At 59.5% G+C, this 115343-nt stretch carries 102 protein-coding genes and 1 tRNA gene (2 of these 103 running past the window's edge); 47 read left to right on the top strand and 56 right to left on the bottom strand.

Annotated features, from left to right (window positions below):
• From IAI51_RS01150 to IAI51_RS01140, 3 genes are all read right to left on the bottom strand, one after another.
• On the bottom strand, positions 1-297 hold the 5' portion of the coding sequence (locus tag IAI51_RS01150) for an NADH:flavin oxidoreductase (protein ID WP_187676803.1). It extends 807 nt beyond the left edge of the window; the window shows 297 of its 1104 coding nt (coding positions 1-297); the start codon lies at positions 295-297; the stop codon falls past the left edge of the window.
• Positions 298-453: 156 nt separating this feature from the next.
• Positions 454-936 carry a glutathione peroxidase gene (locus tag IAI51_RS01145; RefSeq protein ID WP_187676802.1) on the bottom strand — a complete coding sequence of 161 codons (483 nt, stop codon included), beginning with the start codon at positions 934-936 and terminating at the stop codon, positions 454-456.
• 124 nt (positions 937-1060) lie between these two features.
• Positions 1061-1546 carry a peptidylprolyl isomerase gene (locus tag IAI51_RS01140; RefSeq protein ID WP_187676801.1) on the bottom strand — a complete coding sequence of 162 codons (486 nt, stop codon included), beginning with the start codon at positions 1544-1546 and terminating at the stop codon, positions 1061-1063.
• Here IAI51_RS01140 and IAI51_RS01135 point away from each other — a divergent pair.
• The 3 genes from IAI51_RS01135 to IAI51_RS01125 are packed head-to-tail and all read left to right on the top strand — an operon-like array spanning position 1515 to position 4907.
• Entirely contained in the window at positions 1515-1841 is a 327-nt protein-coding gene (locus IAI51_RS01135) for a DUF3565 domain-containing protein (protein ID WP_187676800.1), read from the top strand. The genes IAI51_RS01140 and IAI51_RS01135 overlap by 32 nt on opposite strands.
• 60 nt (positions 1842-1901) lie before the next feature.
• The gene (gene pta / locus IAI51_RS01130; protein ID WP_187676799.1) at positions 1902-4001 is read left to right on the top strand and encodes a phosphate acetyltransferase; all 2100 of its coding nucleotides are present in this window, start codon (positions 1902-1904) and stop codon (positions 3999-4001) included.
• Complete coding sequence (locus IAI51_RS01125) at positions 4002-4907, top strand: acyltransferase (RefSeq protein ID WP_187676798.1); 906 nt, start codon at positions 4002-4004, stop codon at positions 4905-4907.
• A gap of 134 nt (positions 4908-5041) precedes the next feature.
• Here IAI51_RS01125 and cysN read toward each other — a convergent pair whose 3' ends face one another.
• The 3 genes from cysN to IAI51_RS01110 all read right to left on the bottom strand — a co-directional run bounded on the left by cysN (position 5042) and on the right by IAI51_RS01110 (position 8816).
• Positions 5042-6940, bottom strand: coding sequence for a sulfate adenylyltransferase subunit CysN (gene cysN / locus IAI51_RS01120; RefSeq protein ID WP_187676797.1), 1899 nt, complete (start codon positions 6938-6940; stop codon positions 5042-5044).
• A gap of 9 nt (positions 6941-6949) precedes the next feature.
• A complete protein-coding gene (gene cysD / locus IAI51_RS01115) occupies positions 6950-7867 on the bottom strand; it encodes a sulfate adenylyltransferase subunit CysD (protein ID WP_007912374.1) in 918 nt (305 codons plus the stop codon).
• Positions 7868-8057: 190 nt separating this feature from the next.
• A complete protein-coding gene (locus tag IAI51_RS01110) occupies positions 8058-8816 on the bottom strand; it encodes a Nif3-like dinuclear metal center hexameric protein (protein WP_187676796.1) in 759 nt (252 codons plus the stop codon).
• A 103-nt stretch (positions 8817-8919) separates the two neighbouring features.
• On the opposite strand from IAI51_RS01110, the gene algW reads away from it, so the two are divergent.
• The 3 genes from algW (at position 8920) to IAI51_RS01095 (ending at position 13014) form a co-directional block, all read left to right on the top strand.
• Positions 8920-10077, top strand: coding sequence for a Do family serine endopeptidase AlgW (algW, locus tag IAI51_RS01105; protein WP_187676795.1), 1158 nt, complete (start codon positions 8920-8922; stop codon positions 10075-10077).
• Positions 10078-10164: 87 nt separating this feature from the next.
• Positions 10165-12282 carry a TonB-dependent siderophore receptor gene (locus IAI51_RS01100; RefSeq protein ID WP_187676794.1) on the top strand — a complete coding sequence of 706 codons (2118 nt, stop codon included), beginning with the start codon at positions 10165-10167 and terminating at the stop codon, positions 12280-12282.
• Positions 12283-12294: 12 nt separating this feature from the next.
• Positions 12295-13014, top strand: a complete 720-nt coding sequence (locus tag IAI51_RS01095; protein WP_187676793.1) for a DUF4198 domain-containing protein — start codon at positions 12295-12297, stop codon at positions 13012-13014.
• Between the two features lie 57 nt (positions 13015-13071).
• Here IAI51_RS01095 and hisC read toward each other — a convergent pair whose 3' ends face one another.
• From hisC to IAI51_RS01045, 10 genes are all read right to left on the bottom strand, one after another.
• The gene (hisC, locus tag IAI51_RS01090) at positions 13072-14124 is read right to left on the bottom strand and encodes a histidinol-phosphate transaminase (protein WP_187676792.1); all 1053 of its coding nucleotides are present in this window, start codon (positions 14122-14124) and stop codon (positions 13072-13074) included.
• Positions 14125-14126: 2 nt separating this feature from the next.
• Positions 14127-15452 carry a histidinol dehydrogenase gene (hisD, locus tag IAI51_RS01085; protein WP_187676791.1) on the bottom strand — a complete coding sequence of 442 codons (1326 nt, stop codon included), beginning with the start codon at positions 15450-15452 and terminating at the stop codon, positions 14127-14129.
• Positions 15453-15577: 125 nt separating this feature from the next.
• Positions 15578-16213 carry an ATP phosphoribosyltransferase gene (gene hisG, locus IAI51_RS01080; protein WP_016771668.1) on the bottom strand — a complete coding sequence of 212 codons (636 nt, stop codon included), beginning with the start codon at positions 16211-16213 and terminating at the stop codon, positions 15578-15580.
• 127 nt (positions 16214-16340) lie between these two features.
• On the bottom strand, positions 16341-17606 hold the full coding sequence (gene murA / locus IAI51_RS01075) for a UDP-N-acetylglucosamine 1-carboxyvinyltransferase (protein ID WP_187676790.1): 1266 nt from the start codon (positions 17604-17606) through the stop codon (positions 16341-16343).
• A 22-nt stretch (positions 17607-17628) separates the two neighbouring features.
• Positions 17629-17868 carry a BolA family protein gene (locus IAI51_RS01070; protein WP_007912386.1) on the bottom strand — a complete coding sequence of 80 codons (240 nt, stop codon included), beginning with the start codon at positions 17866-17868 and terminating at the stop codon, positions 17629-17631.
• A gap of 115 nt (positions 17869-17983) precedes the next feature.
• On the bottom strand, positions 17984-18289 hold the full coding sequence (locus IAI51_RS01065; protein WP_187676789.1) for a lipid asymmetry maintenance protein MlaB: 306 nt from the start codon (positions 18287-18289) through the stop codon (positions 17984-17986).
• On the bottom strand, positions 18286-18927 hold the full coding sequence (locus tag IAI51_RS01060; RefSeq protein ID WP_187676788.1) for a phospholipid-binding protein MlaC: 642 nt from the start codon (positions 18925-18927) through the stop codon (positions 18286-18288). The genes IAI51_RS01065 and IAI51_RS01060 overlap by 4 nt, the downstream gene beginning before the upstream one ends.
• An 11-nt stretch (positions 18928-18938) precedes the next feature.
• Positions 18939-19406: an outer membrane lipid asymmetry maintenance protein MlaD gene (gene mlaD, locus IAI51_RS01055; protein WP_187676787.1), complete on the bottom strand. Its 468-nt coding sequence runs from the start codon at positions 19404-19406 to the stop codon at positions 18939-18941.
• Positions 19406-20203 (bottom strand): lipid asymmetry maintenance ABC transporter permease subunit MlaE, encoded by a 798-nt coding sequence (gene mlaE, locus IAI51_RS01050; protein ID WP_187676786.1) that lies wholly within the window; start codon positions 20201-20203, stop codon positions 19406-19408. Before mlaE ends, mlaD begins: the two co-directional genes overlap by 1 nt.
• Positions 20203-21012 (bottom strand): ATP-binding cassette domain-containing protein, encoded by an 810-nt coding sequence (locus IAI51_RS01045; protein ID WP_187676785.1) that lies wholly within the window; start codon positions 21010-21012, stop codon positions 20203-20205. The genes mlaE and IAI51_RS01045 overlap by 1 nt, the downstream gene beginning before the upstream one ends.
• 275 nt (positions 21013-21287) lie before the next feature.
• Here IAI51_RS01045 and IAI51_RS01040 point away from each other — a divergent pair, with 275 nt between their 5' ends.
• From IAI51_RS01040 to IAI51_RS00995, 10 genes are all read left to right on the top strand, one after another.
• The gene (locus IAI51_RS01040; protein ID WP_047299779.1) at positions 21288-22262 is read left to right on the top strand and encodes a KpsF/GutQ family sugar-phosphate isomerase; all 975 of its coding nucleotides are present in this window, start codon (positions 21288-21290) and stop codon (positions 22260-22262) included.
• Positions 22263-22787: a KdsC family phosphatase gene (locus IAI51_RS01035; RefSeq protein WP_187676784.1), complete on the top strand. Its 525-nt coding sequence runs from the start codon at positions 22263-22265 to the stop codon at positions 22785-22787.
• A gap of 8 nt (positions 22788-22795) precedes the next feature.
• Complete coding sequence (gene lptC / locus IAI51_RS01030; RefSeq protein ID WP_187676783.1) at positions 22796-23368, top strand: LPS export ABC transporter periplasmic protein LptC; 573 nt, start codon at positions 22796-22798, stop codon at positions 23366-23368.
• Positions 23355-23900, top strand: a complete 546-nt coding sequence (gene lptA, locus IAI51_RS01025) for a lipopolysaccharide transport periplasmic protein LptA (protein ID WP_187676782.1) — start codon at positions 23355-23357, stop codon at positions 23898-23900. The genes lptC and lptA overlap by 14 nt, the downstream gene beginning before the upstream one ends.
• Positions 23900-24625, top strand: coding sequence for an LPS export ABC transporter ATP-binding protein (gene lptB, locus IAI51_RS01020; RefSeq protein ID WP_008085069.1), 726 nt, complete (start codon positions 23900-23902; stop codon positions 24623-24625). Before lptA ends, lptB begins: the two co-directional genes overlap by 1 nt.
• A gap of 187 nt (positions 24626-24812) precedes the next feature.
• On the top strand, positions 24813-26306 hold the full coding sequence (locus IAI51_RS01015) for an RNA polymerase factor sigma-54 (protein WP_187676781.1): 1494 nt from the start codon (positions 24813-24815) through the stop codon (positions 26304-26306).
• A gap of 73 nt (positions 26307-26379) precedes the next feature.
• On the top strand, positions 26380-26688 hold the full coding sequence (hpf, locus tag IAI51_RS01010) for a ribosome hibernation-promoting factor, HPF/YfiA family (RefSeq protein ID WP_187676780.1): 309 nt from the start codon (positions 26380-26382) through the stop codon (positions 26686-26688).
• Between the two features lie 11 nt (positions 26689-26699).
• Positions 26700-27164: a PTS IIA-like nitrogen regulatory protein PtsN gene (gene ptsN, locus IAI51_RS01005; RefSeq protein WP_187676779.1), complete on the top strand. Its 465-nt coding sequence runs from the start codon at positions 26700-26702 to the stop codon at positions 27162-27164.
• A gap of 2 nt (positions 27165-27166) precedes the next feature.
• A complete protein-coding gene (rapZ, locus tag IAI51_RS01000) occupies positions 27167-28024 on the top strand; it encodes an RNase adapter RapZ (RefSeq protein ID WP_187676778.1) in 858 nt (285 codons plus the stop codon).
• 15 nt (positions 28025-28039) lie between these two features.
• Positions 28040-28315 (top strand): HPr family phosphocarrier protein, encoded by a 276-nt coding sequence (locus IAI51_RS00995; protein ID WP_187676777.1) that lies wholly within the window; start codon positions 28040-28042, stop codon positions 28313-28315.
• Positions 28316-28409: 94 nt separating this feature from the next.
• On the opposite strand, the gene IAI51_RS00990 is transcribed toward IAI51_RS00995, so the two are convergent.
• The 6 genes from IAI51_RS00990 to pmbA all read right to left on the bottom strand — a co-directional run bounded on the left by IAI51_RS00990 (position 28410) and on the right by pmbA (position 33684).
• Entirely contained in the window at positions 28410-29303 is an 894-nt protein-coding gene (locus IAI51_RS00990; RefSeq protein ID WP_187676776.1) for a ZIP family metal transporter, read from the bottom strand.
• Between the two features lie 30 nt (positions 29304-29333).
• Positions 29334-29945 carry a superoxide dismutase gene (locus IAI51_RS00985; RefSeq protein ID WP_187676882.1) on the bottom strand — a complete coding sequence of 204 codons (612 nt, stop codon included), beginning with the start codon at positions 29943-29945 and terminating at the stop codon, positions 29334-29336.
• 1 nt (position 29946) lies between these two features.
• Positions 29947-30387: a hypothetical protein gene (locus tag IAI51_RS00980; protein ID WP_187676775.1), complete on the bottom strand. Its 441-nt coding sequence runs from the start codon at positions 30385-30387 to the stop codon at positions 29947-29949.
• 27 nt (positions 30388-30414) lie between these two features.
• Complete coding sequence (locus tag IAI51_RS00975) at positions 30415-31791, bottom strand: class II fumarate hydratase (RefSeq protein WP_187676774.1); 1377 nt, start codon at positions 31789-31791, stop codon at positions 30415-30417.
• Entirely contained in the window at positions 31772-32179 is a 408-nt protein-coding gene (locus tag IAI51_RS00970; RefSeq protein ID WP_187676773.1) for a FagA protein, read from the bottom strand. Before IAI51_RS00970 ends, IAI51_RS00975 begins: the two co-directional genes overlap by 20 nt.
• A 152-nt stretch (positions 32180-32331) precedes the next feature.
• Positions 32332-33684 carry a metalloprotease PmbA gene (pmbA, locus tag IAI51_RS00965; RefSeq protein WP_187676772.1) on the bottom strand — a complete coding sequence of 451 codons (1353 nt, stop codon included), beginning with the start codon at positions 33682-33684 and terminating at the stop codon, positions 32332-32334.
• 102 nt (positions 33685-33786) lie between these two features.
• Here pmbA and yjgA point away from each other — a divergent pair, with 102 nt between their 5' ends.
• Positions 33787-34311: a ribosome biogenesis factor YjgA gene (gene yjgA / locus IAI51_RS00960; protein WP_007915377.1), complete on the top strand. Its 525-nt coding sequence runs from the start codon at positions 33787-33789 to the stop codon at positions 34309-34311.
• Positions 34312-34362: 51 nt separating this feature from the next.
• Here yjgA and tldD read toward each other — a convergent pair whose 3' ends face one another.
• From tldD to mreB, 8 genes are all read right to left on the bottom strand, one after another.
• Positions 34363-35805 carry a metalloprotease TldD gene (gene tldD / locus IAI51_RS00955; protein WP_064387936.1) on the bottom strand — a complete coding sequence of 481 codons (1443 nt, stop codon included), beginning with the start codon at positions 35803-35805 and terminating at the stop codon, positions 34363-34365.
• A 3-nt stretch (positions 35806-35808) separates the two neighbouring features.
• Entirely contained in the window at positions 35809-36669 is an 861-nt protein-coding gene (locus IAI51_RS00950; protein WP_187676771.1) for a carbon-nitrogen hydrolase family protein, read from the bottom strand.
• Between the two features lie 58 nt (positions 36670-36727).
• Positions 36728-40531 (bottom strand): YhdP family protein, encoded by a 3804-nt coding sequence (locus IAI51_RS00945; protein ID WP_187676770.1) that lies wholly within the window; start codon positions 40529-40531, stop codon positions 36728-36730.
• A gap of 75 nt (positions 40532-40606) precedes the next feature.
• Positions 40607-42064 (bottom strand): ribonuclease G, encoded by a 1458-nt coding sequence (gene rng, locus IAI51_RS00940; protein WP_187676769.1) that lies wholly within the window; start codon positions 42062-42064, stop codon positions 40607-40609.
• A gap of 57 nt (positions 42065-42121) precedes the next feature.
• The gene (locus IAI51_RS00935) at positions 42122-42718 is read right to left on the bottom strand and encodes a Maf family protein (protein ID WP_187676768.1); all 597 of its coding nucleotides are present in this window, start codon (positions 42716-42718) and stop codon (positions 42122-42124) included.
• 37 nt (positions 42719-42755) lie between these two features.
• On the bottom strand, positions 42756-43247 hold the full coding sequence (gene mreD, locus IAI51_RS00930) for a rod shape-determining protein MreD (protein ID WP_187676767.1): 492 nt from the start codon (positions 43245-43247) through the stop codon (positions 42756-42758).
• Entirely contained in the window at positions 43247-44374 is a 1128-nt protein-coding gene (gene mreC, locus IAI51_RS00925) for a rod shape-determining protein MreC (protein ID WP_187676881.1), read from the bottom strand. The genes mreD and mreC overlap by 1 nt, the downstream gene beginning before the upstream one ends.
• A gap of 141 nt (positions 44375-44515) precedes the next feature.
• Positions 44516-45553 (bottom strand): rod shape-determining protein MreB, encoded by a 1038-nt coding sequence (gene mreB, locus IAI51_RS00920; protein WP_002555108.1) that lies wholly within the window; start codon positions 45551-45553, stop codon positions 44516-44518.
• Positions 45554-45764: 211 nt separating this feature from the next.
• Here mreB and gatC point away from each other — a divergent pair, with 211 nt between their 5' ends.
• From gatC to IAI51_RS00890, 6 genes are all read left to right on the top strand, one after another.
• The gene (gatC, locus tag IAI51_RS00915; RefSeq protein ID WP_007901429.1) at positions 45765-46052 is read left to right on the top strand and encodes an Asp-tRNA(Asn)/Glu-tRNA(Gln) amidotransferase subunit GatC; all 288 of its coding nucleotides are present in this window, start codon (positions 45765-45767) and stop codon (positions 46050-46052) included.
• A 16-nt stretch (positions 46053-46068) separates the two neighbouring features.
• Positions 46069-47520: an Asp-tRNA(Asn)/Glu-tRNA(Gln) amidotransferase subunit GatA gene (gene gatA / locus IAI51_RS00910; RefSeq protein ID WP_187676766.1), complete on the top strand. Its 1452-nt coding sequence runs from the start codon at positions 46069-46071 to the stop codon at positions 47518-47520.
• Positions 47521-47530: 10 nt separating this feature from the next.
• Positions 47531-48976: an Asp-tRNA(Asn)/Glu-tRNA(Gln) amidotransferase subunit GatB gene (gene gatB / locus IAI51_RS00905; protein ID WP_187676765.1), complete on the top strand. Its 1446-nt coding sequence runs from the start codon at positions 47531-47533 to the stop codon at positions 48974-48976.
• Positions 48977-49124: 148 nt separating this feature from the next.
• Positions 49125-49496: a septal ring lytic transglycosylase RlpA family protein gene (locus IAI51_RS00900; RefSeq protein WP_187676764.1), complete on the top strand. Its 372-nt coding sequence runs from the start codon at positions 49125-49127 to the stop codon at positions 49494-49496.
• Between the two features lie 46 nt (positions 49497-49542).
• A complete protein-coding gene (locus tag IAI51_RS00895; RefSeq protein WP_187676763.1) occupies positions 49543-50592 on the top strand; it encodes a calcium/sodium antiporter in 1050 nt (349 codons plus the stop codon).
• 8 nt (positions 50593-50600) lie between these two features.
• Positions 50601-50978, top strand: coding sequence for a carboxymuconolactone decarboxylase family protein (locus IAI51_RS00890; RefSeq protein WP_187676762.1), 378 nt, complete (start codon positions 50601-50603; stop codon positions 50976-50978).
• Positions 50979-51063: 85 nt separating this feature from the next.
• Here IAI51_RS00890 and IAI51_RS00885 read toward each other — a convergent pair whose 3' ends face one another.
• The 5 genes from IAI51_RS00885 to kdgD all read right to left on the bottom strand — a co-directional run bounded on the left by IAI51_RS00885 (position 51064) and on the right by kdgD (position 57788).
• Positions 51064-52005, bottom strand: a complete 942-nt coding sequence (locus IAI51_RS00885) for an AEC family transporter (RefSeq protein WP_187676761.1) — start codon at positions 52003-52005, stop codon at positions 51064-51066.
• 262 nt (positions 52006-52267) lie between these two features.
• Positions 52268-53821 carry a galactarate dehydratase gene (gene garD / locus IAI51_RS00880; protein WP_187676760.1) on the bottom strand — a complete coding sequence of 518 codons (1554 nt, stop codon included), beginning with the start codon at positions 53819-53821 and terminating at the stop codon, positions 52268-52270.
• Positions 53822-53832: 11 nt separating this feature from the next.
• Positions 53833-55275 (bottom strand): MFS transporter, encoded by a 1443-nt coding sequence (locus IAI51_RS00875; RefSeq protein ID WP_410457991.1) that lies wholly within the window; start codon positions 55273-55275, stop codon positions 53833-53835.
• 82 nt (positions 55276-55357) lie between these two features.
• Positions 55358-56803: an aldehyde dehydrogenase family protein gene (locus IAI51_RS00870; RefSeq protein ID WP_187676758.1), complete on the bottom strand. Its 1446-nt coding sequence runs from the start codon at positions 56801-56803 to the stop codon at positions 55358-55360.
• A gap of 73 nt (positions 56804-56876) precedes the next feature.
• Positions 56877-57788 carry a 5-dehydro-4-deoxyglucarate dehydratase gene (kdgD, locus tag IAI51_RS00865; protein WP_042557640.1) on the bottom strand — a complete coding sequence of 304 codons (912 nt, stop codon included), beginning with the start codon at positions 57786-57788 and terminating at the stop codon, positions 56877-56879.
• Between the two features lie 235 nt (positions 57789-58023).
• Here kdgD and IAI51_RS00860 point away from each other — a divergent pair, with 235 nt between their 5' ends.
• The 3 genes from IAI51_RS00860 to IAI51_RS00850 all read left to right on the top strand — a co-directional run bounded on the left by IAI51_RS00860 (position 58024) and on the right by IAI51_RS00850 (position 60129).
• A complete protein-coding gene (locus tag IAI51_RS00860; RefSeq protein ID WP_187676757.1) occupies positions 58024-59328 on the top strand; it encodes a phospholipase in 1305 nt (434 codons plus the stop codon).
• 15 nt (positions 59329-59343) lie between these two features.
• Positions 59344-59535 (top strand): hypothetical protein, encoded by a 192-nt coding sequence (locus IAI51_RS00855; RefSeq protein WP_187676756.1) that lies wholly within the window; start codon positions 59344-59346, stop codon positions 59533-59535.
• A 120-nt stretch (positions 59536-59655) separates the two neighbouring features.
• Positions 59656-60129, top strand: coding sequence for a hypothetical protein (locus IAI51_RS00850; RefSeq protein WP_316249746.1), 474 nt, complete (start codon positions 59656-59658; stop codon positions 60127-60129).
• Positions 60130-60133: 4 nt separating this feature from the next.
• Here IAI51_RS00850 and IAI51_RS00845 read toward each other — a convergent pair whose 3' ends face one another.
• The 4 genes from IAI51_RS00845 to IAI51_RS00830 form a co-directional block, all read right to left on the bottom strand.
• Positions 60134-60883 carry a FadR/GntR family transcriptional regulator gene (locus tag IAI51_RS00845; protein WP_187676755.1) on the bottom strand — a complete coding sequence of 250 codons (750 nt, stop codon included), beginning with the start codon at positions 60881-60883 and terminating at the stop codon, positions 60134-60136.
• Between the two features lie 182 nt (positions 60884-61065).
• A complete protein-coding gene (locus IAI51_RS00840; RefSeq protein ID WP_187676754.1) occupies positions 61066-62793 on the bottom strand; it encodes an ABC transporter ATP-binding protein/permease in 1728 nt (575 codons plus the stop codon).
• A gap of 96 nt (positions 62794-62889) precedes the next feature.
• Positions 62890-63450, bottom strand: a complete 561-nt coding sequence (locus IAI51_RS00835; protein WP_007942792.1) for a response regulator transcription factor — start codon at positions 63448-63450, stop codon at positions 62890-62892.
• Positions 63443-64705, bottom strand: coding sequence for an ATP-binding protein (locus tag IAI51_RS00830; RefSeq protein WP_187676753.1), 1263 nt, complete (start codon positions 64703-64705; stop codon positions 63443-63445). The genes IAI51_RS00835 and IAI51_RS00830 overlap by 8 nt, the downstream gene beginning before the upstream one ends.
• Positions 64706-64936: 231 nt before the next feature.
• On the opposite strand from IAI51_RS00830, the gene IAI51_RS00825 reads away from it, so the two are divergent.
• Positions 64937-65653 carry an SIMPL domain-containing protein gene (locus IAI51_RS00825; RefSeq protein ID WP_187676752.1) on the top strand — a complete coding sequence of 239 codons (717 nt, stop codon included), beginning with the start codon at positions 64937-64939 and terminating at the stop codon, positions 65651-65653.
• 187 nt (positions 65654-65840) lie between these two features.
• Here the strand turns inward: IAI51_RS00825 and IAI51_RS00820 are convergent, their stop codons facing one another.
• Positions 65841-66203, bottom strand: a complete 363-nt coding sequence (locus IAI51_RS00820) for a DUF6124 family protein (protein WP_187676751.1) — start codon at positions 66201-66203, stop codon at positions 65841-65843.
• A gap of 980 nt (positions 66204-67183) precedes the next feature.
• Between IAI51_RS00820 and IAI51_RS00815 the strand changes: the two genes are divergently transcribed.
• The 9 genes from IAI51_RS00815 (at position 67184) to IAI51_RS00775 (ending at position 79808) form a co-directional block, all read left to right on the top strand.
• A complete protein-coding gene (locus IAI51_RS00815; RefSeq protein ID WP_187676750.1) occupies positions 67184-68785 on the top strand; it encodes an ABC transporter substrate-binding protein in 1602 nt (533 codons plus the stop codon).
• A gap of 259 nt (positions 68786-69044) precedes the next feature.
• Positions 69045-70670 (top strand): ABC transporter substrate-binding protein, encoded by a 1626-nt coding sequence (locus IAI51_RS00810; protein WP_187676749.1) that lies wholly within the window; start codon positions 69045-69047, stop codon positions 70668-70670.
• 302 nt (positions 70671-70972) lie between these two features.
• Positions 70973-72571, top strand: a complete 1599-nt coding sequence (locus IAI51_RS00805; protein ID WP_187676748.1) for an ABC transporter substrate-binding protein — start codon at positions 70973-70975, stop codon at positions 72569-72571.
• A gap of 176 nt (positions 72572-72747) precedes the next feature.
• Positions 72748-74169, top strand: coding sequence for an OprD family porin (locus tag IAI51_RS00800; RefSeq protein ID WP_187676747.1), 1422 nt, complete (start codon positions 72748-72750; stop codon positions 74167-74169).
• 78 nt (positions 74170-74247) lie between these two features.
• Positions 74248-75843, top strand: a complete 1596-nt coding sequence (locus tag IAI51_RS00795; protein ID WP_187676746.1) for an ABC transporter substrate-binding protein — start codon at positions 74248-74250, stop codon at positions 75841-75843.
• Positions 75844-75916: 73 nt separating this feature from the next.
• Positions 75917-76927: an ABC transporter permease subunit gene (locus tag IAI51_RS00790; RefSeq protein WP_008085273.1), complete on the top strand. Its 1011-nt coding sequence runs from the start codon at positions 75917-75919 to the stop codon at positions 76925-76927.
• 10 nt (positions 76928-76937) lie between these two features.
• Positions 76938-77849, top strand: coding sequence for an ABC transporter permease subunit (locus IAI51_RS00785; RefSeq protein WP_187676745.1), 912 nt, complete (start codon positions 76938-76940; stop codon positions 77847-77849).
• A 10-nt stretch (positions 77850-77859) separates the two neighbouring features.
• Positions 77860-78828 carry an ABC transporter ATP-binding protein gene (locus tag IAI51_RS00780; RefSeq protein ID WP_187676744.1) on the top strand — a complete coding sequence of 323 codons (969 nt, stop codon included), beginning with the start codon at positions 77860-77862 and terminating at the stop codon, positions 78826-78828.
• Entirely contained in the window at positions 78828-79808 is a 981-nt protein-coding gene (locus IAI51_RS00775; protein WP_053117064.1) for a peptide ABC transporter ATP-binding protein, read from the top strand. The genes IAI51_RS00780 and IAI51_RS00775 overlap by 1 nt, the downstream gene beginning before the upstream one ends.
• A 206-nt stretch (positions 79809-80014) precedes the next feature.
• Here IAI51_RS00775 and IAI51_RS00770 read toward each other — a convergent pair whose 3' ends face one another.
• The 3 genes from IAI51_RS00770 to IAI51_RS00760 form a co-directional block, all read right to left on the bottom strand.
• Entirely contained in the window at positions 80015-80272 is a 258-nt protein-coding gene (locus tag IAI51_RS00770; protein ID WP_187676743.1) for a hypothetical protein, read from the bottom strand.
• 180 nt (positions 80273-80452) lie between these two features.
• On the bottom strand, positions 80453-81646 hold the full coding sequence (locus IAI51_RS00765; RefSeq protein WP_187676742.1) for an MFS transporter: 1194 nt from the start codon (positions 81644-81646) through the stop codon (positions 80453-80455).
• A gap of 699 nt (positions 81647-82345) precedes the next feature.
• Positions 82346-83929, bottom strand: a complete 1584-nt coding sequence (locus IAI51_RS00760; RefSeq protein WP_187676741.1) for a peptide chain release factor 3 — start codon at positions 83927-83929, stop codon at positions 82346-82348.
• A 357-nt stretch (positions 83930-84286) separates the two neighbouring features.
• Here IAI51_RS00760 and IAI51_RS00755 point away from each other — a divergent pair, with 357 nt between their 5' ends.
• From IAI51_RS00755 to IAI51_RS00735, 5 genes are all read left to right on the top strand, one after another.
• The gene (locus tag IAI51_RS00755; RefSeq protein ID WP_178120922.1) at positions 84287-84976 is read left to right on the top strand and encodes an ABC transporter permease; all 690 of its coding nucleotides are present in this window, start codon (positions 84287-84289) and stop codon (positions 84974-84976) included.
• 21 nt (positions 84977-84997) lie between these two features.
• A complete protein-coding gene (locus tag IAI51_RS00750; protein ID WP_187676740.1) occupies positions 84998-85903 on the top strand; it encodes a glycine betaine ABC transporter substrate-binding protein in 906 nt (301 codons plus the stop codon).
• A 13-nt stretch (positions 85904-85916) separates the two neighbouring features.
• Positions 85917-86570 carry an ABC transporter permease gene (locus IAI51_RS00745; RefSeq protein ID WP_007915307.1) on the top strand — a complete coding sequence of 218 codons (654 nt, stop codon included), beginning with the start codon at positions 85917-85919 and terminating at the stop codon, positions 86568-86570.
• Complete coding sequence (locus tag IAI51_RS00740; protein ID WP_187676739.1) at positions 86567-87724, top strand: betaine/proline/choline family ABC transporter ATP-binding protein; 1158 nt, start codon at positions 86567-86569, stop codon at positions 87722-87724. Before IAI51_RS00745 ends, IAI51_RS00740 begins: the two co-directional genes overlap by 4 nt.
• A gap of 644 nt (positions 87725-88368) precedes the next feature.
• Positions 88369-89532, top strand: a complete 1164-nt coding sequence (locus IAI51_RS00735) for a type III PLP-dependent enzyme (RefSeq protein ID WP_010213203.1) — start codon at positions 88369-88371, stop codon at positions 89530-89532.
• A 65-nt stretch (positions 89533-89597) separates the two neighbouring features.
• Here IAI51_RS00735 and IAI51_RS00730 read toward each other — a convergent pair whose 3' ends face one another.
• The gene (locus IAI51_RS00730; RefSeq protein WP_187676738.1) at positions 89598-90347 is read right to left on the bottom strand and encodes a tetratricopeptide repeat protein; all 750 of its coding nucleotides are present in this window, start codon (positions 90345-90347) and stop codon (positions 89598-89600) included.
• Positions 90344-91024 (bottom strand): Fe2+-dependent dioxygenase, encoded by a 681-nt coding sequence (locus tag IAI51_RS00725; RefSeq protein ID WP_187676737.1) that lies wholly within the window; start codon positions 91022-91024, stop codon positions 90344-90346. Before IAI51_RS00725 ends, IAI51_RS00730 begins: the two co-directional genes overlap by 4 nt.
• Before the next feature lie 207 nt (positions 91025-91231).
• Between IAI51_RS00725 and IAI51_RS00720 the strand changes: the two genes are divergently transcribed.
• From IAI51_RS00720 to IAI51_RS00710, 3 genes are all read left to right on the top strand, one after another.
• Positions 91232-93535 (top strand): TonB-dependent receptor, encoded by a 2304-nt coding sequence (locus tag IAI51_RS00720; RefSeq protein WP_187676736.1) that lies wholly within the window; start codon positions 91232-91234, stop codon positions 93533-93535.
• 218 nt (positions 93536-93753) lie between these two features.
• Positions 93754-96282, top strand: a complete 2529-nt coding sequence (locus tag IAI51_RS00715) for a PepSY domain-containing protein (RefSeq protein ID WP_187676879.1) — start codon at positions 93754-93756, stop codon at positions 96280-96282.
• Positions 96283-96581: 299 nt separating this feature from the next.
• Complete coding sequence (locus IAI51_RS00710) at positions 96582-96950, top strand: endonuclease domain-containing protein (protein ID WP_187676735.1); 369 nt, start codon at positions 96582-96584, stop codon at positions 96948-96950.
• A 201-nt stretch (positions 96951-97151) separates the two neighbouring features.
• Here the strand turns inward: IAI51_RS00710 and IAI51_RS00705 are convergent, their stop codons facing one another.
• From IAI51_RS00705 to ptsP, 4 genes are all read right to left on the bottom strand, one after another.
• Complete coding sequence (locus tag IAI51_RS00705; RefSeq protein ID WP_187676734.1) at positions 97152-98693, bottom strand: alkaline phosphatase D family protein; 1542 nt, start codon at positions 98691-98693, stop codon at positions 97152-97154.
• Positions 98694-98862: 169 nt separating this feature from the next.
• Positions 98863-100596, bottom strand: coding sequence for a PTS fructose-like transporter subunit IIB (locus IAI51_RS00700; RefSeq protein ID WP_187676733.1), 1734 nt, complete (start codon positions 100594-100596; stop codon positions 98863-98865).
• 11 nt (positions 100597-100607) lie between these two features.
• Positions 100608-101549, bottom strand: a complete 942-nt coding sequence (gene pfkB, locus IAI51_RS00695; protein WP_187676732.1) for a 1-phosphofructokinase — start codon at positions 101547-101549, stop codon at positions 100608-100610.
• Complete coding sequence (ptsP, locus tag IAI51_RS00690) at positions 101549-104410, bottom strand: phosphoenolpyruvate--protein phosphotransferase (protein ID WP_187676731.1); 2862 nt, start codon at positions 104408-104410, stop codon at positions 101549-101551. The genes pfkB and ptsP overlap by 1 nt, the downstream gene beginning before the upstream one ends.
• A gap of 305 nt (positions 104411-104715) precedes the next feature.
• Between ptsP and cra the strand changes: the two genes are divergently transcribed.
• Together cra and IAI51_RS00680 are read left to right on the top strand one after the other, a co-directional pair.
• Positions 104716-105711 carry a catabolite repressor/activator gene (cra, locus tag IAI51_RS00685; RefSeq protein ID WP_187676730.1) on the top strand — a complete coding sequence of 332 codons (996 nt, stop codon included), beginning with the start codon at positions 104716-104718 and terminating at the stop codon, positions 105709-105711.
• A 3-nt stretch (positions 105712-105714) separates the two neighbouring features.
• The gene (locus IAI51_RS00680) at positions 105715-106491 is read left to right on the top strand and encodes a TatD family hydrolase (RefSeq protein WP_187676729.1); all 777 of its coding nucleotides are present in this window, start codon (positions 105715-105717) and stop codon (positions 106489-106491) included.
• 16 nt (positions 106492-106507) lie between these two features.
• On the opposite strand, the gene IAI51_RS28105 is transcribed toward IAI51_RS00680, so the two are convergent.
• From IAI51_RS28105 to IAI51_RS00660, 4 genes are all read right to left on the bottom strand, one after another.
• The gene (locus IAI51_RS28105; protein WP_410457990.1) at positions 106508-107212 is read right to left on the bottom strand and encodes a methyl-accepting chemotaxis protein; all 705 of its coding nucleotides are present in this window, start codon (positions 107210-107212) and stop codon (positions 106508-106510) included.
• Between the two features lie 1491 nt (positions 107213-108703).
• Complete coding sequence (gene ampE, locus IAI51_RS00670; RefSeq protein WP_187676727.1) at positions 108704-109543, bottom strand: regulatory signaling modulator protein AmpE; 840 nt, start codon at positions 109541-109543, stop codon at positions 108704-108706.
• Positions 109540-110100, bottom strand: a complete 561-nt coding sequence (gene ampD / locus IAI51_RS00665) for a 1,6-anhydro-N-acetylmuramyl-L-alanine amidase AmpD (RefSeq protein ID WP_187676726.1) — start codon at positions 110098-110100, stop codon at positions 109540-109542. The genes ampE and ampD overlap by 4 nt, the downstream gene beginning before the upstream one ends.
• A gap of 64 nt (positions 110101-110164) precedes the next feature.
• Complete coding sequence (locus tag IAI51_RS00660) at positions 110165-112348, bottom strand: DUF1631 domain-containing protein (protein ID WP_187676725.1); 2184 nt, start codon at positions 112346-112348, stop codon at positions 110165-110167.
• Positions 112349-112627: 279 nt separating this feature from the next.
• Between IAI51_RS00660 and nadC the strand changes: the two genes are divergently transcribed.
• Entirely contained in the window at positions 112628-113476 is an 849-nt protein-coding gene (gene nadC, locus IAI51_RS00655; RefSeq protein ID WP_187676724.1) for a carboxylating nicotinate-nucleotide diphosphorylase, read from the top strand.
• Between the two features lie 52 nt (positions 113477-113528).
• On the opposite strand, the gene IAI51_RS00650 is transcribed toward nadC, so the two are convergent.
• The 3 genes from IAI51_RS00650 to pnp form a co-directional block, all read right to left on the bottom strand.
• Complete coding sequence (locus IAI51_RS00650) at positions 113529-113828, bottom strand: DUF6388 family protein (protein WP_187676723.1); 300 nt, start codon at positions 113826-113828, stop codon at positions 113529-113531.
• A 229-nt stretch (positions 113829-114057) separates the two neighbouring features.
• Positions 114058-114133: transfer RNA gene (locus IAI51_RS00645), tRNA-Thr, on the bottom strand.
• Positions 114134-114264: 131 nt separating this feature from the next.
• Positions 114265-115343, bottom strand: the 3' portion of a protein-coding gene (gene pnp / locus IAI51_RS00640; RefSeq protein ID WP_187676722.1) for a polyribonucleotide nucleotidyltransferase. The gene runs 1027 nt beyond the window's last position; 1079 of the gene's 2106 nt are visible here — the last part of the coding sequence; its start codon lies off the right edge, out of view — the gene reads right to left on this strand; the stop codon is at positions 114265-114267.

The following is a 115343-nucleotide window of genomic DNA, read 5'->3' as shown; positions in this document are numbered from 1 at the left end:
GATCTTGCCGCCCTCAGCGTGTACGGCATCGACCACTTTTTTCCAGCCGGCCAACGGCGCTTCACCAAAGAACTGCGGGACGTTCGGATAGCCGTTGGATGCCTGGTGGCCGACAGTGGTGCCTTCGGTGATGATCAGGCCCACACCCGCGGCTGCGCGGCGGCGGTAGTACTCGATGACCTTGGAGTTGGGTACGCCACCCGGGGAAAACGAACGGGTCATAGGCGCCATGACCACACGGGTCGGCAGTTCGAGGGCACCGAGGTGGAACGGTTTGAACAAGGCTTGAACGGGCATCGAAAGGCTCCACAAAAACGTTATCGAGGGCATAAAACTATATGACGGCGATAATATGTGTGAAGACATCAACGCGATAGCACTATTGATCTGAATGATTAAGGGACAAAAGGCAGGCAAAAAAAATCGCAGCTCAAGGGCTGCGATTTTCGTGTTTCAGCTCAACGCTTTTTCAATCGCGTGCACGATGGTCGGATCATCCGGCGCCGTGCGCGGCGAGAACCGGGCCAGCACCCGGCCGTCCTTGCCGAGCAGAAACTTTTCGAAATTCCAGGTGATATCACCGGGAAATTCCGCGCCCTCGCCCGCCAGCAGACGGTAGAGCTGATGACGGTCGTGACCGTTGACTTCGAGCTTGCTCGACAACGGGAACGTCACGCCATAGTTGAGGCTGCAGAACTCTTGAATTTCCTGTTCGGTGCCTGGTTCCTGACCGGCAAACTGGTTGCACGGCAGGCCCAACACACTGAAGCCTTTACCTTTGAATTGCTGATGGAGGTTTTCCAGCGCCGCATACTGTGGGGTCAAGCCGCATTTGGAGGCGACGTTGACCACCAGCACGACTTGGCCCTTGAAGGGCGCCAGCGGTAGCTCCTGACCATCCAGGGCTGTCAACTTAAGGTCGTGAAAAGCACTCATGACGAACTCCAGGATTCCCGTGTTCTACTCGAAACAGCCACTTGGCGAGGCCACCAAGGACAGCCGCGGACTAAAAAGGCGCCCGCAGGCGCCTCTCCAGTTCTCAAAAGCTTAGCGCAGAAAATCAGTGGTGATGGCCACCTTCGCCATGGACGTGGCCATGAGCGACTTCTTCCTGGCTGGCGTCACGGATAGCAACGATCTTCACTTTGAAGTTCAGGCGCTGACCGGCCAGAGGGTGGTTGCCGTCGACAGTCACGTCGTCGCCGTCCAGGTCACGGATAGTGACGATTTGCATTTGGCCGTCCGGCGCCGAAGCGTGGAACTGCATGCCGACTTCCAGCTCGTCAACGCCTTCGAACATGCTGCGGCTCAGGGTGCTGACCAGCTCAGCAGCGTATTCGCCGTAAGCGTCTTCTGGCTCAACGGAAACGTCCAGCTCGTCACCAACAGCTTTGCCTTCCAGAGCTTTTTCCAGGCCCGGGATGATGTTGCCTGCGCCTTGCAGGTAGACCAGCGGAGCGCCGCCGGCGGAGCTGTCGATGACCTCACCAGCGTCGTTGGTCAGGGTATAGTCGATGGAGACAGCCTTATTGGCGGCGATCAGCATGGGGCGAGACCTTTTGCATAAGAATATAGAAAGGCCAAGTTTAGCGAAGCAATCGCGCGAAAGCGAACACAACCCGGACAAACGGGATTCGACGATTAGCGGCTTCCATCAGGACGAAGACGGTCACTGGGTGGTCGAGCTTTCCTGTGGCCATACCCAACACCTGCGCCATCAGCCGCCATGGCAATCGCGAGCGTGGGTGCTGGACCCGGCGCAACGTATTGAAAAAATAGGCCAACCCTTTGCCTGCGGTTGGTGCGCACAAGGCTCGGTTAGCGATAACCTTGGCGACTGAATTTCGGCAGATCGTCAGCTATAGACGGCAGCCATTGCCATGCACCCTTAGAGAATTCGCATGCAAACTTTTTTTATCGCACCCACCGATTTTGGTGTGGGTCTGACCTCCATCAGCCTCGGGCTGGTGCGTACGCTTGAACGGGCCGGGCTGAAAGTCGGCTTCTTCAAACCGATTGCCCAGCCGCATCCCGGCGACACCGGCCCTGAGCGCTCCACCGAGCTGATGGCGCGCACCCACGGCCTGAAACCGCCGCAGCCGCTGGGTCTTGCCCATGTCGAGCGGATGCTCGGCGACGGTCAGCTCGATGAGTTGCTCGAAGAAATCATCGCCCTGTATCAGCAGGCCGCCGTCGGCAAAGACGTGCTGGTGGTTGAAGGCATGGTGCCGACCCGCAGCGCCAGTTACGCCGCGCGGGTCAATCTGCATCTGGCCAAAAGTCTCGATGCCGAGGTGATCCTGGTTTCGGCACCGGAAAACGAAGTGCTCGCCGAACTCTCCGGCCGCGTCGAACTGCAGGCGCAGTTGTTCGGTGGCCCGAAAGACCCGAAAGTCCTCGGCGTGATCCTCAACAAGGTCAAGACCTACGAGAGCATGGACGCCTTCGCCGCGCGTCTGAAGGAACATTCGCCACTTCTGCGCAGCGGTGATTTCCGCCTGCTCGGCTGCATCCCGTTCCAGCCGGAACTCAACGCGCCCCGTACTCGCGACGTCGCCGACCTGATGGGCGCGCAAGTGCTCAACGCTGGCGACTACGAAACCCGGCGCATGACCAAAATCATCATCTGCGCACGGACCATGCGCAACACTGTCGAGTTGCTCAAGCCCGGCGTGCTGGTGGTAACGCCGGGGGATCGCGACGACATCATCCTCGCCGTCAGCCTCGCCGCAATTAATGGCGTGCCGCTGGCAGGCCTGTTGCTGACCAGCGACACCCTGCCCGATCCGCGCATCATGGACTTGTGCCGAGGTGCCTTGCAGGCCGGTTTACCAGTGTTGTCGGTGAGCACAGGCTCTTACGACACCGCCAATCTGCTCAACGGCCTGAACAAGGAAATCCCGATCGACGACCGTGAGCGCGCGGAGATCATCACCGATTTCGTCGCCAGCCATCTCGATGCCAACTGGCTGCATCAGCGTTGCGGCACGCCAAGGGAAATGCGTCTGTCACCGGCCGTGTTCCGCTATCAATTGATCCAGCGCGCCCAGGCCGCGAACAAGCGCATCGTCCTGCCCGAAGGCAGCGAGCCATTCACCGTACAAGCGGCGGCGATCTGCCAGGAACGCGGGATTGCCCGCTGTGTGTTGCTGGCCAAACCCGAAGACGTCGAAGCCGTAGCCCGCGCCCAAGGCATTGTGTTGCCGCCGGGGCTGGAAATCCTCGACCCGGATCTGATCCGTGAGCGCTACGTCGAACCGATGGTCGCCCTGCGCAAAAGCAAAAGCCTCAACGCGCCGATGGCCGAGCAGCAACTGGAAGACACCGTAGTGATCGGCACGATGATGCTGGCGCTGGACGAAGTCGACGGGCTGGTCTCAGGTGTGATCAACACCACCGCCAACACCATCCGTCCGGCCCTTCAGCTGATTAAAACGGCGCCGGGCTGCACGCTGGTGTCCTCGGTGTTCTTCATGCTGTTTCCCGAAGAAGTGCTGGTCTACGGCGACTGCGTGATGAACCCGCACCCAAGCGCCGCCGAACTGGCAGAGATCGCCCTGCAAAGCGCCGACTCGGCGGCTGCGTTCGGCATTACCCCGCGCGTGGCGATGATCAGCTACTCCAGCGGTGAATCAGCCACGGGCGAAGAAGTCGAAAAGGTGCGTGAAGCCACCCTGCTCGCCCACGAGCAACAGCATTCGCTGCTGATCGACGGCCCGCTGCAATACGACGCCGCCGCCAACGAAACCGTGGCCCGGCAATTGGCGCCAAACAGCCAGGTAGCCGGTCGCGCGACAGTGTTCGTGTTCCCCGACCTCAACACCGGCAACACCACCCACAAAGCCGTGCAGCGCAGCGCCGACTGCGTCAGCCTAGGCCCGATGCTGCAAGGCCTGCGCAAACCGGTGAACGATCTGCCGCGCGGCGCGCAGGTCGACGACATCGTCTACACCATCGCACTCACCGCGATTCAAGCCGCCAACCGACCTATGGATGTGTAAATGTTGGACTTTCTACCTGCACCGCTGCGCGGTGTAATCGCCTCACTGCTGTTGGCGCTCAACACGATTCTGCTCTGCTCGTTTCTGTTTTGTGTGGCGTTGATCAAGGCCCTGCCGTTCGCGATCACCCAGCGCGTTGCCGGATGGCTGATGAGCCACACCCACGAAGCCTGGATCAGCAATAACAAAGGCTGGATGAACCTGGTGCGCCGCACCCGCTGGCACCTCAGCGGTCTGCAAGGCCTGGACTACAAGCACTCGTACCTGATCACCAGCAACCATCAGAGCTGGGTCGATATCCTGGTGCTGCAATACGTGCTCAACCGCCGCATCCAGCCGCTGAAATTCTTCCTCAAGCAGGAGCTGATCTGGGTCCCGGTGATCGGTCTGGCCTGGTGGGCGCTGGGCTTCCCGTTTATGAAGCGCTACTCCAAGGCCTACCTTGCAAAGCACCCGGAGAAAAAAGGTAAAGACCTGGAAACCACCCGCAAGACCTGCGCGAAGTTTCGCAACAACCCCGTGGGGATTTTCAACTTCGTCGAAGGCACGCGCTTCACTGAAAGCAAGCATGCTCAACAGCAATCACCCTTCAAATACCTGCTCAAGCCCAAAGCCGGCGGCATTGCCTTTGTGCTCGATGCCATGGGTGAACAGCTGGAATCGATCGTCAACGTGACCATCCACTATCCGGCCGGGCGTCCGGGATTCTGGGACCTGCTATGCGGCAACGTGCGGGACGTAGTGGTGCACTTTGAAGAGCTGAAGATCCCGCAGCAATTCATCGGCAAGAACTACGACCAGGACGGCGAATATCGCCTGCAGTTCCAGGGCTGGATCAACCAGCTGTGGCTGGACAAGGATGCGCTGCTGGAGCAAATGCACCGCGAATATCCAGCCAAACACTAACCCCCTGTGGGAGCGAGCATGCTCGCTCCCACAGTTTTGATCGCCGTATGCCCGAATAAAAAAGCCCGCCGATGATCACTCATCGGCGGGCTTTTTTTGCGGCTTGAAACTGGAAGCTTGTCGCTGCTTCAGTGCTAGATCGCGCCACGCTTACGCAGCAGATCCAGCACTTGCTTGACGCTTTCTTCCAGCGTCAGCGACTGGGTATCAATCACCAGATCAGCATTCAGCGGCACGTCATACGGGAAGGATTCGCCCGGAATGTTGTCGCCACCCGCCGCATACAACCCTTGCGGATCACGCTCGGCACAGACGGTCGGCGAAGCCTGCACATAAACCGTCAGCAAACGCTCCTTGCCAATCAGCTCCTTGGCCTGCTCGCGACCTTCAGCACTTGGTGCAACGAATGCAGCCAGCGTCAGCAGGCCCGCCTCGTTGAACTGACGCGCCACATGAGCTGCACGACGCCAGTTCTCGGTACGGCCGGCGCGATCCTGTGGCAGACCTTTATTCAGGTCGTGACGCAGGTTCTGACCATCCAGCACAAACACTGCGCGGCCCATGTCGAACAGCTTGCGCTCGACCGCATAGGCCAGCGTGCTCTTGCCCGCGCCCGACAAACCGCTGAACAGCACGGTGGCCGGTTGCTGGCCGAAACGCTGAGCGCGCTCTTCAGTAGCAACATGCGCCAGTTTGCCGTGGTGCGAAGCCGTGCCGTGAGCCAGTGGCTGAGCGACGATCATGCCAGCGCCGACGGTGCCGTTGGTCAAACGGTCGATGATGATGAATGCGCCGGTGGTGCGGTTGCTCTCGTAACCGTCTAGGGCGATCGGCGCGTCGAGCGCGATCTTCACCTTGCCGATTTCGTTGAGCTGCAACGCGCTCGCCGGGCCCTCTTCGAGGGTATTCACGTCGACCTTGTTGACGATGCTGGCGATGGAGCCCGGCACGTAACTGGTCGCACGTTTGATGTCGTATTTCTTGCCCGGCAGCATCGGCTCTTCAGCCATCCACACCAGCATCGCTTCGAAGCTGTCGGTAACCGGCGGCACGTTGTCGGCATGCACCAGCAGGTCGCCACGGGAGATGTCGATTTCGTCTTCCATGGTCAGCGTCACCGCTTGACCTGGACCCGCATGTTCCAGCTCACCTTCGAAAGTGACGATGGATTTGACGCGGCTGCTCTTGCCCGACGGCAACACCACGACTTCGTCGCCCTTCTTGACGATGCCGCTGGCCAGAGTGCCGGCGAAACCGCGGAAGTTCAGGTTCGGACGGTTGACGTACTGCACCGGGAAACGCAGATCGGTGAAGTTGCGGTCGCCCGCCACTTCCACGGTCTCGAGGATTTCCATCAGCGACTGGCCGGTGTACCACGGCGAGCGCTCGGACTTGTTCACCACGTTGTCGCCCTTCAGAGCTGACATCGGCACAAAGTGCATGCTGGTCGGCTTCAACTTCAAGCCTTCGGCGAACTTCAGGTAGTCGGCCTTGATCGACTCGAACACGCCTTCATCGAAGTCTTTCAAGTCCATCTTGTTGATGGCGACGACGATATGTTTGATGCCCAGCAACGAGGCGATGAAGCTGTGGCGACGGGTCTGGGTCTGCACGCCGTAACGGGCGTCGACCAGAATGATCGCCAGGTCACAGGTGGACGCACCAGTGGCCATGTTGCGGGTGTACTGCTCATGGCCAGGGGTGTCGGCGATGATGAATTTGCGCTTGGCGGTGGAGAAGTAGCGGTAGGCGACATCGATGGTGATGCCCTGCTCACGCTCGGCCTGCAGGCCGTCGACCAGCAACGCGAGGTCAATGTCTTCGCCGGTGGTGCCGACTTTCTTCGAATCGCGGGTGATGGCTTCCAGATGATCTTCGTAGATCATCTTGGAGTCGTGCAGCAGGCGCCCGATCAGAGTGCTCTTGCCGTCATCGACGTTACCGCAGGTCAAAAAGCGCAGCAGCTCTTTACGTTCGTGCTGGCCCAGGTAGGCGAGGATGTCCTCGCTGATCAAATCAGATTGATGCGACATGACAACCCCTTAGAAATAGCCTTGACGTTTTTTATCTTCCATCGAGCCTGCGCCATCGTGGTCGATGACACGGCCCTGGCGCTCGGAAGTTCGCGTCAGGAGCATTTCCTGAATGATGTCCGTCAGGCTTTCGGCCTCGGACTCCACCGCGCCCGTCAACGGGTAGCAGCCAAGGGTACGGAAACGCACTTTCTTTTTGACGATGCGCGCTTTGTCTTCATCGGACAGGTGCTCGAGGATGCGCTCGTCGTCGATCATGATCAGCGTGCCGTTCTTCTCGATCACTTCACGTTCGGCGGCGAAGTACAGCGGCACAATCGGGATGCCTTCGAGGTAGATGTACTGCCAGATGTCCAGTTCGGTCCAGTTCGACAGCGGGAACACACGAATGGATTCGCCCTTGTTGACCTTGCCGTTGTAGACGTTCCACAGCTCGGGACGCTGGTTTTTCGGGTCCCAGCGGTGCTTGCTGTCGCGGAACGAGTACACGCGCTCTTTGGCGCGGGATTTCTCTTCATCGCGACGGGCACCGCCGAACGCTGCGTCGAAACCATGCTTGTCGAGTGCCTGCTTGAGGCCCTCGGTTTTCATGATGTCGGTGTGCTTGGCGCTGCCGTGGGTAAACGGGTTGATGTTCTGCGCCACGCCGTCCGGATTGATGTGGGTGATCAGGTCCAGGCCCAGCTCTTCGACCATCTTGTCGCGGAACTTGTACATCTCCTGGAATTTCCACCGGGTGTCGACGTGCATCACCGGAAACGGCAGTTTGCCCGGGAAGAACGCCTTGCGTGCCAGGTGCAGCATCACGGCGGAGTCTTTACCGATGGAGTACAGCATCACCGGGTTGTCGAACTCGGCGGCCACCTCGCGGATGATGTGGATGCTTTCCGCCTCCAGCTGTTTCAGATGCGTCAGTTTGTCGACCATGGCTACTCACGAAAGCTTTCTTATGAACGGCCAGCGGGCCGTGTTCGAGCGGGGAATCCTAGCACAGCGACCTCTTCTAATCAGGACGCCAACTAGATCGAAAGGGTATATGAATATGCCCACTCGTTTGGGCGATGACTGTCCTGTAGGAGCTGCCGAAGGCTGCTCCTACAAAGGGAAGTAGTGCTCGTCAGATCGGATTCGGGCAGTCGATGAAGATGTGTTCGACAGCAAAACGCTTCGCCAGATAATCGCCCAGCGCCTGCACACCATAGCGCTCGGTGGCATGGTGGCCGGCGGCGATGAAGCTGATGTCGTTTTCCCGGGCACTGTGGAAGGTCTGTTCGGACGCTTCACCGCTGATGAACAGATCGACCCCCGCCGCCACACCGTGATCGATATAACCCTGACCGCCGCCGGTGCACCAGCCGACCCGGCGGATCATTGCGCTGCCTTCAATCAGCAGCGGTTCGCGGCCCATGACTTCCTGCACCTTGCGGGCGAAATCACGCGGGGTCATGGGTTCGCTCAGCGAACCGACCAGACCGACGATTTTCAGATTGTCCGGATCCAGCGGGCCTTCGACCGTGATGTCGAGTTGACGCGCCAGTTGCACGTTATTGCCAACGTCCGGGTGCAGATCCAGTGGCAGGTGATAAGCGAGCAGGCTGATGTCGTGCTTGAGCAGAGTCTTCAAGCGACGCTGCTTCATACCGGTAATGCACGGGTTCTCGCCCTTCCAGAAGTAGCCGTGGTGCACCAGCACCAGATCGGCCTCTGCTTCAACGGCAGCATCGAGCAGAGCCTGGCTGGCGGTGACGCCGCTGACGATGCGCATCACTTGCGGACGGCCTTCGACCTGCAAGCCGTTGGGGCAGTAATCGGCAATTTTCGCACTGCCAAGGTAACGGTCAGCTTCTTCGACGAGGGTGCTGAGGGCAACGGCCATGAAAGACTCCTAAATATCCCGTTCAGAGGCACGCGCGGCCTCGTATAATGCGCGACATTATGGGCGGTCTGACCCCGCCTGCAACTTTTCCAGGACGTGCTTAATGCTCAAGGCGCTGCGTTTTTTTGGCTGGCCGCTGTTGGCCGGTGTGCTTATCGCACTGTTGATTATTCAGCGTTACCCGCAGTGGGTCGGGCTTCCGAGCCTCGACGTCAACCTGCAGCAGGCCCCGCAAACCACCAGCGTGCAGCAGGGGCCGGTGTCCTATGCCGATGCGGTAACCATCGCCGCGCCGTCCGTGGTCAACCTCTATACGACCAAGGTCATCAACAAACCGGCGCATCCGCTGTTTGAAGACCCGCAGTTCCGCCGCTTCTTCGGTGACAACTCGCCCAAGCAGAAACGCATGGAATCGAGCCTCGGCTCGGGCGTGATCATGAGCCCGGAAGGCTACATCCTGACCAACAACCACGTGACCAGCGGCGCCGATCAAATCGTTGTGGCGCTCAAGGATGGCCGTGAAACCCTGGCCAGGGTGATTGGCAGCGACCCGGAAACCGACCTCGCTGTCCTGAAGATCGACTTGAAAAATCTGCCGGCGATCACTGTAGGCCGCTCGGACAACATCCGTATCGGCGACGTCGCACTGGCCATTGGCAACCCGTTCGGCGTCGGCCAGACCGTGACCATGGGCATCATCAGCGCCACCGGGCGCAATCAGTTGGGCCTGAACAACTACGAAGACTTCATCCAGACCGACGCGGCGATCAACCCGGGTAACTCCGGCGGTGCGCTGGTCGATGCCAATGGCAACCTCACCGGCATCAACACCGCGATCTTCTCCAAATCCGGTGGTTCGCAAGGCATCGGCTTTGCCATCCCGGTGAAACTGGCGATGGAAGTGATGAAATCGATCATCGAGCACGGCCAGGTGATTCGTGGCTGGCTGGGGATTGAAGTACAGCCGCTGACCCAGGAACTGGCCGAGTCGTTTGGTTTGTCCGGGCGCCCGGGAATCGTGGTGGCGGGGATTTTCCGCGATGGCCCGGCGCAGAAGGCCGGCCTGCAACTGGGTGACGTGATTCTCAGCATCGATGGCGAACCGGCGGGTGATGGCCGTCGCTCGATGAACCAGGTGGCGCGGATCAAACCGACCGACAAAGTGACGATTCAGGTCATGCGCAATGGCAAAGAAATCAAGCTGACCGCTGAAATCGGCCTGCGACCACCACCGGCACCGGTAAAGGAAAAAGAAGAGTAAGACTTTGTTCGCGCCGACGGCGCGAATAACAGACATTCTCAACAGGCATGTTATATTGTTTCAATTAAACAATTGGAACAACATAACATGTCGTCTCGAACAAAGGCCTCGCTGCTGGGCCTGACCCTCGGTTTACCTCTGGGTTTGCTGTGCGATCCAGTCTTCGCCGAAGAATCGCAGCCACTCGAACTCGACGCCATCAGCGTCACCTCCGACTACCAATCCCCTACCGGGCCAGTCACAGGCTACCGCGCCACGCGCTCGTCCAGCGCGACCAAAACCGACACCGCGATCCGCGACATCCCGCAGGCAATCAGCGTGGTGCCCGCCAGCGTGCTCAAGGATCTGGGCAGCAGCAGCGTCGAACGCGCGCTGGATTTTGCCGGCGGCGTGTCCAAGCAAAACAACTTCGGCGGCCTGACCCTCTACGAATACAGCGTGCGCGGTTTCACCACATCGGAGTTCTACAAGGACGGTTTCAGCGCCAATCGCGGCTACCCGGCCACACCCGACGCCGCCAACATCGAGCGCATCGAAGTGCTCAAAGGCCCTGCCGCCAGCCTCTATGGCCGAGGGGATCCGGGCGGCACAGTGAACATCGTCACCAAAAAACCGCAACCCGAAGCCTTTACCACCCTGCAAACCAGCGCCGGCAGTTGGGATCGCTACCGCACCGCGCTGGACGTCAACACGCCACTCGATGAACAGGGTGATGTGCTCTCGCGGATCAACCTGGCCGTCGAGGACAACCACAGCTTTCGCGATCACGTCGACAGCCAGCGTGTATTCGTCGCGCCCTCGATCAGTTGGCAACTCAATCCCGACACATCGCTGTTGGTGGAAAGCGAAATCGTCCGCCACAGCTCCACGTTCGACCGCGGCATCGTCGCGCCAAACAACAAATGGAGCGGCGTTTCGCGCTCGACCTTCCTCGGCGAACCGAACGACGGCAACATCGACAACCACAACAACCTGCTTCAGGCCACGCTCGAACATCACCTCAACGACAACTGGAAACTGCGCCTGGCCAGCCATTACAAGGAAGGCAAACTCTGGGGCAACGCTTCTGAAAGTCGTGCTCTGAACGCTGACGGTCATACGGTGAACCGACGCTATCGCGAGCGTGACACCCACTGGCACGACAGCATCACCCAACTGGAATTGCGCGGACTCTTCGACCTCGGCCCCTGGCAGCACGAACTGCTGATCGGCAGCGAGTACGAGAACTACCGCAAGAACGAGCGCGTCACCACCATCGCTGGCGGTCCTTACGCCATCGACATTTACAAACCGGTCTACGGCCAGCCGAAACCCAACGGCGCACGCTCGGGTACCGATTTCTTCGAACACGTCGAAAGCCATGCGCTGAACCTGCAGGATCAAATCGTCTTCACCGACAAACTGCGTGGAATGGTCGGCGCGCGCTTCGAGCACTTTGATCAACGCATCGACGATCACAGCCGCAACGCCAAAAGCCGCCAGACCCACGACGCCCTCACCCAACGCGCCGGCCTGCTCTATCAACTGACGCCGAATACCGGCCTGTTCGCCAACGCTTCGACCTCGTTCAAACCCAACAACGGCCTCGATGCCTCCGGCAAATCCTTCGATCCCGAAGAAGGCGTCGGTTACGAAATCGGCATCAAGAACGAATTGTTCGACGAACGCCTGAGCAGCACCCTCGCCTTCTTCCACATCGACAAGGAAAACGTCCTCGCCCTCGACCCGGGCACCGACACCAGCCGCGCGATGGGCAAGGCGCGCAGTCGCGGTTTCGACTGGCAAGTGACCGGGCAAGTGACCGATGCCGTGCGGGTGATTGGTGCCTTCGCTTACATCGACGCCGAAGTGACCAAAGGCGATGCAGCGATTCCCACCGGCAGCCGCATTCTTGGCGTGGCCAAACGCAGCGGCAGCCTGCTGGGGGTTTATGAATTTCAGGACGGCCATTTGCGCGGCTCGGACGTCGGCGCGGCGTTTACTTATGTCGGCGATCGCTCCGGTGAAGCCGGCGGCGACTTTGAAATGCCGGCCTATCACACCGTCGATCTGCTGGCCCATTACAAGGCCAGCGACAACGTCACGGTCGGCCTGAACCTGAACAACGTCTTCGACGAAAAATACTACGAGCGCTCCTACAGCAACTACTGGGTCAACCCCGGCGAGCCGCGCAACTTCACCGTCAGCCTGACACTCAACCTGTAAAAGGACGTCATCATGCAATGCCGCAAAACCCTCCTGATCATCGCCGCACTGTTCGCCACCCAGGCTTCGGCCCATGGCCTGTGGACAGAACAACGTCGCGGCAATATCGAAGTGATCTACGGCCACGGCGCCGAAGACAATGCCTTCAAGGCGCAGAAAATCAGCGGCGCCTGGGCCTATGACGCGGGCGGCAAAATGATCCCGGTCAGCGTCGAACGCCTGCCCGATCATGCACGTCTGAAGCCGCTGAAAACACCGGCGGTCATGGCCGTGGCACTAAACAACGGGATGTGGTCGCAAACCGCTGACAAGAAGTGGATCAACGAGGGTCGCAGCAAAGTCCCGGGTGCTGTCGAGGCGACGGAGACGTTCAAGTACAGCCTGGCGATTTATCAGCCGGGGGCAAAGTTGCCCAAGCTTGATCAGATCAAGTTGCTGATTTTGCCGGAAGTCGATCCGCTGACGGTAGGACCGGGGAAATCATTGCCGGTGCGGGTATTGCTCGATGGCAAACCGGCGGCGGGCGTGAAGTTGATTGGCGACTATCGCAGTGCGCCGAATACGCTGAGCACCGAGACTGACAAGGATGGGCGTGCGCAGGTGTTGGTGCGTAATGAAGGGTTGAATGTGATTGCGGCGCAAGTAGAGGTGCCGGTGAAGGACAGTGTTGATGTGAACAGTCGTGGACTGTTCAGTTCGCTAACGTTTTTGGGTGAGCCACATCACGAATAACCAACACAAGTCCCCTGTAGGAGCGAGCCTGCTCGCTCCTGCAGGGGTAATGGTGTTTTAGAGTTCGCCGAGCCCATCAATCAACGCCTGATTCTGCTCCGGCGTGCCAATCGAAATCCGCAGGAACTGCGCAATCCGCTCCTGCTTGAAGTGCCGGACGATCACGCCCTGCTCCCGCAGTTTCGCCGCCAGACCTGCCGCATCATGCTGCGGATGCCGGGCAAAGATGAAGTTCGCCGCCGACGGCAGCACTTCAAAGCCCTTGGCCTGCAACTGCGCGATCACCCACTCACGGCTCTCGATCACTAGACGACAGGTCTTGTCGAAATACTCGCGGTCTTCGAATGCCGCCGCCGCTCCGACATTCGCCAGACGATCCAAAGGATAAGAGTTGAAGCTGTTCTTGATCCGCTCCAGCGCCTCGATCAGGTCCGGATGCCCCACTGCCAGGCCAACGCGCAGGCCGGCCAACGAGCGCGACTTGGACAGAGTCTGGGTCACCAGCAGGTTCGGGTAACGGTCCACCAGACTGATTGCTGTCTCGCCGCCAAAGTCGATATAAGCCTCATCCACTACCACCACCGAATCAGGGCTGGCCTTGAGAATCTGCTCGACCGCTTCCAGTGCCAGCAGGCAACCGGTCGGTGCGTTCGGGTTGGGGAAAATGATCCCGCCGTTCGGCTTGGCGTAGTCCGCCGGGTTGATCTGGAACTGTGCGTCCAGCGGCACTGCGTCGAACTTGATGCCATACAACCCGCAATACACCGGATAGAAGCTGTAACTGATGTCCGGGAAGAGAATCGGCTGATCGTGTTGCAGCAGGCCGTGGAAAATGTGGGCGAGCACTTCGTCCGAACCGTTGCCGAGGAACACCTGATTGCTCTGCACGCCGTAGTACTGAGCGACGGCGTTTTTCAGCAGATCGCTGTTCGGATCAGGGTACAGGCGCAGATTATCGTTGAGTTCGGTCTGCATCGCCGCCAGGGCTTTTGGCGACGGGCCGTAGGGGTTTTCATTGGTGTTGAGCTTGACCAGTTTGGTCAGCTTCGGCTGTTCGCCCGGCACATAAGGCACCAGATCCTTGACGAACGGGCTCCAGAATTTACTCATGTTCAGTTCCCCTGCTTGTCGTCAATGATGCGGTATTCGGCGCTGCGCGCGTGGGCGCTCAGGGATTCGCCACGGGCGAGTACCGAAGCGGTCTTGCCCAGTTCGGAAGCACCGGCCTCGGAACAGAAGATGATCGACGAGCGTTTCTGGAAGTCATAAACACCCAGTGGCGAGGAGAAACGCGCCGTGCCGGAGGTCGGCAATACGTGGTTCGGGCCTGCGCAGTAGTCGCCCAAGGCTTCGGAGGTGTGACGGCCCATGAAGATCGCGCCGGCGTGGCGGATCTGCGGCAGCCAGGCTTGCGGGTCAGCGACCGAGAGCTCCAGGTGTTCCGGGGCGATGCGGTTGGCGACTTCGATGGCCTGTGCCATGTCACGCACTTGAATCAGCGCGCCGCGGCCATTGATCGAGGTTTCGATGATGGTTGCGCGATCCATGGTCGGCAGCAGTTTGTCGATGCTCGCGGCGACCTTGTCGAGGAACTCGGCGTCGGGGCTGACCAGAATCGCTTGAGCGTCTTCATCGTGCTCGGCTTGGGAGAACAGGTCCATGGCGATCCAGTCCGGATCGGTCTGGCCGTCGCACACCACAAGGATTTCCGAAGGGCCGGCGATCATGTCGATGCCGACCTGACCAAACACGTGGCGCTTGGCGGTGGCCACATAGATGTTGCCCGGGCCGACCACTTTATCCACTTTCGGCACGCTTTCGGTGCCATAGGCCAGCGCGGCAACGGCTTGTGCGCCACCGATGGTGAACACACGATCGACGCCTGCGATGCACGCAGCGGCCAGCACCAGTTCGTTGATTTCACCGCGCGGAGTCGGCACGACCATGACCACTTCGGTCACACCGGCAACCTTGGCCGGAATGGCGTTCATCAACACCGACGACGGATACGACGCCTTGCCGCCCGGCACGTACAGGCCTGCGCGATCCAGCGGCGTAACCTTCTGGCCCAGCACCGTGCCGTCGGCTTCGGTGTAGCTCCAGGAATCCTGCTTCTGTTTTTCGTGGTAGCTGCGCACACGGGCCGCGGCTTTTTCCAGTGCTTCGCGCTGAGGCACGGTGATGCGGGTCAGGGCCAGTTCCAGACGCTCGCGCGGCAGGATCAGGTCGGCCATCGAGGCAACTTCGAGGCCGTCGAACTTCTGGGTGAACTCGACCAGCGCCGCGTCACCGCGCTCGCGCACAGCCTTGATGATGTCCAGCACGCGCTGATTGACCGAGTCGTCAGACACACTTTCCCAGCTCAGCAGATGATCCAGATGATGCGCGAAATCCGGGTCAGCAGCGTTGAGTCGGCGAATTGCAGTCGGTGCGGTCATAGCGAGAGCCTCATAGGAATGGCAAAAACTCAGGCGCCCTAACTTAGCAGTCGTTTCCGCTTGGGCACCTGAGATTCTGGCTATGAGGCGGATAGACGGGCGCGACTCAAGGTCGCGCAGGTAGATCAGCCGCGGTGTCGCGATTCCACAGCGTTGCGCAGGGTATCGATCAACGCCTGGATACGGGCGTGTTGCATTTTCATCGAAGCCTTGTTGACCACCAGACGCGAGCTGATCGTGGCGATCAACTCCTGGGGTTCCAGACCGTTGGCGCGCAGGGTGTTGCCGGTGTCGACCACGTCGATGATCTTGTCGGCCAGACCGATCAGCGGTGCCAGCTCCATCGAGCCGTAGAGCTTGATGATGTCGACCTGACGGCCCTGTTCGGCGTAATAACGCTTGGCGACGTTGACGAACTTGGTCGCCACACGCAGACGGCCCTTGGGCTCGGCCGCGCCGATCTTGCCGGCGGTCATCAGTTTGCATTGGGCGATCTGCAGGTCCAGTGGCTCGTACAAGCCCTGACCGCTGTATTCCATCAGCACGTCTTTGCCGGCAACGCCGAGGTCGGCCGCGCCATGCTCGACATACGTCGGCACGTCGGTGGCACGCACGATCAGCAGACGCACGTCGTCCTGGGTCGTGGGGATGATCAGCTTGCGGCTCTTGTCCGGATTCTCGGTCGGCACGATGCCCGCTTCAGCGAGAAGCGGCAGGGTGTCGTCAAGGATGCGGCCCTTGGACAGTGCGATGGTCAACATGGGAAACGTCAGTCCTTATCAAGGTACTCATGTCCGGTCGCAATCGACGCCGGACACACATCGAGCCGGATAACGGCTCGATTCGAAACGAATTCAGTGGACACGTCCCTGTGTCCTCATGCAGCTGTTAGCCCGGAACGCGACGGATCTTGGCGCCCAGCATCTGCAGTTTTTCTTCGATGCACTCGTAACCACGGTCGATGTGGTAGATGCGGTCGATCAGGGTATCGCCTTCGGCGACCAGAGCGGAGATCACCAAGCTGGCCGAAGCACGCAGGTCGGTTGCCATCACTGGCGCGCCTTTGAGGACTTCAGTACCGGTGACGATGGCAGTGTTGCCTTCGACCTGGATCTTGGCGCCCATGCGATGCAGTTCGTAAACGTGCATGAAGCGGTTTTCGAAGATCGTCTCGATCACGGCACCAGTGCCTTCGGCAATGGCATTGAGCGAGATGAACTGCGCCTGCATGTCGGTCGGGAACGCCGGGTACGGCGCAGTGCGCACGTTGACCGCTTTCGGGCGCTTGCCGTGCATGTTCAGCTCGATCCAGTCTTCACCACAGGTGATTTCTGCGCCGGACTCGCGAAGTTTTTCCAGAACCGCTTCGAGGATGGTCGGATCGGTGTCCTTGACCTTGACGCGACCACCGGTGACCGCAGCGGCCACCAGGTAGGTGCCGGTTTCGATACGGTCAGGCATCACTTTGTAGAAACACGAACCCAGACGCTCGACGCCATCGATGGTGATGGTGTCGGTGCCAGCACCGGAAACCTTCGCGCCCATGGCGTTGAGGAAGTTCGCCAGGTCAACCACTTCAGGCTCGCGCGCTGCGTTCTGAAGCACGCTGCGGCCCTTGGCCAGAGCAGCAGCCATCATGATGTTTTCAGTACCGGTCACGCTGACGGTATCGAAGAAGAAGTGCGCGCCGCGCAGGCCGCCTTCAGGCGCCTTGGCCTTGATGTAGCCGCCTTCGACATCGATCACCGCGCCCATGGCTTCGAGACCACGGATATGCAGGTCGACCGGACGCGAACCGATGGCGCAACCGCCAGGCAGCGCGACTTCGGCTGAACCGAAACGGGCAACCATAGGGCCCAGTACCAGGATCGAGGCACGCATGGTTTTCACCAGTTCGTACGGAGCGATCAGGGTCTTGATGGTGCGCGGGTCGATTTCGACGCTGAGTTTCTCGTCGATCACAGGCTCAATGCCCATGCGACCGAACAGCTCGATCATGGTGGTGATGTCGTGCAAGTGCGGCAGGTTGCCAACCGTCACCGGGCCATCGCACAGCAGAGTGGCAGCCAGAATCGGCAGGGCAGAGTTCTTTGCCCCGGAAATGCGGATCTCGCCATCAAGACGAGCGCCACCAGTAATAATCAATTTATCCATAAGAATCTCGACGCCCTTAGGCTCAGGTGCGCTCGGCCCAGGCCGCGCTGCTGAAAAATTTCATAGTGACCGCATGGATGCTGCCATCGGTGATCCATGGGTTCAAATGGGCATAGATCTGCTGCTGACGCTTCACCGGGCTCAACGCCGCCAGTTCATCGCTAATCACGTTCAGCTGGAAATTGCAGCCTTCGCCCTCAACTTCTACCAACGTTCCGGGCAGCTTTCCTTCAAGGAAGCTCTTCACTTCTACGGCCTGCATGCTCAACCTCAATCGGCGCCCTGTGCGCACGGGTCGGACATCATACAAAAAAGCCCCGCGCCTGCGAACCCCGCAAGGCAGGACTCTGACGGGGGGCTTCTTTATTGATGCGGGTTCAGGATTGCGCCAACAGTTCGGTCAGCTCACTGACCTGAGCAATTTCGCGCATGTCTTCGGGCATCGCGCGGATGCTGACAGCCTTACCGGCCGCCTGAGCATCGCGCATGAAGCACAGCAGCAACGACAAGCCGACGCTGCTGGACTTCTTCACGGCCGAACAATCGATGACCAACGCAGAAGCCTTGCTCGACTTGATCAGCGCCTGACCTTCCTTGCGCAAGTCCGGGCCAGTGCGGTAGTCCAGCACTCCGCTGAGCAATAGCTCGTCGACATCACTCATACGAACTGCCGCCTCATTCATTGCGCAGGCTTCTCGGTGGTTTGCTTGGCCTTGGCCACTTCACCTGCCCAATTGTTGATGGTCTTGTCCAGATCATTGCCGTTACGCTGCATCGCGTCGGCGAACTGGTCCCGGAACAACTTGCCGATGTTGATGCCGTTGATGATCACGTTGCGCAGTTTCCACTCGCCGTTGATCTTCTCCAGGGTGTACTGCACAGGGTATACCGCGCCATTGGTGCCCTTTACGGTCATGCCGACGCTGGTGCGATCACCCGATTCGTCCTTGGCAGGATCAACGGTGATGCCCTGGTTGTTGTATTCAAGCAAGGCGTTGCCGTAGAACTGGAACAGGCCTTTCTTGAAGTTTTCCTGGAAGGTCTGCATCTGCGCAGGCGTTGCCTTGCGCGAATATTTGACCGTCATGATGCTTTTGGAGATGCCTTCGGCATCTACCACCGGACCAACGATAGTGTTCAGTGCAGCATAAAAGTCGTTCGGATCCTGCTTGTATTTCTCTTTATTGGCCGACAGATCAGCGAGCATCCGGGTGGTGGTGTCCTGAATCAGATCGTGCGCTGACTGTGCCGCCACAGCGGTACCCATCAGAGGCAATGTCGCGAGCAACACCAACAGGCCACGTCGCAAGGTAGAGATCATTCAAAAGCTCCTCATTTGGCGTCTTTGCTAACGGTATTGAGCAGGAATTTACCGATCAGGTCTTCCAGTACCAGTGACGACTGCGTGTCGTGAATGGTTCCACCATCCTTCAGAGGGGTATCTTCCCCGCCTACGCTGATACCGATGTATTTCTCGCCCAGCAGACCAGCGGTCAGGATAGACGCTGTGGAGTCGGTCGGCAGGTTGTCGACCTTTTTATCCACTTGCAGGGTCACCCGACCGGTGAAGCTGTCGCGATCCAGATCGATTGCGGTGACCTTGCCGATGGTTACACCGGCCATGGTCACTTTGGCTCTGACCGTCAGACCAGCGATATTGTCGAAGTAGGCATAAAGTTTATAAGTTTCGGTGGTCGAAGTCGGAGACAGGCCACTGACCCGCAAAGCAAGCAGCAGCAAAGCCAGGATCCCTGCCAGCAGGAACAGGCCGACACCGATTTCCAGGGTGCGGTTTTGCATCAGAAATCTCCAAACATCAAAGCGGTCAGAATAAAGTCCAGGCCCAATACTGCCAGCGAGGCAAATACTACGGTCTTGGTGGTGGCACGACTGATCCCTTCGGAAGTGGGCTCACAGTCATAGCCTTGGAATACGGCGATCCAGGTCACGACGAAGGCGAAAACGACACTTTTGATGACGCCGTTGAGCACGTCATTGGTGAAGTTCACGCTGTTCTGCATGTTTGCCCAATAAGACCCTTCATACACGCCAAGCCAGTCGACAGCCACCCACGAACCGCCCCAGATACCCACCACGCTGAAAATCATCGCCAGCACCGGCAGGGAAATGAATCCGGCCCACAGACGCGGGGCAATAATATATTTGAGCGGGTCGACACCGATCATTTCCAGACTGGAAAGCTGCTCGGTGGACTTCATGTTGCCGATTTCCGCGGTCAGCGCCGAACCGGCACGTCCGGCGAACAGCAGCGCAGTCACCACAGGGCCGAGCTCTCGCAGTAGCGTCAGCGCAACCATCTGCCCCACCGCCTGCTCCGAACCGTAGCTCGACAGAATGCTGAAACCCTGAAGTGCCAGCACCATGCCGATGAAAATCCCGGAGACCACAATGATCACCAGCGACATGACGCCGACCGAATGCAACTGCTTGACCAGCAAGCCGAAACCGCCGCTGATACCGCCACGCCCTATCAAGGCGTGAAACAGGAACAGCGTTGCACGACCAAACACCGCAATGGCATCGATCGCCGCTTCGCCGAAACGACGCACGCGTTCTATTAATGAAATTCTGCGCATCAGCGCTTCCCCAGAAGATCTGCGCGGTAATCCGTCGCTGGAAAATGGTACGGCACCGGGCCATCGGGATTGCCGGTCATGAACTGGCGGATACGCGGTTCGTCCGAGTTCATCAGCTCATCGGGCGTGCCCTGCCCCAGTACCTGACCATCACCCACTACATAGATGTAGTCGGCGATGCTCGCGGTTTCGGCCAGATCGTGCGAAACCACGATACTGGTGATTCCCAACGCATCGTTGAGCAGACGAATCAGGCGTACCAGCACGCCCATGGCGATCGGGTCCTGTCCAACGAACGGTTCGTCGTACATGAGAATCTGCGGATCAAGCGCAATGGCCCGCGCCAGCGCTACGCGCCGCTTCATGCCACCGGACAGCTCATCGGGCATCAAGTCGATTGCACCGCGCAGCCCCACCGCCTGCAATTTGAGCAGGACGATGTCGCGGATCATTTCTTCCGGCAACTCGGTATGAACGCGCAGGGGGAAAGCTACGTTCTCGAAGACATCGAGATCGGTGAACAGAGCGCCGCTCTGAAACAGCACACCCATGTGCTTGCGTGCATCGAACAGATCACTGCGCGACAGCGCCGGCAGGTTCTGACCGTTGACCCAGACTTCGCCGCTGGCAGGACGCAACTGTGCGCCCATCAAACGCAGCAGCGTGGTCTTGCCACACCCGGAAGGTCCCATGATGCCGGTGACCTTGCCGCGCGGTATGCGAATATCGACGTTATTGAAAATGCTGCGCGCACCGCGCTTGAAGGAGACTCCCTTCAGCTCGACCGCGTAGGCGTTATCGGCACTCATCTAAACTCCTTGCGATGCAGCCTCTCACTCGGACGCCTGGCTTTATTTAAAAAGCACGTACATCCCGGGCAGGCCGAACTGGCGGCGAACTATATCACTGCAAAGGCCATGCGCCCAAGGCTTGTGCCAGCCTGTGTTCGGCGTTATGGCAGGGCTGGCGGCTCTTTTCCCGGGTTTTGGTAACGAGGAATGACAAAGCACGACGAACTTGCGTGAGGCTTTGCAACATAACCGCTATAATCGCCGCCTTTTCATCGGGCTATACGATTTCTGACATGAGCCAATCCAGCGACCTGATTCAATCGGCACAACGCACCATCCGCCTCGAAGTGGAAGCCGTTCAAGGCTTGTTGCCCCATATCGACGCCGATTTCGTACGCGCTTGCGAGATGATTCTGGCCAGCAAAGGCCGTGTGGTGGTGGTCGGCATGGGCAAATCCGGGCACGTCGGCAACAAGATTGCCGCAACTCTGGCGAGCACCGGCACCCCGGCATTCTTTGTACACCCGGCTGAAGCCAGCCATGGCGACATGGGCATGATTACCCGTGATGACGTGATCCTGGCCCTGTCGAACTCCGGCTCGACCAACGAAATCGTCACCCTGCTGCCCTTGATCAAACGCCTGGGCATCCAGTTGATCAGCGTGACCGGCAACCCGGCCTCGCCGCTGGCGAAAGCCGCCGAAGTGAACCTCAATGTTCACGTCGAGCACGAAGCCTGCCCGCTGAACCTGGCCCCCACCTCTTCGACCACCGCCGCGCTGGTCATGGGCGATGCCCTGGCCGTAGCGTTGCTGGAAGCTCGCGGTTTTACCGCTGAAGACTTCGCCTTTTCCCACCCGGGTGGCGCCCTGGGCCGTCGCTTGTTGCTGAAAGTGGAAAACGTCATGCACGCCGGGCAGGAATTGCCGCAGGTGCAGCGCGGCACACTGCTCAAGGATGCGCTGATGGAAATGACCCGCAAGGGTCTGGGCATGACTGTCATCCTTGAAGCCGACGGCAAGCTCGCCGGGATTTTTACCGACGGCGATTTGCGCCGCACACTGGATCGCAGCATCGACATCCGCAGCGCCACCATCGATCAGGTGATGACGGCCCACGGCAAAACCGCACGGCCCGAAATGCTCGCCGCCGAAGCCCTGAAAATCATGGAAGACCACCGAATCAACGCACTGGTCGTTGTCGATGAGGAAGATCGCCCGGTCGGCGCTTTCAACCTCTCCGATCTGTTGCGCGCAGGAGTGATGTAAATGAGCACCGATCTGTTACAACGCGGCAAAGCGATCAAACTGGCGGTTTTCGACGTCGACGGCGTCCTCACTGACGGTCGCCTGTACTTCCTTGAAGACGGCAGCGAATTCAAGACTTTCAACACCCTCGACGGCCAGGGCATCAAAATGCTCATGAACGCGGGTGTGCAGACCGCCATCATCAGTGGCCGCAAGACCCCCGTAGTCGAGCGCCGAGCGAAAAACCTCGGCATCCCGCACCTGTTTCAGGGGCGAGAAGACAAATTGGTGGTTCTGGACGGTCTACTTGAACAACTGGGCCTAAGCTATGAACAGGTCGCCTACCTCGGTGACGACCTGCCTGACCTGCCGGTGATGCGTCGCGTGGGACTCGGCATGGCCGTAGCCAACGCTGCCGACTTCGTCCGCGAACATGCCCACGGCGTGACCCGGACACGTGGCGGCGAAGGTGCAGCCCGCGAATTCTGCGAATTGATCCTGCGCGCCCAAGGCCGCCTCGATGCGGCCAATGCCGCGTACTTGTGAGCCAAACCATGTTCAGCAAAAAATTTCGTAACTTCCTGCTGTTCGGTTGCATCGCCGCGATATTCGCTGCGGTCGGCTACTGGAACATCAGCCCGGAACGCTTCCTCGACAAGCCTGCGGTTTCCTCCGTAGAAACGCCTATCGACTGGTATGCGACCAACACGCACACCGTGCAATACCTTCCGGACGGCAAAGTGCAGTATGAAATGACCTCCGAGAAGGCCGAGCACGTCAAGGCGACCGACATCACGCTGGTCACCAAGCCTGACCTGAACATGTACCGCGGCACAGATTTCCCGTGGCACGTGACCAGCGAACGCGGCGAAGTGAACTCGGGCGGCACCGAAGTCGAGCTGATCGACTCAGTACGCATCAAGCGCACCGATGAAAAGAACCGCGCCACCCTGATCACGTCCACTCGCATGACGGTGTTCCCGCAGCAGGAATATGCGCAGACCGCGCAACCCGTTAGAATCGACGGCGCTGGCGGTGTATCGACTGGCGTAGGAATGAAAGCGTATCTGAAGGAAAGCAGGATACACCTGCAATCGAACGTAAGAGGACAGTATGAGGCTCGTTAAAACCCTCCCTATTTTGCTCAGTCTGGGCGCAGCACTGGGAAGCGTGAGCGCCTGGGCTCTGCCGAACGATCAAGAGCAGCCAATCCGCATTCAGGCCGACGATGCCCAGCTGGACGACAAGAATGGCGTTGCCACTTATAAAGGCGACGTGATCATCACCCAGGGTTCGATGAAGGTTACCGGCAACACCATAACCATCACCCGTACCCCGACCGGTGACATCGACGTGGTGACCTCGGTGGGCAACCTGGCCTACTTCGAGCAACTGCAAACCGCTGGCGATACCAAACCTGTTCAGGGCTGGGGCGTGACGATCCAGTACCACGCCGCGCAAAACCGCGTCGTACTGATCGACAAAGCCAAGGTTGTCGACAAGGACAACAACACCACCCAGGGCGAGAAAATCGTCTACGACACCGTGAAGAAACTGGCCAGCGCCGGCCGCGCTACCGGCAGCAAAGTCACCGAAGCGCGTCCGCGCATCGACATGGTGATCCAGCCGAAGAAGAAAACCGAAGAGAAAACCCAGTAATGGCAACTCTGAAAGCTCAGCACCTGGCCAAGGCCTATAAAAGCCGCCAGGTCGTGCGTGACGTCAGCCTGTCGATCGACAGCGGCCAGATTGTCGGCCTGCTCGGCCCCAACGGTGCCGGCAAGACCACTTGCTTCTACATGATCGTCGGCTTGGTACAGGCCGACCAGGGCCGTGTGCTGATCGATGATCTGGACGTCAGCCACCAGCCGATGCACGGTCGCGCCAAGGCGGGTATCGGCTATCTGCCGCAAGAAGCGTCGATCTTCCGCAAACTGTCGGTGGCCGACAACATCATGGCCATCCTCGAGACCCGTCAGGAACTCGACAAGGCCGGCCGTCGCAAGGAGCTGGAAAGCCTGCTGCAGGAATTCCACATCAGCCACATTCGCGACAACCTCGGCATGAGCCTGTCCGGTGGTGAACGCCGACGGGTGGAAATCGCCCGCGCCCTGGCGACAGCACCGAAATTCATCCTGCTCGACGAACCGTTCGCCGGTGTCGACCCGATCTCGGTCGGCGACATCAAGCAGATCATCCATCATCTCAAGGCCAAGGGCATCGGTGTTCTGATCACCGACCACAACGTCCGTGAGACGCTGGACATCTGCGAAACCGCCTATATCGTCAACGACGGTCAGTTGATTGCCGAAGGCGATGCAGAAACCATCCTGGCCAACGATCTGGTCAAGGAAGTGTATCTGGGCCATGAATTCCGCCTGTAAGCCTGTTAGTGCCGAGTGAGCCGCCCGGGCGCTGTATCGATTCAAGCAGAATTTAATACGCTTTAATTGTTACAGCGCTCTAGGCAAACACTTCAGTTTCAGGCATATAATTTGCTTAAGTTTGGCGCTCCGGCGCCCTGTAGTGGATGGCGCATAGCGCCGGCGAATAAGGTGTTAAGCCCCTGCCATGAAACCATCGCTAGTCTTGAGAATGGGCCAGCAGCTGACGATGACACCGCAGCTGCAACAGGCTATCCGCCTGCTCCAATTGTCGACCCTGGATCTGCAACAGGAAATCCAGGAGGCCCTGGAATCCAATCCGATGCTCGAACGCCAGGAAGAAGGCGAAGACTTCGACAACTCCGATCCTCTGGCCGACAACGTTGAACAGAAGCCCAACACCGAGATCCAGGAACCCTCCTATCAGGAAACCGCCCCGACGGTGGATAACCTAGAAGAAGGCGACTGGAGCGAACGCATTCCCAACGAGCTGCCGGTCGATACGGCCTGGGAAGACGTCTACCAGACTAGCGCCAGCAGCCTGCCCAGCAGCGACGATGACGAGTGGGACTTCACCACCCGTACCTCCGCCGGCGAAAGCCTGCAAAGCCACCTTCTGTGGCAACTTAACCTCGCGCCGATGTCCGACACCGATCGACTGATCGCCGTCACCCTGATCGATTGCATCAACAATCAGGGTTATCTGGACGAAACCCTCGAAGAGATCCTCGAAGCGTTCGATCCGGAACTGGACATCGAGCTGGACGAAATCGAAGCCGTTTTACACCGCATCCAGCAATTCGAGCCGGCCGGCATCGGCGCGCGCAATCTTGGCGAATGCCTGCTGCTGCAACTGCGTCAGTTGCCGGCCAAGACGCCTTGGCTGGCCGAAGCGAAACGTCTGGTCACCGATTATATCGACCTGCTGGGCAGCCGCGATTACAGCCAGTTGATGCGGCGCATGAAGCTCAAGGAAGACGAGTTGCGTCAGGTCATCGAGCTGGTGCAGAGCCTCAACCCGCGCCCGGGCTCGCAGATCGAATCGACTGAAGCTGAATATGTGGTCCCTGACGTCATCGTGCGCAAAGACAACGAGCGCTGGCTGGTCGAGCTGAATCAGGAGTCGGTGCCTCGCCTACGGGTCAACGCCCAGTACGCCGGCTTCGTGCGACGCGCCGATACCAGTGCCGACAACACCTTCATGCGCAATCAGTTGCAGGAAGCGCGCTGGTTCATCAAGAGCCTGCAAAGCCGCAACGAAACCCTGATGAAAGTTGCCACCCAGATCGTCGAGCATCAGCGCGGGTTTCTGGAATACGGCGATGAAGCCATGAAGCCGCTGGTCCTGCATGACATCGCTGAAGCGGTCGGCATGCACGAGTCGACGATTTCCCGGGTGACCACGCAAAAATTCATGCATACACCGCGCGGTATCTATGAATTGAAATACTTTTTTTCCAGCCACGTCAGCACCTCCGAAGGCGGTGAATGCTCGTCCACGGCGATCCGCGCGATCATCAAAAAACTGGTTGCCGCGGAAAATCAGAAAAAGCCGTTGAGTGACAGCAAGATCGCTGGTTTACTGGAGGCACAAGGCATTCAGGTGGCTCGCCGCACCGTCGCCAAGTACCGCGAGTCCCTAGGAATCGCGCCTTCGAGCGAACGCAAGCGGTTGATGTAAGCCACGTTACAGCGTTCCAGTGGCAGGCTTTTCGGCCTGCCGCTTTATGCACTGGCAACGAAGGAGAAGCTGTATGCAAGTCAACATCAGTGGACACCAACTGGAAGTGACCGAACCTCTGCGCACCTATATCAACGAGAAACTCGAACGATTGGAGCGCCATTTCGACAAGATTACCAACGTGCAAGTCACGATGTGTGTCGAAAAGCTGAAGCAGAAAATCGAAGCCACCTTGCATATTCCCGGCAGTGAAGTGGTCGCCAACGCGGAACATACCGATATGTACGCCGCGATCGACGCCCTGACCGACAAGCTGGATAAACAACTCAAAAAGCATAAGGAAAAGACCCAGAGCCTGCTCCAGGGCGCGACCGGTCGATAACCCCCCACTCCATGATCCGACTTGAAAGTATCCTGACCCCCGGCCGTTCCCTCGTGAACGTGCCGGGCGGCAGTAAAAAGAAAGCCCTCGAACAGATTGCCAATCTGATCGCCCGCGAAGTGCCGGCTCTGGAGATGCAAGATGTCTTCGAGGCCCTGATCGCTCGTGAGAAACTCGGTTCCACCGGTTTCGGCAACGGCATCGCCATTCCTCACTGCCGCCTCAAGGGTTGCCAATCGCCTATCAGCGCCTTGATGCACCTTGAAGCCCCAATCGATTTCGACGCCATCGACGGTGCTCCGGTTGACCTGCTGTTCGTATTGCTGGTGCCGGAAGCTGCGACCGATGCGCATCTGGAATTGCTGCGTCAGATCGCCAGCATGCTTGATCGCAAGGACGTTCGCGAAAAATTGCGTAGTGCTTCGAGCAACGAAGCCTTGTATCAGGTCGTCGTGGACGAACAAAGCGGGCACTAATCATGCGCTTGATCATCGTCAGTGGCCGTTCCGGCTCGGGCAAAAGTACGGCGTTGAATGTCCTTGAGGACAACGGCTACTACTGCATCGACAATTTGCCGGCGGGCCTGCTGCCGGAACTGGCAGAGCGCGCACTCATTCATACTGAACTGGCACAACCGCTGGTGGCGGTGTCGATCGATGCGCGTAATCTGCCGAGTCATCTGTCACGCTTCCCCGAGTTGCTGGAAGAAGTCCGCAGCCGCCACATCCAGTGCGATGTGTTGTATCTGGACGCTGACGAAGAAACTCTGCTCAAACGTTTCTCGGAAACCCGTCGTCGGCACCCGCTGAGCACCGCCAATCGGTCGCTGGCTGAAGCCATCAACGATGAGACTGCCCTGCTCGGCCCGATCGCCGATCTGGCCGACCTCAAGGTCAACACCACCAATCTGAACCTTTACCAGCTTCGCGATACCATCAAGCTGCGCTTGCTGAACCAACCGGAGCCGGGTACGGCGTATCTGGTGGAGTCTTTCGGTTTCAAGCGCGGCATGCCGGTCGACGCCGATCTGGTGTTTGACGTGCGATGCCTGCCCAATCCGTACTGGAAGCCAGAGTTACGCGCGCAATCCGGTCTTGATGAGCCAGTGGCCGAGTACCTGGCGGCACAGCCGGAAGTCGAGGAAATGTTTCAGGACATTTTCGGCTACCTGCACAAATGGCTGCCGCGCTTCGCCGCGAGCAACCGCGCCTACGTCACCATTGCCATTGGCTGCACCGGCGGACATCACCGCTCCGTCTACCTGACCGAACGCCTGGGTCAGGCCCTGCAGAAAACCCTGAAGAACGTCCAGGTTCGCCACCGCGACCTCACTTAAAGGATTCACACCGCGATGCCTGCTCTGGAAATCGAAATCATCAATAAACTGGGTTTGCATGCCCGGGCGTCGGCCAAGTTTGTCGGGGTCGCCGGTCAGTATCCGGATTGCACGATCAGAGTGGGCCGGACACCAGAGTCCACCGTGGATGGCAAAAGCATCATGGCGATGATGATGCTGGCTGCGGGCAAAGGCACCAAAATCTATTTGAGTACCGAAGGACATCAGGAACGGGAAGCTCTGGATGCGCTGGTAGCGTTGATCAACAACTACTTCGATGAAGGCGGTTAATAGCCAAAGTCAAAAGATCGCAGCCTTCGGCAGCTCCTACATTGGAATGCTTTTCCTGTAGGAGCTGCCGAAGGCTGCGATCTTTTGATCTGCTTCAACCCAACGCCGTATCCATCACCATCATCAGACAAAAACCCACCAACAGCCCAAGGCTGGCCAGCTTGTCATGACCATTGCGTCGCGACTCGGGGATCACTTCGTGGGTCACCACCAGCAACATTGCTCCCGCCGCCAGCGCCAGGCCCAAGGGCAACAACACCTGCGCCAGGCTGACCAGCCACGCACAGAGCAGCGCAAACACCGGTTCGACCAGCCCTGACGCCGCACCGATCAAAAACGCTTTGACCCGCGACATCCCTGCACCGGCCAGCACCAGCGCGATCACCAGACCTTCCGGCACGTCCTGCAACGCGATGCCCATGGCCAGACTGTCAGCATCGGGCATACCACCACCGGCCGACACGCCGACCGCCATGCCCTCCGGAATGTTATGGGCAATGATGGCGAACACAAACAGCCAGATCCGCGGTGGAATCACCGGGTGCTCGACTGTGCCGATGAGCATTTCGGGTGAGGCGCCAGAGACCCTGCGATCAACCAGGTAAAGGCCGAATGCGCCGAGCATGATGCCGAAGCAGATCAGGCCGCTGGCTGCCCAAGGTGTCAGACCAAGGCTTTCGGCAGCGGCAATGCCCGGGACAATCAACGAAAAAGCCGTCGCGGCCAGCATCACCCCGGCACCGAAACCGAGCAACGTATCGCCTAGTGCCTGCGGCATGTTGCGAATCACCAGCACTGGCACAGCACCAAGTGCCGTTCCCAGGGCGCAGATCGCACCGCCCTGCAACGCCCGTGACAGCCGCGGCTCTAGGTTCAGCCATTCCAGCCCGTGGGCGACCAGCAAGGTCATACCCGCTAACAGCAACAGCGATCCCACTGCGTAACGAAACATACGCCCACTTCCGATCGCCAGTGTTTCAGTGCCCATAGTCAGCCTTGGATTGTTTTTATAGAAAACTTAAACCAGTGCGGCGTGATAACGCGCAGCAACTTCAGGCCAATTAATCACGTTGTAGAACGCATTGATGTATTCCGGGCGGCGGTTCTGGTAGCGCAGGTAGTAGGCGTGTTCCCACACATCCAGACCGAGAATCGGCGTGTTGCCACTCATCAGCGGGCTGTCCTGATTGCCGCTGCTTTCCACAACCAGCGTCTTCTCCGGGGTCACGCTGAGCCACGCCCAACCGCTGCCGAAACGGGTCAGTGCAGCTTTGGTGAATGCCTCTTTGAAACTGTCGAGACCACCCAATTGTTCATCGATGGCCTTGGCCAGCGCACCGTCCGGCTTGCCGCCGCCACTTGGCACCATGACTTCCCAGAACAGCGAATGGTTGGCGTGACCGCCGCCCTGATTGATCACCGCCGCACGGAGTTTTTCCGGCAATTGCTGGACGCTGGCCACCAGTTTTTCTATCGGCCACTCGGCATATTCGGTGCCTTCGACTGCCGCGTTAAGGTTGTTGATGTACGTCTGGTGATGCTTGGTGTAGTGGATTTCCATGGTCTGCGCATCAATGTGCGGTTCCAGGGCGTTGTAGGCGTAGGGCAAGGCAGGCAAGGTAAAAGCCATTTCAGTGGACTCCATGATGATGTGGGGCAGGCGCGCGGCGCGCATTGCCGGTATCCGGGTGCAGCAGGCGCTGAGTGCGCGGGTATTCGCCGTGCTCGCTGATGAAATTCAATAACTCGACGTAGGTCTTGCTGCTTTGGCGCAACGCTGCTTCGCGCAGGGCCAAGCGTAAACGCTCGTCCTGCATGGTCTGCAACAACCGCTGGTGAATGGCGCAGAGATACTCGGCGCTTTCCTCCGGCTGATTCAGGCACAGGTGCAGATCCGCCAGGTTGTGATGGGAGATGACACAGGCCGCCACCGCTTCGTCGGCATCTGCCCAGCGTTCGAACAAGACTTGCGCCAGGGCCAGGGCTTGCAGGTAAGCCTCACGGGCGTCAATCAGCTCTCCCAGCATGAAGCAGCGATTGGCCCGTTCGATCGTGCGTTTCCAGTGCTCCATGGTGAACCTCCAAAGCGGTTGCGGTGATTACACGCCGCCGGCGGTGAGTTTCTCGGGGTTGAGCAACTCTTCCAGTTGGCTGCGCGACAGGTCGGTGTGTTCCAAGGCGACGTCGATCACCGGGCGACCCTGCTTGTAGGCCTGCTTGGCAATTTCGGCGGCTTTTTGATACCCGATGATCGGATTGAGCGCGGTGACCAGAATCGGGTTACGCGACAGCGCTTCCTTGAGCCGCGACTCATTGACCTTAAAGCTGGCGATGGCCTTGTCGCCCAACAGGCGGCTGGAGTTGGCCAGCAGTTCGATGCTGCTCAGCAGGTTCTGAGCGATGATTGGCAGCATCACGTTGAGTTCGAAGTTGCCCGACTGGCCGGCGATGGTGATCACCGAATCGTTGCCGATCACTTGGGCTGCAACCATGGCGGTGGCTTCCGGGATCACCGGATTCACCTTGCCCGGCATGATCGAGGAGCCCGGTTGCAGAGCTTCAAGTTCGATTTCACCGAGGCCGGCGAGCGGGCCGGAGTTCATCCAGCGCAGATCGTTGGCAATTTTCATCAGCGACACAGCGGTCGCCTTGAGTTGCCCGGAGACGGCGACGGCGGTGTCCTGCGAGCCGATCAGCGCGAACAGGTCTTTGCCTTGGGTGAACTGCACGTTGGTGAGTTGGCTCAACTGGCGGCTGAAACGCGCGGCGAATTCAGGATGCGCATTGATGCCAGTACCCACCGCCGTGCCGCCCTGCGCCAGGGATTGCAGGCTTGGCAACAGGTCTTGCAGATGACCGATGTTGGCCTTGAGTTGTTGCGCCCAACCATTGAGTACCTGGCTCATGCGCACAGGCATCGCGTCCATCAAATGCGTGCGCCCGGTTTTGACGTGGTGATGCACTTGCTCAGCTTTGTGCTCGATGACTTGCACCAAGTGCAGCAGCGCCGGCAGCAGTTGTTCGTGCAACGCCAGCGCGGCGCTGACGTGGATGGTGGTCGGGATGATGTCGTTGCTGCTCTGCCCGCAGTTGACGTGATCGTTCGGATTGACTGGCTCATCGAGAAGACGGCTGGCCAACGTGGCGATCACTTCATTGGCGTTCATGTTGGAGCTGGTGCCGGACCCGGTCTGGAAGATATCCACAGGGAAATGCTTCATGAAGTCGCCTTCGAGCAGGCCTTGGGCGGCGTCGCTGATGGCTTTGCCCTGGGCGGCACTGATCTGGTTGAGTTCGACGTTGGCCCGGGCGGCGGCGGCTTTGGCCAAAATCAGCGCGCGGATGAATTGCGCCGGCATCGGCTTGCCGCTGATCGGGAAGTTATCCACTGCGCGCTGGGTCTGCGCGCCGTAGAGAGCGTCCACCGGCACCTGCAGTTCGCCCATGCTGTCGCGCTCAATACGAGTCTTGGTCATCAGTAAATCCTTGCACCAGTTCAATGAGAGGAATCGAGGGTTGCAACTCGCAGGTCGCCAGTTGCCAGGTGTAACGCTGCCAGCGTTTGAGCCGGCAATTGCACAGCGACAGGCGCTCCATTTCACGCAACGGGCGCCAGGCTTGATCGAGGCAGAGGTTGCGCCAGTGCCACGGCAAGGCGATGTCGGTGGCCGTGTCGAGCAGCAGACGGAACGAGGTTTCAGCGATAGTCCACGGGGAAGTTGCGGTACAGCAGGCCAGATACCGGCCTTCGGCCAGATAGTGTTCGATCAGACGCGGTTCGTCGGGATCCATCGCGCAACGGATCTGGCGACTCATCCAGCGCCAGTTTTCGAGGTACGGCTGCTCATGCAAGGCAGAACTCATGATCCGGGACTCGTTCGGAGATGAGATTTATTATTAGATGATAATGAGAACCAAAACAAGAGTGCCTTTTTTAGGAGCCATCGTTGTGGCAGGCATAAAAAAGGCGCGCCACCCGATCGGATGGCGCGCCTTTTGGTGTTACGGGACTGGGTTTAGCTGCCCGCAACCGTCATCCGTTCGATCAACACCGAACCGGTGCGGATATTGCTGCGCAACTCCAGATCATTGCCCACGGCGACAATCTGCTTGAACATGTCGCGCATATTGCCGGCGATGGTCACTTCCTGCACCGCGAACTGGATCTCGCCGTTCTCGACCCAGAAACCCGCCGCCCCGCGAGAATAGTCACCAGTGACCATGTTCAAACCATGGCCCATCAACTCAGTGACCAACAGCCCACGACCCATGCGACGCAGCAATGCAGCCTGGTCTTCATCGCCATGGGTGACAAACAGGTTGTGCACGCCGCCGGCGTTGGCGGTGCTCGGCATGCCGAGTTTGCGCCCCGAGTAAGTGCCGAGGATGTACGACACCAGCTCACCTTTTTCGACGAACGGTTTGGCGTAAGTTGCCAGGCCATCACCGTCATAAGAAGCACTGCCCATAGCTCGCATCAGGTGCGGACGCTCGTCGATGGTCAGCCATTCCGGGAACAGTTTCTGCCCCAGCGTACCTTCCAGGAAAGACGATTTGCGATAAAGACTTCCGCCGGAAACCGCCGACAGGAAGCTGCCGAACAACCCACCCGCCAGTTCTGCAGAAAACAGCACCGGGACTTCGCAAGTCGGCACCGGACGTGCGCCCAGACGGCTCGCCGCCCGTTGCGCAGCACGTTGGCCAATGCTCACCGGGTCAGCGAGCAAAGTGCCCTGACGGTTCACGTCGTACCAGTAATCACGCTGCATCTGGCCATTAGCCTCGGCGATCATCACGCAGCTCAGGCTGTGCCGGGTCGACGCATAGCCACCAATAAAACCGTGGCTGTTGCCGTAAACGCGGCAACCCTGATGGGTGCTGAGCGTAGTGCCGTCAGCGTTCTTGATTCGTGCATCGGCATCAAACGCCGCTGCTTCGCAGAGCAATGCCTTCTCGATGGCCTGCTCCGGGGTGATATCCCATTCGTGGAACAGATCGAAATCCTGCTGATCCTTGGCCATCAGGGCTGCATCGGCCAAGCCCGAGGCTTCGTCTTCGGACGTGTGCTTGGCGATGGCCAGTGCAGCGGCGACCGTTTCGCGAATCGCATCAGGCCCGGTGGCGGACGTGCTGGCCGAGCCTTTGCGCTGGCCGACATATAGCGTGATGCCAAAGCCCTGATCGCGGTTGAACTCGACGGTTTCGACCTCGCGCTGACGTACCGATGTGGACAGCCCCTGCTCCAGCGACACCGCGACTTCGCAGGCACTGGCGCCCTGACGCTTGGCTTCGGCGATGATCTGCTCGACTTGTTCCTGCAGTGCCGGCAATGCCTGCGGGCCGACGCTTTGAACTGCACTCATGCTCATCTCCACTCAAATTCTGCTTTCGGCTGGGGTCATCGAGCGACCGGGCCGGACAAGCGGCCCCCGACTGGTTATCATGGCGGCGTTTCTTTGCGGACTGCCACCATGGTTGATTCTTACGACGACTCCCTCGATACGGGAGAAAAAAGCAAATCTCAGGTCAAACGCGAGCTGCATGCTCTGGTTGACCTCGGCGAGCGCCTTACAACACTCAAGCCTGACTTGATCGCAAAACTGCCGCTGACCGACGCGATGCGCCGTGCCTTGGCCGATGCGCCCAAGCACACCGCGAACATCGCGCGTAAACGGCACTTGCAGTTCATCGGCAAGCTGATGCGCGATCAGGACACTGACGCGATTCTGACGCTGCTCGATCAACTGGATGCCTCGACTCGCCAGTACAACGAGCGTTTCCACAATCTCGAACGCTGGCGTGATCGCCTGATCGCGGGCGACGATGCCGTGCTGGAGAAATTCGTCGTCGAGTACCCGGACGCCGATCGCCAGCAATTGCGTTCCCTGATCCGTCAGGCCCAGCATGAGGTTGCGCAAAACAAACCTCCTGCATCGAGCCGCAAGATCTTCAAGTACATCCGTGAGCTGGACGAGACTCAACGCGGTCTGCGTTGATAATCGTCATCGGGTGGTCGCCCTGTGCGCCACCCGCAGCTCCACCTCATCTTATGCGCCAGTGCCACCCACGGTGATCGCATCGATTTTCAGCGTCGGCTGGCCAACACCCACCGGCACCGACTGCCCATCCTTGCCACACGTCCCCACACCGCTGTCCAGCGCCAGATCGTTACCGACCATCGACACCCGGCTCATCGCCTCGGGACCGTTGCCGATCAACGTCGCGCCTTTGACCGGCGCGGTGATCTTGCCGTCCTCGATCAAATAAGCCTCACTGGTGGAGAACACGAACTTACCGCTGGTGATGTCGACCTGACCGCCGCCAAGGTTGGCGCAGTAGATGCCTTTCTTCACCGAAGCGATGATTTCCGCCGGATCGCTTTCGCCGCCGAGCATGTAGGTGTTGGTCATCCGTGGCATCGGCAGATGCGCATAGGATTCACGACGACCGTTGCCGGTACGGGCGACGCCCATCAGGCGCGCGTTGAGCTTGTCCTGCATGTAGCCCTTGAGTACGCCGTTTTCGATCAGCGTGGTGCATTCGGTCGGGGTGCCTTCGTCGTCGACACTCAGCGATCCACGACGCCCGCTCAGGGTGCCGTCATCGACAATGGTGCAGAGTTTCGAGGCGACCATCTCGCCCATGCGCCCGCTGTAGGCCGAACTGCCCTTGCGGTTGAAGTCGCCTTCCAGACCGTGGCCGACTGCTTCGTGCAGCAGTACGCCAGACCAGCCCGAACCCAACACCACCGGCAAAGTACCGGCCGGTGCCGGAATGGCTTCCAGATTCACCAGCGCCTGACGCAGCGCTTCACGGGCATAGCCCATGGCACGGTCTTCAGCGAGGAAATAACGGTAGTCGGTACGCCCGCCGCCGCCATGGCCGCCGCGCTCGCGACGACCATTCTGCTCAACGATGACGCTGACGTTGAAGCGCACCAGTGGCCTGACATCCGCCGCCAGTCCGCCGTCGGTGGACGCCACCAGAATCCGCTCCCAGACCCCGGCCATGCTCACGCTGACTTGCTGGATGCGCGGATCGAGGGCGCGAGTGGCGACGTCGATGCGCTTGAGCAGTTCGACTTTCTCGGCACGCGTCAGGACTTCCAGTGGATTGTCCGGCGCATACAGCTGGGCGACGTCTTGTGTGGAGAACGCCTGCACCGTGCCATTTTGCCCGGCACGGGAAATCGAGCGTGCTGCACGCGCCGCAGCGCCGAGGGCTTCGAGAGTGATTGCGTTGCTGTAGGCGAAACCGGTTTTCTCACCGGACTGCGCACGCACGCCGACACCCTGATCGAGGTTAAAGCTGCCTTCCTTGACGATGCCGTCTTCCAGCGCCCAGGACTCGGAAATCTGACCCTGGAAATACAGATCGGCGGCATCGATGCCCGGGCCGGCCAGATCGCCGAGCACGCCTTGCAGGCTCTCGATCGTCACGCCGCCGGGCGCCAAAAGGTGATCACTGACTGAGGACAACAACTCGCTCATGGTTTAGGCCTTAAATTCATGTTCTGAAGCAGGTCGCAGTGCGCCCTGCGAAAAAAACCGCCGATGACGCGTCACCGGCATTCGCGCCCTGATGGACGCCTGTTCATCGCTATCGCGTTCGGCCAACAGCACCGCTTCGCCTTGATCCTGATGCGCCAGCACACGCCCCCACGGGTCGACGATCGCCGCATGCCCGAAGGTTTCCCGCGGTCCCGGATGGATCCCGCCCTGTGCTGCCGCCAACACGTAACACTGAGTCTCGATGGCCCGCGCGCGAATCAGCACATCCCAATGCGCCGCGCCGGTCACCGCGGTAAAGGCTGAAGGTGCCGTAATCAACTCGGCACCGGCGGCACGCAATTCGCTGTACAGCTCCGGAAAGCGCAGGTCATAACACACGGTCAGACCGACTTTGCCGACCGGTGTATCCGCAACCACCACACCACCGCCATAAGCATAGTCATCGGATTCGCGGTAACGCCCGCGATTGTCCGCCACATCCACATCAAACAGGTGCAGCTTGTCATACCGAGCAACGGTTTCGCCCTGATCGTTGATCAGCAGCGAGCATGCATGCGACTTGGCCGTCGGTTGATCGATGGGTGGTAGCGGCAACGTGCCGGCGACTATCCATAACCTGAGGTCGCGGGCCGTCTGTTTCAACCATGGCAGAATCGGACCTTCGCCCAATGCTTCAGCGCGACCGATGTCAGGGATGTCGCGACGGCCCATGGCAGCGAAGTTTTCCGGCAACACGGCCAGCTTCGCGCCACCGGCCGCAGCCTGTTCGAGCAAGCGCCGGGCCTGAGCCAGATTGGCCAGCACGTCACTCTGGCTGACCATTTGAATGACCGCTAAAGACATGGCGAACTCCGCAAGACATATGCGGCCATGCTACTCCATCGTCTCAAGGCCTGGCTGTTCAAAAAGGCTTGTCGAACGTGATTTTCGGTTCTTTCCACGGGCCTTTGACGGTGTATTTCACACTGGCAAAACGTGCCACACGGTCACCGATCAGCTTGTCGATGAGGAACAGCGCACCGCCGACCGCCGGGGCACCGACGATCAGCGCGGCAATCGGCAGGTTATTGGTCACCGGCAAGGTCACCAGCAATTTGGCATCGACCTGATCACCGACCAGATCCAGCGTACCGTTCAGTTCGAGGTTGCTCGACGGCCCGGTCAGGCGAATCGGTTCCCGTGTGACATACACACCGTTGCTGGCAACCAGCAGTCCCTTGACCCGGTCGTAGCTCAAGCCTTTGCCGAAGAGGTCGGAGAAATCCAGACGCAAACGGCGGCCGATGGAGTTGAAGTTCAGCAGCCCAAACACCCGCAGTGCCTGCGCACCGCCCTCGACTTCGACAAACTGGCCCTTGTTCAGCGACGCATCGAGTGTGCCGGAGAAGCGTTTGGTCGCCAGCCATGCCGGCGAACCCGGCCAGCGGCCATCGACGTCCATATGGAACTCTTCACTGGTCACGCTCGGCGCAAAGCCCCAGCCCTTGAGCACGTCGGCCAGATTCTTGCCGCCAATCCGGCCCTTGAACCAGCTGCTGGTCGACCCCGGCGCGCCTTCCCAGCCGCCGTTGCCCTGCAACAGAATGCCTTTGAGGCCCATGTCGAGGTTGTTCAGGGCGATGCCTTTGGCGGTCGGGCGCACTTTGAGCGACCAGCCACCGACCAGATCCTGGCCGAGGAACAGTTGATTGATGGTGATATCCAGCGCCGGAATTTTCGATGGATCCACTGACGCCAAAGGGTCTGGTGAATTTTCGTCGGCCTGTACCGTCGGGTCCGGCGCCGGCAGTCGCACGTATTGCAGATTCACCGCAAGCGGTGTGCTTTTCGCGTCCGGAAGGCTGGCAGTGCCTTTGGCCTGTTGACTGTCGAGCGCCAGATTCCACGCCCCCGGCTTGCGATTGACCTGAACCGAGGCCTGATCCAGCGTGGTGCCGAACGCCGTGAGCTTGCCGATCTTGAAGTCAGCACTGCTCAACAGTTGCTTGGCACTGCCGCCCGGGTCCTGTCCGGCATATTTGTTGACCAGTTCCTGCCACGGCGCAACGTCCAGCTCCGACAGCACGCCGCGAATACGCAAGCCCTTGGCGCCCGGCAGCACAGCTTCGCCTGCACCGAGAAACAACTCGCCGCGCCCGTCAGCGAAATTCGTCGGTGGTGCGGCAAAGGTGAAATTGGCCAGTTGATCGTAATTGACCCAGTAACGCCGCTCCTGCCCTTGCAGAGTCATGCGGAAGACCGTGTCGCGACCGACATCGGCCGCCATACCGAACGGTGCGGGCAGGTCGACGGTCACCCCTTTGAGGTTGGAGCTGACCATCAACTGGCTGTCGGCGCCGTCGAGGTTCAGTTGCAGCTGATAGGGAATCGTCCCGGTCACCGGTAACGGCTGAGTCACGCCGAGCCAGTCAGTGAGTTTCTTGACCTCTACCTGTCCCGAAGCGGCCACTCGGGTTCTGAGCTTACCGGGGCTGCCATCGGCAAAGATTTGCGCGGTGACCGGTTTGTCGAACGCCCGAGCTGCGATGTTCTGCCCGCTGAGCCCCTTGGCGCTGTCGAAACGGAAGTCGCCCTTGAGTTGCGTCAGCTCCAGTTTCGGTTCGGCCAGTTTCAGCCGCGCATTGGCGGTTTTAAAGTCGACGAGAATTTTCGGCTGGTCTCCCTTGGCCAGCGGAATATCCAGTTTCAGCTTGCCTTGCAGATCGCCCGAGCCTTCCCAGCCGGCGAAGGTGTCGGCGGTGCCGATCGGTGCTTCCTGCAGGATCTTCAGCCCGTCACCCAGACCACCGGCAAATGCGCCGTCGAGAAACATATGGGGGTTCTGACCCGACGGAACATGGGGAATATTGACGAAAACATCACTGACCTGCGTATCGAGCAACTGGCCCTTGCTGGCCCAGATCCGCACGCCGCTGTCTTCGATGAACACGTCACCACTGACCTTGCTCACATGCGGCCAGCCCGGCTGGAAGGCCAGTTCGGCGTCATGCACCTTGAAGAACAGGCTGATGCTGCGGTCGGCCTCGCCGGCATTTTTGCTCAGCGAACCTTGGTACTGGAAGAAGCCCTGATCCACCGCGCCTTTGAGAATCGCGGTGCGCAGCCATTCGTCGAGCGCCGGGCTCAGCACTTCGGGCAAATATTTGGCGGTGTAGCGGCCGTCGCCATCGACAAGACCGACCCGCAAGTCCATGTAGTCTTCCTGGCTGTGATCGAAATGCAGGCGAATGAGGAAGTCGCCGGCAATCTTGCCCTCCTCGCCCAGTACCTTCAGGTAAGGCGCGATCAGGGTGAAGCCGTCTTTATCCAGTTTCCAGGTGAGCCGTGCGTTGGCCTGAATGTATTGCCAGGGCTTGGCGAAGATCGGATCGAGGTGCAGGACAAAATCCTTGCTGTCCATGCGCAACTCGCCACCATCGAGATTACCGCTGAGGCTGCCGCTGACATTTCGCGCCGCAGGGGCGCCGTGATAGGCATCAAAACCGACACGATCAAGGTTGGCGGCAAAGCCGAATTTTGTACCGTCAGTGGCGTTCGGGCGGAAATCCAGCAACACGTTGCGCAGCCCACCGGTCACTTTCAGGCGCTCGACCACGGTGGCGAAGCCTTGCGGCAACGGCCCCAACGCATTGAGTAACGGGGTGATCGGGGTGAGATCAAGACGATCTGCCTGCAAATGCCAGAGTTCGTCGACCTTGTCAGTGGCGCGCGTCTGCTGCACTTGCACGCGTGTCTCCCAACGGGTTTCGCCGAAGTTCATCGCCAGCGAATCGAGGGTGACGGTCGCGCCGTTGGCACTGTTTTTGTAGTAGGCGTTGAGCGCCAGATTGTTGATCTGGATCGGCTTGCGCTCGGCGTAGGCGCCAGTCACTTGCGGTGCGTTCAAACGCAGCGCCGCACTTTGCAGCGCGCCCTCGGCCCAGTTCACCCAGAGCTCGCCGCCGGCCTTGATCTCGGAGAAATTCCATTGTTGAGTGAGGCGCTCTGGCAGCCACTTCGACCAATCACTTTGCGGCAGGCTGGCGTAGCCTTCTATCGCGCTGTCTTGCCATTGGCCGGGGCGGATTCGAGTTCGCAGGTTCAGTGCAACGGGTTGGCCATCAGGCAGGGTCAAACGTGCATCGAGAAGCTGACGAGTGGCACCGGTTTTCAGGTTGAGGCCGACGTAGGTGAGGGTCATCGGCGCGTGATCCAGTGGCTGCAAGGTCACCTGACTGTCGAGCACCGACAGTTGCTGAATCATTTGCGAGCGCTTGAACAGTTGCTCGGGATCGAACGGTTGATCCTTCTGCACCGGCAAGCCTTCCAGCGCCCAGGTGCCGTCCTCGGATTCCTTGAGGCTGATTTTCAGGCCATTGAGTTCCAGATGAGCGATGCGCACTTCGCGGGCCAACAGACTGGCCCACAGATCGGGTACTGCACGCACTCGATCAAGACGCAGGGCGTTGGCACCGTCGCCGACCATCACATCATGGGCCAGCAGGATCGGCGCGAACCCGCTCCAGTTACCCTCCAGCTCGCCAATCTGCAACGGCATGCCGAGGGCTGCACTGGCCTTGTCTTCGATGTCGGTGCGGTACTCGGCCACCAACGGGGTCAGCTCGCGACCAAGACTGACGTACAGCGCCATCAACACCAGAACCAACGCGCACAGGCCCAGCCCCCAGCGGGTGAGTGCGGCCAAAATGCGTGTCAGACGGTCCATGTCAGTTGGCTCCCATGGCAAAAATACTGCGAAAAGCTGAGGCCAGCCGCTGTGGAAAAAAGATGACGCAGGGGTTCAGAGCAGCACCACGTCATATTGTTCCTGGGAATACATGGTTTCCACCTGGAAGCGAATAGTGCGCCCGATAAACCCTTCAAGCTCGGCAACGTTGCCGGACTCTTCGTCGAGCAGTCGGTCGACCACTTTCTGGTTCGCCAGCACGCGATAACCCTCGGCCTGATAGGCTCGGGCTTCACGAAGGATCTCGCGGAAAATCTCGTAACAGATGGTTTCCGCAGTCTTCAGCTTGCCGCGACCCTGACAACTGCTGCACGGTTCGCACAGCACTTGCTCCAAGCTTTCGCGGGTACGCTTGCGGGTCATCTGCACCAGGCCCAACTCGGTGATCCCGATGATGTTGGTCTTGGCATGATCGCGCTCCAGTTGTCTCTCCAACGTACGCAACACCTGGCGCTGATGCTCTTCATCTTCCATGTCGATGAAGTCGATGATGATGATCCCGCCCAGATTGCGCAGACGCATCTGCCGGGCAATCGCAGTGGCCGCTTCGAGATTGGTCTTGAAGATGGTTTCTTCGAGATTGCGATGACCGACGAATGCCCCGGTATTGACGTCGATGGTGGTCATGGCTTCCGCCGGATCGACCACCAGATAGCCACCGGATTTCAGCGGTACCTTGCGCTCAAGCGCTTTCTGGATTTCGTCTTCGACGCCGTACAAATCGAAAATCGGTCGCTCGCCCGGGTAATGTTCCAGACGATCGGCGATTTCAGGCATCAGTTCGGCGACGAACTGCGTGGTTTTCTGGAAGGTTTCCCGTGAATCGATGCGGATTTTCTCGATCTTCGGATTGACCAGGTCACGCAGCGTGCGCAGGGCCAGACCGAGGTCTTCGTAGATCACACTCGGCGCAGATATGGTTTTGATCTGTTCGTTGATCTGATCCCACAGGCGCCGCAGATAGCGGATGTCCATAAGGATCTCATCGGCCCCGGCGCCTTCAGCGGCGGTACGCAGAATAAAGCCGCCAGCCTCCTTGATGCCTTCTTTGGCCACACAATCGGTGACCACCTGCTTAAGGCGATCGCGCTCGGCTTCGTCTTCGATTTTCAGCGAAATACCGACGTGAGCGGTGCGCGGCATGTACACCAGGTAGCGCGACGGAATCGACAACTGCGTGGTCAACCGCGCGCCTTTGGAGCCTATCGGGTCTTTGGTGACTTGCACCACCAGGCTCTGACCTTCGTGCACCAGTGCGCTGATGCTTTCCACTGCCGGGCCTTCGCGCAGAGAAATCTCAGCGGCATGAATGAACGCCGCACGATCCAGACCGATGTCGACGAACGCTGCCTGCATACCCGGCAACACCCGGACAATCTTGCCTTTATAGATGTTGCCGACGATCCCGCGTTTTTGCGTGCGCTCGACGTGGACTTCTTGCAGCACACCGTTTTCGACCACCGCCACGCGCGACTCCATCGGCGTGATGTTGATCAGAATCTCTTCACTCATGGCAGGATCTCGTTCAGGCATGTTCACGATAATGGCCGCATCTTGTTCGTACGACGCTTATTGCGCGTTCAGGTTTTGCCAACAGGGTATGCCGAAATGGCCCAACAGTTCTGCGGTTTCGCAAACAGGCAACCCGACCACCGCCGAATAACTGCCATTGAGCCCCGCGACAAACACCGCGCCGAGCCCCTGAATGCCGTATCCACCGGCCTTGTCCCGGGGCTCGCCGCTGGCCCAGTAGGCAGCGGCCTCTTCGCGGCTGATCGGCCGGAACCGCACCAGACTGCGTACCACCCGCGAGTCGCAGCGCTCACCTTCGAGCACGGCAATCGCCGTCAGCACTTCATGCTCCTTGCCGGACAACATCATCAGCATGGCGCATGCATCGGCTTCGTCCACCGGTTTGCCAAGAATTTTGCCGTCCAGCACCACCGCTGTGTCGGCACCCAACACGCAGAATGCCTGGCCGGACAAGACCGTGCGCCGGCCGGCCTCAGCCTTGCCGCGCGCAAGGCGCTCGACATAGGCCGATGGCGATTCTTCGGGCAACGGGGTTTCATCGATATCCGCGCTGATGGCGGAGAACGGGACGCCGATCTGCGTGAGCAACTCACGCCGACGCGGCGATCCAGAGGCGAGGTAAAGCGGCTTCATCAAAACGTCTCCCTGTTCAGTGCCCTGCTTCACCGGATCAATTGATTTTGTAGCGGCGGCGCAATCCACGCAGGGCAAAACTGATCCAGGGCCAGAGCAAGGCGCTGACCAGTGCCGGCAGGACCAGCGCCAGGGTCGGCTGACGGTTGCCGGTCAAGGCACTGAGCCACAACTGCACCAGTTGTGCGAGGCCGAAGATCACCAGGATCACCAGGCACTGTTGCCACATCGGGAACATTCGCAAGCGTTGTTGCAGTGACAGCACCAGGAAAGTGATCAGCGAGAGGACGAGCGCGTTCTGCCCGAACAGATCGCCCTGCAGCACGTCTTCGGCCAGACCCAGGCAGAACGCCGTGACCATGCCGACCGTCTGCGGCATGTACAGCGCCCAGAACGTCAGCAGCAAAGCCAGCCACAGCGGACGCAGTATTTCCATGAAGATCGGCAACGGCGAGACGCTGAGCAACAAGCCGATAACAAACGTCAGCCAGACCATCCAGCCATTTCGAGAGGCTTTTACACCGACCATTATTCTCGTCCCCCAGTGGTGACTGGCGCCGTCGCCGGCGGTTTGGCGGGCGGTTTGCTGGCTGCTGGCGCAGAAGCCGGTGGCTTTGTCGCCGTCGGAGCAGTCGCCGGCGGCTTGCTCGCGCCAGGCTTGACCGGCGTCGCGGCGGGCACTGTGGCGGCGGGTGCCGGTTCGGCGGTTGGCGTTGCGGCAGGCGCCGGCATGACCAGCGGTCGCGAAACGTTAACCGGCTGCATCGGACCGCCGCCATGGGCATCCAGAGCTTCCTGAGCCTGCGCGGCGTCGTTGGCGCGCTCCTCGGCGGTACGCGAGTCACTGAACACCAGCAGCAGGTAGCGACTACGGTTCAACGCAGCAGTCGGCACGGCGCGAACGATTGCGAACGGTTGACCGGAATCGTGGATCACTTCCTTGACCGTCGCCACCGGGTAACCCGCTGGAAAACGCTGACCGAGGCCAGAGCTGACCAGCAAATCGCCTTCCTTGATATCCGCCGTGTCGGCGACGTGGCGTAGTTCCAGACGTTCCGGGTTTCCGGTACCGCTGGCGATTGCCCGCAAACCGTTACGGTTCACTTGCACAGGAATGCTGTGAGTTGAGTCGGTCAGCAGCAATACACGGGAGGTGTACGGCATTAACTCGACCACCTGCCCCATCAGACCGCGTGCATCGAGCACCGGCTGACCGAGAACCACGCCGTCGCGCTCACCTTTATTGATGATGATGCGGTGGGTGAAGGGGTTGGGGTCCATGCCGATCAACTCGGCCACTTCAACCTTTTCGTTGACCAGCGCTGAAGAGTTGAGCAACTCGCGCAGCCGAACATTCTGCTCGGTCAGCGCGGCAAGCTTCTGCATACGGCCCTGATACAGCAGGTTTTCGGTCTTGAGTTTTTCGTTTTCGGCGATGAGCTCGGTGCGACTGCCGAACTGGCTGGCGATACCGTCCCACAGCCGTCCGGGCAGGTCGGTGATCCAGTAGGCATCCATCAGCACGAGCGACGCTTGTTTGCGCGCTGGCTTGAGCAGATCAAAGCGGGCATCGACCACCATCAGCGCAACCGACAACACGGCCAGCACCAACAGGCGGACGCCCAGTGAAGGGCCCTTGGCGAAAAGCGGTTTAATAAGCCGCTCCTCCCAGGCAAATGTTCTGTTTATTCATACGGCATCAAACCGGCCTGGATGAAGACTGACAGAAGATAAACGCCAACAGGCAGCACTGCAAAGTGCTGCCTGCGCGCTCACCCACGTATTGCACTCGGCGACTTATTCGCTCGAGAGCAGATCCATGGTGTGCTTATCCATCATTTCCAATGCACGGCCACCGCCGCGAGCAACGCAAGTCAGCGGATCTTCGGCAACGATCACCGGCAGACCGGTTTCCTGAGCCAGCAACTTGTCGAGGTCACGCAGCAGCGCGCCACCACCGGTCAGCACCAGGCCACGCTCGGCGATGTCGGAAGCCAGTTCCGGCGGCGACTGCTCCAGGGCGCTTTTCACGGCCTGAACGATGGTGGCCAGGGACTCTTGCAGAGCTTCCAGCACTTCGTTGGAGTTCAGGGTGAATGCGCGTGGAACGCCTTCGGCCAGATTGCGACCGCGAACGTCGACTTCGCGAACTTCGCCGCCCGGGTAGGCCGTACCGATTTCCTGCTTGATGCGCTCAGCGGTGGATTCGCCGATCAGGCTGCCGTAGTTGCGGCGCACATAAGTGATGATCGCTTCATCGAAGCGGTCGCCGCCAACGCGGACGGATTCGGCGTAAACCACACCGTTCAGGGAGATCAGCGCGATTTCGGTAGTACCACCACCGATATCGACGACCATCGAACCGCGCGCTTCTTCTACCGGCAGGCCGGCACCGATCGCAGCAGCCATTGGTTCTTCGATCAGGAACACTTCACGCGCACCGGCACCAAGAGCCGATTCACGGATGGCACGACGCTCAACCTGGGTGGATTTGCATGGAACACAGATCAGCACACGAGGGCTAGGCTGCAGAAAGCTGTTTTCGTGAACCTTGTTGATGAAGTATTGCAGCATCTTTTCGCAGACGCTGAAGTCGGCGATCACGCCGTCCTTCATCGGACGAATGGCAGCAATGTTGCCCGGCGTACGGCCGAGCATGCGCTTGGCCTCGGTGCCGACAGCAACGACACTTTTCTGATTACCGTGTGTCCGAATGGCCACAACCGATGGCTCATTCAGGACGATACCGCGCTCGCGCACGTAAATAAGGGTGTTGGCAGTGCCCAGGTCAATGGAAAGATCGCTGGAAAACATGCCACGCAGTTTCTTGAACATGGGAAAGGGACCCTAGGCAACGCGTGGGTAAAAAAGTGCGGCAAACTCTAACAACGACAGGGATTTTGGGCAAGGCGCCAATATGTTAAATTGGCCGCTTTTCTGTGCACCAAGCCCCACAATCGCGGCCTTATGACCGTAGAAGTGCGGTAGTGTTCCGACAATCTAACACACGGACGCCGTCCGTTCTGTTTTCCACTGGAGAATCCCGATGGCGCTAGAACGCTCCGACGTGGAAAAAATCGCTCATTTGGCCTGCCTTGGCCTCAATGATGCCGATCTTCCGCACATTACTTCCGCCCTCAACAGCATTCTCGGGCTGGTCGACGAAATGCAGGCTGTTAATACCGACGGTATCGAGCCTCTGGCCCACCCGCTGGAAGCCAGTCAGCGCCTGCGCGCCGACGTCGTGACCGAGACCAATCATCGCGAGGCCTATCAGTCCATCGCACCAGCGGTCGAAAACGGCCTGTATCTGGTTCCGAAAGTCATCGACTAAAGGGAAAGAGCCTGCAATGCATCAAATGACTCTGGCCGAGATCGCCCGCGGTCTCGCCGATAAAAAGTTTTCTTCCGAAGAGCTGACCAAAGTCCTGCTGGCGCGTATCACCCAGCTCGACCCGCAGCTCAACAGTTTCATCAGCCTCACCGAAGAGCTGGCCATCGAGCAGGCGAAAGCCGCCGACGTGCGCCGGGCCAACGGTGAGAGCGGCGCGCTGCTTGGTGCGCCGATCGCCCACAAAGACCTGTTCTGCACCCAGGGCATCCGCACCAGTTGCGGCTCGAAGATGCTCGACAACTTCAAGGCCCCGTATGACGCCACCGTGGTCGCGAAACTGGCCGCAGCCGGTGCCGTGACCCTGGGCAAGACCAACATGGACGAATTCGCCATGGGTTCGGCCAACGAGTCGAGCTGGTACGGCGCAGTGAAAAACCCGTGGAACCTGGAACACGTGCCGGGCGGTTCGTCCGGTGGTTCGGCGGCGGCCGTTGCCGCTCGTCTGTTGCCTGCGGCCACTGCCACCGACACCGGTGGTTCGATCCGTCAGCCGGCCGCGTTCACCAACCTCACTGGCCTGAAACCGACCTACGGTCGCGTTTCGCGCTGGGGCATGATCGCTTACGCTTCCAGCCTCGATCAGGGCGGCCCGTTGGCGCGCGCTGCCGAAGACTGCGCAATTTTGTTGCAAGGTATGGCCGGCTTCGATCAGAACGACTCCACCAGCATCGATGAGCCCGTGCCGGATTACTCCGCCAGCCTCAACACTTCGCTGCAGGGCCTGCGCATCGGTGTTCCAAAGGAATACTTCAGCGCCGGTCTCGACCCGCGTATCGCCGAGCTGATCCAGAACAGCATCAAAGAGCTGCAGAAGCTCGGTGCCGTGATCAAGGAAATCAGCCTGCCGAACATGCAGCACGCGATTCCTGCGTACTACGTGATCGCCCCGGCCGAAGCTTCTTCGAACCTGTCGCGTTTCGACGGCGTGCGTTTCGGCCACCGTTGCGAGCACCCGAAAGACCTCATCGACCTGTACAAGCGCTCCCGTGGCGAAGGCTTCGGGCCTGAAGTACAGCGCCGGATCATGGTCGGTGCCTATGCGCTGTCCGCCGGTTACTACGACGCCTACTACCTGAAGGCGCAGAAAATCCGTCGTCTGGTGAAGAACGACTTCATGGCTGCCTTTAATGAAGTCGACATCATCCTCGGCCCGACCACGCCGAACCCGGCCTGGAAACTCGGCGCCAAGAACAGCGACCCGGTCGCTGCCTATCTGGAAGACGTCTACACCATCACCGCCAACCTCGCGGGCCTGCCGGGCCTGTCGATGCCGGCCGGTTTTGTCGACGGTCTGCCGGTTGGCGTGCAGTTGCTCGCGCCGTATTTCCAGGAAGGCCGTTTGCTCAACGTTGCGCACCAGTATCAGTTGAACACTGACTGGCACACCCGCACCCCAACCGGCTTCTGAGGAGACACACATGCAATGGGAAGTCGTGATCGGGCTGGAGATTCATACTCAGCTCACTACCCGGTCGAAAATCTTTTCCGGTAGTTCCACCACATTCGGTTCCGAGCCGAACACTCAGGCCAGCCTGATTGATCTGGGCATGCCGGGCGTTTTGCCGGTGCTGAACCAGGAAGCTGTGCGCATGGCCGTGATGTTCGGTCTGGCGATTGACGCCGAGATCGGTCAGCACAACGTATTCGCCCGTAAAAACTACTTCTACCCGGACCTGCCGAAGGGCTACCAGATCAGCCAGATGGAATTGCCGATCGTTGGCAAGGGACACCTGGACATCGCGCTGGAAGACGGCACGGTCAAACGTGTCGGCATCACCCGCGCGCACCTGGAAGAAGACGCCGGCAAGAGCCTGCACGAAGAATTCAACGGTGCTAGCGGCATCGACCTGAACCGTGCCGGCACGCCGCTGCTGGAAATCGTCTCCGAGCCGGACATGCGCAGCGCCAAGGAAGCCGTGGCTTACGTCAAGGCGATCCACGCGCTGGTGCGTTACCTGGGCATCTGCGACGGCAACATGGCCGAAGGTTCGCTGCGTTGCGACTGCAACGTGTCGATCCGTCCGAAAGGTCAGGAAGCCTTCGGCACGCGCTGCGAGATCAAGAACGTCAACTCGTTCCGTTTCATCGAGAAGGCGATCAACTCCGAGATCCAGCGTCAGATCGAGCTGATCGAAGACGGCGGCAAAGTGATCCAGCAGACCCGTCTGTACGATCCGAACAAGGACGAAACCCGTCCGATGCGCTCCAAAGAGGAAGCCAACGACTACCGTTACTTCCCCGATCCGGACCTGCTGCCCGTGGTCATCGAAGAGTCGTTCCTGGGCGAGGTGCGCGCCACCCTGCCGGAACTGCCTCCGCAGAAACGCGAGCGCTTCCAGGAGCAATTCGGTCTGTCGGTCTACGACGCTAGCGTGCTGGCCACCAGTCGCGAACAAGCCGACTACTTCGAGAAAGTTGCAGCCATCGGCGGCGACGCCAAACTGGCGGCGAACTGGGTGATGGTCGAGTTGGGCAGCCTGCTCAACAAGCAAGGCCTGGACATCGACGAGTCGCCGGTTTCCGCTGAACTGCTGGGCGGCATGCTGCAGCGCATCAAGGACAACACCATCTCCGGCAAGATCGCCAAGGTTGTGTTCGAAGCGATGGCCAACGGCGAAGGCAGCGCGGACGAGATCATCGAAAAGCGCGGTCTCAAGCAAGTCACCGACAGCGGCGCGATCTCGGCGGTGCTGGACGAAATGCTCGCGGCCAACGCCGAGCAGGTCGAGCAATACCGCGCGGCAGACGAAGCCAAACGCGGCAAGATGTTCGGCTTCTTCGTCGGTCAGGCCATGAAAGCCTCCAAAGGCAAGGCCAACCCGCAGCAAGTGAACGAACTGCTGAAAAGCAAGCTCGAAGGCTGATGCAAATGGAGCCAGACCTAAAGCCTGGCTCTACCCTATGTGGGAGCGAGCCTGTTCGCGATAGCGGTTCGGCACTCAACTCAATGTTGACTGTCAGAAAGCAATCGCGAGCAGGCTCGCTCCCACATTTGTTTCGGGAAACCTTTGAATGAAGCGTCTGTTAGTCAGCTGCGCCCTGCTCTCTTTACTGGCCGGATGCGCCAGCACCGACACCATCGACCCGCACGGTTACGACCAGACCGGCGTCGCCTCCTATTACGGAGCCAAACACCACGGTAAACGCACCGCCAGCGGCGAAGCGTTCAACCAGCATGGCCTGACCGCCGCCCATCGCCAGTTGCCCTTCGGCACCCGGGTAAAGGTCACCAATCTGAAGAATGACGAATCCGTCGTGGTGCGTATCAACGACCGCGGCCCCCATACCCGTGGCCGACTGATCGACCTGTCCCGCGAGGCCGCAAACCAGATCGGCATGCTGCGCGCCGGTACTGCGCGGGTTCGCATTCAGGCCCTCGACTGATGGAGCGCCGACCATTTTCGGACTGACCGATTTACCGCTGATCAGCGTGATCGAATTGCTCGCCGGGCTATGCCTGCTGATCTTCGGTGCCGAACTGATGGTGCGCGCAGCGGTGCGCCTCGCCGCGCGACTGAATGTACGGCCACTGATCATCGGCCTGACCATCGTCGCCCTCGGCAGCAGCGCTCCGCAGATGGCGGTGAGTCTGCAAGCCGCACTGGCGCACAATCCCGACATCGCCGTCGGTAGCGTGGTCGGCAGCAGCATCTTCAACATCCTCGTGACCCTCGGCTTGTCGGCGCTGATCATTCCGCTGCGCGTGTCGCGGCAACTGGTGCGCCTCGATATTCCGCTGATGATCGGTGCCTGCCTGCTGGTGTTCGTTCTGGCGTGGAATGAGGAAATCGGTCGCATCGACGGCATCCTCTTACTGGGCGCACTGGCGCTATACCTTGGTTTGCTGCTGCGCCAGTCACGGCATTCGACACGACCGCATTCGGAGCATCCCGAAGCAGCGCAGACGTCCTGGATCGGCTGTTCGCTGATGATCATTGTCGGGCTGACGATGCTGGTCTTCGCCGGGCATCTGCTGTTGGGCGCTGCCGTTGTGGTGGCGACCGATCTTGGATTTTCCGAGCGCGTTATCGGGCTGACCGTGGTGGCCGTCGGCACCTCGCTGCCGGAACTCGCTACCTCGCTGATCGCCGCATTGCGCGGGCAACGGGACATTGCGGTGGGCAACGTGATCGGCGCCAATCTTTTCAACTTGCTCGGTGTACTCGGCATCACCGCGTTGATCGCGCCGACACCGCTGTCGGTCTCGCCCAATGCGCTGGATTTCGACTTGCCGGTGATGCTCGGTGTCGCAGCGCTGTGTCTGCCGGTGTTCTATTCCGGCTACCGCGTGACCCGCGCCGAAGGTCTGCTGCTGCTTGGTTTGTATCTGGCGTACGGGCTGCATGTGGTGTCGTTCACCACCGGCATGCCGCTGGCCGGCAAGCTTGAGCGGCTGATGTTGTTTTACGTCTTGCCGACGCTGCTGACGTTTTTGCTGATCACGTCAGTCATCGCCTGGCGCCGCCAACACCACAAATAGGATATGCCATGACCGAATCGAAGAAGTCCGGGGTTGAAGTCCGCCGCCAGGTAATGGGCGATGCGTTTGTTGATCGGGCGCTGGGCAACGCCACGGAATTCACCCAGCCGCTGCAGGATTTCGTCAATGAGCATGCCTGGGGTGGCGTGTGGAATCGCGAAGGCCTGCCGTTGAAGACCCGCAGTTTGATTACGCTTGCTGCGCTGACTGCCTTGAAATGTCCGCAAGAGCTGAAAGGTCATGTGCGCGGTGCGCTGAACAATGGCTGCACAGTGGATGAGATTCGCGAGGCGCTGCTGCATTGTGCGGTGTATGCCGGTGTGCCGGCGGCGATCGATGCGTTTCGCGCGGCGCAGGAAGTGATCGATACCTATCAGAAGAGCTAAAAGATCGCAGCCTTCGGCAGCTCCTACAGGGGAACGCAATCCTGTGTAGGAGCTGCCGCAGGCTGCGATCTTTTGATCTTGCCGGTCAGATCCACCCGCCCCACTGCAAAAAGAAGATCCCGAGATTGGTGGTGATCGCCGCCATCAGAGTGGTCAGCACAATGATCGCCGCCGCCAGCTCGTGATTGCCCTGCGCCGCCCGGGCCATGACAAAACTGGCCGCCGCCGTCGGGCTGCCGAAGTACAGAAACAGAATCCCCAGTTCAGCCCCGCGAAAACCGCATAGCCATGCGCCGAACGTCGCCAGCACCGGCAGGCCGATCATCTTCACCAGGCTGGAACTGAGCGCCATCTTGCCGCTCTTGCGCAAGGCCGCCAGCGACAGCGTGCCGCCGATGCAGATCAGCGCCAGCGGCAAAGTGGTCTGCGCCAGATACTGGCCGGAGGTTTCCAGCCACCCCGGCAGACCGATCTTGAAATAGGCAAACGGCGCCGCCGCGATCACGCTGATGATCAGCGGATTGCTGAACACGCTTTTGCAGATGCTCCACGGATCGGACTTGATCACCGGGCTGTACACCGCCAGCACGATGGTCGACAGCGTGTTGTAGAACAGGATGACCAGCGCCGCGAGAATCGCCCCGAGGGAAATCCCGTAGTCGCCGTACATGCTCGCGGCCAGTGCCAGACCGATCACACCGTTGTTGCCGCGAAACGCGCCTTGGGTATAGATGCCGCGATCTTCACGCGGACAGCGCAAAATCGCCCAGCCCCAGGCCACAGCAAAACTCACCAGCGTAGCAATGGAGAAATAGATCAGCAGTGCCGGTTGCAACGCGGCGTGTAAGTCGGCATGCAGGATGCCGAGGAACAGCAACGCCGGCATGGTGACGTTGAACACCAGCGACGAGGCCGTGTGGATGAAGTTGTCGTTGATCCAGTCGATGCGCTTGAGCAGCACACCGAGAAACAGCATGGCAAACACCGGCGCGGTGATGTTCAGGGTTTCGAGGAAGATTGCCAGCATGCCGGGGAGCCTTGGGTGAGCGTCGTTAGGGGGCTAATGATAAGCCAAAAGCTTCAAGAGCCCCTCACCCTAACCCTCTCCCGGAGGGAGAGGGGACTGACCGAGGTGTCTTTCGCTATACATCGACCTGAAAGTGCGAGTCGATTATGGATTCAGCCAAGCACTTTCAGGTCGATGTACTTCTAAAATATTCCCGAATCGGCCCCCTCTCCCTCCGGGAGAGGGCTGGGGTGAGGGTAAGCTTTTGACCTCCCCCCAAAACTCAGGTAATCGGCGCCGGATTGAACAACGTAATGTCGTTATGCAGCTTGTGCTTCTCCGCCCACGTCTGCTGCTTGCCGCTCGCCACGGCCAGGTAGTAGTGGAACAACTCCCAGCCCAACTCCTCGATCGTCGCGCGCCCGGTGGCAATCCGCCCGGCGTCGATGTCGATCAAGTCAGGCCAACGCTGCGCCAGTTCAGTACGCGTCGAGACCTTCACCACCGGCGCCATCGCCAAGCCATACGGCGTGCCGCGACCCGTGGTGAAGACATGCAGGTTCATCCCTGCCGCCAACTGCAACGTGCCGCAGACAAAATCACTGGCCGGCGTCGCACAGAAAATCAGCCCCTTCTGCTTGAACCGCTCACCCGGGCCAAGCACGCCATTGATCGCGCTGCTGCCGGATTTGACGATCGAACCCAGCGACTTCTCGACAATGTTCGACAACCCGCCCTTCTTGTTGCCCGGCGTGGTGTTGGCGCTGCGATCCGCTTCGCCCTTGGCCAGATAACGGTCGTACCAGTCCATCTCGCGCACCAGTTCCTCGGCGACAGCCTTGGTCTGGGCGCGGGAAGTCAGCAGATAAATCGCATCACGCACTTCGGTGACTTCGGAAAACATCACCGTCGCCCCCGCGCGCAGCAGCAAGTCCGAGGCGTATCCCAGCGCCGGGTTGGCGGTGATGCCGGAGAACGCGTCGCTGCCGCCGCACTGCATGCCGAGGATCAGCTCGGACGCTGGCACGGTTTCGCGGCGACGCTGGTCGAGTTTCTTCAAGCGGACTTCAGCCAGTTCCATGATCTGCTCGATCATCTCGGTAAAACCGTGACTGGAATCCTGCAAGCGATACAGCCACGGCTCGCTGAGATCCACCGAAGCATCGTCCTCGTGCATCACCTGCCCGGCCTGCAATTTCTCGCAGCCCAGACCGATCACCAACGCCTCGCCGCCCAGGTTCGGGTTGCGTGCCAGATTGCGCACGGTGCGAATCGGGATGTAGGCATCGGTGGCCGTGATCGCCACGCCGCAGCCGTAACTGTGGGTCAATGCGACTACGTCATCGACGTGCGGGTACTTCGGCAGCAGTTCTTCCTTGATGCGTTTCACCGCGTGATCGAGCACGCCAGTCACGCATTGCACGGTGGTGGTGATGCCCAGGATGTTGCGCGTGCCGACGGTGCCGTCGGCGTTGCGATAACCCTCGAAGGTGAAGCCTTCCAGTGGTGCCTGAGCGTCCGGCACCTCGGTCGACAGCGGCAGGCTGTCGAGCGGCGGCGCGGTCGGCATGCGCAGTTGATCTTCCTTGACCCAACTGCCACGGCGGATCGGCTGCAAGGCATAACCGATGATCTGGCCGTAGCGAATCACCTGGCCGCCCTCGGGAATGTCCTCCAGAGTGACCTTGTGGCTTTGCGGCACAAAATCCAGCGTCACCAGGCCATCGGCGAATTCAGTGCCGGCCGGTACGCCCTGGTCATTGACCACAACCACGACGTTGTCCCGCTCGTGCAGGCGGATGTAGCGCGGCGAGTCGGAATGTTCAATCAACTGCATGACGCCGCTCCTCAGGAATGCGCTTGAGACAATTTGCCGGTGGCTTCAGTACCACCTTGGGTTGGCGGCTCTTTCAACACGACACGCTTGATCGGGCCAACGATCACCAGATAGCTGAACACCGCGACCAGTGCGTTGGCACCGACGAACACCAGCGCCCACTTGAACGAACCGGTGGAGCTGATGATGTAGCCAATCACGATCGGCGTGGTGATCGAAGCGATGTTGCCGAAGGTGTTGAACAGGCCACCGCTCAGACCGGCAATCTGTTTCGGCGAGGTGTCGGAAACCACTGCCCAGCCGAGAGCGCCAACGCCTTTGCCGAAGAATGCCAGGGCCATGAAGCCAACGACCATCCATTCAACATCGACATAGTTGCAGGCCACGATGCTGCTGGACACCAGCAGGCCGGCGATGATCGGCGCCTTGCGGGCGAAGGTCAGAGAATGGCCCTTACGCAGCAGGTAATCGGAAATCACCCCGCCGAGCACACCACCGATGAAACCGCAGATCGCCGGCAAGGACGCAATGAAACCCGCCTTGAGAATGGTCATGCCACGCTCTTGCACCAGATAAACCGGGAACCAGGTCAGGAAGAAGTAAGTGATGCCGTTGATGCAGTATTGGCCCAGGTATACGCCGAGCATCATGCGATTGGTCAGCAACTGACGAATGTAATCCCACTTCGGGCCGTCGGATTTTTTGCCGCGCTGGTCCATGTCGACCATGCCGCCGTTTTCGGCGATGTGTTTGAACTCGGCATCATTGATGCGCGGGTGTTCGCGCGGGCTGTAGATCACTTTCAGCCAGATCAGCGAGACGACGATGCCGAGGATGCCCATGACAATGAACACGTGTTCCCAGCCAAAGCTGTAAACGATCCAGCCCATCAGTGGGGCGAACAACACGGTGGCAAAGTATTGCGCCGAGTTGAAAATCGCCGAGGCGGTACCGCGTTCAGCAGTCGGAAACCAGGCAGCGACAATGCGTGCGTTGCCGGGGAACGATGGCGCTTCGGCCAGACCTACGAGGAAGCGCAGCATGAACAGCGCAACAATCGCCGTGGACATGCCGAATTCACCGACAAAGCCTTGCAGCACGGTGAACAGCGACCAGGTGAAAATGCTCAGGGCATAGATTTTTTTCGAGCCGAAGCGATCGAGCAACCAGCCACCGGGGATTTGCCCGGCCACGTAGGCCCAACCGAATGCGGAGAAGATGTAACCGAGGGTGACCGCGTCGATACCAAGGTCTTTTTGCAGGCTGGAACCGGCGATCGCGATGGTGGCGCGGTCGGCGTAGTTGATCGTGGTCACCAGAAACAGCATGAGCAGGATCAAATAGCGGACGTGAGTCGGCTTGGACGATTGCATGTAGATGTACTCCCACTGATTATTTTTATGCGCGGGTGAATCTGTTGTGTATTCGCTTGCTCCCTGTAGGAGCTGCCGCAGGCTGCGATCTTTTGATCTTGTTTTTAAGATCAGGATCAAAAGATCGCAGCCTTCGGCAGCTCCTACAGGGGTATTGCGTGTATCAGGAGCCGATGTAGGCGGTTTTCACCACGGTGTAGAACTCTTGCGCATAGCGGCCTTGCTCACGTGATCCATAGGATGAACCCTTACGCCCACCGAATGGAACGTGGTAATCCACGCCCGCCGTCGGCAGGTTGACCATCACCATCCCGGCCTGGGAGTGGCGCTTGAAGTGGTTGGCGTACTTCAGCGACGTGGTGGCAATGCCCGCCGACAGACCGAACTCGGTGTCGTTGGCCATGGCCAGTGCGGCGTCGTAATCGGCGACGCGGACGATGTTCGCCACCGGGCCGAAAATCTCTTCGCGGCTGATCCGCATCGAGGCTTCGCTGTCGGCAAACAGGGTCGGCGCGAGGAAGTAGCCCTCGGTGTCGCAGGTCACCAGACCACCGCCGCTGACCAGACGTGCACCTTCGGACTGGCCGATGTCGATGTACTTCATGTCCTGCTCAAGCTGCGCTTGCGAAACCACTGGACCGATATCGGTGCCGGATTTCAACGCGTGACCGACCTTGATCGACTTCATGCGTTCGGCCATGGCCTCAACGAACTTGTCATGAATTCCGGCAGTGACGATCAAGCGGCTCGACGCCGTGCAACGCTGACCGGTGGAGTAGAACGCGCTCTGCACCGACAGCTCGACCGCTTGCTTGAGGTCGGCGTCGTCGAGAATGATCTGCGGGTTCTTGCCGCCCATTTCCAACTGAACCTTGGCCTGACGCGACACACAGTTGACCGCGATCTGCCGACCGACGCCGACCGAACCGGTGAAGCTGATGCCATCGACTTTCGGGCTGTTGACCAGTGCCTCACCGACGACACGACCGCTGCCCATCACCAGGTTGAACACACCGGCCGGGAAGCCTGCGCGCGAGATGATTTCGGCCAACGCCCAGGCGCAGCCCGGGACCAGATCGGCAGGTTTGAGCACTACGCAGTTGCCGTAAGCCAGGGCCGGAGCGATCTTCCACGATGGAATGGCAATCGGGAAATTCCACGGGGTGATCAGGCCGACCACGCCGAGTGCTTCGCGGGTCACTTCGACGTTGACGCCCGGGCGCACCGACGGCACGTAGTCGCCGGACAGACGCAGGCATTCACCGGCGAAGAATTTGAAAATGTTGCCGGCGCGGGTCACTTCGCCGATGGCTTCGGGCAGGGTTTTGCCCTCTTCCCGAGCCAGCAAAGTGCCGAGTTCTTCGCGGCGGGCGAGGATTTCCGTACCGACTTTATCCAGCGAATCGTGACGGGCCTGAATGCCCGAAGTCGACCACGCCGGGAACGCCGCGCGGGCAGCGTCGATGGCGGCGTTAACCTGAGTCAGGTCAGCCTTGGCGTAGTCACCAATGGTGTCGCTCAACTCGGACGGGTTGATGTTGGCCGAGTAATCGGCAGCGGCGACCCATTCACCGTTGATGTAGTTGTCGTAACGTTTTGCATTTGCCACGGGACAGCCCTCGAAACTAAAAGCCTTCACGCAAAAAGCCGCTGATTGCTCAGCGGCCTCGGTTTGTCGTGTGTTACTGCGCACCTTGCTTGTCGATCAGTGCGGCGAGCATTTCGTACTCTTCGCCGGTCAGGTCGGTCAGCGGTGCCCGCACCGGGCCCGCGTCATAGCCGGCGATTTTTGCGCCCGCCTTGACGATGCTCACGGCGTAACCGGCTTTGCGGTTGCGGATGTCCAGGTACGGCAGGAAGAAGTCGTCGATGATCTTGCCGACGGTGGCGTGATCTTCACGGGCAATCGCGTGGTAGAAATCCATCGCGGTTTTCGGAATGAAGTTGAACACTGCCGAGGAGTAAACCGGCACGCCCAGCGCCTTATAGGCAGCGGCGTAGACTTCAGCGGTCGGCAAACCACCCAGGTAGCTGAAGCGATCACCAAGGCGGCGACGGATCGACACCATCAACTCGATGTCGCCCAGACCGTCCTTGTAACCGATCAGGTTCGGGCAGCGCTCGGCCAGACGTTCCAGCAGCGGCGCGGTCAGGCGGCAGACGTTGCGGTTGTAGACGACCACGCCGATCTTGACCGATTTGCACACCGCTTCAACGTGGGCGGCAACGCCGTCCTGGCTGGCTTCGGTCAGGTAGTGCGGCAGCAGCAACAGGCCTTTGGCGCCCAGGCGTTCAGCTTCTTGAGCGTATTCGATGGCCTGACGGGTCGAACCGCCAACGCCGGCGAGGATCGGAACGCTGGTTTCACAGGTGTCGACGGCAGTCTTGATGATTTCCGAGTATTCGCTGGCGGCCAGGGAGAAGAACTCACCCGTGCCACCGGCTGCGAACAAGGCCGAAGCGCCATACGGGGCCAGCCATTCCAGACGCTTGATATAGCCCGCGCGGTTGAAATCGCCCTGCGCGTTGAAATCGGTGACCGGGAAAGACAGCAGGCCGGCAGAGAGGATGGACTTCAGTTCTTGTGGATTCATTATTCGAACACCCTGGGTAGCAATATTGTTGTGAGTAAACCTTTCAGCGCTCGCTGAAGTTGTAGGTCATCGTACAACTTAAAAGATAACCGTCAACTGCATTTCATCGTTGGCGGGCACTTTTTGTCGGACAAGATCGTTTCTTGACGTAGGAAATTTCTCGGCTAAGGTTTGTTTAGCTGTATATACATACAGCTAAACATAAACCTTCCGATGACATATCAAGGAGAAAGAAATGTCCGGTCTACACCCGAAACCTCAGGAAAAACCCAAGCCGATCATTGCCCGTTTTGATGATCTGTTCACTGAATCCGGCATCGGCTTTGACGCCGAAAATCCGCATCTGGTGCTGCACATCGCCGATGCCCACAGCGATGTCGAACCGGTCACTGCCCTCCCCGCAAACGCCTTTAAAGGCAGGCCGCAGGCACGCTTCGAAGGTGGCGAACACACGGCCATCGGCGATAACACGCTGCTGCGCTTTGTCGAAAATGCCGAACCGGTGCTCGCGCAAAACGTGCAACTGCACCTGCCGAACGGCTCAGCCTTCACTTACGGCCAGGTTCTGGCGTTGGGGGGTGATTTCTACGGCATCCCGGATCGCCCGATCAGCGAAGGCGCTACGCCGGTGGATCGCCTGCAACGTTTCAACGCCGCTTTCGACTCTCTTGCGGTGTTGCCCGCCGCACGGGCCGAAGCCACGCAGATTCTTGCGGTAATGCAAAAAGAGATCGACGCGGTTAAACAGGCCATCAAGGACGGGAAACAACCGCACGAAGCCTACGACGCGCTAGGAGATACGTTGTCCGAAGAGTGGAACAAAATCACCGGTGGCGGCAGTTTTGTCTCGGCGCTGTTCCCGCTTGGTCGTTACCTGAAACTGGCAGCAAATAACGCAGACCACTTTGGCGAATGGGCAAAACTGGCCTATATCGCCGGCCACACCGCCGCGCTGCAAACCGCCATTGCTGCCCGCGCCAATCAGGATGAACTGCAACTGGAACGGGCTTACGCGATGAACGCGTTTGCCGACCACTTCCTCACCGACCTGTTTTCCTCCGGCCACCTGCGGGTGCCACGCAAGGAGCTGGCAGCAGTGGTGACACCGAGCGATCTGGGTTCGTTGATCACCCGTTTCATGCACGACGAGGACAGCAAATTCGGCCTCAAGGTGCAAAACAGTCGTGGTGATCAGTGGCGGGCATACGGTGACAAGCGCTACTTCGAGGCCACCGACGCCGACAACCGCCAACAGGTCAATCAAGCGGTGCAAACCTCGGCAGATGAAGTGTTCGCGGCTTACCTCAGCGGCAACCTCCCCGCGCCTTCCGCGTTCGCCGCGCTCAAACGCCTGCCGGACCTGACGGCGGTACTGAATCTGGGGAACAACTTCTCGCCACTGTTCCGCACCGAAGGCGGCAAAGTGTTGCGGCGCAAGGACGTCAACAACCTCAACGACACCGCGACCGTCGACGACTGGTGGGGCTGGAGCACTTACCTGCTGCTCAAGGATTACCACCCGACCGGCAACGTCAATTAATCAAGGAGAACCGCCATGACGATCACATTAAAACTGGAACTGGCCTCGGGCCAATCGCTCAAGGGTGCGCCGCTGGAGTTGTTGGCCAAAGGCCTGCCTATCGCCCGGGCGACGGTAAATGCCCAAGGTTACGCAACCTTTGATGCCAAACCCGTTGCCGGCCTGCTCGCCGTAAGGGTTGACCGTTCAATTCTGCCCCTTCACTGACGCAACCCTCCCCTGTAGGAGCTGCCGCAGGCTGCGATCTGTTGATCTTGCTTTTTAAAATCAAAGTCAAAAGATCGCAGCCTGCGGCAGCTCCTACAGGGGGCTTTGAAATGACTGGAAATGAACGGTTTAAAACACCTTCCGCGAGAGTCTTTTACCGTGCAGAACCGCCGTGAATGGATCACGGCGCACTACGCATGGAGAGCGACCCTCATGACTTTTGCCTCACCCACACTCACACTCACACAATTTCTGCCTCATTCATCTGAAACGGTAACCGTGAACTTGTCGGAATTGAGCGATCACCTGATCGTTGAGGTCCCGGACTCCAGCGACTTTGCAGCCAACTGGAGCGTCTACGCCATTCTTGGCGACGATCCCGAAGAGCCCGAATGGGCAGGCGAAGAAGTTGATACTGGCGCCTGGGATGACGCCGAGGACGAGATGGAAAAACTCACGGGCATCGAATTGCAGATTCCGAAGGAAGTGCTGAAGACGTACGTGAGTTGCGAAATTGAACTGCGCTACAAGTTTCAGGACGAATCGAGCATGGAGCCGTTTTCGGCCCCGCTGATGCTGCGTATCGAAGCCTAAGCCGTTACCCCCGCTGCGCCTGCGCCTCTTCATGGGCCTGGCGCAGTCTTTCTCGGCTGTTGGTCAGGTGCAGACGCATGGCCGCACGCGCAGCATCGGAATCCTGGCGGGCGATGGCCTCGTAGATTTCTTCGTGCTCGCGGCTCAGGCGATTCATGTAGTGCTGCTGATCGTCATGGGCCAGTCGCGCGGAATTCAGCCGGGTACGCGGAATGATGCTGGTGCCCAGGTGGGTCATGATGTCAGTGAAATAGCGGTTGCCCGTGGACAAGGCGATTTCGAGGTGAAACGCGAAGTCAGAAGCCACGGCGTCGCTGGCATGGGCGACGCTGTCGTTCAGCGCATCGAGGGCGGCACGCATGGTTGCCAGTTGCTCGGGGCTGCGGCGTTGCGCGGCGAGGCCGGCGGACTCCACTTCGAGGCTGATGCGAAGTTCAAGAATGGCCAACACGTCACGCAGGGTAACGACGGTGGCCGGGTCGATACGAAAACCGCTCGGGCTCGGTGTGTCGAGCACGAAGGTACCGATGCCGTGGCGGGTTTCCACTTGGCCGGCGGCCTGCAAACGGGAAATCGCCTCGCGCACCACCGTACGGCTGACGCCATGGGCTTCCATGATCGCCGACTCAGTGGGCAATTTGTCGCCGCGCTTGAGCAGGCCATCGCGGATCTGCTCGCTCAGCACCGTCACCAGTTCCTGAGCCAGACTGCGGCGCTTGCGCGGCAGGCGCGGGGTTTCGATCGCGTTTTCCATAGTCTGTATCTTGTCTCGAAAATTCGGCTTGGGGGCATCATAGCTCAAGCGGGTTGTACGATCACTGGTCGGCTCACATCGCTTCTCTATAGGAGTGAGCCGGTGGCGTCGGAACATTCGACATCAATGTGACTGACAGAACGCTATCGCGAGCAGGCTCACTCCTACAGGGGTGGAGGTGATCAGGCGTTCACGGTCTGCTCAACCAAATGACCGCTGTCGATCCGCACATGCCGTGGGTGGAAGCGTTTGAGGCTGCTGCGATGACCAACGCTGACGATGCTCAACCCCGGCAACTGATCGATCAGCGCCTGATACAGCGTCGCTTCGTCCTCTTCATCCATCGCCGAGGTCGCTTCGTCCATGTACAGCCATTGCGGCGCATAGAGCAGCGCGCGGGCGAAGGCCAGACGTTGCTGCTCACCTGGCGACAGCATGCGCTGCCAGTGATTGGCTTCATCTACACGGGCGACCAGATGCGGTAAACGACAGGTTTCCAGCACCTCGGCGTAGCGTTCCGACGAATACGTATCACCCGGTTGTGGATAACTCAGCGCATCTCGCAGAGTGCCGATCGGCAGATAGGGCTTCTGCGGCAGGAACAGATAACGCGCCGCCGGCAGTCGAATGCTGCCGTGGCCCGCCGGCCACAAATGGCCCATCGCCCGAAGCAAGGTGGACTTGCCGCTGCCGGAGCGGCCGCTGAGCATCAGGCGCTCACCCGGTTCGACAGTCATGTCGGCGCTGGTCAGCAGATGACGACCATCGGCCAGATCCAGTCCGAGGTCATGCACCTTCAATTCGCGGCCCTGATTCTGTACATCGATGGCCGGAGGACGCTCTTCATTGTCGGTCATCGCCTGGCGGAAACTCAGCAGACGATCACAGGTGGCACGCCAGGAAGCGAGGCTCTGGTACGCGTTGATAAACCAGCTGAAGCTCTCTTGAACGTTGCCGAATGCCGAGCTGATCTGCATCAGCTCGCCAAGTTCGATCTTACCGGTGAGGTAACGCGGCGAAGCAACGATGAACGGAAAGATGATGGCGGCCTGGCTGTAACCGGCGGTGAAAAACGTCAGGCGCTTGGACACTTTCATGATGTCCCAGAAGTTGTGCCAGACCATCCCGAAACGGTTACTCAGCCGGCGGTTCTCATTCGGCTCACCGTTGTACAACGCGATACTCTCGGCGTTCTCACGTATCCGCACCATAGAGAAACGCAGGTCAGCTTCGAAACGTTGTTGCTTGTTGTTCAGACCGATCAAGCGACGACCGATCAAATGCGTCAGCCAGCTACCCACCACGGCGTAAACCAGCACGCACCAGAACATGTAGCCGGGAATGGTGATGCCATAGATTTCGATGCTGCCCGACACACCCCACAAAATGATCGAGAACGACACCAGACTGACGATGTTGCGCAACAGCCCGATACCCAGTTCAAGGGTGTTGGAGGTAAAGCTGTTGAGGTCTTCGGAAATCCGCTGATCCGGGTTATCGGTGTAACCGCCCTGCTCCAGCTGGTAATAATTCTTGTCGGCGAGCCAGCGGGAGAAATGCTTTTCGGTCAGCCACGCCCGCCAGCGGATCGTCAGCATCTGCGTCAGATATTGTCTGTATACGGCACCGACAATCGCCACCGCTGCGATTGCACAAAAGTAGAGAATCAGATTCCAGAACGCCGCTTCATCCTTCTTTTGCAGCGCGTTGTAAAAATCCTTGTACCAGGTGTTGAACCACACCGAGATGCCCACGCTGACCAGCGAGAGTGCGATCACTGCAATCAGCAGCGTCCAGGCCTTGACCTTCTCCTCACTGCGCCAATAAGGCGTGATCATCGCCCACACTTTGCGAAAAAACTGCCCGCGCACAGCATCGTTGACCGCGGAATATTCAGCGTTCTGATTCATGGAAAAGGCTCGATATAGAAAAGAACAGACACGCACCGATCATAGATGATCGGTGCGTTTTATCGCGAGGGCTGGCGATAGTCGTTCAGCGCAGGTTCAGCGACGAACAGGACGTTTCTGCAGTTTGCGCTGCAGCGTGCGGCGGTGCATGCCCAGGGCGCGGGCAGTGGCGGAGATGTTGCCTTCGTGCTCGGTGAGCACGCGCTGGATGTGTTCCCATTGCAGGCGGTCGACCGACATCGGGTTTTCCGGCACCAGCGTGTCGAGGTCGGCGTGCTCGGAGAGCAGCGCGGCAAGGACGTCGTCGGCATCAGCGGGTTTGCACAGGTAGTTGCAGGCGCCACGCTTGATCGCCTCGACCGCAGTGGCAATGCTCGAATAACCGGTGAGGATCACCACGCGCATTTCCGGGTCGAGTTCGAGCAACTTCGGCAGCAACACCAGGCCGGAGTCGCCGTCCATCTTCAGGTCCAGTGCGGCGTAGTCCGGCAGATCGGCCTGGGCGATGGTCAGGCCCTCTTCGGCAGAACCGGCGGTGCTGACGCGAAAGCCACGGCGGGCCATGGCGCGGGCCATCACTCGGGTAAAGGTCGCGTCGTCGTCGACCAGCAGCAAATGCGGCAGTTCTTCGCCTTCAACTTGGATTTCGTCACTCATGTTGGTCTCCTCGGGCGCCGTGGGGCAGGCGCAGCTCGGTGAGCGTGCCGCCTTCCTCATGACTATAGAGTTTCACTGAGCCGCCGGCGCGTGTCACGCTGGCCTTGCTCAAAAACAGGCCCAGGCCGAAACCTTTGCCCTTGGTGGTAAAAAACGGTTTGCCGATCTGTTCGGCGATGGCCAGCGGCACACCGGCGCCATGGTCGCGAATACTGATGGTCAGGTTTTCCGCGTCCCAGTCCAGCGTCACCTTGAGGTTCTCCGGGCAGGCGTCGGCGGCGTTGTTGAGCAGATTCAACAGGGCCTGGGTCAGATCCGGCGGCGGCGCCATGCGCGGCACCGTGCCCTGGCCAAGACGATGGAAGCGATAACTGGCTTCCGGACGCATCAGGTGCCAGCGGTTCAGCGCTTCGTCGAGCCACACCGTAACGTCCTGCATCTCCACCGCCAGTCGACGATTGGCTTCGGCGGCGCGCACCAGTTGCTGCAAGGTTTCTTTGCACAGTTTGACCTGATCCTGCAGCACTTTCAGATCGTCCTGCAACATCGGGTCAGGGTGATCCTGCTGCATCTCTTTAAGCAGCACACTCATGGTTGCCAGCGGCGTACCCAGCTCATGGGCGGCGCCGGCGGCTTGGGTGGCGACGGCGAGCAACTGCTGATCGCGCAGGCCTTCTTCACGGCGGATCGCACGCAATTCTTCCTGACGGCGCAACTCTTCAGCCATGCGCGCGGCGAAGAAAGTGATCACCGCAGCGGCCAGGGCGAAACTCAACCACATGCCGTAAATCTGCAGGTTTTCGCGGGCGACCGGCAGAGTTTCCAGCGGGTAAAACCGCGTCAGCATCAAGGTGTACAACGCCAGCGCGATGCCGGACAGGATCACCGAATAACGCCACGGCAGCGTCACCGCCGCAATGGTCAGCGGCACCAGATAATAGGAAACGAAGGGGTTGGTTGAACCGCCGGAGAAATACAGCAGCGCACTGTGGATAACCAGATCGCAGGCCAGTTGCAGCGCGTATTCGAGTTCGGTGACCGGCCACGATGTGCGCAAACGCACGGCGGTGAACACGCAGAGCAGTGTCGAACAGCCGAGCGTCATCGCCAGTTGCACCCACGGCAACGGCAGCAGTTGCAGCCAATAGGCCAGCCCCACAGAGCCGGCCTGCGCGGCGAGCACCAGGGTGCGGATGAAAGTCAGTCGCCAAAGGTTCTGGCGAGTGGCGGAAGTCAGTTGAACGGGGGCGAGCATGAGCTCTCCTGATGAGCGCTCCAGGCGGATCGCACGGAGTATAACCAAGCCGCGCCCTTGAGAGGCGAAAGTGCGGCAAACGACCACATGGCGCAAAGAGTTTCTGCGGCTATAGGGGCCGAGCTATCTGTATAGAAGTTGTAACTGGGCGAACCGGATCATAAAAGCTAGAGTCTGATGGTTCACGCAGGCCAGCACTGAAAAAACCTGCGCCCCCATCAAGGAGCTTTCATGCACACATTTCGCCGCAGCGCCGCCCTTCTCGCCCTCACCATCGGCAGCGTCGCCAGCCTTCCGGCCCTGGCCGCCGATGAGCTGCACTACAACCAGATTGCCCTGCGCGCCGAAGTCAGCCAGGAAGTGGCTCGCGACCTGATGATCGTGACCCTCTACACCGAAGAACAAAACACCGACCCGGCCAAACTCGCCGCCGACGTCAGCACCACCATGAACAAGGCACTGGCCCAGGCCAAGCAAGTCAAAGACATCACCCTGCGCCAGGGCAGCCGTAACAGCTACCCGATCTACGACACCAAGGGTCAGAAGATCACTGGCTGGCGTGAGCGCGCCGAACTGCGCCTGGAAAGCGCCGACTTCGCTGCACTTTCGAAACTCACCGGCGAACTGCTGACCGACCTGAAAATGGGCGGCATGGACTTCGCCATCGCCGACCCGACCCGCAAGGCCAGCGAAGACCAGTTGCTCAAAGAAGCCGTCACCGCCTTCAAGGCCCGCGCCCAACTGGCCACCGATGCACTCGGCGGCAAGAGCTACAAAATCGTCAATCTGAACCTCAACAGCAACGGCTACCCACAACCGTACCTGCGCGCCCCGATGATGATGAAAGCCGCCGGCATGGATTCAGCGCCAGTGACGCCGGAAGTTGAAGCAGGCACCAGCCAGGTCAGCATGACCGCTGATGGCTCGATTGAAGTGTTGATGCAGTAATGTGATATGGGCTGAATAAAAAACCGGCGATCAGAGCATGATCGCCGGTTTTTTTGTGCCTGGGATTTGTGTTGTTTGAGCTGCCGTCATCGCTGGCAAGCCAGCTCCCACAAGATCGTGCGTCGATTCCAAAATCGGCACAAAACCTGTGGGGGCTGGCTTGCAAGCGATGAACGATAACGCGGTCTCAAGTCTGCGGATCAACCCGATCCAGCGCCCGGTTCACCGCCAGTTCGGCCAGCATGATGATCTGCTGAATACCGAGCACCGTATTGCGCTGCGTGCCACCCAACTCGTTGGCGAAGTTGCTGGCTGCGGCGCTGGCAGAGGCCAGTGATTCACAGGCATGGGCGAGCAGACTTTCAGTGTCGACGTTGGGACAGACCATGAACATCGTGCTCGGTTGGCGCGGTTTTCTGGGTTGGGGACAGAGATAGAAATCGAGGGCGCGGTTGATGGCTTCGCGGTTTCGGGCCAGGTCTTCGGCGCGGAGGGCTTCTTCGAGGGGGGTTGGTTTTTCTTCGGGTGGATCGGGTACAGGCTTAGTCATGCGTTTCACCTATGAAGTTGAGCCATCTCCTGCCGTTTCTCACACGGCGAAGAGGTGGCAGCTTTGTGCGGGGTGAGAAAACCGGTCATAGGCACCCGGCCAGACATAAGTCTGCCCGCACAGAGCCGCCATAACGCATTTGCATGCAGCGGATTGGCTGGCGGCAATTATGCGGGCATGAACACTGAATGACTATGAATTGCCGGGTTCTCACACCCGATCGCTGAACATTCAGCGACAACCCAAGCCTAGAGATCGCACGTCCGACGGACAACCTGAAAACCTTGTGGGAAGGTTCTGGTAATTCGACAGCTCTTTAAACAGCCAAAGCGAACCCTCACCCTAGCCCTCTCCCGGAGGGAGAGGGGACTGACCGAGGTGTTTGGGAGAGGTACGCCGACGTGGGATACCGAGTCGAACTCAGGTTTGAAAAGCCCACAAATCGGCTCCCTCGCCCTCGGGAGAGCGCTGGGCTGGCGGCGTCCTGATGAGGGCCAAACCCAACACAACCCAAAAGCCGACCGCACGCTTTTCCACCACTCAACAGGATGAGCGTTAGCTCGGCTGCAGCTTTTGATCTTGATCCACGGGCGACGTCGGAAGGCTGAGCGGAGGGATTGATCCGGGGGTAGGAGCGCAGCGACCGTTTGGCGAAGCCAAACACAGCGAAAGGAGGTGCAGCCAAGCAAACCGGAAGCGATGCCCCCGGATCGATCCCGGAGCGAAGGAACCCCGAGCCCCAGCGAGCGGGCCGCACGCAGGAGCAAGCCTTTTTGGTTACTTTTTCGGGGTCTGGAAAAAGTGACCCGCCGTAAGGGCGGAACCCTAAGCCGTCATGACCGCAGCAACGGATATACCCACAACAAAAGCCGCCCACATATACCGAGATAGACACTCCCCCAAGAAAAACGATATTTCCGAACCCCCACAATTCCCCGCTAATCTCAACCCAAAACCACCTCCATACCCCCGGGGACTCCATGCCAAGATCCACCCTCAAACCGCTTTTGATCTCGCTGGCCCTGGCCACAACCGCCCCGATAGCAAACGCCGCCACAACCCTGGTCTACTGCTCCGAAGCCAGCCCCGCAGGCTTCGACCCCAGCCAATACACCAGCGGTACCGACTTCGACGCCTCCGCCGAAACCGTCTTCAACCGCCTCACCCAATTCAAACGCGGCGGCACCGACATCGAACCCGGCCTGGCCACAAAATGGGACGTCTCAACGGATGGCCTGCAGTACACCTTCCACCTGCGCCAAGGCGTGAAATTCCACAAAACGGAATACTTCACCCCAACCCGCGACTTCAACGCCGACGACGTCCTCTTCACCTTCCAACGCCTGCTCGACCCGGAAAACGCCTTCCGCAAGGCCTACCCCGCCGAGTCCCCGTATTTCACCGACATGGGCCTCAACACCACCATCAAATCAGTCGAAAAACTCGACGCGCAAACCGTGCGTTTCAACCTCAACAACGTCGACGCCGCCTTCGTGCAAAACCTCGCCATGAGCTTCGCCTCGGTGCAGTCCGCCGAATATGCCGCGCAACTGTTGAAGGAAGGCAAAGCCGCCGACCTCAACCAGAAACCGATCGGCACCGGCCCGTTCGTGTTCAAGCGCTATCAAAAAGATTCGCAAATCCGCTACGTCGCGAACACGGCCTACTGGAAACCCGAGGATGTAAAGATCGACAACCTGATTTTCTCGATCACCCCGGACGCCGCCGTACGCCTGCAAAAACTCAAAACCGGCGAATGCCAGGTCAGCGGTTACCCGCGCCCCGCCGACATCGAAGTGATGGAAAAAGACCCAAATCTGCGCGTGCTGAAACAGGCCGGTTTCAACCTTGGCTTCCTCGCCTACAACACCACTCACCCGCCGCTGGACCAGCTCAAAGTGCGTCAGGCCCTGGACATGGCCATCGACAAACCGGCGATCATCAAAGCCGTTTACCAGAGTGCCGGCCAGTTGGCCCAGAACGCTTTGCCGCCGGCGCAATGGTCGTTCGATCCGAACATCAAGGACGCGCCGCACGATCCGGCAAAGGCCAAGGCGCTACTTAAAGAAGCAGGGGTTGCACCGGGTACAACCATCAACCTTTGGGCAATGACCGTGCAGCGCGCCTCGAACCCGAATGCGCGGATGTCGGCGCAGATGATCCAGCAGGATTGGGAGAAGATCGGCATCAAGGCCAACATCGTCAGCTATGAATGGGGCGAGTACATCAAGCGCGCCAAGAACGGCGAACACGACGCGATGATCTACGGCTGGACCGGCGACAACGGCGATCCGGACAACTGGCTCGGCGTGCTTTACAGCTGCGCGGCGGTGAAAGGCAGCAACTACGCCAAATGGTGCGACCCGGCCTACGACAAACTGGTGCAACAGGCCAAGGTGTCCACTGACAAAGCGCAGCGGGTAAAACTGTATCAACAGGCGCAACTGATCCTTAAGCAGCAGGTGCCGATCACCCCGATTGCCAACTCCACGGTGTTCCAACCACTGCGCAAAGAAGTCACTGATTTCCGTATCAGCCCTTTTGGTCTAACCCCCTTTTACGGCGTGGGTATAAATAAGTAACACCGAGCCCCAAGGCGGCGCGCACAGCCTGAACCGCGCACCATTTTGGGGCTTCATTTGCACCGTAAAAACCACCCGCAAACGGTCAAATGCGTCAAAAGTTATACAGATGCGACATTAAGGTACGTTCGTGCCACCGTTTGAGGCCACCGACCGCTCTGGATCTTGCATTGGGTATGGCGCCTGCATAAGTATCCGCAGGCACGACTCACGAGGTCGTACCTCAAATCAAAAAATGACAACAAATCATGAGGCCAACATGCTTAAACACGCGGTCATTCCGTTTTTAGTCGGCGCAGGCTTGTTAGCCTCCGCACCTTTCGCATCCGCTGCGACTAACCTGGTGTTTTGCTCCGAAGGGAGCCCGGCCGGTTTTGATCCGGGCCAGTACACCACCGGAACCGACTTCGACGCCTCAGCCGAAACCATGTTCAACCGTCTGACCCAGTTCGAACGCGGCGGCACCGCCGTGATTCCTGGTCTGGCGACCAAGTGGGACATTTCCGATGACGGCCTGACTTACACCTTCCACCTGCGTGAAGGCGTCAAGTTCCACACCACCCCGTATTTCAAGCCGACTCGTGAGTTCAACGCCGACGACGTGCTGTTCACCTTTAATCGCATGATTAACAAGGATGACCCGTTCCGTAAGGCGTACCCGACCGAATTCCCGTACTTCACCGACATGGGGATGGACACCAACATCACCAAGATCGATAAAGTCGACGACCACACCGTCAAGTTCACCCTTAAAGAAGTTGATGCTGCGTTCATCCAGAACATGGCCATGAGCTTCGCTTCGGTTCAGTCCGCCGAGTACGCTGCCCAGCTGCTCAAGGATGGCAAGCCTGCCGACATCAACCAGAAGCCGATCGGCACTGGTCCTTTCGTGTTCAAGAGCTACCAGAAAGACTCCAACATCCGCTACACCGGGAACAAGGACTACTGGAAGCCTGAAGACGTGAAGATCGACAACCTGATCTTCGCTATCACCACCGACCCGTCGGTACGCATTCAGAAGCTGAAAAAGAACGAGTGCCAGGTCACCCTGTTCCCGCGTCCAGCCGACCTGAAAGCGCTGAAAGAAGACAAGTCGCTGAAGATGCCTGATCAGGCTGGTTTCAACCTGGGCTACATCGCCTACAACGTGATGGACAAGGTCAAGGGCAGCAACGAAGCGAACCCGCTGGCCGACCTGCGCGTGCGTCAGGCGCTGGACATGGCTGTCAACAAGCCTCAGATCATCGATTCGGTTTACCAGGGCGCTGGCCAATTGGCCGTCAACGCCATGCCGCCGACCCAGTGGTCTTACGACACCACCATCAAGGATGCCAAGTACGACCCTGAGAAAGCCAAGCAGCTGCTCAAGGAAGCCGGCGTCAAGGAAGGTACCGAGATCGTCCTGTGGGCGATGCCGGTGCAGCGTCCGTACAACCCGAACGCCAAGCTGATGGCTGAAATGCTCCAGTCCGACTGGGCCAAGATCGGCTTGAAAGTGAAGATCACCAGCTACGAATGGGGCGAGTACATCAAGCGTTCCAAAGGTGGCGAGAACCAAGCCATGATCATTGGCTGGAGCGGTGACAATGGTGATCCGGACAACTGGCTCAATGTTCTGTTTGGCTGCGACTCGCTGAGCGGCAACAACTTCTCCAAATGGTGCGACAAGAAGTTCGACGGCCTCGTCAAAGAAGCCAAGCGCACCACTGATCAGGGCAAGCGCACCGAACTGTACAAACAGGCGCAACACGTCCTCAAAGATGCAGTCCCAATGACACCTATCGCTCACTCGACGGTGTATCAACCCATGCGCGCCAACGTGCAGGACTTCAAGATCAGCCCATTTGGCTTGAACTCCTTCTACGGCGTCAGCGTCAGCAAATAAAAAGACACAGCGGCGACGTTTCCAGCGTCGCCGCTGTTTTTTTCTGCCGATTGCCTAGGAATTTGCCTACATCTGTTTCCGCCCTGCCTTAACAGAGTGGTACAGGATGTGTTGCCTTTTCCTACGAGTCTTTAGGACTCAACGCATTTACTGCCAGATCCACGGCCCCTACCGTCGGGTTCTGACCAGTGACTGTGTGGGCTAACGGTTTTGCTGTCCGTACTGGTTTGAGCTTGATGCAGCCACAACATCCCCGGACGGGATCGCGGCGCATCGAACAACACTAAAAAAGAGGGAGCGTCATGCGCCATACCTTGGTTTTTTCCGCATTGCTGGGTGCCGGTCTGTTGACCGTCTCGTCAGCCAGTTTCGCCGCACCCAAAAGCCTGGTTTTCTGCTCCGAAGGCAGCCCGGCGGGTTTTGATACCGCGCAATACACGACGGCTACCGATAACGATGCCGCCGAGCCGCTGTACAACCGTTTGGTCGAGTTCGAAAAAGGCGCGACCAATGTCGTCCCTGGCCTGGCGACCAAGTGGGATATTTCCGAGGATGGTCTCAAGTACACCTTTCACCTGCGTGAAGGTGTGAAATTTCATACAACGCCGTACTTCAAGCCGAGCCGCGATTTAAACGCCGACGACGTGTTGTTTACGTTTAATCGCATGCTTGATGCACAACAGCCTTTCCGTAAGGCTTATCCGACCGAGTTCCCGTATTTCAACGGGATGAGCCTGAACAAGAACATCGCCAAGGTCGAGAAGACCGGGCCGCTGACCGTAGAGTTCACGCTCAACAGCGTCGACGCCGCGTTCATCCAGAACATCGCCATGAGCTTCGCCGCCATCCTGTCTGCCGAATACGCCGACAAACTGCTGGCCGAAGGCAAGCCGAGCGACATCAACCAGAAGCCGATCGGCACTGGGCCGTTCGTGTTCAAGAGCTACCAGAAAGACTCGAACATCCGTTACACAGCTAATAAACATTACTGGGATCCGAGCCGGGTAAAACTCGACAACCTGATCTTCGCGATCAACACCGACGCTTCGGTGCGCGTGCAGAAGCTCAAGGCTGGTGAATGCCAGGTCACCCTGCATCCGCGCCCTGCCGATGTTGAAGCGCTGAAGACCGATCCAAAGCTGCAACTGATCTCCAAGCCCGGCTTCAACCTCGGCTACATCGCCTACAACGTTCGGCACAAACCGTTCGACCAGCTCGAAGTGCGTCAGGCGCTGGACATGGCGGTGAATAAACAGGGGATTCTCAACGCTGTTTATCAAGGCGCCGGCCAACTGGCCGTCAACGCCATGCCACCGACCCAATGGTCTTACGACGACACGATCAAAGACGCAGCCTACAACCCGGAAAAAGCCAAAGAGCTGCTCAAGGCTGCCGGCGTCAAAGAAGGCACCGAGATCACCCTGTGGGCAATGCCGGTACAGCGTCCGTACAACCCGAACGCCAAACTGATGGCTGAGATGCTCCAGGCTGACTGGGCGAAGATCGGTCTGAAAGTGAAGATCGTCAGCTATGAATGGGGCGAGTACATCAAGCGCACCAAGAACGGCGAGCACGACATCAGCCTGATCGGCTGGACCGGTGACAACGGTGACCCGGACAACTGGCTCGGCACGCTTTACAGCTGCGACGCCATTGGCGGCAACAACTACTCCATGTGGTGCGATCCGGCTTACGACAAGTTGATCAAAGAGGCCAAGGTCGTCACCGACCGCGACCAGCGCACCACGCTCTATAAACAGGCCCAGCAGTTGCTCAAGCAGCAAGTGCCGATCACGCCTGTCGCCCACTCGACGGTCAACCAGCCGTTAAGCACCCGGGTTGAAGGGTTCAAGGTGAGCCCCTTCGGCCGCAACGTGTTCTCGGGTGTCAGTATCGATTAACCCAACCGATTAGCCGCAATACTGAGGGGGGCCGTCTATCCCCCTCACGCAAGCGCTTTGCCAAAATTCGCCAATCCGGCATTTTGCAAACGTTTGCGGTGTGTGAATAAGTTCTAAACCAATAACCGGCCAACCCAAAAAAGCCGGCATAAAAAGAAAGTAAAGGAGCTTCACCCATGAAACTGAGCAGCACCGCGATACTGGCCCTGGCCATCAGCAGCATCACCGCCACGGCGTACGCAGAACCTGTAAGTCAGGAGTTCGTCCCTACCACATTGGCCGGCAGTAGCGCCCAAAGCGAGGCCAAGGGTTTTATCGATGGACAAAGCCTGGGCGGCACAACCCGTAACTGGTACGCCAACGAACTGAAGCGTCGTGATGACACCTTCAGCTACGTGAAGAACAGCGACAAGAACACTTCGCCATTGGTCAAGACACCGACCCAGCGTCGTATCAACTGGGTGCAAGGCACCATCGTCAACTACACCTCGGGCTTCACCCAAGGCACCGTTGGCGTCAGCACTGAAGTGGCGGCCTACAACGCCATCGTTCTGGACGGTGATCGCAAGAACATCGCTGGCGGCTCCAACCGTACCCTGGCGGACTCCGACGGCGACGCCGTAGACCAGTGGAGCAAACTGGGTCTGGCCAACGTCAAGTTCCGTGTGTCCAACACCACGCTGACCGCGGGCCGCCAGAACTTCAGCACGCCGATCGTCGACGTCATCGGTAACCGTCCGCTGCCTTCGAGCTTCGAAGGTATCAGCCTGCACAGCGAAGAGCTCAACAACCTGTCGTTCGACCTGGCAGGTTTTGACCGCGTCTCGCCACGTACTGAACAAAGCTTGTCGAAATTCCGCTCCGAGTACTCCGCCACTGGCGTTGAGACCGACAAGGTCTACACCGCCGGCGTGAACTACCAGCCGCTGAAGAGCCTGAAAACCAGCCTGTACGTCGCCAACGTCGAAGACTTCTGGAACCAGTACTACTTCGGCGGCACCCACGAACTGGGTGATAGCCAGGTGCTGAGCCTGACCACCGGTCTGAACTACTACAAGACCGTCGACGAAGGCAAAAAGTTGATGGGCAACATCGACAACGACACCTACTCGCTGTCGTTGGGTCTGACTCACCAGGCCCACAGCCTGACCTTCTCGTACCAGGAAGTTAACGGTAACGAGTACTTCGACTACCTGCACGAAACCAACGGCATCTACCTGGCCAACTCCCTGCTGTCGGACTTCAACGGCCCGAACGAGAAATCCTTCCAGATCGCCTACGGCATCAACATGGCCGAGTACGGCGTACCAGGCCTGAAGTTCAACATCTACCAGGCACGCGGCTGGGGCATCGACGGTACTCACTACCGCGGCACTGCCTACACCGATCCGGGAGCCAAGCGAGGCGACCTGAGCCTGATGGATGGTGAAACCCATTACGAATACGGCGTCGGTGCTTCCTACGCAGTACAAAGCGGTCCACTCAAGGCCACCGCCATTCGTGCGACATACACCACTCACCGCGCCAGCGAAAACCAGGCTGATGGCAACATCAACGAGTTCCGTCTCGTGACCACGATTCCATTCAACATCCTGTAAAAAACGCCAACCGACGGCTGACTCATGATGAGTCGGCCGTTCGGTTTTTTGTCTTCAACCGATTGCAGAGGGTTATCGATGAAAATGCTTCCCCTACGTGCGGCCGTCGCTGCCGCGTTGTTGAGCGCCGCCATCGGCGTCTCGGCCAAACCCTTGGTGGTCTGCACCGAAGCCAGTCCGGAAGGCTTCGACATGGTCCAGTACACAACTGCAGTCACGGCGGATGCTGTGGCCGAAACCATCTTCAACCGCCTGGTGGACTTCAAGCCGGGTACGACGGAAATCGTTCCGGCCCTGGCAGACACCTGGGAAATCAGTGAAGACGGCCTGACCTACACGTTCCACCTGCGCAAAGGCGTCAAGTTTCACACCACCGAATACTTCAAGCCGACCCGCGACATGAACGCCGACGACGTGCTCTGGAGCTTCCAGCGTCAGCTGGACCCGAATCACCCGTGGCACAAACTGTCGAGCGTGGGCTTCCCGTACTTTGAAAGCATGGGCTTCAAGGAACTGCTCAAGAACGTGGAAAAGGTCGACGACTACACGGTCAAGTTCACCCTGACCCGTCGCGAAGCGCCGTTCCTGGCCGACGTGGCCATGCCGTTCACCGCGATCTACTCCGCCGAATACGCCGACCAGTTGCTCAAGGCCAACAAGACCGCCGACCTGAACAACAAACCCGTCGGCACCGGCCCGTTCATCTTCCAGCGTTATGCCAAGGATGCCCAGGTACGGTTCAAGGCCAACCCGGAGTATTTCCGTGGCAAGCCACCGGCCGACGCGTTGATTCTGGCAATCGCCACCGACAACAACGTGCGCCTGCAAAAGCTCAAGGCCAATGAGTGCCAGATCGCGCTGTATCCGAAACCGGATGACATCCCGAGCATCAAGAAAGACAGCAATCTGAAGGTCGATGAACTGAACGCGATGACCGTTTCGTACATCGCCATGAACACCCAGCACAAATACATGAGCGACGTGCGCGTGCGTAAGGCGATCGATATCGCCTTCGACAAAGCCGCTTACGTCAATGCACTGTTCGGCAAGGGCAACGCGACCGTCGCGGTCAACCCGTACCCGGACACCCTGCTCGGTTACAACAACGAACTGAAGAATCCGCCACGCGACCTCGACAAGGCTCGCGCCCTGCTCAAGGAAGCCGGGGTTCCAGAAGGCACCACGTTTACCCTGTTTACCCGCAACGGCGGCGGTCCGACCAACCCCAACCCGATGCTCGGCGCACAAATGATGCAGGCTGACCTGGCGAAAGTCGGGATCAAGATCGACATCCGTGTGATGGAATGGGGCGAGATGCTTAAACGCGCCAAGGCCGGCGAGCACGACATGGTCTCGGCCGGATGGGCAGGCGACAACGGCGACCCGGATAACTTCCTGACGCATATGCTCAGTTGCGAAGCGGCCAAGAACGGCGAAAACTACGCGCGCTGGTGCAGCGAGAAGTTCCAGGCGCTGATCGACGAAGCACGAGCTAAAGTAGATCCGGCCGAACGCGCCAAGCTGTATGAACAAGCCCAGGTGATCTTTAACCAGGATCAACCATGGATCAGCATGGCCCACACGCGGATGTTTACTGCAATGCGCAACAACGTAGAGGGCTATCACATCAGCCCCCTGACAACTAATAACTTCGCCACTACCCAGGTGAAGTAGATAAGAAACTCCCGGCCTCCCTGACCCCAGGGAAGCCGGGCACGCCTAACCGGCTGATGAGGTACCACACAAGATGTTTAGTTTTATTGCCCGCCGACTGGGGTTGTTGATCCCCACGTTTTTCGGCATCACCTTGCTGACTTTCGCGTTGATTCGCATGATTCCGGGCGACCCCGTGGAAGTGATGATGGGCGAACGTCGGGTCGACCCCGAAATGCACGCTCAGGCAATGGAACGCCTAGGTCTGAACAAACCGTTGTATGCCCAGTATCTGGACTACATCGGCAAACTGGCCCACGGCGATCTCGGCGAATCCCTGCGTACGCGTGAGAGCGTCTGGACCGAGTTCACCTCCCTTTTCCCGGCGACCCTGGAACTGTCCATGGCCGCCCTGCTGTTCGCCGGCATTCTGGGCCTCTTGGCCGGGGTGATCGCGGCACTCAAACGAGGATCTTTATTCGACCACGGGGTGATGGGCATCTCCCTCGCGGGTTATTCGATGCCAATCTTCTGGTGGGGTCTGATCCTGATCATGTTTTTCTCGGTGAGCCTGGGCTGGACGCCGGTTTCCGGGCGGATCGACCTGCTTTACGACATCGAGCCGCGCACCGGTTTCATGCTGATCGATACGCTGCTGGCCGATGACGTCGGCGCGTTCTTCGATGCGCTGCATCACCTGATTCTGCCGGCCATCGTGCTCGGCACCATTCCACTGGCAGTGATCGCGCGGATGACCCGCTCGTCGATGCTCGAAGTGCTGCGCGAAGACTACATCCGCACCGCCAAGGCCAAAGGCCTGTCGCCGTCGCGCGTGGTGTTCGTCCACGGTCTGCGCAACGCGCTGATTCCGGTACTCACCGTGGTCGGCCTGCAAGTCGGCACCCTGCTGGCCGGTGCAGTCCTGACCGAAACCATTTTCTCCTGGCCCGGCATCGGTAAATGGCTGATCGAAGCCATCGGCGCCCGGGACTACCCGGTTGTGCAAAACGGCATCCTGTTAATCGCCTGCCTGGTGATTCTGGTCAACTTCGTAGTGGACATCCTCTACGGCTTTGCCAACCCACGCATCCGTCATCAGCGCTGAGATCATGACCATGACCACTCCAACTCCAGCGGTAGCAGTCGATCAAAGCCTGCTGTATCCGTCCCCGTACAAAGAATTCTGGCAAGCCTTCTCCAAGAACAAAGGCGCGGTTGCCGGCCTGCTGTTCATGCTGCTGATCATCTTCTGCGCGCTGTTCGCGCCGTGGGTTGCGCCGCATAACCCGAGCGAGCAATACCGTGACTTCCTGCTGACGCCGCCGGCGTGGCTTGAAGGCGGGCAGATGCAGTTTTTGCTCGGTACCGATGAACTGGGTCGCGACCTGCTGTCGCGTCTGATCCAGGGTTCGCGCCTGTCGCTGCTGATCGGCTTGTCGTCGGTGGTGATGTCGCTGATCCCGGGGATTCTGCTCGGTCTGTTCGCCGGTTTCTTCCCGAAGATGATTGGCCCGACCATCATGCGTCTGATGGACATCATGCTGGCCCTGCCGTCCTTGCTGCTGGCTGTGGCGATCGTCGCCATCCTCGGCCCTGGCCTGATCAACACCGTGATCGCTATCGCTGTGGTGTCCTTGCCGTCCTACGTACGTCTGACTCGTGCAGCCGTGATGGGCGAACTGAACCGCGACTACGTGACCGCCGCGCGCCTGGCCGGTGCCGGTCTGCCACGCCTGATGTTCATCACCGTACTGCCGAACTGCATGGCGCCGCTGATCGTTCAGGCAACCTTGAGCTTCTCCTCGGCGATTCTCGATGCCGCCGCCCTGGGCTTCCTCGGCCTTGGCGTACAACCGCCAACCCCTGAGTGGGGCACCATGCTGGCCTCGGCCCGCGACTACATCGAACGCGCCTGGTGGGTGGTGAGCCTGCCCGGTTTGACCATTTTGCTCAGCGTGCTGGCAATCAACCTGATGGGCGACGGTCTGCGCGATGCGCTGGACCCGAAACTCAAGAACGCCGCCTGAGGAGATTCCAATGTCACTGTTAGAAATCAAGAATCTCAACGTTCGTTTCGGCGACAAGACTGCTACGCCCGTTGTTGATGGACTCGACCTGAAAGTCGACAAAGGCGAAGTGCTGGCCATCGTTGGCGAATCGGGTTCGGGTAAATCCGTGACCATGATGGCGCTGATGGGGCTGATTGAGCATCCCGGCATCGTGACCGCCGACTCGCTCAGCTTTGACGGCAAAGACATGCTCAAACTGAGCAATCGTCAACGTCGGCAAATCGTCGGCAAAGACTTGTCGATGGTGTTCCAGGACCCGATGACCGCGCTCAACCCGAGCTACACCGTCGGTTTCCAGATCGAAGAAGTGCTGCGCCTGCACCTGAAAATGTCCGGCAAGCAAGCGCGCAAACGTGCGATCGAACTGCTGGAAAAAGTTGAAATCCCAGGCGCCGCGAGCCGTATGGACGCCTACCCGCATCAACTGTCGGGCGGTATGAGCCAGCGTGTTGCAATCGCCATGGCGATTGCCGGTGAGCCGAAACTGCTGATCGCGGATGAGCCGACCACGGCACTCGACGTAACGATTCAGGCACAGATCATGGATCTGCTGCTGGCGTTGCAGAAAGAACAGAACATGGGCCTGGTGCTGATCACCCACGACCTCGCCGTCGTGGCCGAAACCGCCCAGCGCGTGTGCGTGATGTACGCCGGTCAAGCCGTTGAAGTCGGTCAGGTGCCACAACTGTTCGACATCCCGGCGCACCCGTACAGCGAAGCGCTGCTCAAGGCGATTCCGGAACACAGCCAGGGCGCCGAGCGCCTGGCGACGCTGCCGGGCATCGTCCCGGGCCGTTACGACCGGCCGCAGGGTTGCCTGCTGTCGCCGCGCTGCCCGTACGTGCAAGACAGCTGCCGCACGCAGCGTCCGACCCTTGATCCGAAAAGCAACAGCCTCGCCCGCTGCTTCTACCCGCTGAACCAGGAGGTGGCGTAATGGCCGTCGTACTTACCGCCCGCGACCTGACCCGTCACTACGAAGTCTCCCGTGGCCTGTTCAAGGGCCACGCGACCGTGCGCGCCCTCAACGGTGTGTCGTTCGAACTGGAGGCCGGCAAGACCCTCGCGGTTGTCGGCGAGTCGGGCTGCGGCAAATCCACCCTCGCCCGCGCCCTGACCCTGATTGAAGAACCGTCGTCCGGCTCCTTGAAAATCGCCGGCCAGGAAGTGGCCGGTGCCGACAAGGCACAGCGCAAGCAACTGCGCAAAGACGTGCAGATGGTGTTCCAGAGCCCGTACGCGTCGTTGAACCCACGGCAGAAAGTCGGTGATCAACTCGGCGAGCCGCTGCTGATCAACACCAACCTGTCCGCCGCCGAGCGTCGCGAAAAAGTCCAGGCGATGATGAAGCAGGTCGGCTTGCGTCCCGAGCACTACCAGCGTTATCCGCACATGTTCTCCGGCGGTCAGCGCCAGCGGATCGCCCTCGCTCGCGCGATGATGCTGCAACCGAAAGTGCTGGTGGCGGACGAACCGACTTCGGCGCTGGACGTGTCGATTCAGGCGCAGGTGCTGAACCTGTTCATGGATCTGCAGCAGGAGTTCAACACCGCCTACGTGTTCATCTCGCACAACCTGGCGGTAGTGCAACACGTGGCCGATGACGTGATGGTGATGTACCTCGGTCGCCCGGTGGAAATGGGCCCGAAAAACGACATCTACGAACGCCCTCTGCACCCGTACACCCAGGCGTTGTTGTCGGCGACCCCGACCATTCACCCGGACCCGAACAAGCCGAAAATCAAAATCGTCGGCGAATTGCCCAACCCGCTGAACCCGCCACCTGGCTGCGCATTCCACAAGCGCTGCCCGTATGCCACCGAGCGGTGCAGCACTGAAGAGCCGGCCCTGCGCCCTCTCGACAACCGCCAAGTGGCTTGCCACTACGCGGAGCAATTCCTCGACGGCGCGGCGTAAAGACTGCCCTGAAAGAATGTGGGAGCGAGCCTGCTCGCGAAAGCGGTGTGTCAGCCAACCTGTTCGTCGACTGATACACCGAAATCGCTAGCAGGCTAGCTCCCACAGGGGATTTGTGTTGTTGCAATGATTCAAGTGTTGAGCAAACCCCTTCCACCTCGATTGCGCATCGGTCGAGATAGAAGGGGTTTTCTTTTGCCTGAAAACTAGTTCTGGCTATCGCCCTCATCATCGTCGGTGTCCGGCTCCTCGGTAGTCGAGTCATCATCATCGGCACTGCCGCCCTGCCCCTGATCACCAGCCTCGGAGTCAGACGCGGCCAACATTAACCCGCTAGGCCCCACCTGCCCGTTGAACGCCTGGGAATCATGATCCTCGCACTCGGCCCAGGCCGTCGCGGTGCCGAGGGACAGCATGACCATCACTTTCAACAGCAGTAAAACCCGTAGAAACCTGTTTTTCATGATCGATTCCATCCTGTGCAGGTGAAACACCAATGCCGATCCGGCGCTGAATGAAATCTAGTTCCGATCAGCCGGGTTCACCAGATAGGACGTTATCGAAGCCATAGAAATGCCGTCGCCCGGCAGAACGCTTTCGAATAATCCCTAGTACCGATTCGGCTAAGCAGCACGTGCAGCCATTTAGAGGGTGGGCGCACGGGTTGCCCGCCACGCCAACGGGATCGCCGCCAGCGCGAGTACGGCACTGACCACCCAGACACTGTGCCCGCCAAACTGGCCGTAGATCTGCCCGCCCAGCACTGGCGACAACAGTGCGCTGGCGCTCCAGCACATGAAGAACAGGCCGAAGTACTGCCCGCTTTTACCACCCTGTGCGTGTTGCATGACCAGCACATTCAACGGCGGCATGAACAGCGCCTCGCCCAGTGTCCAGATCAGCGTCGACAAACAGACATAAGCCAGCCCGGACCCCAGTGGCAACATGCCCAGCCCGATGGCCAGCAACACGCAACCGGCGACCAGTTGTGCACGCACGCCCCAGCGCTCGCCCCAATGGCTCAGCGGAATCTGCAAGGTCACCACCAGCACCGCGTTCAAGGCGAACTGCCAGCCGATGGCCTCGGTGCTCAAGCGGTAGTAATCCGTGAGGTAATTGCCAAGCATGCTGTAGACCGTGTCGAAGGCCATGCCGAGCAGAACGGCCGCAGCCAGCAGCCATAGAAATGGCCGGTCGCGATAGGGGACACCAGGGGATTCAGCGCTGTCGGCTGAGTGCTCCGGTGCGAGCACCGAACGGCGCCATGTCGTGCGGACAAACCACAGCAAGGCCAGCAACGTCATCGCCGCACTGGCGAAGAACACCCAGCGAAAATCAGTCTGCGCCAGCACCCCGCCAGCAATGCCGGCAGCGGCCATACCGAGGTTGCGCGCGACCCGGCTCAAAGCCTGCGCACGTGAGCGTTGCGCGGTTTCGCAATACTCCATGATCAGCCGCTGATGCAGCGTGCGGATCGCCCCATCGAGTACGCCACTGAACAGCAACAACGCCGCGAGCCACGGCACATCAGTGACCAGCCCCAACAACAGCAGAGTCCATGCCGACAGAAAAAACAACGCTGCCGTCAGACGCGCTGTGGGAAAGCGGTCGCTGAGCAACCCGCCGACCATCGAACCGATCAACAGTCCCGCGCCGTAACCGGACAGCAGCCAGCCAACGGTCTCAATCGCCAGCCCCAGTTCCTGACGCAGATACAGCGCCATGAACAACTTGACCATGCTGCTCAAGCGATTGATGAACAGCAGCGCCGCGAGCACCCAGGCCATGACGCCGAAATAGCCGTCCAGTCGTAACAGGTGAGTCAGTCGACTCGTCATTCCATTGACCTCTCAAAGCGACGTTCGTGAACCTGAAACACTAACGGCCAGCTCGCTGGTTGTCGCGCTCAAGTATGCCGAGATCACAAAAAACGGAGTCGCCCTACAACCCCCTGTAGGAGCTGCCGCAGGCTGCGATCTTTTGACTTTGCTGCTTTCGGCAGCTCAGTTGTTGAGTGCACTCAGCTAGAAAATGGTCGGCTGTAAGGCCGCCATCGCTGGCAAGCCAGCTCCCACAGAAGAGCAAAATCAAGATCAAAAGATCGCAGCCTTCGGCAGCTCCTACACAGGATGAGCGCAAGCTCGGCTGCAGCTCTTGATCTTGATCCACAGGCCGCGTCGGCAGGCTGAGTGGAGGGATTGATCCGGGGGTGGGCGCGAAGCGCCGTTTGGCGGAGCCAAACACATCGAAAGGAGGTGCAGCGAAGCAAACCGGAAGCGATGCGGCCGGATCAATTCCGGAGCGAAGGAACCCCGAGCCTCAGCGAGCGGGCCGTACGTTGCGGCAAGCCTTTTTGGGTACTTTTTCGGCGTTTGGAAAAAGTACCTCGCCGTAAGGGCGAAACCGCCAGCCGCAACACCCAAAAAAACGGATATTCACAAAGAACACCCAGAGCCTGGTCGGCCCACAGGCCGCCAAGACCAAAAAAAGCCCCCGAGGCGTACACCTCAGGGGCTTCGGACATAACAGCTCAGCGCTTAGTGATGCTCACGCGTCGCACGGAATTTCACATCCGGCCAACGCTCTTCCATCAACGCCAGGTTAACCCGCGTCGGTGCGAGGTAAGTCAGATGACCACCGCCGTCCAATGCCAGGTTCTCCACAGCCTTGTTGGAAAACTCTTCAAGCTTCTTCTTGTCGTCGCATTCAATCCAGCGCGCCGAGTAAACAGTGATCGGCTCATACGAGCACTCGACCTTGTATTCCTCTTTCAAACGACTGGCGACCACATCGAACTGCAGCACACCCACGGCGCCGAGAATGATGTCGTTGCTGCGCTCCGGGAAGAACACCTGGGTCGCGCCCTCTTCGGCCAATTGCTGCAAACCTTGACGCAGTTGCTTGGATTTCAGCGGATCGCGCAGACGCACGCGACGGAACAGTTCCGGCGCAAAGTGTGGGATGCCGGTGAAGCTCAGGGCTTCGCCTTCGCTGAAGGTGTCGCCGATCTGGATCGTGCCGTGGTTGTGCAAACCGATGATGTCGCCCGCAAACGCCTCTTCCAGTTGCTCACGCTCGGAAGAGAAGAACGTCAGGGCGTCGCCGATGCGCACGTCCTTGCCGGTACGCACATGGCGCATCTTCATGCCTTTTTCGTATTTGCCGGAGCAGATACGCATGAAGGCGATGCGGTCGCGGTGTTTCGGGTCCATGTTCGCCTGGATCTTGAAGATGAAACCCGAGAACTTCTCTTCCACCGGCTCCACGGTACGCTCGTTGGCCACACGGGCCAGCGGGCGTGGCGCCCAGTCAACGACTGCGTCCAGAACGTGGTCGACACCGAAGTTGCCCAGCGCGGTACCGAAGAACACCGGGGTCAGTTGACCGTCGAGGAACTCCTGCTGGTTGAACTCGTGGCAGGCGCCCTGCACAAGCTCAAGCTGTTCGATGAAGCGCTCGTACTCGTCGCCCAGATGCGCGCGCGCTTCGTCGGAGTCGAGTTTCTCGATGATCTTGGTTTCGGTGCGTTCGTGACCGTGACCGGCGGTGTAGACAATGATGTAGTCGTCGGCCAGGTGATACACGCCTTTGAAGTCGCGGTAGCAACCGATCGGCCAGGTGATCGGCGCAGCCTTGATCTTCAGAACGGCTTCGATCTCGTCGAGCAGTTCGATCGGGTCGCGGATGTCACGGTCGAGTTTGTTGATGAAGCTGACGATCGGCGTGTCACGCAGACGGCAGACGTCCATCAGCGCAATGGTCCGTGGCTCAACACCTTTACCGCCGTCGAGAACCATCAATGCCGAGTCCACCGCCGTCAGGGTGCGGTAGGTATCTTCGGAGAAGTCTTCGTGGCCCGGGGTGTCGAGCAGGTTGACCATGTGGTCGCGATACGGGAACTGCATGACCGACGTGGTAATGGAAATACCACGCTGCTTCTCCATCTCCATCCAGTCGGATGTCGCATGGCGGTCGGATTTACGGGATTTCACCGTGCCGGCCACAGCAATCGCCTTGCCCATCAACAGGAGCTTTTCGGTGATCGTGGTTTTACCGGCATCGGGGTGGGAAATAATGGCGAAAGTGCGGCGTTTCGCGACTTCGGCGGCCTGGTTGGTCATGGGAAATCGCCTGGCGGTGATTCAAAAAAGGGCCGCGATTATAGCCCAAGTCAGTGCAATAACCGAACCGTTGAGCACATTAAGGGTGGCCAAATGCTGCCTCGGATGGGAACCTTTTAAAGCACGGAGACGTCCATCCCCTGTTACGACATTTCGTCAGGGGCTGAAAAATCAGCAAGTTAGCCTGACGAGGCTGCGCTCATGGCTCGCTTTCAGGCCGCTTTTTGCCGGTGCTGAGGGAGCTGCTTCTCGCGAACGTTTTTCCCGGCAGCCAAGGTTTGGCATGCCACACGGGATTGCGCTCGCCGACTATAAAAAAGGAGTCCGCCTGTGGCTATCCGCTATGGCAAAGGGCTGATGGGAGGTGCGGTGGTTATCGCGCTCCTGGCCCTGCTGGTCCACTGGATCGGCATCAACACGATCGAACACTACCGCGACGATTTGTTGTTTTACCTGCAAGCTCATCTGATTCTCGTCCTCGCTTCAATGCTGGCCGCCCTTGTCGTGGGCATCCCCGCCGGCATCTTCCTCAGTCGCCCGACCATGGTCGGCCGTGCTGAACGCTTCATGCAGATTTTCAATATCGGTAACACCGTGCCGCCGCTGGCCGTTCTCGCGATTGCCCTGGGGATTCTGGGCATCGGCAGTGGTCCGGCGATCTTCGCTTTATTCCTCGCCTCGTTGCTGCCGATTGTGCGCAACACCTACGAAGGCCTGAAAAACGTTCAGGGTTCACTCAAAGAAGCCGCCGTCGGCATCGGCATGACCCCACGTCAGGTGCTGTGGCGAGTCGAGTTGCCCAACGCCGTGCCAATCATCGTCGGTGGCGTGCGTGTCGCGCTGGCGATCAACGTCGGGACCGCGCCGCTGGCGTTCCTGATCGGCGCCAACAGCCTTGGCAGCCTGATCTTCCCCGGCATCGCCCTGAACAATCAGCCGCAACTGCTGCTCGGCGCCGCGTGTACCGCGCTGCTGGCCTTGCTGCTCGATGGCGTGGTCACCCTCGCCAGCCGTCTCTGGCTGGAACGCGGTTTGCGCCCGTCTTAAGGCTCTTGCGAAGGAATGAATATGAAACGACTTAGCTTGATCTCAGGCCTGATCCTGAGCAGTGCCCTGCTGTTCGCAGGCATCGCCCAAGCCGCAGAAAAACCGGTTATCCGCATCGGTGCCCGGGTGTTCACCGAGCAAACATTGCTCGCGGAAATCACCTCGCAATACCTGCGCAGCAAAGGCTACGACGCGCAGGTCACCGGCGGTCTGGGCAGCAACCTTGCCCGCAGCGCCCACGAAAGCGGGCAACTGGACATGCTCTGGGAATACACCGGCGTCTCCCTGGTGGCATACAACCATGTCACCGAAAAACTCGACAGCGCCCAGTCCTATGCCCGGGTCAAAGACCTCGACGCGAAGAAGGGACTGGTCTGGCTCACGCCGTCGAAATTCAGCAATACCTACGCCCTCGCCCTGCCGAAAAACGTCGCCGAGGAATATCCGCAGATCAGCAATATCAGCCAGTTGAACGAAGTGCTGCGCGCTGAAGTCAAGACCAATCACCTGGTGGCGCTGGACACCGAGTTCGCCAACCGTTCCGACGGTCTGGACGGCATGGTCAAGCTCTACGACATGAACCTGAGCCGCAAGAACATCCGCCAGATGGATGCGGGGCTGGTCTACACCGCACTGCGTAACGGTCAGGTGTTTGCCGGTCTGGTTTACACCACTGACGGTCGCCTGAATGCCTTCGGCCTCAAGCTGCTGGAAGACGACAAGCATTACTTCCCCGACTACACCGCAGCTCCCGTAGTGCGTCAGGCCTACCTCGACGCGCACCCTAAACTCGCCGAGCAGCTCAAGCCGCTGGCCGAACTGTTCGATGACGAAACCATGCGCCAGCTCAATGCGCGGGTCGATGTCGATCATGAAAGCCCGTCGTCGGTTGCCGCCGATTTCCTGCGCCAGCATCCACTGAATTAAGAGAGGAGAAGTCATGGAATTCTTGAACGCCTTTTCCCATCTCGACTGGCAGCAGGTGATGCACCTGACCTGGCAGCACATCACCCTGGTCGGCATCGCTGTGACGCTGGCGATCGTCGTCGGTGTACCACTTGGCATTCTGATGACGCGCTTCCCGACACTCGCCGGCCCCTTGCAGGCCAGCGCCACGGTGCTGCTGACCGTGCCGTCGATTGCCCTGTTTGGTTTGCTGCTGCCGTTCTACTCCAAGTTCGGCCAGGGCCTCGGCCCGATGCCGGCGATCACCGCCGTGTTCCTTTATTCACTGCTGCCGATCATGCGCAACACCTACCTCGCCCTCACGGGTGTGGAACCGGGCATTCGTGAAGCCGCACGCGGCATCGGCATGACCTTCGGCCAGCGCCTGCGCATGGTCGAGCTGCCGATCGCAGTGCCGGTGATCCTCGCTGGTGTGCGCACCGCCGTGGTGATGAACATCGGCGTGATGACCATCGCCGCGACCATCGGCGCCGGTGGCCTCGGCGTGTTGATCCTCGCTTCAATCAGCCGCAGCGACATGTCGATGCTTATCGTCGGCGCGCTGCTGGTCAGTCTTCTGGCGATTTTCGCCGACCTCTTCCTGCAGTGGCTGCAACGTTCGCTGACTCCAAAAGGATTACTCAAATGATCGAACTTCAAAACCTCAGCAAGACCTTCCAAAGCAACGGCAAAGATGTGAAAGCCGTGGACTCGGTGAGCCTGACCGTCAATGAAGGCGAAATCTGTGTGTTCCTCGGGCCATCGGGCTGCGGCAAAAGCACCACGCTGAAGATGATCAACCGCCTGATCAAACCGACCTCGGGCAAGATCCTGATCAACGGCGAAGACACCACCGATCTCGACGAAGTCACCCTGCGCCGCAACATCGGTTACGTGATCCAGCAGATCGGTCTGTTCCCCAACATGACCATCGAAGAGAACATCGTCGTGGTGCCGAAACTGCTAGGCTGGGACAAACAGAAGTGCCACGACCGCGCACGCGAACTGATGAGCATGATCAAGCTTGAGCCCAAGCAGTATCTGCATCGCTATCCACGCGAGTTGTCCGGTGGCCAGCAACAACGCATCGGCGTGATCCGCGCACTGGCAGCTGATGCACCGCTGTTGCTGATGGACGAACCGTTCGGCGCGGTCGACCCGATCAACCGCGAGATGATCCAGAACGAGTTCTTCGAGATGCAGCGCGCGCTGAACAAGACCGTGATCATGGTCAGCCACGACATCGACGAAGCGATCAAACTGGGCGACAAGATCGCGATCTTCCGCGCCGGCAAGCTGCTGCAGATCGACCACCCGGACACCCTGCTCGCGCATCCGGCGGACGACTTCGTGAGCAGCTTCGTCGGTCAGGACAGCACACTGAAACGCTTGCTGTTGGTCAAGGCTGAAGACGCGGCGGACAACGCGCCGTCGGTGAGCCCGGAAACCCCGGTGGCCGATGCGCTGGAGTTGATAGACGAGCATGACCGTCGTTATGTCGTCGTCACTTGCGCCGAGAACAAGGCACTGGGTTACGTGCGTCGTCGCGACCTGCACCGCCAGACCGGCACCTGCGCGCAGTACCTGCGTGAGTTCAACGCCACGGCGGCGTACGACGAACACCTGCGCATCCTGCTGTCGCGCATGTACGAGTTCAACCGTGCGTGGCTGCCGGTGATGGATGCCGAGCGAGTGTTCCTGGGCGAGGTAACGCAGGAGTCAATTGCGGCATATCTGAGCTCGGGGCGTTCGCGCGGGATGAAGACCAGTATCGTCTCGCCAGCTGAAGCGGTAGTCGCGTAAAAAATACACAACCAGTGGGAGCGAGCCTGCTCGCGAAAGCGGAGTATCAGTCGGCGATGATGTCGACTGTAAAAATGCCTTCGCGAGCAGGCTCGCTCCCACAGGATTTGCGTTATTTTTTCTTCACTCACAAAGCGGAAAAGAATCTCAACACCTGGCTGTCGGACAGCCGCTCAGACATAGCGCCTTAGACGACCAAAATCCCCCTCACACCCCTCTCTCGCCGCCAACGTCGCCGATGTTGCGTCAATCACACTTACCCACGACTTAGCCGACATAATCCGCGAACGTGCAGGTATGTTTAACACTCGGAAATTTCCGGGGAACATCTGACCGTCATCTCGGTCGGCTACAAAGAGTGATATCGGTTACGCACGTCAGAAGCGTGCAAAAACGCGACATTTTTAGTTGATCTCACGCCCCTCACGCCCTAAAGTTCGCGCCGAACGTCCATGCTGGAAACGATCCATCCGGCTCAAGTACTGACGACGAGACAGCAAGGCCAAGGGAAAGAAGCTGCATTTCCCATGGCCTTTTTGCTTTCGGCGACATGCCTTGGGAAGTAGGCGAACCAAAGTGGGGATACGGAGGACGTTCATTTGCACCCATTGATCAATTCAGTTTGCCCTTAGGAGTCTCCCAGCATGTCGATCAACGTCGAAGATTATTTCGCGCGCGCCACTTTTGACAAAATGAAGGCGTTCGCCGACAAACAGGAAACCCCGTTCGTGGTGATCGACACCGCGATGATCAGCCAGGCCTACGATGACCTGCGCGCCGGTTTCGAATTCGCCAAGGTCTACTACGCGGTCAAGGCCAACCCGGCCGTCGAGATCATCGACCTGCTCAAAGAGAAAGGTTCGAGCTTCGACATCGCCTCGATCTACGAGCTGGACAAAGTGATGGATCGCGGCGTCAGCGCCGACCGTATCAGCTACGGCAACACCATCAAGAAATCCAAGGACATCCGCTACTTCTATGAGAAGGGCGTGCGTCTGTTCTCCACCGACTCCGAAGCCGACCTGCGCAACATCGCCAAGGCTGCGCCGGGCTCGAAAGTTTATGTACGTATCCTTACCGAAGGCTCGACCACGGCCGACTGGCCCCTGTCGCGCAAATTCGGTTGCCAGACCGACATGGCCATGGATCTGCTGATCCTCGCTCGCGACCTGGGCCTGGTGCCTTACGGCATCTCGTTCCACGTTGGCTCGCAACAACGCGACATCAGTGTTTGGGACGCAGCGATCGCCAAGGTCAAAGTGATCTTCGAACGTCTGAAAGAAGAAGACGGCATTCACCTGAAGCTGATCAACATGGGCGGTGGCTTCCCGGCCAACTACATCACCCGCACCAACAGCCTGGAAACCTACGCGGAAGAAATCATTCGCTTCCTGAAAGAAGACTTCGGTGATGACCTGCCGGAAATCATTCTGGAGCCGGGCCGTTCGCTGATCGCCAACGCCGGTATTCTGGTCAGCGAAGTGGTGCTGGTTGCACGAAAATCTCGCACCGCCGTCGAGCGTTGGGTGTACACCGATGTGGGCAAGTTCTCCGGCCTGATCGAAACCATGGACGAGGCGATCAAGTTCCCGATCTGGACCGAGAAAAAAGGCGAGATGGAAGAAGTCGTCATCGCCGGCCCGACCTGCGACAGCGCCGACATCATGTACGAGAACTACAAGTACGGCCTGCCGCTGAACCTGGCCATTGGTGATCGTCTGTACTGGTTGTCGACCGGTGCTTACACCACCAGTTACAGCGCAGTTGAGTTCAATGGCTTTCCGCCGCTGAAATCGTTCTACGTGTAACGCACACACACCGAAATGCAAAAAGCCCATGACGTGTCATGGGCTTTTTCGTATCCGCCGATCCCCTACAAGGATTGCGCGTAGCGTTGAGAATATTGGTTGGCCATGGCCTGGATTCTGGGATCCGTTGCGCTCGCCAGCGTCTGACTCGCTACTCGCAGGAAATTCAGGTTGCCACCGGCCAAGGCCTTCTCAAGCCAGAGAATGGCTTCATCGACATTGCCCTCATCCGCCAACACCGCCGCGTAACTGAACTGCCCACGAAAATCTCCGCCCTCAGCCGAACGTCGATACCACTCACGCGCCGCTGCCGGATTCGCTGGGCACACCTGCCCTTCTTCCAGATATCGCCCGAGCAAGTTCATCGATTTCGCATGGCCCGATTCGGCGGCATGCTGATAAAGCTCTAACGCCTGAACATGATCCGCAGCCACGCCTCGTCCGGTCGCCAGCAAGTTGGCCAGGTTATACATCGCCCAGTCCAGCCCTGCCTCGGCGGCCATTCGATAATGTTGCGCCGCAACCGCGGCATCCACTGCACAACCCCAGCCATGCTCGTGGCAACGGCCGAGCATATTGCGCGCCATCAGATGCCCTCGCCCCGCAGCGATGCCGAACCAGCGCAGCGCCAGCGCTTGGTCCTGCGCAATGCCTCGGCCATCGAGCAGGATCTGCCCGAGCAACGCCTGTGCCTCTAGGACACCCTCGCCCGCCGCCAGCAAAATCGCCTGTGCCGCACGGGCCGGGCTCTCTTCGAGCATGGCGCTGAGCTGCTCAACGTTGAGCACTTCTTCGCGGCGCAGATGAAAACTCATACCTCGACCCAGCGACGCAGCAGGTTGTGGTAGGTGCCGGTGAGGCGGATCAGCGACGGGTGATCAGGCATGTCCTGGGTGAGCTGCTGGATCGCCCCGTCCATCTCGAACAGCAACGCGCGCTGACTGTCTTCGCGCACCAGACTTTGCGTCCAGAAGAACGACGCATACCGCGCGCCGCGAGTGACTGCATTGACCTTGTGCAGGCTGGTGCCGGGGTACAGCACCATGTCACCGGCGGGCAGTTTCACCCGTTGGGTGCCGAAGGTGTCCTGGATTTCCAGTTCGCCGCCGTCGTAATCCTCAGGTTCGCTGAAGAACAGTGTTGCCGACAGATCGGTACGCACCCGCTCGATGCTGCCCTTGGGCTGGCGCACGGCGTTGTCGATGTGGAAATCGAAACTGCCGCCCGCCGTGTAGCAGTTGAGTAACGGCGGGAACACTTTGTGTGGCAGCGCGGCAGACATGAACAGCGGGGTTTGCCACAGCCGTTCAAGCATTGCCGCGCCGATTTCCTTGGCCAGCGGATGGCCTTCAGGCAGTTGCAGATTGTGCTTGGCCTTGGCCGACTGGAAACCGGCGGTGATCTTGCCATCGGCCCAATCCGCTTCTTCCAGCGCCTGGCGGATACGCTGCACTTCTTCTTTCGCGAACAGGCCGGGAATGTGCAGCAGCATGGCAAACGTACCTGATGGTAAAGGGGCGCCAATGGTATTGATTCTTATTGGCCAAGTAAAACCCGCGAGACGAATGAATCAGTAAAAACCGTAAGGCCAAATTGTAAAGAATGTAAATTCAGTGCGAATAACAATGTTTCGCAATTGATACGAATAACTGTTTACCCTATATTCCGCGACCTCAAATCCTTGGGGAGGGGAATAAAAATGGCACGTCAACACGCACAATTACCGGTCAGTTCACCACGCTTGCTCGCCTCTGCAATCGGCGTGGCAATCACCGCTGGCTCCGCCGGCCACATGGTGTTCGCCGCCGAAAAGACCGACAGCAAAGCTGCCGGCAATGCCATCGCCCTGGACGCCACGTCGATCACCGGCGAAGCCCAGGACGCGACTTCCTATCAGGTCGAGAAAGCCTCCTCGCCCAAGTACACCGCACCGCTGGTCGACACGCCGCGCTCGGTGACTGTGATTCCACAACAAGTCCTCAAGGATACCGGCGCCCTGAACATGCAGGACGCGCTGCGTACCGTGCCGGGCATCACCTTCGGTGCCGGTGAAGGCGGCAACCCGCAGGGCGACCGTCCGTTCATCCGTGGCTTCGACGCCCAGGGCGACACTTACCTGGACGGCGTGCGCGACACCGGTTCGCAAAGCCGCGAAATCTTCGCGGTAGAAAACATTGAAGTCAGCAAGGGCCCGAATTCCGCCATCGGCGGTCGCGGTGCGGCCGGCGGCAGCATCAACCTGGTGAGCAAGAAAGCGCACCTGGGCAACTCGTTCGACGGTGGCTTCACCTGGGGCTCCGACCAGACCCAGCGCTACACCCTCGACGGCAACTATCAGTTCAGCGACACCGCTGCCGGCCGTCTGAACCTGATGAGCCACGAGAGCAACGTCGCCGGTCGCGACAAGGTCGACTACGACCGCTGGGGTATCGCGCCATCGCTGGCCTTCGGCCTGGGCACCGACACCCGCGTCAACCTCGACTATTACCATCTCGAAAGCAACGACACCCCGGATTCGGGCGTGCCTTACACGCTGTCGAATCCGCGAACCAAGTCCAATCCGGACAAGCCCTACGCCGGCGGTGATGACAGCAACTTCTACGGTCTGGATCGCGATTTCCGCAAGGGCCGCACCGACACCGCGACCTTCGCCATCGAGCATGACCTGAGCGACTCGCTGACGATCAAGAACACCCTGCGCCACGGCACCAGCATGCAGGACTACATCCTGACCCAGCCGGACGACAGCAAGGGTAACGTCAATAACGGCAGCGTCTGGCGTCGCGCGAACACTCGCGTGAGCAACACCGAGACCACCACCAACCAGACTGACCTGTTCGGCAACTTCTACGTCGCCGGCTTCAAGAACAGCTTCTCCACCGGCGTGGAATACACCCGCGAGGAAAGCCAGAAGTCCTCGTATAACGTCAACACCGACACCACGCCGCGCACCACTGCCGCGTCCACCAATTGCACCCCTTCGATGATCGGCTCGTCGAGTGGCTACAACTGCACCTCGCTGTCGAACCCGAACCCGAACGATCCGTGGAACGGCGCGATCTCGCGCAACTACGCCGGCACCGACACCAAGGCCAACACCTACGCGCTGTATGTGTTCGACACCCTGGAATTGTCCGAGCAGTGGCTGGTGAACATGGGTCTGCGCTACGACCACTTCGACACCGAGTACAAGACCTACACCGCTGCTGGCGCCACCACCTCCAAGGGCGATGACACCAGCGAGTTCGTTACCGGTCAGTTCGGCGTGGTCTACAAGCCGGCGGAAAACGGCAGCATCTATGCTTCTTACGCCACCTCCGCCACACCGCCGGGCAACACCCTCGGCGAAGGTCAGGAAGGCAACCCACTGGGTGGCACCCCGGATCGCAGCGGCAACCTGCTGAGCAGCGACATGGAGCCGGAAACCACCAAGAACTACGAAATCGGTACCAAGTGGGATCTGCTCAACGATCGCCTGTCGTTGACCGCCGACATCTTCCGCACCGAGAAAGAAAACGCGCGTGTGCAAGTCGATACCACTTCCTACGAAAACGCCGGCAAAACCCGCGTGCAAGGTATCGAACTGTCGGCCAGCGGCAAGATCACCGACAAATGGCAAGTGTTCGCCGGTTACGCCTACATGGACAGCGAGCAAGTTGATGGCGGCGCTTTGAACCGCGCCACCGACGGCAATCAACTGCCTAACACACCGAAAAACAGCGCCAGCCTGTGGACCACTTACCAAGTCACGCCGAAGCTGACCATCGGTGGCGGTGCGTTCTATGTCGACGACGTGTTCGGCAACGTGGCCAACACCACCATGGTCGACTCCTATGTTCGCTACGACGCAATGGCGGCCTACAAGCTGACCAAGAACGTCGACCTGCAACTCAACGTGCAAAACCTGACCAACGAAACCTATTACGACAAAGCCTTCTCGACCCACTTCGCCAACCAGGCGGCGGGTCGTACGGCACTGTTGAGCACCAACTTCCACTTCTAAGGAACCTGTAGGAGCTGCGGTACGCTGCGATCTTTTGATCCTGCTTTTGACTCTGGGAAATCCAAGAACAAAAGATCGCAGCGTGCCGCAGCTCCTACAAACAACAAAGCCCTGTTCATTAGATTGAACGGGGCTTTTGTGCGTAATCAAAGAAGCTCTCGATAACCCACGGCATAATGTGCGCCGTGATGACAATTTCCAAACGGACGGCGAGTGACGTGTTGAAGAAAACCCTGTTCCAGTTGCACTGGTTTTTTGGCATCACTGCCGGCCTGGTGCTGGCCCTGATGGGCATTACCGGCGCCGCCTATTCGTTTCAGGACGAGATCCTGCGGGCGCTGAACCCGTCGGTGTTGCAGGTGGAAAAACAAGTTTCCGGCGTGCTGCCCCCCGTTGAACTGGTGGAACGCATCGAAGCCACCTCGGGCAAAAAAGTCTCGATGCTGTGGGTCGAGACCGACAGTGGCAACGCCGCGCGGGTGTACTTCACCCCGCCCAAAGGCGAACGTCGCGGTGAAATGTGCTACTTCGACCCGTACACCGGCGAGTTCATGGGCGATGCCGTGGGTCAGGACTTCTTCGGCCTGATGCTGCAGTTGCACCGTTTCCTCGCCATGGGCGACACCGGTCGCAACATCACCGGCGCCTGCACCCTGATCCTGTTGTTCTTCTGCCTCTCGGGCCTTTACCTGCGCTGGCCGCGCCAGTGGAACAGCTGGCGTGTGTGGCTGACCCTCGACTGGAAGAAAAAGGGCCGCGCCTTCAACTGGGATCTGCACTCGGTAGCCGGCACCTGGTGCCTGTTGGTGTATCTGCTGCTGGCGCTGACCGGGTTGTCGTGGTCGTACGAGTGGTACAACAAGGGCCTGACCAGACTGCTTTCCGACGCCCCGCAAAACGAACGCGTGCGCGGTGGTCGCGGGCCTGCGCCAGAAGGTCCTGCGCCCACCGCCGATTACGCCGCGATGTGGAGCAGCATCTACAGCGCCGCCGGCCCAGGCCTGTCCGCCTACAACATCCGCATGCCGCCCGTGGCTGGCCAACCGGCGACGGTGTTCTACCTGCTCGACAGCTCGCCCCATGATCGCGCGCTGAACCAGATCACCCTCGACCCGGCCACCGGCATCGTCAAACGCGTCGACCGCTACGCCGACAAGAGCTTCAAGGCGCAACTGCTGACGAGCATTTATGCACTGCACGTCGGCAGCTATTTCGGTCTCATCGGGCGGATCATCATCACTGTCGCCGCCATATGCATGCCGCTGTTTTTCATCACCGGATGGCTGTTGTATCTGGATCGTCGCCGCAAGAAAAAGCAGATCAAAGATGCCCGCAAAGGCCTCGCACAACCGGCCGGCGATGCTCCGGCGTGGCTGATCGGCTTCGCCAGCCAGAGCGGTTTTGCCGAGCAACTGGCCTGGCAGACCGCCGGCCAATTGCAGGCCGCCGGGTTGCCGGTGAAGGTGCAGCCGCTGGCCAATGTCAGCGAACAGGATCTGCGTGATTCAACCAACGCGCTGTTTGTCGTCAGTACCTTCGGCGACGGCGAAGCGCCGGACAGCGCCCGTGGTTTCGAACGCAAGGTGCTGGGCAAAGCCTCGACACTCGACAGCCTGAACTACGCGGTGCTGGGTCTGGGCGATCGTCAGTATCAACACTTCTGCGGGTTCGCCCGTCGTCTGCACCAATGGTTGAGCGAGCACGGCGGCAAGACCCTGTTTGCCCCGGTAGAAGTCGACAGCGGCGATCCGTATGCCCTGCGTCACTGGCAAACCCAACTGGGCCAACTCACCGGGCAAGCACCGGTCGACACCTGGCAGGCGCCGAGCTACGACAACTGGACGCTGGTCCGCCGTGAACTGATGAACCCGGACAGCAGCGGTTCGCCGGTTTATCTGTTGGGCCTGAGCGCACCGAATACCAGCAGTTGGCTGGCCGGTGATCTGGTGGAAGTGCTGCCACGCAACTGCCCGTGGATCATCGAGCACTTCCTAGACGGCCTCGGCATTCGGGGCGAGACCACGGTGAACATCAACGGCCTCGACGAACCGCTGGAAGTGGCATTGGCCTCGCGCCAGCTGCCCGAGCATCGCGCGCATCTGGTGGGTCTGCATGCGCAGGCGCTGGTCGATGCCATGGTGCCGCTGGCCATGCGCGAATACTCGATCGCTTCGATTGCCGCCGACGGTTTGCTGGAGCTGATCGTGCGTCAGGAACAACACAGCGACGGCAGCCTCGGCGTCGGCTCCGGTTGGTTGACCGAGCATGCGCCGGTGGGTGGCAGCATCAGCTTGCGGGTGCGCCGAAACAGCGGTTTCCACCTGCCGAATGAACCGGTGCCGATGATTCTGATCGGTAACGGCACCGGCCTTGCCGGGTTGCGCAGTTTGCTCAAGGCACGGATTGCCGACGGTCAACAGCGTCAGTGGTTATTGTTTGGCGAACGTAATCGTGAATACGATTACCTGTGCCGTGCGGAGCTGGAAGAGTGGTTGATCAATGGTGATCTGGAGCGGCTGGATCTTGCGTTTTCGCGGGATCAGGCCGAGAAGATTTATGTGCAGGATCGGTTGCGTGAGTCGGCTGATGAGTTGAAGCAGTGGCTGGCCGACGGTGCTGTCATCTATATCTGTGGCAGCTTGCAGGGGATGGCATCAGGCGTGGATCAAGTGCTCCATGACGTTCTTGGTGCTGCTGAAGTCGAAAGCCTGACCGAACAGGGCCGATACCGCCGCGACGTTTATTGAAATCGCTGAAAAGCCCCTCACCCTAACCCTCTCCCCGAGGGAGAGGGGACTGATTGGGGGATGCTGCAGAAATACGCCGACCTGAAAGCTCTGTGCCGAATCCAACATCGATATCAGAGCGCTGCGCCAGAGCCATAATCGCCATCCGCGTCTGTACCAAATCCATAATCGACTCGGTCTTTCAGGTCGATGTACAACCTGAAACAACTCCGTAGGCCCCCTCTCCCCATGGGAGAGGGCTGGGGTGAGGGTCGTGAACTACAGTGAAATCTCAAGCCACTTCACAAGGAACGTGAAGCATGCCAAACCGCCCCACACTCGCTCAATTCGCCCGCCATTTACGCACTCACCAAACCGACTGTGAACACCTGCTCTGGCAAAGGTTGCGCTCGCGCCAAATCGCTGATCTCAAGTTCCGCAGGCAATTCCCCTGCCCGCCCTATGTGCTGGATTTTTATTGTGTTGAGTTGAAACTGGCCATCGAGTTGGACGGCGGTCAGCACTATGAAACGGCGGGCGTCATTCACGACCAGCGTCGGACGCTGTTCCTTCAACGTCAGGGTATTGAAGTTGTGCGGTTCAGTAATCTGGAAGTGATGCAGCAGATGGGGGATGTGCTGGAGCAGATCATCAGGATTGCGGAGGGTCTGAAAAACCCCTCACCCTAGCCCTCCCGAAACGTCGGACCGCCCAAAGGGAGAGGGGACTGATCGGAATATGCTCCAGAAATACGCCGACCTGAACGCTCTCCACCGAATTCATAATCGACTCGGTTTTTCAGGTCGGCGTATGACTCGAGACAATGCGGTCAGCTCCCTCTCCCTCTGGGAGAGGGCTGGGGTGAGGGTAGCTTTTGACTCCCCCCCATCTCAAACCGGCTGCAACTTCTTCTCAAACACCGCCACCCCATCCAGATCCCGCAACACCACACTCATCTCCCCGCTCTGCCCTTCAATATTCACCTCGCCAAAAAACTGAAACCCGGCAAACGGCGAAGTGTTCTGTGCCGGCGGAGCCTTTTCGAACACCACCTCGGGGCCGAAGGTTTTATCCAATGGATTGGGCCCAAAACTCCCGGCATTCAACGGCCCCGCGACAAATTCCCAGAACGGTTCGAAATCCTGAAACGCCGCACGGTCGGGGTGATAGTGATGCGCCGCGCAGTAATGCACGTCTGCCGTCAGGAAGACAAAATTGCGCACCTGTTGCGCTCGCAGATAACCGAGCAATTCAGCTATTTCCAACTCACGTCCCTGCGCTGGTCCCGGGTCGCCGTTGGCCACCGCTTCCCAGCGCGCCACGCCCGGACTTACCTCGCCATCAGGCACGCCAAGACCAATCGGCATGTCGGCGGCAATCACCTTCCATTGGGCTTTCGATTTCTTCAAGCCACGCTTGAGCCAGTCCAGTTGCTCACGCCCCAAGAACGGTTTCGCCGCCCCGAGGTTGTCGTCGTTGGCTTCTCGATAACTGCGCATATCCAGCACAAACACATCGAGCATCGGCCCATAACTGATCTTGCGATAGATCCGCCCGCCACCGTCGGCCGCCTGCAAACGCATCGGCGAATATTCCAGCCAGGCCTTGCGCGCACGGCCGACCAGGGTGTGGATATCTTTTTCCTGATAACGCTCGTCGAGCTGTTTGCCGGGTGACCAGTTGTTGACCACTTCATGGTCATCCCACTGCCAGATCTGCGGCACTTCGGCGTTGAAGCGGCGGATGTTTTCGTCCAGCAGGTTGTAGCGGTAGTTGCCGCGATAGTCGTCGAGGGTCTGGGCGACTTTGCTCTTGGCTTCGGTGGTGATGTTGCGCCACACCCGACCGTTTTCGGTGGTCAGTTGGGCCGGCACCGGGCCGTCGGCGTAGATGGTGTCGCCGCTGTGGATAAAGAAGTCCGGCAGGCGCAGGCGCATCGCTTCGTAGATACGCATGCCGCCGATGTCCGGGTTGATGCCGAAGCCCTGGCCGACGGTGTCGCCGCTCCAGACGAAGCGAATATTGCGCCGCGCCGTCGGGGCGCTGCGCAAGTGGCCGAGCCACGGTTCGCTGGCCACACCAGTGCGGGCGTCCTTGAAGTACACGCGATAGAAAATCGCCTGATCGGCGGGCAGCCCGGTGAGCTCAACCCGGGCGGTGAAATCGCTGTGGGCATCGGCCAGCGCCGAGACGACGCGGCGCGGGTTGCGAAACTGGCTGCGGGTATCCCACTCGACCACCATCCGCGCCGGACGATCGCTGCGACTCCAGATCATCGCGCGGTCGCCTTGCAGGTCGCCGGACTGCACGCCATCGGTGAGTTGCGGACGATCCTTGACCGACGCAATCACCGCCGGCGCCAGGCTCGGCATCAGCAGCCCGGCGCCGACGACTTGCATGACACGCCGGCGACCCACATTGAAATCGCTCATGCTGTTCTCCCTGAAAAAAGGAAAACTAAAGCACGCGATGATGAATCCGGCATGACAACACATCCTCCTGTGGGAGCGAGCCTGCTCGCGAAAGCGGTGTGCCAGTCAACATCCATGTGACTGACAGATTGCATTCGCGAGCAAGCTCGCTCCCACAGTTTTTGTGGTTTCAGGCCTTGGCGGGTTCCATTGCCAGCTCCACGGCTTCAGGCCGTTTGACCGTCGCGTAAACCACCGCCGTCAACAAACTCCCCGCGACAATCGCCAGCAAATACAGCAACGCATGATTGATCGCATTCGGGATCAGCATGACGAACAAGCCACCGTGCGGCGCCATCAGTTTGCAGCCGAAGTACATCGACAACGCACCGGTCAGCGCACCGCCAGCGATGCTCGCCGGGATAACCCGCAATGGATCTTTCGCGGCAAACGGAATCGCCCCTTCGGAGATAAAGCACAGCCCCAGTACGAAGGCAGCCTTGCCGGCCTCGCGTTCGGTCTGGGCGAACTTGCGCCGGGCGATGAACGTGGCGATGCCCAGACCAATCGGCGGCACCATCCCGGCCGCCATGGTCGCGGCCATCGGCGCGTAACTCTGCGAGGCCAGCAGCCCCACCGAGAACGCATACGCGGCTTTGTTGATCGGCCCGCCGAGGTCGACGCACATCATGCCGCCGAGCACGATCCCAAGCAGAATCGCGTTGGTGGTGCCCATGCTGTCGAGAAATTGAGTGAGCGCCGCGAGCATGCCCGCCACCGGTTTGCCGACCACGTAGATCATCACCAGGCCGGTGAACAGACTGGCGAACAACGGGATGATCAGAATCGGTTTCAGTGCCTCAAGACTTTGCGGCAACGCGACATAACGACTGATCGCCTTGGCCGCATAACCGGCGATAAACCCGGCGACGATCCCGCCGATAAACCCGGCGCCCAAGGTGCTCGCCAACAGGCCGCCAATCATCCCCGGCGCCAGGCCTGGACGGTCGGCAATCGAGTAGGCGATGTAACCGGCCAGCAGCGGCACCATCAGCTTGAACGCGGTCTCGCCGCCGATCTGCATCAGTGCCGCCGCCAGTGTGCCTTCCTCTTTGAACGCGGTGATGCCAAAGACAAACGACAACGCGATCATCAAACCACCCGCCACCACCATCGGCAGCATGTACGACACGCCGGTCAACAGGTGTTTGTAGACGCCAGTTTTCTCCGACTTGGCCGGTGCCTTGCCGTCGCTGGCGGCGCTTTCCTGCTGGCCTTCGGCGAGGGCTTTTTTCAGGGTGGCTTCGGATTGCTTCAACGCAATGCCGGTGCCGCAGCGGTAGATTTTCTTGCCGGCGAATCGCTCGGTGGCGACGTCGATATCCGCCGCCAGCAGCACCACGTCAGCCTCGGCAATCGCTGTCGCGCTCAGCGGAGTTTTCGCGCCGACCGAGCCCTGAGTTTCGACCTGCAATTCATAGCCCAGACGCTTGGCCGTTTGCTGCAACGCTTCGGCCGCCATGAAGGTGTGTGCGACGCCGGTCGGGCACGCGGTGATGGCGACGATGCGCGGCGTACGCTGCTCAACGGCAGCCGGGGCGGCTGCGCTGGCGACATAAATTTCGGCTTCTTCGGCACCACGACGCAGCACCGCTTCGACGTCCTGAAGGGCTTGCGCCGGGGCAATCTGAAAGACCCGTTTGCCGACAAAACGCGTCATGTCGACGTTACCGGTGGCGACCAGCAACACCCACTCCGCCGCTTCGATGGTCGCTGCCGACAATTCACGTTCCGGGTGCGCCGCGTCGACCACTTCGACGCTGGTGCTCCAACCCTGACGCTGGGCCGCCGCATCGAGCAAACGGGCGCACAGCACACTGGTGACCATGCCGTTCGGGCAAGCCGTAACAATGGCTAACTTCATGACAAACCCTCTTATTGTTCTGTCAGGGGGCGCACGCGCACGCCCTGTTCGAGCTGCGCCAGTTGCGCGGCGTCGTTGATGCCAAAACCGATCTGGGTCACCGCCATTGCGGCAATCGCCGTGGCCGTGCGCAAGGTTTGCTCCGGCGTGTCGGCACTGAGCAAACCGTGGAGCATGCCGGCCAATAGCGAATCACCGGCACCCACGGTGCTGGCGACGCTGACCTTTGGCGGCGAGGCATGCAGCGCCGAGCCGACGCTGAACCAGTTCACGCCGTCGGCGCCGTGGGAGATCACCACGTGTTCGATGCCTTGCCCGTGCAACTGCGCCGCTGCGTGCGCCTCGGCGGCGTGGGAAACCACTTCGCAACCAAGCGCATCGGCCAACTCTTCCGTATTCGGTTTGATCAGCCACGGACTGGCCTTGAGCGCTTCGCGCAATGCTTCACCGCTGGAATCGAGGGCGACTTTCAGGCCGAGGGAATTGAGCCGTTCGATCAGTTCGCGCAACCACTGTGCAGTCACGCCGCGCGGCAGACTGCCGGCGACCACGACCGCGTCGTGCCCCGGCGCAATCTGCACCAGACGATCAAGCAATGCCTGCTGCGCCGCTGCATCGACCACCGGCCCCGGGCCGTTGATGTCGGTGATACGGCCATCGCGCTCGGCGACTTTGATGTTGCTGCGCGTTTCGCCCGGCACACGGACAAACGCATCGACAAAGCCGCGCTTGGCGAACAGGGTCTCGAACGCTTGCAGATTGTCTTCGCCGAGAAAGCCGCTGACTGTCAGTTGATGGCCGAGGTCGGCCAGCACCTGCGCGACGTTCACGCCTTTACCGGCAGCATGGGTGTGCATCTCATCGCTGCGGTTGACCTGACCGGCAGCCAGTACCGGCAGCTCGACCGTGAGGTCCAGCGCCGGGTTGAGGGTCAGGGTGAGAATCTTGGCCATTACAGGGCCTCCACTAATGCACGCACTTCATTGGCGCTGCCCACGATGAGGGCTTGTTGAGCAAGGGTTTGCGCCTGGGTCAGGCTGATTTCGCGGATGCGTGCTTTCACTTCGGCAATGCTGCGGCCGGACACGCTCAACTCATCGACACCGAGACCGACCAGCACAGGTACTGCCAACGGATCGGCTGCCAGCTCACCGCACACGCCGACCCATTTGCCATGGGCATGGGCCGCACGCACAGTGATGTCGATCAGTTGCAGCACCGCCGGGTGCAAGCCGTCAGCCTGGGTCGACAGCGTCGGGTGACCACGGTCGATGGCCAGAGTGTATTGAGTCAGGTCGTTGGTGCCGACGCTGAAGAAGTCGACTTCCTTGGCCAGCACCGGCGCGAGCAACGCGGCGGACGGCACTTCGATCATGATCCCCAGTTGCAGATCGGCGACGGGGATTTCCAGACGCAGACGTTCGGTCATGTCGCGGGCCTGACGCCACTCTTCGACACTGCCGACCATCGGGAACATGATCCGCAATGGGCGGTTATCCGCCGAACGCAGCAAGGCACGCAATTGCGCTTCCATGATCTGCGGACGCTGCAAGGTCAGGCGAATGCCGCGCACGCCGAGGAACGGGTTTTCTTCCTTGGCAATCGGCCAATAGGGCAGCGGTTTGTCGCCGCCGACATCCAGCGTGCGCACCACCAGCGGTCGACCAGCGAGGCCGTCGAGGACGCGGCGGTATTCGGCTTCCTGAGTCGCCTCGTCCGGCGCCTGCGGGTGGGCCATGAAAATCAGTTCGGTGCGCAGCAGACCGATGCCTTCGGCGCCCTGCTCCACCGCACTGATCACACCGGCGCTTTCGCCGATGTTGGCGAACACTTCCACGGCGTGACCGTCGGTGGTGTGCGCCGGTTGATGGCGTTGTTCGGCGGCTGCTTTGAGGCGTTGCTCACGGGTGTCGCGTTCTTCGGTGGCGCGTTGCAGGGTCGCCGCATCGGCGTCGACATGCAGGCGACCGCGTTGGCCGTCGAGCAGCAACGGCGTGCCCGGCGCCAGCAGTAACACCGCTGCACCTGCACCGACCAGCGCCGGAATGCCCAAGGCACGGGCGACGATGGCGCTGTGCGCGGTGGCGCCGCCGCGAGCAGTTAGAATCCCTGCCACTCGCGCCGGATCGAGCCGCGCCACGTCGGACGGGCCGACTTCGTCCATCACCAGAATGTACGGCTGCTCTGGCTCGTTCGGCGTCTGCACGCCACACAGTTGCGCCAGCACCCGGCGGCCGATATCACGCAGATCCGCCGCACGTTCGGCGAGCAAGGCGTCCTGCAGCGATTCCTGCTGTTTGGCTGCGGCTTCAATCACTGCCATCCACGCCGCTTCAGCGCTTTCGCCTTGCTTGAGGCGCGTGTCGACTTCGTCGGTCAGTTCCGGGTCGTCGAGCATTTCCTGATGGGTGATGAAAATCTCGCGAATGGCTTTGGCTTTGCTGCGCTCGATCAAGCCTTGAATGTCGCTGCGCACATCGCTCAGCGCTTGCTTGAGACGCTCGCGTTCGATGCCGGCGGATTCGCCACGCAGTGGGTATTCGATGGCTTGCTGCACTTGAATGTGCGCAGGGCCAATGGCGATGCCCGGTGCAGCGGGAATCGCTTGCAACTGAGTGCCGGACGCCGGGGCGATGACGACTTCGGCGATATCGGCGATGACTTCGCGCTGCTGACTTACGGCTGGCAGCGGCTCGACCTCTTCGCCGAGACCTTCTTCGATGGCCGCAAGCAATGCCGGTAACGCATCGGCAGCGATGCTTGGCTCGGCGATCAGCTCCAGCACCTGACCACGACGGGCGCCGAGGCTGAGCAGTTTGCTCAGGCTCTTCACCGACACGGCGCTGTCCTGACTGTCGACGATGCGTACACGAATCTCGCCGTCAAAACTCTTCGCCAGTTGCGCCAGGATTTTCGCCGGACGCGCGTGCAAACCATGGGCGTTGGCCAGCGCGATGCGTGCGCTCGGCCAGTCGGCAGGCAACTCGCCGCCGAGCACTTCAAGGACTTTGCGGCTGCTGGTGGCGCGGCCCAGTTCATGGCCGCGACCTTCGATCAACAATGCGCAGAGGCGTTCAAGCAGCGCCTGATGGGCTTCGCCGAGGCTGGCCAGGCAGAACAGACCGCTCAGCGGCTGACCGAGGTAGCGTATTGGTTTGTCCGGGGTGACGAAGGCCAGCCCCGGACGCTTCACGGTTTGTTCGCTGTGCAGCCACCACAAACCATCGCCCAGCGGCAGCGCTTCGACTTGCTGCAACACACCGGCAAAACCGTTGCTCACACAATCAGCCTGACGCAGCAGACGCGCCCCCCGCCAGACCAACTCTTCGAAATCGTCGGCAGCGACACCGAGGCCGATCATCTGTGCGTCCAGCGCCAATTCCTGCGGCGCGCCTTGCAGCAGTTTCAGCAGCGCTTCAGGGGAACTGGCGCGACGCAGGGCCTGGCCCAGATCGGTCTCGCCGAGGGCACGGGTCAGCAGTTGCAACAGGCGCAGGTGTTCGTCGGATTTGGCGGCGATACCGATGGCCAGATAAACGATCTGGCCGTCGCCCCAATCCACGCCCTCGGGAAACTGCATCAGGCGCACACCTGTGGCGAACACCTGATCGCGGGTTTCGGGCGTACCGTGGGGAATGGCAATACCTTGACCGAGAAAGGTCGAGCCCTGGGCTTCGCGGGCCTGCAATCCGGCGAGGTATCCGTCGGCGACCAGTCCATCGGCGACCAGATGATTGGCCAGCAATTGCAGAGCAGCGGGTTTATCCACAGCCGATTGGCCCATGGATATCTGCTCTATAGTGAGCTCGAGCATGCGATCTCCTTTTTGGCACTTGAAGGCGCCAGGTATTGTTTTGGATGGTTGCAGCTTAGGCGCTTGTCAGCTTCCTTTTCAGGGGCAGTTTTGGCGGTTTCACGGCAGAACCGGCCAAAAGCGTCTAAAACGTAGAAAATACGCTTGCTGAAACGTTTAATCTAGATTGATCGGCACGTTACTCGATAATGTCTCATCGTTGAAGTCCAACTTGTCGGATGCGCGCAGGCAATGGTCGTCTGCCCGAATCGGGTAGGATTGGCGAAAATCTCGCCGTACGCTCGAAAAAACAAGGAAATACCGGGTTGAAACTCAGTGATATCGCGCGGTTGGCCGGAGTGTCCGTGACCACCGCCAGCTACGTCATCAATGGCAAGGCCGCACAGCAACGCATCAGCACCGCCACCGTCGAGCGGGTGCGTGCGGTGGTTGAGCAACACGGCTTCACGCCCAATCCACAAGCGGCCGGGTTACGCAGTCGGCATACCCGCACGCTGGGCTTTATCCTGCCGGATCTGGAAAACCCCAGTTACGCGCGGATCGCCAAACTGCTGGAACAAGGTGCGCGGGCGCGTGGTTATCAGTTGCTGATTGCCAGCTCCGACGATGCGCCGGACAGCGAACGCCAACTGCTGCAACTGTTCAAGGCGCGCCGTTGCGATGCGCTGATCGTCGCCAGTTGCCTGCCGGCCGGGGATGACAGTTACCGCCAGTTGCAGGCCAAGGGCCTGCCGATCATCGCCATCGACCGGGTCATGGAACCCGAGCATTTCTGCTCGGTGATCAGCGACGACCGCGAGGCCAGCCTGCACCTGACCCAAAGCCTGCTCGATCCTCAGTTGAAGCAGATCGTTCTGCTTGGCGCCCGCCCTGAGCTGAGTATCAGCCAGGAACGTGCCGCCGGCTTCAAACAGGCCCTCGTCGATTTCAAAGGCGAAGTGCTGGTCGAGCATGCCGAATCTTTCAGCCGCGAATGTGGCAAGCAATTGATGGAAGAACTCCTGCAACGCCTCGGCCATTTGCCGGACGCGCTGGTGACGACTTCCTACGTGCTGTTGCAGGGCGTGTTCGACGCGTTGCATGACTTCCCGCTCAAATCCCGTCCACTGCGCCTCGGCACGTTCGGCGACACGCAGTTGCTCGACTTCCTGCCGCTGCCGGTCAACGCCATGGCCCAGCAGCACCAGTTGATCGCCGACAAGGCGCTGGAACTGGCACTGGCCGCCGTCGAACAGTCGGAATACAAGCCAGGCGTGCAAGCTATCGCGCGTACCTTCAAGCAGCGTATTCACCGGGACTGAACCGTGGAGCTGATCGACAGCCACACCCACCTGGACTTCCCCGACTTCGACGCCGACCGTTCGCAGTTGCTGACGGAAAGCCGCGCCCTCGGGGTGCGGCGGATGGTGGTGCTGGGGGTCTGTGAAGGTAATTGGCAGCGGGTGTGGGATCTGGTGCAGAGCGATCCCGAGTTGTACGCGACGTTCGGTCTGCACCCGGTTTATCTCGATCAGCACCGCCCCGAAGATGTAAAGGCACTCGGCGACTGGCTGACGCGGCTGCGCGGTCATCGACAGTTGTGTGCGGTGGGTGAGATCGGTCTGGACTACTTCATCGAAACCCTTGACCGCGAGCGCCAGCAGGCGCTGTTCGAAGCGCAACTGCAACTGGCGGCGGACTTTGCATTACCGGCGCTGATTCATGTGCGCCGCAGCCACGCGGCGGTGATTGCCACGCTCAAGCGTTTTCGTTTGAAGCGGGCCGGGATCATCCACGCCTTTGCCGGCAGTCGCGAAGAGGCGCGCGAGTACATCAAACTCGGTTTCAAACTGGGTTTAGGCGGCGCGCCGACCTGGCCGCAGGCGCTGCGCATGCATCGAGTACTGGCGGATCTGCCGCTGGATTCGATCGTGCTGGAAACCGATTCACCGGACATGGCGCCCGCGATGTTTCCCGGTCAGCGCAACAGCCCGGCGCATCTGCCAGCGATTTGTGCAGTGCTCGCGCAACTGATGAATATCAGCGCGCAGCAATTGGCTGCTACCAGCACTGCCAACAGCTGCGAAGTGTTCGGCTGGTAATTTAGCTGTGTACACGCTACACACGGAAGGCGCTGATCAGCTGTTTGAGTTCCACGACCTGAGCGGACAACGCCCGACTCGCATCTTCAGTCTGATGCGCGCCCTGCGCCGTGCGTTCGCCGGCACGGTTGATCTCGACGATGTTCTGGTCGATGTCATGGGCCACCGCTGTCTGCTGCTCCACCGCAGCGGCAATCTGCTGGTTCTGATCGACGATCATGCCCACCGCGCCAAGGATGTTTTCCAACGCCTGCTGAACCTTCTCCGACTGCCCGACCGTGCCGTTGGCCATCTGATGGCTGATGCCCATAGCCTTCACCGCCGCACCGACGCCGCCGTGGAGCTTGGCGATCATCTGCTCGATTTCTTCGGTCGACTGCTGCGTGCGTTTGGCCAACGTGCGCACTTCATCCGCGACCACGGCAAAACCGCGCCCCTGTTCCCCGGCGCGAGCGGCTTCGATCGCAGCGTTGAGTGCCAGCAGGTTGGTCTGTTCGGCGATGCTCTTGATCACTTCCAGTACGCGGCTGATCGACTGGCTGTCACTCGCGAGTTGATTGATCACCCGCACCGATTGATCGATCTCGCTGGCCAGCGCGGCAATGCTGCCCTGCTGCGACTCCACCAGACCACGACCATTGACGGTCTCGTCATTCACGCTGTGGGCGCTGCTCACCGCCGCTGCGGCACTGCGCGCCACCTCCAGTGAGGTCGCCGACATCTGGTTCATCGCCGTCGCCACTTGTTCTATCTGCGTGCGCTGCCCGGCAACGGCCTGATTGCTTTGCGCCGAGACATTTTCAACCTGCGCGGCCTGACGCTCGACTTCGCCAACGGTGTGGCCGACGCGCTCGATCAAGTCGTGAATTTTCCTCACCGTGCCATTGAACACTTCGCCCAATTCACCCAGCTCATCGCGGCTGCTGGCCTTGAAGTTGACGGTCATGTCGCCGGCCGCAACCTTGTCCATCATCGCGCCAAGGCGTTTGAGTGTGGTGCGAGTCGAGGCGTAGAAACCGCCGTAGAGATAGAAAATCAGCACAAACACCACCGACAACGCCACAGCTTGCAAGACCATGTGCGTGCGGTTTTGCGCCAGACGTTGCTGCAATTGCGTGTCGAGGAATTTCAGGGAGGCTTCGTCGAGCTGGTAGGTCTTGTCGATCAGCCCGGTGATCTGGTCGTAAAACGCCTGCCACGGTGCGTCGAGGGTGTCGGCCATCACCACTTGCTCTTCGAACAATTCGCTGGCCTGTTTAAGCGACGCTTTACTCGTCTCGGCCTGAGCGCTGAGTGTTTCGTGCGCCGCTTTGCTGGAGCCGAGGGCGTCCTGTAGCTTCAGGCCATATTCAGCTTGAAGCTTTTCGATCTGCACCAGCAGTTCATCAAAACGGGTGCTCGACGAACTGTTGAGAAAACCCTGCCCCAGCGAATACGACCCCATCGCCCGGCCTTCGCCGAGGGTCTGGGTAACGGTCGGTGTTATCAAGGTAACGAGTTCGCTGAGCTGACGGATGTCACCCTGATTGTCGCGACTCAGGCCAGCCTGACCGGTGATGATCTGGCTGAAAATCTGCGCACTGGCCAGCAACTTGCCGATCAAGGCACTTTTGCTTTGCAGGGAGTTTTCCGCTTGCTGGGCTTTGAACGCGGCAATCATTTCATCGCGTTTACCGTCGAACACCTTGATCTGCTCAGGATCGTCGGTCATTGCCGTCAGCCCTTGCAGGCGCGCCAGAACGGCTTGTTCGAGGGTGCTGATCTGCGCTTCGACATTGCCAGCCTTGCCGGACTGGCCGAGGGTGACGTTGATCTGCACCAGGTTGTTGAGGGTTTCCAGATCCCGACGCAGGCTCAGGCTGCTGCCCAGCAGGTCGAGGCTTTGCAGCTCGACGCGGGTGCCCTGAAATTCGCGATAGGAATCGCGCACCAGATAGAAATTGGTCACCAGCATTGGCACCAGGAACAGCACGCTGATCAGGCTGAACTTCATGCCGAAGCTCAGACGGTTCATCAGCGAGACGGCGGGATAGAGCAAGCTCTTCACTGGAAGTCTCCCTTGGTTTTTCTTGTTTTTATTGGCAGGCGCGCAGAGACAGCAGATAGCCACCATCGGGCGCTATCTCTGTATAGCTCAAATCGGAGGGAGGTTTTGTAACTTAAGGTTAACGGTGGCGTGTGCCGAGGGAGTTTGCTCCCTCGGCACCATCAATCAGTGAATCAGCACCGTCCACAAGGCAAACCCGGCATACCACAGCACCGCCGCGCGCAGCAGCAATTCCCACAGGCAATCGAGGGTGTTGATGCCTTCAGGCCCAACGGCAGGAGCCGGGATCTCCCCCGCTGCCAATCCGACCTTGTTGATCAGTTGTGCAGCACTGATGTTCCAGTTCAGCAACTCATGCAGCATCACTCGGCTGACCGCGACGAAGTTGCCGACCAACGCAAAACTCGCCGCCAGCAAGCGCACAGGCACCCAGTCGAAGGCGTGGCGCAGTTGCGTGGCACGCTCGACCAGCGCCGGGTTCTGACCGTGCTCTTCGGCCAGCGCCAACAAGCGATAGGCCAGCGCCGCCACCGGGCCGAGCACGAAATACCAGAAGATCACCGCGAAGAAGCTCTGGTAGGCCTGCCACAACAGATGCCCCTGCACCCGGTCGAGCAATTGCTCGCCGCTGTCGGCGCAGATATCCAGATCACGCTTGGCCACATGCGCCGCCGCTTGCAGATCCTCGCGCCGCCAGGCATCGCGGAACGGCCCGAGCCCGCCGAGCAAGTCACCACGCCCCAGGCTGTAAATCACCACCAGCAAATGCACCGGCAGGGCCAGCAGGCCGTATGCCACGGGTTCCAGCACAACCAGCAACAGACCCAGCAACGCCAACGGCAGCAACACCAGAATCGTCAGCACCAGCCAGGGCTGTTTGGCCAGACGCTCGCTGCTTTCGAGTTTGTTCAGTTCGCGGATCCATCCGCCATCGCGTTGAACCCGATGGCGCAAGGCCGAGAATTTCTCGATCCAGACCGCCAGCAGTAACACCAGAAAACTCATTGTCCTTCCTCTTGTGCCAGGGCCGCGCGGTAACGCGCCCAGTCGAATGCCGGGCCAGGATCGGTCTTGCGCCCGGGTGCAATGTCGCTGTGTCCGCAAATACGTGCGCCGGTGATGGCCGGAAATGCGCTTTGCAACTGGCGGGTCAGCACGGTCAGCGCCTGATACTGCGCGTCGGTGAACGGCAGATCATCGGTGCCTTCAAGCTCGATGCCCACAGAAAAATCGTTACAGGTTTCGCGCCCCTCGAACATCGACACGCCCGCATGCCACGCCCGCTCAAGACAGGAGACAAACTGGGTGACCTTGCCGTCACGTTCGATCAGAAAATGCGCGGAGACCCGTAGGTCGGCAATCCCTGCAAAGTAAGGATGTTCGGTGACATCCAGACGATTCTGGAAAAATTCCTGCACCTTGCCGGTGGCGAACTGCGCGGGTGGCAGGCTGATGTTGTGGATCACCAACAGGGAAATTTCGCCCGCAGGGCGTTCATTGAAGTTGGGCGATGGGCAGGCCTGCACCCCGTGACACCACCCGCTAGCGGGATCCAACTGCATACCGATTCCTTCAACGCCGACTGTGTTGGCGCCCAGTATGCCGTGATCGGCCCCCGGCGCGCGATCACTTGGCGCGATTGAGTCGTCGCAGATTGCCGAGGACCGACTCCAGCGCGCGGTCGAACAGCAGGGTGTCATCGAGCGCGCGCACCGCACCGCGCTGGAATTCAAGGGCCAATCCGATGCGGCTGCGCTCCAGCACTTTCATCCCGGTGCGGTCGACAAAGACGTATTTGTCGGTGACGTCGATGATCGCCGCGAGTTTGCAGCGCAGGGTGTGTTCATCTTCTTCCTGAAACACTACCCAACTGCCCACACGCAGTTGATCGACCTGTTGCAGGCCTGCGTCGTCGCGGGACGAGCGCGCCGATGCCAGCGCCATCACGCCTTCATCTGCGGTTTGCAACCGGATCTGCTGCGACACCTCGATCAGCGCCGGCGCCGCTTCATCGGCCACAGTTGAAGGTTCAAGCACCCGTACGTGAAGCGCTTCCAGCTCGCTGAAGAATTCGCTGGTGGCAAACGGATCGAATGCCGATCTGCTCAAACCATCACGCAGCGATTTCAGCAACCCCGGTACCAGCGCCAACAAACGCATGCCGGACTCGGTATCGTCATGACGCTGCACACTCCAGATCAGTTGTTCCAGAGTCTGCACATCAGCCTGCCACTCGGCAGACTGCTCGCCATGCTTGAGGCCGGTCAGCAGCAGCACTTTGCTCCAGGCGTTCTGGACGAATGTCACCACCGACGGTGGCAGGACTTTGCCCAACAGTGCCTGATTCAAAGCTTGCTCGACCCGTCGACGGGCCAACTCGGTTTTCGCCCGACCTTCTTCGGCATCCCGCAGACGCTGTTCGAGCAACTCGCTGCGACGGCGTTCATCACTGGTGAAGGCGAGGAAGTCGGCGAGCAATTCGGAAAAAATCGCCGGATCATCGACAAAGTCTGTGAGCAAGCGCTGCACCACCTGCTCGATTCGCAGGTACAAGCTGTCACGCGTCTCACCGTCGCAATCACCCCAACCCATCGCCGCTTCGGCAATTTCATTGAGCAAGCGACGCGCCGGATGGCTGCTGCGACTGAAGAAACTCTTGTCGAGCACCGCCACCTTGAGCATCGGAATCTGCAAACGGGCGATCAGAGCCTTGAGCGAGTCCGGGACATTGCGATCGTCAAGAATGTAGTCGAACACCATGGCAATCAGGTTGATCACGTCTTCATCAGCGCCGCCGACGATCCGCGATTTGCCACTTTTGACGCTGACCCGCGTAAGCAGTTGTTCAAGTTGGTTACGCAGATCGAAGTCGTCCTGTGAAGCCAGCGCCGGCACATATTGCTGCAAGTGCGAGAGCAGGCGCAGCAGGTCGCGGGTGGAGATGGGTTGAGCCGCAGCGCTCGGCTCCAGAATCGGCGCAACGCTGCCGCGCACGTGCAACAGCAACTCCTGCAACGCGGCAAAGACTTCCTGCACACCTTCGTCTGCTGGCGGCGGATCGTTACTTTCTTCGCTGTTCACGTCGGCCACTGCGCGATCGATAGCGCGGCGCGCGGGCACCGGTTTCAATTCGGGCAACACGCCAGTGGCGCTGAGCAACTGATTGGCTTCGGCATACAGCTGTTCGGTGTCCGCCAATACATAGCGTTCGAACAGTTTGAGCAGGATCAGCTTGACCTTGATCTCCACGCCCAGATTGCGCCCGGCCTGAAGGAAATATTCGCAGAGCAGCGCCGGACCGAGCGGGTTGTGCTGGTCGTCGAGGGGATTGCCGAGCAATGCACTGAGACGCGCGGTCAGTTGATCGAGCGCGAAGCCATCACGCTTGAGCACGCGGCCGACCATGGTCTCTACGGCCACATTGCGCTCCATGTCATCGGTGCGCGGCGCGGATTCTTCGTATAGCAAAGTGCGCGGAAGCGCGTTGTGCGCAGAATCGTTTTGAGTGAGGCCGACAAAAGCCTCGAAGAACTGCTCAAGAAAGCCGCGCTCGATGTTTTTGCGCTTGAGGCGCAGGTCGCGCATGGCTTCGAAGAAAATGTTCTGTTCGACGTCGTTGCGCGCCCGGTCGGCCATTTCGAACAGGGTGTCGTCGGCATTGTCGAACAGCTCCTGCAGACCGTGGCGCAATTGCTGAGCAGCCTTGTCGCGAACCTGAAGCAGAATCACAGGCAGGCGGGCGAGCGGCGAATGATTCGCCTGATCGGTAGCGGCCTTGTGCAAAGGCACTACTTTCCCGTCTTTGTGCATCCAAGCCTCCTGAAACGGTGATTCTTTCGTTGATCAGCAACATCGATGGCAACGTCAAAGCTATGACGTCAAACGCAAGGCGAATTATCTTGCAAAAGTTATCCCCGGCGCCATAGGCGTCAGGGTTTCCCCTATGCCCCGGACACCTTCCACTGACCACGTGCGAACACTGTTTGCTCAAAGAAAATCGACCAGATGCAGTCAAGCAGGCGAGTTATCGCCTTGGGTTGGCTCGTGCCATGCCCCTATAATCGAATCACTTTGTTTGTGGAGCCCGTTATGCCGAATCTACGTCTCGCCGATTTGACCGCCGAAATCGAAGCCAACGTGCGCCGTGCGTTGCTCGAAGACATCGGCAGCGGCGACATCACCGCGCAACTGATCCCGGCCGAACGCCTGGCCAAAGCCACCATCATCACGCGCGACGACGCCGTCATCTGCGGCACTGCTTGGGTAGATACGGTGTTTCGCCAGCTCGATCCACGTGTGGCGGTGCATTGGCAAGTGGTCGATGGCGAGCGGGTCAAACCCAATCAGCCACTGTTTCACCTGGAAGGCCCGGCCCGTTCGCTGTTGACCGGTGAACGCAGCGCCCTGAACTTCCTGCAATTACTCTCGGGCGTGGCAACCCGCGCGCAGTATCTGGCGGACTTCGTCGCCGAAACCCAGGTCAAGCTGCTCGACACCCGCAAGACCCTGCCAGGCCTGCGTCTGGCGCAGAAATACGCCGTGACCTGCGGTGGCTGCCACAACCATCGCATCGGCCTGTACGACGCCTTTCTGATCAAGGAAAACCACATCGCTGCCAGCGGTGGCATTGCGCAAGCCATTGAAGCCGCGCACAGGATTGCCCCGGGCAAACCGGTGGAAATCGAAGTGGAAAGCCTGGATGAGCTGAAAGAAGCTCTGGCGGCCGGCGCCGACATCATCATGCTCGACGAACTGAGCCTGGACGACATGCGCGAAGCGGTGAGCCTGAACGGCGGCAAGGCCAAACTGGAAGCCAGCGGCGGGATCAACGAAAGCACACTGTTGCCGATCGCCGAAACCGGAGTGGATTACATCTCGATTGGTGCGATGACCAAGGATGTGAAGGCGGTGGATCTGTCGATGCGTCTGAGCCTCTGAAGACTGCACGCCATAAAAAACGCCAGCCTGGTTGAGGCTGGCGTTTTTTTTTTCAAACCACCAGATTGTTCATCTCGCAGTACTCTTCCCACTCGACGCCCAGTACGTCGGCAGCCTCTTTGTGCAATACGAGACGCTGAGCCTCGAACTCTTCAGGCGTGCTGGTGTACTTGAGCGTCAGTTCCCACGGCTGCAAACCCTGAGCCTCGGCTTCATCTTCGAATGCCCACTGGATCTGGTCTTTCTGATCATCGGCACTCAAGTCCTTGATCTCGTCCATCAACTGGGGCGCGTCGAGTTTGTATTTCTCCAGCGCTTGTTTGTGGCGTTGCTCTTGAGTTGATTCGGTCATGGCGTTCTCGCTGATCTTAGGAATGGAAGATGGATCTGGATCATCAAGGATCTCTCTGACGCGGTTAGCCCGGCCTTCGGAACCATTCGGGATCATCTGAAAACTGCTAAGCGATGCTCATGCAGGCACCGAATATAGGATGTTTGCATGACGAATTACACGGCTCTTTACATCTCTTGCACAAAAAGCTGACCTGCGGAACATGAATCGGAGGGTGAAATTGCGGAGGTGGTGCCCGAGACAGGAATCGAACCTGCGACCTTCGCGTTACGAGTGCGCTGCTCTACCGGCTGAGCTACACGGGCGGTGGGCTAAACCTAGCACCGGTCCTGGACTCCGGCAACTTGACTGGGGCACTGTTGCTTTACAGCAGACAAAAAAATGCCCCACCGTTTTCACGGCGGGGCATTTTTATTGCGCTAAAGCGTTCGGGTGATTAAACGCCCGAAGCCTTGGCCGCTGCCACGTCTTTGATGGACAGCTTGATACGGCCGCGGTTGTCCACGTCCAGTACCAGCACTTCCACTTCCTGGCCTTCTTTCAGGATGTCGGTCACTTTCTCAACACGAGCGTCGCTCAGCATCGAGATGTGAACCAGACCGTCCTTGCCCGGCAGGATGTTGACGAATGCGCCGAAGTCGACGATGCGCTCAACCTTGCCGACGTAGATCTTGCCGATCTCGGCTTCAGCAGTGATACCCAGAACGCGCTGACGAGCTGCTTCAGCCGCTTCCTTGGTTTCGCCGAAGATCTTGATCGAACCGTCGTCTTCGATATCGATCGAAGCCTTGGTTTCTTCGCAGATCGCACGGATGGTCGCGCCACCTTTACCGATAACGTCACGGATCTTGTCGGTGTCGATCTTCATCGCGATCATGGTCGGAGCGTTGGCCGACAGTTCGGTACGCGACTGGCCGATGATCTGGTTCATCTGACCGAGGATGTTCAGGCGCGCTTCCAGGGCTTGGCCCAGAGCGATTTCCATGATCTCTTCGGTGATGCCCTTGATCTTGATGTCCATCTGCAGCGCGGTCACACCTTTGGCGGTACCGGCTACTTTGAAGTCCATGTCGCCCAAGTGGTCTTCGTCGCCGAGGATGTCGGTCAGGACTGCGAACTTGTCGCCTTCCTTAACCAGACCCATCGCGATACCGGCAACCGGTGCCTTCATCGGTACGCCAGCGTCCATCAGAGCCAGGGAAGCGCCGCAGACGGAAGCCATCGAGCTCGAACCGTTGGATTCGGTGATTTCCGAAACCACGCGGATGGTGTACGGGAACACGTCAGCGGCAGGCAGCATGGCCGAAACCGAACGACGGGCCAGACGGCCGTGACCGATTTCACGACGACCAGCACCACCCATGCGACCACACTCGCCTACCGAGAACGGAGGGAAGTTGTAGTGCAGCATGAACGGGTCTTTTTTCTCGCCTTCCAGGGTATCCAGCAGCTGTGCGTCACGGGCGGTGCCGAGGGTCGCAACTACCAGAGCCTGGGTTTCACCACGGGTGAACA

Origin of the sequence: Pseudomonas sp. N40(2020) (assembly GCF_014472415.1) — a bacterium.
In the GTDB taxonomy this organism is placed as follows: Bacteria; Pseudomonadota; Gammaproteobacteria; order Pseudomonadales; family Pseudomonadaceae; genus Aquipseudomonas.
Note: the sequence above shows the minus strand (reverse complement) of the source record. Positions and strands in the feature narration are given on the sequence as shown.

Excerpts from the sequence above, each read along its gene's own strand:
- IAI51_RS00885 (WP_187676761.1), bottom strand. The coding sequence starts at position 52,005 with ATGCTGGCAATCTTCCTCGAAACCCTGAACATCACCGCGCCGGTGTTT.
- IAI51_RS00750 (WP_187676740.1), top strand. The coding sequence starts at position 84,998 with ATGAAACGACTTAGCTTGATCTCAGGCCTGATCCTGAGCAGTGCCCTG.
- rapZ (WP_187676778.1), top strand. The coding sequence starts at position 27,167 with ATGCGCTTGATCATCGTCAGTGGCCGTTCCGGCTCGGGCAAAAGTACG.
- IAI51_RS01125 (WP_187676798.1), top strand. The coding sequence starts at position 4,002 with ATGTTGGACTTTCTACCTGCACCGCTGCGCGGTGTAATCGCCTCACTG.
- IAI51_RS00790 (WP_008085273.1), top strand. The coding sequence starts at position 75,917 with ATGTTTAGTTTTATTGCCCGCCGACTGGGGTTGTTGATCCCCACGTTT.
- garD (WP_187676760.1), bottom strand. The coding sequence starts at position 53,821 with ATGCAGTTGATTGAACATTCCGACTCGCCGCGCTACATCCGCCTGCAC.
- IAI51_RS00855 (WP_187676756.1), top strand. The coding sequence starts at position 59,344 with ATGACGATCACATTAAAACTGGAACTGGCCTCGGGCCAATCGCTCAAG.
- IAI51_RS01070 (WP_007912386.1), bottom strand. The coding sequence starts at position 17,868 with ATGCAGGCCGTAGAAGTGAAGAGCTTCCTTGAAGGAAAGCTGCCCGGA.
- IAI51_RS00740 (WP_187676739.1), top strand. The coding sequence starts at position 86,567 with ATGATCGAACTTCAAAACCTCAGCAAGACCTTCCAAAGCAACGGCAAA.
- mreD (WP_187676767.1), bottom strand. The coding sequence starts at position 43,247 with ATGGTCGGTGTAAAAGCCTCTCGAAATGGCTGGATGGTCTGGCTGACG.
- cysD (WP_007912374.1), bottom strand. The coding sequence starts at position 7,867 with ATGGTCGACAAACTGACGCATCTGAAACAGCTGGAGGCGGAAAGCATC.
- lptA (WP_187676782.1), top strand. The coding sequence starts at position 23,355 with ATGAGGCTCGTTAAAACCCTCCCTATTTTGCTCAGTCTGGGCGCAGCA.
- algW (WP_187676795.1), top strand. The coding sequence starts at position 8,920 with ATGCTCAAGGCGCTGCGTTTTTTTGGCTGGCCGCTGTTGGCCGGTGTG.
- rng (WP_187676769.1), bottom strand. The coding sequence starts at position 42,064 with ATGAGTGAAGAGATTCTGATCAACATCACGCCGATGGAGTCGCGCGTG.
- IAI51_RS00725 (WP_187676737.1), bottom strand. The coding sequence starts at position 91,024 with ATGCTGCTGCACATTCCCGGCCTGTTCGCGAAAGAAGAAGTGCAGCGT.
- IAI51_RS00785 (WP_187676745.1), top strand. The coding sequence starts at position 76,938 with ATGACCACTCCAACTCCAGCGGTAGCAGTCGATCAAAGCCTGCTGTAT.
- pta (WP_187676799.1), top strand. The coding sequence starts at position 1,902 with ATGCAAACTTTTTTTATCGCACCCACCGATTTTGGTGTGGGTCTGACC.
- ptsN (WP_187676779.1), top strand. The coding sequence starts at position 26,700 with ATGATCCGACTTGAAAGTATCCTGACCCCCGGCCGTTCCCTCGTGAAC.
- nadC (WP_187676724.1), top strand. The coding sequence starts at position 112,628 with ATGCCGAATCTACGTCTCGCCGATTTGACCGCCGAAATCGAAGCCAAC.
- IAI51_RS01040 (WP_047299779.1), top strand. The coding sequence starts at position 21,288 with ATGAGCCAATCCAGCGACCTGATTCAATCGGCACAACGCACCATCCGC.
- IAI51_RS00810 (WP_187676749.1), top strand. The coding sequence starts at position 69,045 with ATGCTTAAACACGCGGTCATTCCGTTTTTAGTCGGCGCAGGCTTGTTA.
- IAI51_RS00900 (WP_187676764.1), top strand. The coding sequence starts at position 49,125 with ATGAAGCGTCTGTTAGTCAGCTGCGCCCTGCTCTCTTTACTGGCCGGA.
- IAI51_RS00720 (WP_187676736.1), top strand. The coding sequence starts at position 91,232 with ATGGCACGTCAACACGCACAATTACCGGTCAGTTCACCACGCTTGCTC.
- hisD (WP_187676791.1), bottom strand. The coding sequence starts at position 15,452 with ATGACCGCACCGACTGCAATTCGCCGACTCAACGCTGCTGACCCGGAT.
- IAI51_RS00985 (WP_187676882.1), bottom strand. The coding sequence starts at position 29,945 with ATGGCTTTTACCTTGCCTGCCTTGCCCTACGCCTACAACGCCCTGGAA.
- hisC (WP_187676792.1), bottom strand. The coding sequence starts at position 14,124 with ATGAGTAAATTCTGGAGCCCGTTCGTCAAGGATCTGGTGCCTTATGTG.
- pmbA (WP_187676772.1), bottom strand. The coding sequence starts at position 33,684 with ATGAGCATGAGTGCAGTTCAAAGCGTCGGCCCGCAGGCATTGCCGGCA.
- lptC (WP_187676783.1), top strand. The coding sequence starts at position 22,796 with ATGTTCAGCAAAAAATTTCGTAACTTCCTGCTGTTCGGTTGCATCGCC.
- IAI51_RS00935 (WP_187676768.1), bottom strand. The coding sequence starts at position 42,718 with ATGAAGCCGCTTTACCTCGCCTCTGGATCGCCGCGTCGGCGTGAGTTG.
- IAI51_RS28105 (WP_410457990.1), bottom strand. The coding sequence starts at position 107,212 with ATGTCGGCGACCTCACTGGAGGTGGCGCGCAGTGCCGCAGCGGCGGTG.
- IAI51_RS01110 (WP_187676796.1), bottom strand. The coding sequence starts at position 8,816 with ATGGCCGTTGCCCTCAGCACCCTCGTCGAAGAAGCTGACCGTTACCTT.
- IAI51_RS00800 (WP_187676747.1), top strand. The coding sequence starts at position 72,748 with ATGAAACTGAGCAGCACCGCGATACTGGCCCTGGCCATCAGCAGCATC.
- IAI51_RS00700 (WP_187676733.1), bottom strand. The coding sequence starts at position 100,596 with ATGAAGTTAGCCATTGTTACGGCTTGCCCGAACGGCATGGTCACCAGT.
- IAI51_RS00795 (WP_187676746.1), top strand. The coding sequence starts at position 74,248 with ATGAAAATGCTTCCCCTACGTGCGGCCGTCGCTGCCGCGTTGTTGAGC.
- IAI51_RS01015 (WP_187676781.1), top strand. The coding sequence starts at position 24,813 with ATGAAACCATCGCTAGTCTTGAGAATGGGCCAGCAGCTGACGATGACA.
- IAI51_RS00970 (WP_187676773.1), bottom strand. The coding sequence starts at position 32,179 with ATGAGTTCTGCCTTGCATGAGCAGCCGTACCTCGAAAACTGGCGCTGG.
- IAI51_RS01145 (WP_187676802.1), bottom strand. The coding sequence starts at position 936 with ATGAGTGCTTTTCACGACCTTAAGTTGACAGCCCTGGATGGTCAGGAG.
- tldD (WP_064387936.1), bottom strand. The coding sequence starts at position 35,805 with ATGAGCGAGTTGTTGTCCTCAGTCAGTGATCACCTTTTGGCGCCCGGC.
- IAI51_RS00815 (WP_187676750.1), top strand. The coding sequence starts at position 67,184 with ATGCCAAGATCCACCCTCAAACCGCTTTTGATCTCGCTGGCCCTGGCC.
- IAI51_RS00945 (WP_187676770.1), bottom strand. The coding sequence starts at position 40,531 with ATGGACCGTCTGACACGCATTTTGGCCGCACTCACCCGCTGGGGGCTG.
- mlaD (WP_187676787.1), bottom strand. The coding sequence starts at position 19,406 with ATGCAAAACCGCACCCTGGAAATCGGTGTCGGCCTGTTCCTGCTGGCA.
- ampE (WP_187676727.1), bottom strand. The coding sequence starts at position 109,543 with ATGAGTTTTCTGGTGTTACTGCTGGCGGTCTGGATCGAGAAATTCTCG.
- IAI51_RS00775 (WP_053117064.1), top strand. The coding sequence starts at position 78,828 with ATGGCCGTCGTACTTACCGCCCGCGACCTGACCCGTCACTACGAAGTC.
- ptsP (WP_187676731.1), bottom strand. The coding sequence starts at position 104,410 with ATGCTCGAGCTCACTATAGAGCAGATATCCATGGGCCAATCGGCTGTG.
- pfkB (WP_187676732.1), bottom strand. The coding sequence starts at position 101,549 with ATGGCCAAGATTCTCACCCTGACCCTCAACCCGGCGCTGGACCTCACG.
- murA (WP_187676790.1), bottom strand. The coding sequence starts at position 17,606 with ATGGATAAATTGATTATTACTGGTGGCGCTCGTCTTGATGGCGAGATC.
- cysN (WP_187676797.1), bottom strand. The coding sequence starts at position 6,940 with ATGTCGCATCAATCTGATTTGATCAGCGAGGACATCCTCGCCTACCTG.
- IAI51_RS00840 (WP_187676754.1), bottom strand. The coding sequence starts at position 62,793 with ATGAATCAGAACGCTGAATATTCCGCGGTCAACGATGCTGTGCGCGGG.
- IAI51_RS00845 (WP_187676755.1), bottom strand. The coding sequence starts at position 60,883 with ATGGAAAACGCGATCGAAACCCCGCGCCTGCCGCGCAAGCGCCGCAGT.
- lptB (WP_008085069.1), top strand. The coding sequence starts at position 23,900 with ATGGCAACTCTGAAAGCTCAGCACCTGGCCAAGGCCTATAAAAGCCGC.
- IAI51_RS00660 (WP_187676725.1), bottom strand. The coding sequence starts at position 112,348 with ATGCACAAAGACGGGAAAGTAGTGCCTTTGCACAAGGCCGCTACCGAT.
- IAI51_RS01065 (WP_187676789.1), bottom strand. The coding sequence starts at position 18,289 with ATGAATGAGGCGGCAGTTCGTATGAGTGATGTCGACGAGCTATTGCTC.
- IAI51_RS00980 (WP_187676775.1), bottom strand. The coding sequence starts at position 30,387 with ATGGAGCACTGGAAACGCACGATCGAACGGGCCAATCGCTGCTTCATG.
- IAI51_RS00950 (WP_187676771.1), bottom strand. The coding sequence starts at position 36,669 with ATGTCTTTAGCGGTCATTCAAATGGTCAGCCAGAGTGACGTGCTGGCC.
- hisG (WP_016771668.1), bottom strand. The coding sequence starts at position 16,213 with ATGTTGACCATCGCACTGTCCAAGGGCCGCATCCTTGACGACACCCTG.
- IAI51_RS00890 (WP_187676762.1), top strand. The coding sequence starts at position 50,601 with ATGACCGAATCGAAGAAGTCCGGGGTTGAAGTCCGCCGCCAGGTAATG.
- IAI51_RS01060 (WP_187676788.1), bottom strand. The coding sequence starts at position 18,927 with ATGATCTCTACCTTGCGACGTGGCCTGTTGGTGTTGCTCGCGACATTG.
- mreB (WP_002555108.1), bottom strand. The coding sequence starts at position 45,553 with ATGTTCAAGAAACTGCGTGGCATGTTTTCCAGCGATCTTTCCATTGAC.
- IAI51_RS00705 (WP_187676734.1), bottom strand. The coding sequence starts at position 98,693 with ATGAGCGATTTCAATGTGGGTCGCCGGCGTGTCATGCAAGTCGTCGGC.
- IAI51_RS01100 (WP_187676794.1), top strand. The coding sequence starts at position 10,165 with ATGTCGTCTCGAACAAAGGCCTCGCTGCTGGGCCTGACCCTCGGTTTA.
- IAI51_RS00975 (WP_187676774.1), bottom strand. The coding sequence starts at position 31,791 with ATGACCAAGACTCGTATTGAGCGCGACAGCATGGGCGAACTGCAGGTG.
- gatB (WP_187676765.1), top strand. The coding sequence starts at position 47,531 with ATGCAATGGGAAGTCGTGATCGGGCTGGAGATTCATACTCAGCTCACT.
- gatC (WP_007901429.1), top strand. The coding sequence starts at position 45,765 with ATGGCGCTAGAACGCTCCGACGTGGAAAAAATCGCTCATTTGGCCTGC.
- IAI51_RS00770 (WP_187676743.1), bottom strand. The coding sequence starts at position 80,272 with ATGAAAAACAGGTTTCTACGGGTTTTACTGCTGTTGAAAGTGATGGTC.
- IAI51_RS00745 (WP_007915307.1), top strand. The coding sequence starts at position 85,917 with ATGGAATTCTTGAACGCCTTTTCCCATCTCGACTGGCAGCAGGTGATG.
- IAI51_RS00755 (WP_178120922.1), top strand. The coding sequence starts at position 84,287 with ATGGGAGGTGCGGTGGTTATCGCGCTCCTGGCCCTGCTGGTCCACTGG.
- IAI51_RS00860 (WP_187676757.1), top strand. The coding sequence starts at position 58,024 with ATGTCCGGTCTACACCCGAAACCTCAGGAAAAACCCAAGCCGATCATT.
- IAI51_RS01045 (WP_187676785.1), bottom strand. The coding sequence starts at position 21,012 with ATGAGTGCCGATAACGCCTACGCGGTCGAGCTGAAGGGAGTCTCCTTC.
- IAI51_RS00835 (WP_007942792.1), bottom strand. The coding sequence starts at position 63,450 with ATGAGTGACGAAATCCAAGTTGAAGGCGAAGAACTGCCGCATTTGCTG.
- IAI51_RS00650 (WP_187676723.1), bottom strand. The coding sequence starts at position 113,828 with ATGACCGAATCAACTCAAGAGCAACGCCACAAACAAGCGCTGGAGAAA.
- IAI51_RS00820 (WP_187676751.1), bottom strand. The coding sequence starts at position 66,203 with ATGACTAAGCCTGTACCCGATCCACCCGAAGAAAAACCAACCCCCCTC.
- IAI51_RS00780 (WP_187676744.1), top strand. The coding sequence starts at position 77,860 with ATGTCACTGTTAGAAATCAAGAATCTCAACGTTCGTTTCGGCGACAAG.
- mlaE (WP_187676786.1), bottom strand. The coding sequence starts at position 20,203 with ATGCGCAGAATTTCATTAATAGAACGCGTGCGTCGTTTCGGCGAAGCG.
- IAI51_RS00805 (WP_187676748.1), top strand. The coding sequence starts at position 70,973 with ATGCGCCATACCTTGGTTTTTTCCGCATTGCTGGGTGCCGGTCTGTTG.
- IAI51_RS00825 (WP_187676752.1), top strand. The coding sequence starts at position 64,937 with ATGCACACATTTCGCCGCAGCGCCGCCCTTCTCGCCCTCACCATCGGC.
- gatA (WP_187676766.1), top strand. The coding sequence starts at position 46,069 with ATGCATCAAATGACTCTGGCCGAGATCGCCCGCGGTCTCGCCGATAAA.
- IAI51_RS00760 (WP_187676741.1), bottom strand. The coding sequence starts at position 83,929 with ATGACCAACCAGGCCGCCGAAGTCGCGAAACGCCGCACTTTCGCCATT.
- IAI51_RS00735 (WP_010213203.1), top strand. The coding sequence starts at position 88,369 with ATGTCGATCAACGTCGAAGATTATTTCGCGCGCGCCACTTTTGACAAA.
- IAI51_RS00730 (WP_187676738.1), bottom strand. The coding sequence starts at position 90,347 with ATGAGTTTTCATCTGCGCCGCGAAGAAGTGCTCAACGTTGAGCAGCTC.
- IAI51_RS00710 (WP_187676735.1), top strand. The coding sequence starts at position 96,582 with ATGCCAAACCGCCCCACACTCGCTCAATTCGCCCGCCATTTACGCACT.
- IAI51_RS01095 (WP_187676793.1), top strand. The coding sequence starts at position 12,295 with ATGCAATGCCGCAAAACCCTCCTGATCATCGCCGCACTGTTCGCCACC.
- IAI51_RS00850 (WP_316249746.1), top strand. The coding sequence starts at position 59,656 with ATGAACGGTTTAAAACACCTTCCGCGAGAGTCTTTTACCGTGCAGAAC.
- IAI51_RS01035 (WP_187676784.1), top strand. The coding sequence starts at position 22,263 with ATGAGCACCGATCTGTTACAACGCGGCAAAGCGATCAAACTGGCGGTT.
- hpf (WP_187676780.1), top strand. The coding sequence starts at position 26,380 with ATGCAAGTCAACATCAGTGGACACCAACTGGAAGTGACCGAACCTCTG.
- IAI51_RS01140 (WP_187676801.1), bottom strand. The coding sequence starts at position 1,546 with ATGCTGATCGCCGCCAATAAGGCTGTCTCCATCGACTATACCCTGACC.
- IAI51_RS00995 (WP_187676777.1), top strand. The coding sequence starts at position 28,040 with ATGCCTGCTCTGGAAATCGAAATCATCAATAAACTGGGTTTGCATGCC.
- IAI51_RS00990 (WP_187676776.1), bottom strand. The coding sequence starts at position 29,303 with ATGGGCACTGAAACACTGGCGATCGGAAGTGGGCGTATGTTTCGTTAC.
- kdgD (WP_042557640.1), bottom strand. The coding sequence starts at position 57,788 with ATGAATCCACAAGAACTGAAGTCCATCCTCTCTGCCGGCCTGCTGTCT.
- IAI51_RS00830 (WP_187676753.1), bottom strand. The coding sequence starts at position 64,705 with ATGCTCGCCCCCGTTCAACTGACTTCCGCCACTCGCCAGAACCTTTGG.
- ampD (WP_187676726.1), bottom strand. The coding sequence starts at position 110,100 with ATGCAGTTGGATCCCGCTAGCGGGTGGTGTCACGGGGTGCAGGCCTGC.
- yjgA (WP_007915377.1), top strand. The coding sequence starts at position 33,787 with ATGGTTGATTCTTACGACGACTCCCTCGATACGGGAGAAAAAAGCAAA.
- IAI51_RS00765 (WP_187676742.1), bottom strand. The coding sequence starts at position 81,646 with ATGACGAGTCGACTGACTCACCTGTTACGACTGGACGGCTATTTCGGC.
- IAI51_RS01135 (WP_187676800.1), top strand. The coding sequence starts at position 1,515 with ATGGAGACAGCCTTATTGGCGGCGATCAGCATGGGGCGAGACCTTTTG.